This is a genomic window from Mesorhizobium sp. WSM4840, assembly GCF_055811755.1.
Genome location: NZ_JBVVQD010000016.1, coordinates 57,066 through 165,113 on the forward strand (window position 1 = coordinate 57,066; position 108,048 = coordinate 165,113).

The following is a 108,048-nucleotide window of genomic DNA, read 5'->3' on the forward strand; positions in this document are numbered from 1 at the left end:
ACGTCGGACTGGATCTTTACGTAGAGCACCAGGCCGAGGCCGAACATGCCGGAGAAGACGATGCCCATTATCGTGTCCTGCTTGATGCGGCTGTTGTCCTTGAGGAAGCCGGTGGCGAGAGCGCAGACCATCCCGGCGGCGAAGGCGCCGATCGAATAGGGGAATCCGAGGATGTAAGCGATGACCACGCCGGGAAAGACGGCGTGGCTGATGGCGTCGCCCATCAGCGACCAGCCCTTGAGAACGAGGAAGCAGGAGAGCAGCGCAGTCGGCACGGCGACCAGAACCGAAACAATCAGGGCATTGACCATGAAGCCGAACTGAAAGGGGGTAAGCAGCGTATCGAGGATGCTCATAGGCTAGCCTCCAAGCCCCTCGCCGCGCGGCGGCGGGCTGCCAGCATTCCGTGCTTGGGAGCGAAGAAGAAGGCGGCGAGAAAGATCAGCGTCTGCAGGACGACAATGATGCCGCCGGTGGCGCCGTCGAGGAAATAGCTGGCATAGGCGCCGCTGAAACTCGTGGCCGCGCCGATGACAACCGCGATGACGAGCAGGCGCGGAAAGCGGTCCGTCAGAAGATAGGCGGTCGCGCCGGGCGTCACCACCATGCAGATGACGAGGAAGGCGCCGACGGTCTGAAGCGCGGCGACCGTGGAGGCCGATAGCAGCATGAAGAACATGATCTTGAGCGCGCTCGGGTTGAGGCCGATCGAGCGGGCATGGCTCTCGTCGAAGAAGACCACCATCAGATCCTTCCATTTCACCAGCAGGATGGCGAGCGAGACGAAGCCTATGATGGCGAGTTGAAGCGTGTCTTCCGAGGTGATGGCCAGGATGTTGCCGAGCACGATCGTCTGGATATTCACGGAGGTCGGTGACAGCGACACCATGAACAGGCCGAGGCCGAAGAAAGAGGAGAAGATCAGGCCGATGATGGCGTCTTCCTTCAGCTTGGTGCGCTGGTTGAGGAAGAGCATCGCCGCAGCGGCGAGCCCGCCGGAGAAGAAGGCGCCGATCGAGAAGGGAAGGCCCAGCATATAGGCGCCGGCGACGCCTGGCACGATCGAATGCGAGAGCGCGTCGCCGATCAGCGACCAGCCTTTCAGCATCAGATAGCAGGACAGGAAGGCGCAGACACCGCCGACCAAGGCGGACACCCACATGGCATTGAGCATATATTCGTAGCCGAACGGCTCGAGCAGGACACTCATTCGTCCGGTTCCCGCATCTTCTGCTGCATCGCTCCGTTCTCTCCGTAGAAGACCAGCGGTCGCTCGTCGTCGGTGATGACGGCAAGGCGGCGCTTGTCGTCGTCCTCATGCAGTCCGGCGCCGCCGAGCACGAAATGACGCAAGACGCCGCCGAAAGCCTTTTCCAGGTTCGCCTGCGTGAAGGTCTGGCCTGTCGGCCCGTAGGCAAGGACCGTGTTCCGGAGCAGTACGGCACGGTCGCAGAACTCCGGCACGCTACCAAGATTATGCGTCGAGACCAGCATCACCCGGCCTTCGTCCCGGAGCGCGCGCAGCAGTTCGACGATAGCGTCCTCGGTCCTGACGTCTACGCCAGTGAAGGGCTCGTCAAGCAGGATGACGTGCCCGTCCTGCGCCAGCGCCCGAGCTAGAAAGACGCGCTTCTTCTGCCCGCCCGAAAGCTCGCCGATCTGGCGCTTGCGAAAATCGCTCATGCCGACACGTGCAAGCGCGGCGCTAACCGCCTCGCGATCAGCCGCCTTCGGAAGGCGCATCATGCCCATATGGCCGTAGCGACCCATCATGACGACGTCCTCGACCAGTACTGGAAAGTTCCAGTCGACCTCCTCGGCCTGCGGCACATAGGCGACGACGTTCTTCCTCAGTGCGGCCGCGGCCGGCTGTCCGAGAACAAAAATCTCTCCCTTTGCCAGCCGCACGAAGCCCATAATGGCTTTGAACAGCGTCGACTTGCCCGAGCCGTTGACACCGACAAGTGCCGTGATCGTGCCTGTCGGAATTTCAAAGCTTGCATCGCGCAGCGCCGTGTGGCCGTTGCGGTAGGTGACGGTCGCGCCGCGGACGGCGAGGCCGCCTCCCGCATCCTCGAACGCGGGGGCAAAAGGCGGAACGGCTTCGTTCATTGCGACAGCCCTGCGGCGAGGCCTTTCTGAACCGTATCCGAAGTCACACGCAGCAGGTCGATATAGGTTGGCACCGGGCCGTCCGCCTCGCTGAGAGAATCAACGTAGAGCACGCCGCCGTAATGCACCCCCGTCTCGCGCGCGACCTGCCGGGCCGGCTTGTCCGACACGGTGCTTTCGCTGAAGACGGCGACGATCTTGTTTTCCCTGACGGCGTCGATCACCTTGCGAACCTGCTGCGGGGTGCCTTGCTGGTCAGCGTTGATCGGCCACAAATAAAGCTCCTTCAGCTCGAAATCGCGTGCGAGGTAGGAGAAAGCGCCTTCGCTCGATACCAGCCAGCGCCGGTCCTTCGGGATCGAGGCAAGCTTATCGCGGATCGGCGCGACGGCCGCCTCTATCTTTGCCTTGTAGGCTTCTGCATTGGCCTTGTAGGTCTCGGCATGCGCCGGATCGTGCTCGACGAAGGCATCGCGGATGTTGTCGACGTAGATCAGCGCGTTTGTCGGCGACATCCAGGCATGCGGGTTCGGTTTCCCAGTATAGGGTCCCTCGGCGATGCTCATCGGTTGGACGCCCTCGGAGATGATAGCGCCTGGCACGTCGCTGAGATTCTGGAAGAATTTTTCGAACCAGAGTTCGAGGTTGAGCCCGTTCCACAGAATGAGCTGTGCGCCCTGCGCCCGCTGAATGTCGCCCGGCGTCGGCGCGTAATTGTGGATCTCCGCTCCCGGCTTGGTGATCGATTCCACGATTGCTGCGTCGCCCGCCACGTTCTTCGCCATGTCGGCGATAACGGTGAAGGTCGTCACGGCCTTGAACTTTTCCTGCGCTTTCGCTGGGCTTGAAGCAACTGCGGCAGCGAACACTGTAGCCATCAACCCGACGACAACCAATCGCCCGTATCTCTCGATCATCAAAATCTCCTGTCGCGATTTACTCGCATGTCCCGCCGCGCTTGTCGCATATTCTGCAATTGCGACTGATTTGCAAGTAGAAAACGGTTTTGCATCGTGGATTGTACACGGCCGCGCGATGGAGGTCAGCGACAGCGCGGCCCTTGGCGAAGCGGACAACAAGGATTGCGATGCGCAATGTCCGGCATCGATGCGCTGCGGCGCACGTCCGGTTCGACGCCGGGACAAGCAATCAGCTGGCTTTCCCGATGCTTTCGACCAGCCCGGGCAGTTCCGAGAGATCGGCTATCTGGCGGAAGCGAGGCGCGGTGACCGGCGGCTCGACATGTTCCAGCACCCAGGTCAGCTCATGCGGCACGTGGATACCCCAACTGCCGGCCTCGATGGCCGGCACCACGTCCGACTTGAGCGAATTGCCGACCATCATGCTTTTTTCGGCGCCATCACCGTGGCGGCTGAAGATGCTGCTATAAGTAGCGGGGCTCTTGTCGCTGACGATCTCGACGGCATCGAACAGGTCGCCGAGGCCCGATTGCGCCAGCTTGCGTTCCTGATCGAAAAGGTCGCCCTTGGTGATCAGCACCAGGCGATACGCGCCCGCCAGCTTTTCAACGGTTTCGCGCGCATGGGGCAGCGCCTCGATCGGATGGCCAAGCATCTCGCGGCCCGCCGCAAGAATCTCGGCGATGACCGAGGCCGGCGCGCGGCCCTCGGTAATCTCGATCGCCGTTTCGATCATCGATAGGGTAAACCCCTTGATGCCGAAGCCGTAGACGGCGAGGTTGCGCTTCTCCGCCTCCAGCAATCTTGCCGAGATGTGCTCCTCCTCGGCATGATCGGCGAGCAGCGCGGCAAAGCGCTTTTCGGTCATGCGGAAGAACTGCTCGTTCTGCCAGAGCGTGTCGTCGGCATCGAAGCCGATCGTGGTCAATTCATGATTGTTCTGCATTCGATGTCTTCAACCGAGGTCATTGAACTTGCGTCGAACCTAAGCTGCTTGGGGCGGTTTTCAACTGGGCAGGCGAACGCAACCGCGCTCCCCTTCCCTTCCATCGCCGGCCCCGGCTATACTCCCAAATCCGCAACCCAATCTGGTGAATGATGCCGCCTGCAAAAAAGGAAGTCCGTCCGTCGAGCCGCGGAGGACGTATCCGCACGCCTGCCTTCGTGAAAAATCAACGTGGTGTGAAAAACTGGAAGGAAGTCGGCGCCTGGCTGGCGTGGCGCGGCATCGAGGATATCGAATGCATCACACCCGACCAGGCCGGTGTTGCGCGCGGCAAGATGATGCCGTCGAAGAAATTCACCTCCAACACCTCACTGGCGCTGCCTTCGGCGGTGTTCATGACGACGATCTCCGGCGGCTACCCGGAAGACGGCAACGGCTTCCACTATCCGGAGGACGACGGCGACCTCAAGCTGATGCCGGACCTGTCGACGCTGACCGTGGTGCCGTGGGAAGAGGACCCGACGGCGGCGGTCATCTGCGACCTCGTCCACCAGGACGGCCGCTCGGTCGAGTTCACGCCGCGCAACGTGCTGAAGCGTGTGCTTGCCGCTTACGACAAGCGCGGGCTGAAGCCGGTGGTGGCACCCGAGATCGAGTTCTACCTGGTGCGCAAGAATCCCGATCCGGACTACCCGCTGACGCCGCCGGTCGGGCGTTCGGGACGGGCGATCGGCGGTGGCGCCGGCTATTCGATCGCCGGCGTCAACGAGTTCGACGAACTGATCGACGACATCTACCATTTCTCCGAAAGCCAGGGCCTGGAGATCGACACGCTGATCCACGAGGAAGGCGCCGGCCAGCTCGAGATCAATCTGCGCCATGGCGATCCGATCGAACTCGCCGACCAGGTGTTCATGTTCAAGCGCACCATCCGCGAGGCGGCGCTGAAGCATGAGATCTACGCCACCTTCATGGCCAAGCCGATCCAGGGGCAGCCCGGGTCGGCCATGCATATCCACCAGTCGATCATCGACAAGAAGACCGGCAAGAACGTCTTTTCTGCCGAGGACGGCTCGGAAACCGAAGCCTTCTTCCATTTCCTCGGCGGCATGCAGAAACATGTGCCGAACGCGCTGGTAATGTTTGCGCCCTACGTCAATTCCTACCGCCGGCTGACGCAGTCGGCTTCCGCGCCGGTCAACAACAAATGGGGCTACGACAATCGCACCACCGCCTTCCGCGTCCCGCGCTCCGACCCGGCAGCCAGGCGCGTCGAGAACCGCATCCCCTCATCCGACGCCAATCCCTATCTGGCGCTGGCCGCATCGCTCGCCTGCGGGCTGATCGGCATGACCAACAAGATCAAGGCCGAACCGCCGGTTCTCACCACCGCCAACGAGGCAGAGATCGACCTGCCGCGCAGCCTGCTCGAAGCCGTCGACCTGTTCGAAGCCGACGAGGAACTCTGCGCGCTGCTCGGCAAGTCGTTTGCCGCAACCTATGCGGCGATCAAGCGGGCGGAATTCGAGACCTTCATGGAAGTGATCAGCCCGTGGGAGCGGGAGTATCTGTTGTTGAATGTGTAGGAGGGGAGGAGGGGAGGAGGGGAGTAGGGCGAATGGCTGAGAAAACGGGTTCTTACAAGGACTTAATAGTCTGGCAGCAGGCAATGGACCTTGCGGTGGCTGTGTACGGCGCGACGAAATCCTGGCCGAAGGAGGAGCTTTATGGACTGACCAGCCAAGTGCGGCGCGCGGCAAGCTCGGTGCCGGCGAACATAGCGGAAGGCTATGGCAGAGAGGTCAGGGGTTCCTATCAGCAATTCCTCCGTATCGCTCAAGGGTCACTGAAGGAACTGGAAACTCAGCTTCTGATCGCTGAGCGTACCGGCATCACGCCGAATGCCACCGCGGCGCCATTGTTGGCGAGCACCGAAAGTGCAGGAAAGCTTCTTCGACTTCTAATCCGCAAACTTTCAGCCGACTAGCATCTCCCCTCCCCTATTCCCCTATTCCCCTATTCCCTTACTCCCCTACTCCCCTATTCCCCTACTTGAGCATCATGCCCTACCAATCCCCAATCTCCCCCGGCCGCTCCTGGTATGAGGACACGGCCGGGCCGCGGCCCGAATATCCGGCGCTCGACGGCGACCGGACATGCGACGTCGTGATCGTCGGCGGCGGCTTTACCGGCCTGTCGGCGGCGGCACACCTCGCCAAGGCCGGCAGCAATGTCGTGCTGATCGAAGCGCATCGTTTCGGCGACGGCGCATCGGGCCGCAATGGCGGCCAACTCGGCACCGGCCAGCGCGCCTGGGCCGAGGAACTGGAGGCGGAATACGGCTTTTCCCGTGCCAAGGCGCTGTTCGACCTCGCCGAAGAGGCCAAGGCGCATCTCCTCGAGTTCGCCGCCGCCAACAAGATCGAGATCGACTACATGCCCGGCCAGATGTCGGTGGCGCACAAGCAGCGCTATGTCGACGATTACAAGGCACATGCCGAGATCATGGCGAACCGCTTCGGCTACCCGCACATCACCTTCATGGACGCCAAGGAGACGGCGGAGCGGCTGGGCTCGGCGCGCTACTTCGGCGGCACCCGCGACACCGGCACCGGGCACATCCATCCGCTGAAGCTGGTGATCGGCACGGCAAAGGTGGCGGCGCAGTCGGGCGCGCAGCTGTTCGAGCAGACGCCGGCAATCGACATCGCATCGCTTGGCGGCAAGGTCAGAGTTACGACGCCGAAGGGCACGATATCAGCCGAGAAATGTCTGATCGGCGTCAACGCTCATGGCGGCACGCTCGAGCCGATCAGCGCCGCGCACATCATGCCGATCGGCTCCTTCATCGGCGCGACGGTGCCGCTGGGGGCTGACACAAACGTGCTGCCGGGCGGTGAGGCGGTCGATGATTCCCGCTTCGTCGTGCGCTACTTCCGCAAATCGACGGATGGGCGGCTGCTGTTCGGCGGGCGCGAGATCTATGCCGTCAACGATCCGAAAGACATCCATGTCCACATCCGCCGGCAGATCGCCGAGCTTTACCCAGCACTGAAGGACATCGAGATCACCCATGGCTGGGGCGGTTATGTCGGCATCACGATGCCGAGAAAACCCTTCGTGCGCGAGGTGATGCCCAATGTGATCTCGGTCGGCGGCTACTCTGGCCACGGCGTCATGCTGTCGAACTTTTTCGGCAAGCTCTATGCCGAAACCGTTGCCGGCAACCGGGACCGGCTGAGGCTGATCGAGGACCTGAAAATCCCGTCCTTTCCCGGTGGCCGGCGCTTCCGCGCGCCTCTGCTGTTTCTTGCGCTCAACTGGTATGCCTTAAGAGACCGTATCTAACCATAGGTTGCAAAATCCCTTGCAAGTTGCAGAATCTCTCGCAAAGGTGCAGAATCCGCCCGGCAAGGGCGCAGTGATGCCACAATCGCTGGCAAAGGATGCGGGCTCAGGGCAGTTGAATAGGGAGTTTGCGGGCCTGCCCGCGTTGGTTTGGGACCGATGCCGACCAATTGCCGGTTTTCCCTGCATAGGTCGTAAGAACGTCGGCCCGCAAATGGAGGTTGTAAGAGTGAGAGAGCCCTTCAGTTTCGGCGCGCCGGAACGACGGCGCTTTGCGGTGCAGTTTGGCTACGACATGCAGCCCAGGTTCTGGCGGCAAATCCGGTCGAACCTGCATCTGGTTATCGCCGCGTTTGGCACAGCAGCGCTGCTTGGCGTCGCCGCGGTGGCGCTATGGCTGGCATTGCCGGCCACCGAGAGACAAGTGGTTGCGAGTCCCGAGCAGATCGTTTCAAGCATTCCGGTAAAAACATCAAGGATCGTGCCGGCTGCGGCCTCGAAGGTCGCCGCGGTGCAGCAGGGCACGGGCAAGACCGATGCGGTTTCTCCGGCGATGGTTGCAGCGAAGGCCGAGATAGCGGCGCTGGCGCCCAATGATCCTCGCTGGACAGGATCGGGACCGAAGACCACACCCGGCCAGATGGCAGGCCAGGCTGAAAAAACGGCAGACAAACCGTCCGCCGCGTCGGCACTCGCCGATCCGGCAGCGAAAACCAAAGTGGCAGCATTGCTTGCCAAAGTCGCCGCTCCCAACAAGACGGCGACGGACGGTGCGCAAACCGCCGCCATTCCCTCCCCGAAGCCGGAAGAGCCGGCGGCGACACAGAAGGATGCCACCCAGGCCAAAGTCGAGGCCAAGCAGCCGAGCGCGGCAGATACCGGACGCATCCTCAGGGGCGTCACCATGCGCACCGGTCCGAAGAACAGTGCGCCCGCCATCGTCACCATTCCCGCCAAGACCTCGGTTCAGGTGATGGGCTGCAAGAAATGGTGCCAGATCGTCTACAACGGCAAACGCGGCTGGATCTACAAGAGCTTCGTCAAGACCGGCGCCTAATGCATGTCGCGCAAAAGCATGCCCTCGGGCTTGAAGGTGCTGCAGCGGTTTTGCGACAACGACATGCATAAAAACAAGAACCTAAAACGCGTCGCATGAGTCCATTCAAAGGCGACGCGCTTTAGGGGCCGGTCAGCCCATTCTTTGACGTTGCCCACGGCTCATTTGGCTGACGCAATCAGCCGCCGGGTGCGAAGAGCGATCAAGTCAAACTTGAACCCGACAGCGCCGGACGGCTCAGATGCACCGTCCACCGTCGACTTCCAGCGCCACGCCAGTGATGAAAGCCGCCTCGTCCGAAGCCAGCCAGAGCGCCGCGTTGGCTATGTCGAGCGGCGTCGAAAGTCGGCCAAGCGGGATCGACGCACGGAATTTCTCGCGGATTTCGGGTGTGTCGGCGCCCATGAATTTTTCCAGCATGCCGGTCTCGCCGGCGACCGGACACAGGCAGTTGACGCGGATGTTCTTCGGCGCGAGTTCCACCGCCATGGATTTGGTCGCGGTGATCGCCCAGCCCTTCGACGCATTGTACCAGGTGAGGCCAGGCCGCGGCCTGATGCCGGCGGTCGAGGCCGTGGTCAGGATAACGCCGCCGCCTTGCCTATCCATGACCGGCACGACCGCCAGAGCGGCGTGATAGATCGCCTTCATGTTGACGGCCGTGATCAGATCGAAGGTCGTCTCGTCGACCTCGAGCATATCGCCGTTGCGATGGGTGTAGCCGGCATTGTTGACCATGATATCGATGCGGCCGAAGGCACTCTTTGCGGCATCGACCATCTCGTCGAACTCGGAACGCGTCGAGACGTCCGTCTGGGTCCAGATCGCAGCCCGGCCGATTTCGTTGGCGACGCGTTCGGCGCCCCTGGCGTTGAGGTCGGCGACAACGACCTTGGCGCCCTCTTCGGCAAAGCGCTTGGCGATACCCTCGCCGAAACCTGACGCGGCACCGGTGATAATGGCTACTTTGTTTTCCAGGCGCATGGCTTTCTCACTCATGATTGAAGACGATCGCTCGGGCAGCCGCCGGCAATGGCTGCCGAAAGATCAATATACCCTCGATTTCTCCTTTGGCTTTCGCCTCGATCCCGCTCTATGCTGCAACTGCGAAGGCCTCCCGGAACACGTTGCCGACAAGCCGCCGGGTTGCGCCAGTGTCAAGGGCACACCTCAGGACCAATCGGTAAAACCCGATTAGCCTTGGGTGTGACGCCGTGGCACTGGAAAATCTAAATCGATTAGATTATACCGACCGCGTCACAGCGACCGGCGTCAAAGCGGACAGACCATGACCAGCCAGATCATTCCCGTCGACCCTTTCGACTTCATCATTTTCGGCGGCACCGGCGATCTTTCGGAACGCAAGCTTTTGCCGTCGCTGTATCACCGCCAGCGCGGCCATCAGTTTTCCGAACCGACGCGCATCATCGGCACCTCGCGCTCGAAGATGACCGACGAGGAATTCCAGGCGTTCGCCAGGCAAGCGATTTCCGACCATGTGAAGCCGGCCGATATCGACGCCACGGAGTTGAAGACGTTTCTTGGCCGGCTTTCCTATGTCTCGGCCGACGCGACGACCGGCGCGGGCTTCGACAAATTGAAGAAGGCGATCGGCGACAGCGAATGCATCCGCGCCTTCTACCTGGCGGTGGCGCCGGCGCTGTTCGGCGAAATCTCGCACAAGCTGAAAGAGAACGGGCTGATCACGCCGAACTCGCGCATCGTGCTGGAGAAGCCGATCGGGCGCGATCTCGCCTCGGCGCGCGAGCTCAACGATCTGGTCGGCGACGATTTCCATGAAAGCCAGATTTTTCGCATAGATCACTATCTCGGCAAGGAGACGGTGCAGAACCTGATGGCGCTGCGCTTTGCCAATGCGCTCTACGAGCCGCTGTGGAATTCCGCGAATGTCGACCATGTGCAGATCACCGTAGCCGAGACCGTCGGTCTCGAAGACCGCGTCACCTACTACGACAAGGCCGGTGCGCTGCGCGACATGGTGCAGAACCACATGCTGCAGCTTCTCTGCCTCGTCGCGATGGAGGCGCCGTCGTCGATGGACGCCGATGCGGTGCGCGACGAAAAACTAAAGGTGTTGCGCGCGCTGAAACGCATTAACGGCAACGAAGCCCCCAAGCACACAGTACGCGGCCAGTACCGTGCCGGGGCCTCGGCCGGCGGGCCAGTGAAAGGTTATGTCGAGGAGCTCGGCAAGAACAGCAACACTGAGACCTTCGTTGCGCTCAAGGCCGAAATCGGCAACTGGCGCTGGGCGGGCGTGCCGTTCTACCTCAGAACGGGCAAACGGCTGGCGACACGCGTTTCGGAGATCGTCATCGAATTCAAGCCGATCCCGCATTCGATCTTCGGCGACAGCGCCGGGCCGATCTCGGCAAACCAGCTGGTCATCAGGCTGCAGCCCGACGAAGGCGTCAAGCAGTTCATCATGATCAAGGATCCGGGGCCCGGCGGCATGCGGCTGCGCCAGATCCCGCTTGACATGAGCTTCGCGCAATCCTTCGACGGCCGCGCGCCCGACGCCTATGAGCGACTGATCATGGACGTCATCCGTGGCAACCAGACGCTGTTCATGCGCCGCGACGAGGTCGAGGCAGCGTGGAAGTGGATCGACCCGATCCAGGACGCATGGGAAAGCGCCAGGCAAGAGGCGCAGGGCTATACGGCCGGCACATGGGGCCCCTCGGCTTCGATTGCGCTGATCGAACGCGACGGGCGGACATGGCACGAGAGCAATTGAACAGCGCCGCGTATAGCTGGCACGCGTTTGCCGAACGCCAGGACCTGGCGGCAGCACTTGCCGGCCACGTCGCAGGCCGCCTGACCAATGCAATCGCTGAGCGCGGCACGGCATTGCTCGCCGTTTCCGGCGGCACGACGCCGGCGAAATTTTTCGCATCGCTTTCGAATATCCCGATCGTCTGGAACAAGGTCACGGTGACGCTGGTCGACGAGCGTTGCGTGCCGGCCTCCTCTCCGCGCTCCAACGCCGGGCTGGTCGCTGCCAATCTTTTGCAGAACGCGGCCGCAGCCGCACGTTTCGTGCCGCTCTATCAGGAGGCAGCAAGCATCGGCGATACGTTGGAGGCCGACAGCAGGATGTTGCGGTCGCTGCCCTGGCCGCTCGATGTGGTCGTGCTTGGCATGGGAGCCGATGGCCATACCGCATCGTTCTTTCCGGATGCCGACAATCTGGAAAAACTGCTCGACCCGTTCTCGGAAAGGGTTGTGCTCCCGGTTCACGCGGCAAGCGCCGGCGAGCCGCGCCTGACGCTGTCGCTGGCGCGGATCGTCAGGGCCGGCTTCCTCGCACTGCACATCGAAGGTGAAGACAAGCGCAAGGCTTTCGAAAGCGCAATGGCATCGGAAACGGGAAAACCCATTCGTGCCGTGCTCGACGCAGCCGAGAGACCCGTACAGGTTTTCTGGGCACCCTGATTCAACTTGCCGAGGGGTCCCGGCGGATAGCCGGACCGTGTTTGCGGGACCTCGCCTGAAAGGACCGACGCCATGACCGCGAGACGCGACATCGAAGCCATCACCGAGCGCATCCGCCAACGCTCCAGACCGGGGCGCGAGGCATATCTCGGCCGCATCGCCGAGGCCTCGGGCCGCACCGCCAACCGGGCCGTGCTTTCCTGCGGCAACCTCGCCCATGGCTTTGCCGTCTGCAGCCCTTCGGAAAAGCTGGCACTTGGCGGCGACCGGGTGCCGAACCTCGGCATCATCACCTCCTATAACGACATGCTGTCGGCGCATCAGCCTTTCGAGACGTTTCCGGCGCTGATCAAGGACGCGGCGCGCGAGGCCGGCGGCATTGCCCAGGTCGCCGGCGGCGTGCCGGCGATGTGCGACGGCGTCACGCAGGGCCAGCCCGGCATGGAGCTGTCGCTGTTCTCGCGCGACGTGATCGCCATGGCGGCGGCGATCGGCCTGTCGCACAACATGTTCGACGCCGCCGTCTATCTCGGCGTCTGCGACAAGATCGTGCCGGGGCTGGTGATCGCGGCGTTGACCTTCGGCCATCTGCCGGCGGTGTTCATCCCGGCCGGGCCGATGACGACGGGCCTGCCCAATGACGAGAAGGCCAAGGTCCGCCAGCTCTATGCCGAAGGCAAGGCAGGACGGGCCGAGCTGCTCGAGGCCGAGTCCAAATCCTATCACGGACCGGGAACCTGCACCTTCTACGGCACGGCGAACTCCAACCAGATGCTGATGGAGATCATGGGCCTGCACACGCCGGGCGCCTCCTTCGTCAACCCCGGCACGCCGTTGCGCGACGCGCTGACCAGGGAGGCGACGAAGCGGGCGCTTGCGATCACCGCGCTCGGCAACGCCTACACGCCGGCCGGCCGGATGATCGACGAGCGCTCGATCGTCAACGGCATCGTCGGCCTGCACGCCACCGGCGGATCGACCAACCACACCATCCACCTGATCGCCATGGCAGCCGCGGCCGGCATCGCCATTAGCTGGCAGGATATTTCGGATCTTTCGGAAGCCGTGCCGCTGCTGGCGCGGGTCTACCCGAACGGCCTTGCCGACGTGAACCATTTCCACGCAGCCGGGGGGCTCGGCTTCCTGATCCGCGAACTGCTCGACGAGGGAATATTGCACGAGGACGTCCAGACGGTATGGGGCGAAGGGCTGCGGCCTTATGCGGTCGAGGCCAGGCTCGGCGCCGATGGCGGCGTGCTGCGCGAGGCCGCGCCCCGCGAAAGCGGCGACGAGAAGGTGCTGGCGCCGTTCAAGAAGGCGTTCCAGCCGACGGGCGGGCTGAAAATGCTCTCCGGCAATCTCGGCCATGCCGTCATCAAGACATCGGCGGTGAAACCGGAACGGCGCATCATCGAGGCGCCGGCCAAGGTTTTCGACAGCCAGCAAGGGCTCAACGAGGCGTTCAAGGCCGGCACGTTGACCGGCGATTTCATCGCCGTCATTCGTTTCCAGGGGCCGAAAGCCAACGGCATGCCGGAGCTGCACAAGCTGACCACCGTGCTCGGCGTCCTGCAGGATCGCGGCCAGCATGTGGCGCTGGTCACCGACGGGCGCATGTCGGGCGCCAGCGGCAAGGTGCCGGCTGCGATCCATGTGACGCCGGAGGCGGTCGAGGACGGGCCGATCGCCAGGATCCATGAAGGCGACATCATCAGGCTCGACGCCGACGCCGGAACGCTGGAAGTGCTGGTGCCGGCAGGCGATTTCGCGCTGCGGCGAGCGGCGGACAGCGATCTTGTCACCAATGAATTCGGCTTCGGCCGCGAGCTTTTCGCCGGGTTGCGGCAAATGGTCGGCCGTGCCGACCACGGCGCCAGCGCATTCGGAAACAACGCAGCGGAATTTGCGCTGCAGTGAAAAAGGGTGGCTCGTGGTCGCCCTTTTGCCGGCGTCGAACTGCGTCCTTACTGAACCGTCAGCTCGGCTCGCTCGCCGGCTGTGATGGTCACCGTGCTTTCCTTCGAGCTGTTGTCCAACCTCTCCGAGACGACCGCGTAGTCGCCGGCCGGAAGCGCCGCCTGATATTTCTCGTCATAGGCGTAGCCGAGCGATTTGCGGTTGCCGTTGATGTCCTTCTTCGGATCGAAAATCTCGATCTTCGAAGCCCCTGGCGCGGTGATCGCCAGCACGCCGGCATCGATGGCGATCTTCAGATCCTGATGCTCACCCTCCTTGACGCTGAACGGCTGCGCGACGACGGCAAGGTCGACCGTCGCCGTCAGCACATAATCATCGGGGCGGCAGATCGAACTTGCTGTCGGGGCCATAGGCATGAGCCACCTCTTGCCTCGTTCCGTCGATCTTCTTTTTTGCCTTGAACACCTTGAAGCCAATGCCCGAGCCGTCGGCCTTGTCGCCGCCGGCAGTGTAGTAGGCGTTGGCAACGACATGGCCGACGCCGACGATGATATCCTTGTCGACGACCTTGCCGGCAGTGAGCGGGATGGTTTCGGTGACCTCGCCCTGCCCGATCCTGACCGTCACTTTCTGGTCGCCGGCCGGCAACACGACCTTGGTGTCGCCATAATAGGTCGCGGGCGTATCGACGCCCGGATAGGCGATCACGACAGCCGCACCATCGGCCACGTCGGCTCCCTCACTTGGCCGCGGATGAATGATGAGCGTGCCGGCATTCAGCGTAAGGAGGGGTTTGTAGACCTGGCCCGCCTCGACCGTTATCTTCTGTTCGGTCCTGGCCTCGCCATAGCGTGCGACAATTATTGTAGTCGCCCGGCTCCAGATTGCCTTTGTAGGCCCCGTATTCGGTGGTGACGTAGTCGCCGCGCGTGCCGTCGGACTTTGCCTTGTAGATCTCCCAGGAATTGCCGTCTGTGACGGGATCGCCGCCCTCGGCGAACACCACGGCCGGCATGAAGTTGGACTTTTCCGGCTCGGGAGCCGGCTGCGGCGCAGGGGCTGATTCGGGTGCAGGTGCGGCGGCGATGGTTTCGACCAGCGCGTCCCGCAGCGCTTGCTCGTCGGACGCCTGGATGTATCTGCCGCCGGTGTTGTCGGCGAGGCAAGCAACCTGCCTGCCCTCGTCCGCGCTCAGACCGAAGCCGACTACGTCTACGGTGAAGTCGACGCCGGCAGCCTTCAGTTCCTTGGCGAGCGCACACGGATCGCCATTGCAGGTCTCGAGCCCGTCGGTGATCAGGATGACGGTGGCCTTGTCCTCGGTGTATTTCAGCGCCTCGGCCGCTTGGCTTACGGCTGATGTCAGCGGCGTCTTGCCGAGGAATTTCAGGCTGTCGGCGGCAGCGGAAACAGCAGCTGCCGAGCCGGCCTGCGGCGGCACGATGAGCTCGATATCCTCGCAACTGCCCTTCTCGCGATGGCCATAGGCCATGAAGCCGATTTCCCTATCGGCGGGGACCGACTGCAACACCGTTCGCAGCGATTCGCGGGCGATTTCGAGCTTGGGCCTGCCGTCGATCTGCGCCCACATCGAACCGGAAGCATCGAGAATGAGGATGACCTGGTCGGCAGCAAGGCCGAGCGTCGTCATCCACAACAGGAGGATCGCCGCAGCGATGCTCCGTGCAAGTCCCGCCATGAAAATCCCCCCAGTCAGTCTTTGCCAGTCAGGGGGGCGAAGCTATTTGACGCCGCGTCAGGACACAAGCCCGGACGCCGGGCGTGGGAAGGTTGGCCACAACTCTTGAGCCAAACCACTCAGTACGTCGTGCGACGCTCTTCGGAAGGCGGCCGGCCGAACTGCAGCCGATAGCTCTGGGCAAAATAGGAGTGTGAGGTGAAGCCGGTGGCGATCGCCACGTCGAGGATCGGCATGTTGGTCTGGCGCAGCAATTCGCGCGCCCGCTCGAGCCTGAGCCGCATGTAATAGCGGCCGGGCGTCACCGTGAGGTGACGCAGGAACAGCCGCTCGACCTGACGCACCGACAGGCCGGCCGACTTGGCGAGCTGCACCGCCGACAGCGGCTCGTCGAGATGATCGGCCATCAGCTCGACGATGCGGCGCAACTTTTCCGATTTGCCGGTCAGGTCGCGCTCAGGACCGACGCGCTGGCGGTCTCCGGCAGAGCGGATGCGCTCGTGCTGGAACTGGTTGGCGACGCCGTTGGCGAGGCTCGAGCCGAAATCGCCGCGCACGATCTCCAGCATCAGGTCGATCGAGGTGGTGCCGCCGGCGCAGGTGTAGCGCTTGCGGTCGATCTCGAAGACATTGCCGGTGCAGTTGATGTCGGGAAACCGCTCGACGAAGCCGGCGCGGTTTTCCCAGTGGATGGTGCAGCGATAGCCTTCGAGCTGGCCTGCCTCGGCGAGCAGATAGGAGCCGACCGACAGTGCGCCGAGCGCGTTGCCGCGCCGGCCCCAGCTGCGCAGCGCCGCCAGCACCTTGCTCTTGCCGGGAAACTCCGTCGTCAGCCCGACCGAGACGAAAAGGATATCGACCGGCGGCAGATCGGCGACAGCGTAGTCGATCTTGAGCGGCAGGCCGTTGGAGGCCATGACGGCATCGCCGTCGGCCGACACCGTCGTCCAGCCATAGAAGTCGTGGCCGAGCAGCCGGTTCGCCGACCGGAACGTGTCGATTGCGGCGGCCAGCGAGAACATGGAAAACTTGTCGACCAGCAGGAACCCGAACTGCCGGCCGCCTTGAACGGGATCGTTCGTGACCAGCCGCTCTGAGGGAACAGTGAGGTTCGGCAAAGCTGAGGCTTTCCAGGTTCAGAAAGATGGCCGTTTCAATCCGGCCGCGAGATAGGCGGAAGCTAGCGTGTTGGCCATCAGCATGGCAATGGTCATCGGTCCGACGCCGCCAGGCACCGGCGTGATGGCGCCGGCCGTCTTCGCCGCTTCCGCATAGGCGACGTCACCGACGAGGCGGGTCTTGCCTTCGCCCTTTTCGGGCGCCGCGATGCGGTTGATGCCGACGTCGATGACGGTGGCACCTGATTTGACCCAGTCGCCCCTGACCATTTCGGGTCTGCCGACAGCGGCTACGAGAATGTCGGCGGTGCGCGCCAGTGCAGCCAGATCCTTCGTGCGGCTATGCGCGATGGTTACAGTGCAGTTGGCGGCAAGCAGAAGATTGGCCATCGGTTTGCCGACAATGTTGGAGCGGCCGACGACCACCGCATTGAGCCCGGAAAGATCCTTGCCGCGCACACGCTCGATCAGCAGCATCGAGCCGGCCGGCGTACAAGGCACGAACGCCGTCTCCAGTTCGCCGGTGCCGAGCTTGCCGACATTGATGAAGTGGAAGCCGTCGACATCCTTTTGCGGCGCTATTGCCTGGATGACCTTGCCCGCATCGACATGGCCAGGCAGCGGAAGCTGCACCAGGATGCCGTTGATGCCGGGATCGGCGTTGAGCTCGCCGATGATATCAAGCAGTTCCTGTTCGGAGGTCTCGGCCGGCAGCGTGTGCTGGACCGAATGAAAGCCGCATTCCTTGGCGGTGCGGGATTTGGAGGCGACATAAACCTGGCTCGCCGGATCCTCGCCGACGATGACCACGGCAAGACCGGGCTTGTGCGCGCCCTTTTCCATCAGTTCGATCGTCAAGGCCTTGACGCGCCGCACCACGTCTTCGGCGACGCTCTTTCCGTCAATCAACTCGGCCATGAACCACCCTCAACATCGTTCTGCTTCGGGCGGCATTTTCACGAAAACCCGACCGGGCAATCCCGTCAAAGCGCCGTCTTATGCCGCTAACTCGAAACCGATGGCTTTTATTCTATTCGGCGCTCAGAAATAGCGCCGCGATCGGCTTTCGGTGAGTTCGCGAACCGCTTCGCGGAATTCGCGCAGGCTGGCTCGGATTTCCTCGATGGAGGCTTGCTGTTCAGCGGCTTCCGAAGCCTGATTTGCCTTGTCCGACGAGGCTCGAGGATAGACCGGCTGCTGCTGCGGATGAGGTACCTGTCCGGCATGGGGCGGAACGGGCGGCGACGCCTGGTATGCTTTGTCTTCAATGGCTGTCCGGCGCTCTTGTGCCCTGCGGCGCGGCCGCGAATTGGCGGTTTCGCGCAGGCTCGCATAGGCGCCGCGCGTGGCGCCCAGACCGACACCAGAGGCGAGGCCCGCCAGCAGGCCGGCAAGCACCGTCACGGCGCGCGACGGTCCGTTCGGCTCGAGCGGGGCGAAGGCCTTGGAGATCACGTTGATATTGGCGGTGTTGATGTCCCTTCTGCTCGCCGGTTTCCTTGGCGCGCAGAAGATATTGCTCATAGACGGAGCGTTTGGCGGCGGCCTCGCGCTCCAGTTCGCGCAGGGTAACCAGGTCGCTGTTGACGTCGCCGCTGCGGACCTTCAACTGCGCCAGCCGGGAGGCCAGATCCTGTTCGAGCTGCACGGCGCGCCTCAGGTCGACCTGCAGCGACGAGGCGATGCGGCGCAGTTCCCCGGCGATACGCTCGTGTGAGCCGGCAAGCTGGGGATTGAGCGCCTGGAGCTCGGGATGGCGCGGCCCGAACCGGATCGCGGCGCGGTCGGCCCCCCGCTTGAGCGTCGCATATTGCGAGCGCAATTCGCTCATGGTGTTGGAGTTGATCTCCTCCGGCAAGGTGCCGCTCAGAACCGAATTCACGTCGATCGAGCGCGCCGACGCCGCGCGGGCGTTGAGTTCCAGCGTGCGCGCGCGGGCGATGGCGAGCTGCTGGTTGAGCTTGAGCATCTCGTCGTCGCTGATCAGATGGCCTTGTGCGTCGACGAGGTCGTGCGCGGCCCTGAAATCCTCGACCTTGCGCTCGGCCACTTCCACGCCCTTGCGCAGCTCGTCGAGCCTGCCCGTCAGTTCGTTGGTCGCGCGTCCAGCGGTATCGGACTGGATCTGACCGAAGGTCTGGAGGAAAACGTCCGTCATCGTGTTGGCGATGAGCGCCGACTTCTCGCCATTTTGCGTGATGGCGCTGACGGAGATGACGAAGGTATTGCCGCCGCGCTCGACCGAAAGGCTCTCCGCCAGATTGGCGACGGCCAGCGCACGGCGGCGGCCCTCATCGGCACCCGGCCCGTCATTGCGCGACAGGATCGATCGGATGAGCGTCATCACGCCCAGTCCGTCGGAACCTTGCCCGTTGAACTCCGGATCGTTGACCAGATTGAGCTTGTCCACGACCTTGTTGAGAACGGTGCCGGAGGTGAGCACGCGAACCTGGTTTTCGACGATGGCCAGCGTGGCGTCGGACGCAACCACCGATTGGGTAAGATCGCGGTCGGTGAGCTTCAGGTCGCGCGGGTCGACGATCAGCTCTGCAGTGGCTTCGTATGTCTTCGGCGTCGACAACGCGATCGCGACGCCAAGCGTGGCGCCCAGTATCGTCATGGTAACAATCAGCAGCTTTGACCGAGCAACGCCGCTGACCACCTGCATCGGATCGATCAACGGCTTCCATCCGCCGTCGTCCTCACGGGAAGACCGCTGCTCGTCACCGGCGTATCGAGGCTCGAACGCGGCGTATCGGGGATCGAACCCGGCATGTCGGGGATCGGCGTCGAAACGGCGGTCCCCGGAAACATGGGCCGCAACCGGCGCCTCCCGCGGCCTGGCTTCCGCATGGTCCGCGTCAACGGCGTCGTCGATCTCAGGCGGTATCCGGGCGGCCGAAGCGGATGCATGATCGGCTTGAAACTGGCTTGTTTCGCCGTTTGCCGAGAATTCCGGAGGCATCCGGCGTTCCGGGGTCAGCGAGGGCTCCGGGATTGCCGAAAATTCCGGATGCGCTCGCTCCTCGCGGCGTGAGCGCGCGAGACGATGGCGCGTTGCGGCGTCTTCGCGCCATGACGGGTCCGCCCGATCCCCGATCGAAACCAGCGATGGTTCTTCTTCGCCGCGCATCACCTGGCCGAGCGCCAGCAAGGACCGTTCGCGCTTCCAATCTTCACGGTGTTGCCTGTCAACCATTGTCGTGGAGCTTGCCCTTGGCGGCTTGGACGCGCGCGGTCAGCCATTAGTTAATCCACGCTAAACAAGCATAGGAAACAAAAGGTTAATTTCCCTGCCTTGAAGACAAGGTTTCCCTCTTCGGTTGTGTCTTTCTTGAACGCAACGAAAGCACTCAGAACCGCGCATTAACTTTCCAGCCTATGCTGTCTCGACACATGACTCAGGCTAGCAACATCCCGCAAAGGCGGCCCCTCGCCCGGATCGGCGCTTTCGTGGCCAAGCGACGGAGGCTGGTTCGCGACTATTTTTCGGCGATCAGCGGCGCGGCCGGGCGGCTGGTGTTTTCGCTCGCCTATTTCATCGCGCTGGCCAACACGCTGTCCATCGCCGAGTTCGGCATGTTCGCCACCGCGTCGGCGGCCGCTAACTTGGGTTCTTCACGCGGTTTGTTTTGCGCCACTCCTCGTACTCCCCGCGGGCATCGTCATGCAGCGGATAGTAGCGTTGCAACGGCCCGCCCTCCATCAGCTTCACTCGTGAGAACTCCTCCCAATCGTGATGCTTTTGTGATTCTTCGATCACCTTTGCGGCCATTGCGACGGGAAGCACCACCACCCCGTCGTCATCGGCGACGATGATGTCGCCGGGGATCACCGTGACACCGCCGCAGGCAATCGGAACGTTGACGGCATTGGGATAGATGCTGGTCTGCACATGATAATTTGGCGTCCAGCCGCGCAGCCATAGGGGCAGATCGAGCTTTTCAACATTAGGCCGGTCGCGCATGCATCCATCGATGACGATGCCCGCCCCGCCCCTGCCTTTGAAATACGTCGACATCATATCGCCGAAGACGCCCGAGCTCATGTCGCCGCGCGCGTCGACCACGACCACATCGCCCTGCTGGGCGTGGTAGAGCACGTGCCGGTGCAGTTGCGTCTCTGGATCGGCATATTCTCCCTCGGTGAAGAGGTCCGGCCGCTGCGGCATGAACTGCAGCGTCAGCGCCGGCCCGACAATCGACTTCCCGTGGTTCTGCGCCACTGGACCGACCATATGCGGATTGCGGAAGCCCATGTGGCCAAGCGTGCCGGCAACCGTCGCGGCGCCGATCTCCCTTAGCGCGTCGATCAGGTCTTTTGGCGGCCGGGTGATGTCGGGAGCATGTGTCATGGCGGACTCCGGTTGAAAGGCAACTACCAGTTCGTAACAGAACCGTCGCGGCGCTTAAGGTGAGGCGCTTCCCAAAAACGAAAGCTCGCCGCCTGGACCGCCTCCTCGTTGACCTCGACGCCGAGCCCCGGCAGATCGCCGACCGGATAGTCGGTCCCGTCGAGCCGTGGTCGCACGGGGAAGAAGTCGGAATTGTCGAAGCCCAGCTTTGTTTCGGGATCCCTGGTCTCGAGCCACGCGAAGTTGGGTACCGCGGCGGCGAGATGCACGGTCGCGGCCGTGCACACCGGACCAAGGGGATTGTGCGGCATCAGGTCCACATAGTGCGCCTCGCTCCAGCCAGCGACTTTCATCGCCTCGGTAAGCCCGCCGACATTGCAAACATCGAGCCGGTTGAACTGATGAATGCCGCGCTCGATGTAGGGCAGGAACTGCCACTTGCTGGCAAATTCCTCGCCGATGGCAAAGGGGATGTCGGTCATCGTACGCAGGGATTCGTAGGCCTCCGGTGTCTCGTCCCGTATCGGCTCCTCGAGGAAATCAAGCACGCCGCGGCCGAGCTTGTTGCAGAAGCTCGCCGCCTCGGCCACCGACAGCCGATGATGATAGTCGATGCCGAGGACAACGTCGTCGCCCAGCGCTTCGCGCGCCTTGTTTAGCATACTCGCTGTAGCGCCGATCGACTCGCGCGGCTCGAAGATGTCCCTGCTGTTTTGCCCGACGGGGAAGAAGCGGATCGCCTGCCACCCCTGTGCGCGTAGTTCGCGGGCTCGTTCGATGGCAACATCGCCTTCGGCCTCGTCCCCGGTCGAGGCGAAGGTGGGAATGCGGTAGCGCTGCTTGCCGCCTAGCAGCTCGTAGACCGGCACCCCCAGCGCCTTGCCCTTGATGTCGTGAAGGGCGATGTCGATGGCGGAAATCGCCGCCTGCAGAACTCGCCCGCCCTCAAAGTACTGGCTGCGATAAACCTCCTGCCAGATCCGGCCAATCTGCATCGGGTCGCGGCCGATGAGAAACTCGCGATAGTGCTCGACCGCACCGGCCACCGCTTTCTCGCGACCACTCAAGCCGCTCTCGCCCCAGCCGAAGATGCCCTGGTCGGTCTCGACCTTGACGAGCATCTGGTTGCGCGTTCCTACCCACACTGGATAGGGCTTGATCGCGGTGATCTTAAGCTTCTCAGTCATCCGCGCCCACGTTCCAAACGCATCCGCCCTGTCTTAGTTGGCGCCCTGTCTCAGTTGGCCTTGAGGGCCATTTCGGTTTCGCCGTCGAACAGATGCATCCGTTGCTGGTCGAACTCGAGCCAGATCTGTTCATCGGGCGCGACGGCAATGTTCGGCGGCACGCTGACGTTGACGATGGCGCCGGACAGGAACGCCTGCACGAAGGTGACGTCTCCGGTCGGCTCCACCGTGTAGGCCTTGGCCGGAATGGCACCGGGTACCGCGCTCTTGTGCAGCTTGATCGTCGAGTGACGTGCGCCGAGCACGACTTTCCTGGTCGTTGCCCTTGCGACCTTCTGGGCGTTGCGCGGCGAGAGCTCAAAGCTCCAGCCCTCCGCGCCGGTCAACACAGAGTTGCCGTTTGCCGTCGATGCCTGCAGCGGAATAAGGCTCATCGCCGGGCTGCCTATGAAGCTGGCGACGAACATGTTGACGGGATGGGCAAAGACCTGCGCCGGTGAATCATATTGCTGCAGGTAGCCGCCGTTCATCACCGCCATCTTGTCGGCCATGGTCACGGCTTCGAGCTGGTCGTGCGTCACATAGATGATCGTCGCCTTGAGGTCTTGGTGGAAGCGCTTGATCTCCGACCGCATCTGCACGCGCAGTTTGGCATCGAGGTTAGAGAGCGGCTCGTCCATGAGGAACACCGCGGGGTCGCGGACAAGCGCACGGCCCAGGGCCACCCGCTGCTGCTGCCCGCCCGAAAGTTCGCGTGGCTTGCGCTCGAGCAGGTGCGTCATGTCGAGCACTCGCGCCGCTTCCTTGACCTTCTTGTCGATCTCGTCCCTAGGCAGTTTGCGCATCTGCAGCGGGAAGGCCAGGTTCTTGTAAACCGATTTCTGCGGATAGAGCGCGTAGTTCTGGAACACCATTGCGATGTCCCGGTCCTTGGGGTCGAGGTCGTTGACCACCCGGTCGCCGATGACGATGTCGCCCGATGTGATCGAGATCAGCCCCGCGACGAGATTGAGCGTGGTTGTCTTGCCGCAGCCTGAAGGGCCGACGAGCGCAACGAACTCGCCGTCATTGACCGTCAGCGACACGTGGTTGACAGCTTTGAAGCTGCCATAGGACTTGACGAGATCTTTGAGGACCACGTGGGCCATCGGCAACTCCCTAGTGCTTGACCGCGCCTTCTGTAAGGGCGCGTACGAAGTATCGTTGCAGGACGAGGAACAGCACCACGACGGGCACGCTCATCATGAAGCTGGCCGCCATCAGGCCTGGAAAGTCCGTCGTATTTTCCGAGAAGAAGCGCTGGATGCCGACCGGCAGTGTCAACTGGTCGTTCTTGGTGAGGAAGGTGTAGGCGTAGATGTACTCGTTCCACGCGCCGATGAACGAATAGATCGCGGTGGCGATGATCCCCGGCGCCGAGAGCGGCATCACAATCAAGATGAAGGCCTGGAACCGCGTTGCCCCATCGATGCGCGCCGCCTGCTCGAGCTGCACCGGAATGTTGTCGTAAAAGCCCTTGAGCAACCAGATCGCCAGCGGCAGGCCGAAGGTGAGATAGGTGAGGATCAGCGAGCCATGCGTATTCATCAACCCGAGCAGGCGCATCAGGATGAACAGCGGCACGAGAAAGATCACCGCCGGGAACATGTTGCGCAGCAGCACGGCAAAGAACAGGAAGTTCCGGCCGGGGAAACTGAAGCGCGAAAACGCGTAGGCCGCAGGGACGGCGACGATCACCGAGAGGATTGTCGTGACGGTCGACACGAAAAGGCTGTTCCAGAAGAAGCGGAGGAAGTCCTGGCCGACGCTGTTCTGGGGATCGAGCAGTTTCTCGTAGCTGGCGAGGGTAGGTTCGTCCGGCCACCATTGCGGCGGGAATTCCATAGCCGCGAACCCGGATTTGATCGAGGTGATCAGCATCCAGATCATCGGCACCGCGGTGTAAAGCAGCATGAACGCGAGAAAGATGCGCCCGGTCCACCGCCATCCGTCGACGCGCATCCGGCGACGGCTCAGGGCTCGCGGGGCTGTCTCGGCAGTCGTGCTCATGCGCTCCCCTCTTGCCGCTCGTTACCGCTTAGCGCACGGACGTAGAAATAGCCGAGCGTCATCAGGGTGAGGAACAGGAGCACCGAATAGGCAGATGCCACGCCCCAGCGCTGCCGGCCGAAGGCGAGCTCATAAATGTGGGTGATCCAGATATGCGATGCGTTGGACGGCCCGCCGCCGGTCATGATCCAGGGGATGATGAAGGAATTGAAGTTGGCCACGGCGAGCAGCAGGATCGTCACCGTCGAGACGTTGCGCAAGTGCGGAAAGGTGACGTGCCAGAAGCGCTGCCAGGCGCTGGCGCCGTCGACCTGCGCGGCGCGCAGCAACTGCTCGGGCACGGTCTGCAGTCCGGCCATCATCATGATCATGGCAAACGGAAACTCGCGCCAGATATTGACGACGATCAGGGAAGGCAGCACCGTGCTGACGCTGTCGATGAAATTCGGCGGTCGGTCGGCCAATCCGAGGCCGACCAGCACCGCACCGATGATCCCGAAGTCCGAATGATAGATCCACTTCCAGATATAGGAGGCGGCGACCGCGCTGATGACCCAGGGAATGATCAGGATTGCGCGCAGCACACCGCGGCCGACAAACTCGCGGTGGAGCGCCAGTGCGGTGGCAAACCCCAGGACAAAGGCAATCAAAGTGGAGCCCAGCGTCCAGATCAGAGTGTTCCAGGTGACTCTCCAGAACACCTCGCTGGTAAGGATGGTCGCGTAATTGTCGAAGCCGATGAAGGTCTTGTCGCGAAGTTGCAGGCCAGGCGGCGTCTTGAAGAACGACAGCTCGATCGTGTAGTAGATCGGATAGGCGATGACGACGAGCATCACGGCGATCGCAGGGAGCACGTACGCGTAGTCGGCGCGATGCTCCCATATCTCGCGTAACACGCCGGGCCTGCCGGATTGCAATCTTCGGCGAGCCTCGGCCTTGCCGGTCACGATCGTCACTGTGGCGCGCCCTTGTTTCTTCTGAACGAACCGGCTGCACTATCGGTGCAGCCGGTCAGGCCTGGACTAAAGCGCGTCGCGTTTGATCGGCCTCACGCGACGCGCTTTAGGTTGTTATTTTATGCATGTCGTTATCGCAAAACCGCTGCACACCCTCGGGTCAAGGCCCGAGGGCATGCTTTTGCGCGACATGCATCAGAGTCCGCCCATCAGGTCTCTTACCTTCCTGGCCGCGTCGTCCGCTGCCTCGTCGACGGTCATCGCTCCGGTCAGGGCATTCTGCAGCATGTCCGGGACGATGATGTTCATGATCTCGGGAGCCTGCGGCAGTGCTGGGAACGGGATGCCGTATGGCAGCATCGAGGTCGTCACATCGAGGAACTTGATGTTGTCCAGACGTTCCTTCATCCATTTGGTCTTGAAGCCGTTAAGGTTGCCCGGATTCGAGCCGGCGTAGGCCATCTTCAGCGACCATTCAGGGCTCGTCCACATGCAGATGATAGCCTTTGCGGCCGGCTCGTCGACCTTGCCGCCCTCGACATATTCGGGCTTCAGGATGTGAATGTTCGAGCCGCCGAAAACGACCGCGCGCTTGCCGTCGGGGCCAGTGGGAATCAGGCCGTAGCGCATGTTGTCGATGACGGTCTGCGCCTTATCCTTGTCGGCGCCCGTCGCCTTCTTCTGCAGGTCGAGCATGACGTCGTAGTCGGACGGATGCGAGATCATCATGCCGAGCTGGCCGGCGAGGAACAGGGGCTGGTTATCGGCCTGCTGGTTGGTGAGTGCCGAAACCGGAACCGACTTGTCGCGAACATACATGTCGTACGAGGCTTGCAGCGCGGCCTTGCTCTGCGGGCTATCGAGCTTGACCTCCTCATAGGTCGGGTTCGCGGTGGCTTCGTCGAAGACGCCGCCGCCATAGGCCCACAGCTGCGGCATGAAGCGGTACGGCGTATTGCCGGCATTCTTGCGAGCCACGAGGCCGTAACCGGCAATGCCGAGCTTGTCGTGGATCTGCTTGGAATACTTGACGACGTCGTCCCAGGTTGCCGGAGCCTTGTCCGGATCGAGGCCCGCACGCTTGAAGATGTCGGCGTTCCAGATGAACGCCATCGTCTCATTGTTGGTTGGAATGCCGTAGGTCACCCCCTCCCAGGTCACGGCCTTCATGGCGCCGGGCCAGAAGTCCTCGGTGGAATACCCGACATCCTCGGGTTTGAGCGGCTCCAGGTAGCCTTTTGAGGCGAACTCGGTACCACCCAGGATTTGCAGGCGGACCGCCATCGGCGCGGCATTGCCCAGGAGCGCCGTGCGGAATTTGTCAAGAAGGTCGTTATAGGTGAGGGCTTGTTCCTCGAGCTGGATGTTCGGATAGGTCTTGCGGAAGGTCTCGAAGAAATCCTTGTAGTACTGGCGCAAAAGGTCGGGGTCGCCCTCGAACACGCCCTGATACCAGAACGTCAGTCGCCCCTTGTAGTCGAGCGGGGTGACCTTGGCGCAATCGGCCGCCGTGTCAAAATCCTCTGTGCCCGCAATGGAGCGCACATATTCCGGCGACCATTTGCTGAGGTCGACCGGCGCTCCCAGCGCCGATGTGGACATCAGCGATGCCATCAAAGCAGTGGCGACAGTGCCGCGCAGGACCGCACTGCCGAGCGTAATCCTCGTCATAGGTATCCTCCCTGGTTCTCCATGCCGCCCTGCGCCGAGGCAAAGCGGTCTAGCTCGTTCGACCGCGGGACGCCTTTCTGTTCTATGTACCCCTTCGGTCATCTTATACGTTTTCAGATCATGGATTGCCTGTCAACGCGTTGGATCGTACATTGTTTGTGAAAACCGTGTGTGATATCGGGCAGGGTATGTATTTGATTAGGGGAGCCGGTCTTGGCCGAAACAGGTGATTTTAAAGCCAAGCCACCGGTGGAGACTGACCCCATGGGGGCCTCCAGCGAGGGCGCCTCGCTTTATGAACTGATCAGGGAAGACATCATTGAGGGACGGCTCGCCGCCAACGAACGGCTTGTGGTCACCGATCTCGCCCGGCGTCACGGCACCTCGACCAACCCCGTGCGCGAGGCCCTGCAACTCTTGCGCGGGGAGGGTTTTGTCACCTTTCGCCCCAACCGCGGGGCGCGCGTCCGACCCATAGATCAGGATTTTGTCCGGGATATCTATGAAATCGGTGTTTTGATTGAGCCGGCCCTGACGCGATGGTTTGTGAATATGGCGACCGGCGAGGACATCGCAGAACTCGAACGTCTCGAAGGCCTGATTGAAGAGAACAACTTTGCCGACACCTTGAGGCACAGTGAGCTTGATACCGCTTTCCACACCGTGATGTACCAGCGGCACTATAACCGCCATGCCGCCGAACTTTGGTGGAAGCATCGCGAAGTGCTGCGAGCCGTCAGCCGGCGTTTCAATTTCACGCTTGCGCGGCGTGCCGCGATCATTCGCGAGCACCGCGAACTCATCGCGCACGTAAAAGCGGGAGAAGCCGACAAGGCGGCCGAACTCGTTTCCCGCCATGTCGAGGGTTCCGGCCGGCATATTCTCGAACAGATGCGTGCGCGCAACGCCGCTCGGGCCGGATAGGAACGAAGGTCCAGTCTTGAACATCGTTAGCCCTGACGATTTCAGATAAAGGAATTGAGATGAAAATCACGAGCATTCGGCCGTGGCTGATCAAGTCCGATGCTTCCTATTGGGGAGAGTTCCTGTTCGTCGAAGTGACGACCAATGAGGGGGTGAGTGGCTGGGGAGAGATCACCACCACTACAAGGCTCGCCAACCGCGCTCTCTGCACGATCCTGCGGCAGATCGGTGTCGCCGTGACAGGCGAGGATCCAGCGCGTATCGAGCATCTCTGGCACAAGATTTTTCGCAGCTTCACCTACATGGGCAGCCGCGGCGCCGCCGTCGAATGCGTGAGCGCCATCGATATAGCCCTCTGGGATATCCGGGGCAAAGTCCTCGGTAAGCCGATTTACGAGCTGCTGGGCGGACCAGTACGCGATGAAATCGCGCTCTACACCCATCCCAACCAGGCCAAATTCACCAGCAAGGAGGCTGTGGTCCGCGAAATTCTAGACATCGTCGAGTCCGGACACACTGCGCTCAAGTTCGATCCATACCCCCACCAGGGCCGCAGCGCCGATGGCCTGCCCCGCGAACAGCGAGACGGCTACCTCGATGGCAGCATGACCCGCAAGGACGAACGCGAAGCCGCCGAACTCACGGCTCTGATCCGCGAAACGGCGGGGCCTGACGTCGACATTCTCATCGATGCGCCTGGCCGCTTCGACGTTCCCACCGCCATTCGCCTCTGTCGGAGCCTCGAGGAAGCCGGCCAGATCGACTGGTTCGAGGAGCCCTGCCCGCCCGAGAGCCTTAACGCCCTCAAGCAGGTGCGTGAGAAGGTCAGTGCCGCCATCTCGTGGGGCGAGCGCGGCCACACGAAATGGGATTTCGTGCCGGTACTCGAGAACAGGCTCGCTGACTACATCATGCCCGACGTCACCTGGACCGGCGGCATTACCGAACTCAAGAAGATTTCTGCCCTATGCGAAGCCTATTATGTCCCGGTCTCGCCACATGACGCCGCGGGACCGATCAACGTGGTTGCGGGAGCGCAGGTGATGATGACCGTTCCTAATTTCTACAAGCTTGAAACGTCGGAGTGGAACCTGGGCAAATACGATCACCTCATCGACAGACCACTCGACGTCTCGAACGGCAGCCTCAAGCTGACGTCGAGGCATGGCCTCGGTATTGAGATGAACCGCGACTACCTGCAGGCCCACGAGATTGAGCTGGGCTAGCAACGCTCTATGCCGGCCCGGCGTGCGGGCGACAAGCCCCATCCACCAGAACGAGGATAAGTCATGGCAAAGACGGGTGGCGCCGACGAGGCGCTCAATCGGGTGAACGCGAACTCTAAGCCATCCCAGCTTCGCATCACCGACATGCGGGTAGCCGAAATCGTCGGCGCGCCGTTCACCTCAACCCTGCTCAAGATTTACACCAACCAGGGCATCGTCGGGCTTGGCGAGGTGCGCGACGGCGCCAGCGCCACCTACGCGCTGATGCTGAAGAGCCGGCTGCTTGGCGAGAACCCTTGCAACATCGACCGCCTGTTTCGCCGGATCAAACAGTTCGGCGGACACGGCCGGCAAGGCGGCGGCGTCTCGGCGATCGAAATCGCGTTATGGGATCTCGCCGGCAAGGCCTATGGCGTGCCCATCTACCAGATGCTCGGCGGCCGGTTTCGGGAGAAGGTGCGCCTCTATTGCGATACCGACGCTACCGTGCCGAGCGGCACCGAGACCGGCAAGCGCCTCAAGCAGCGCATGGCGCTCGGCTTCACCTTCCTCAAGATGGATCTGGGGCTGATGCAGATCGCCGATGTCCCCGGTGCGGTCGTGTCTCCTGCCGGCTCACTTGAAGGGTACCGGGTCCAGCCCGGCCGCGGCCCGGTCAAGACTCTTGAAGAGCGACGCGCCCGCAACGCCGCCTACGATTTGCATAACGTCCCCCACCCGTTTACCGGCCTCCACTTTTCCGACAAGGGCCTCGACTTGCTTGAGCAGTACATTGCCGAGGTTCGCGAAATTATCGGCATGGACGTTCCGCTCGCCATCGACCACATCGGCCATATCTCGATGCAGAACGGTATTCGCCTCGCCAGGCGGATTGAAAAATACGTGCCAGCCTGGCTCGAGGATGTGATCCCATGGCAGTACACCGAGCAGTACCGACAACTGCAGGACGCCACTACGGTGCCGATCTGCACCGGCGAGGACATCTACCTCAAGGAGGGCTTCGAACCTCTGCTCAAGAGCGGCGGCCTGTCCGTTATCCACCCAGACCTGCTCACCAGCGGGGGCATCCTCGAGACCAAGAAGATCGGCGACATGGCGCAGGACCACGGCGTCGCTATGGCGATCCATATGGCAGAAAGTCCAATCGCCGCAATGGCCGCGGCACATGTCGCGACAGCGACCGAAAACTTCATGGCGCTCGAATACCACTCTGTCGATGTCGACTGGTGGGACGATATCGTCACGGGCGTTCCCAAGCCGCTCGTGAAGGACGGCTTTGTCACTGTTCCGGACAAGCCGGGCCTAGGAATTGACGACGTCGTCGACGAGGTGATCTCGCAGCATCTGCAGCCGGGTGTCACCGGCATCTGGCAGCCCACGGATCACTGGGACAACGAGTATTCCTGGGACCGCACCTGGAGCTGAGGCGAAAGAACCGAACATGAAGATCACCGACCTCCGCTGTGCCGTTATCGGCAAGCATCCCATCGTTCGCGTCGTCACCGATGAGGGCCTCTATGGCCTGGGCGAGGTCGAGTACACCAAGCCCTACCTCAAGCCGTGGGTTCTGCATTTTCGCGAGGCGCTGATCGGCGAGGACCCGACCGACGTCGAGCGGGTGATGCTGAAGATCCGCCAACGCGGCTCTTTCAAGCCCTATGGCGCGGCGGTAAGCGCTATCGAGCATGCGCTGTGGGACATTGCCGGCAAGGCCGCAGGCGTGCCGGCCTACAAACTGCTTGGCGGCAAGGTGCGCGACAAGGTGCGCGTCTACAACGGCTCGATCCGCCAGAAACGCACGGGCGACCGGCCGGAAGATTACGCCGCTGACGTCAAATGGATGATGGAGCAGCCGCAGAACTTCTTCATGATCAAGCAAGGAATCTCGTTCCACTCCAACATGAAGGACACCATCGAGGGCTTCCATTACGGCGTGACGCAGAAGAAGGCCGGCTATCACGGTGCCATGGATCAAGGCGTGATCAGCGAGCGCGGTTTCAATCATATGCTCGACTGCGTGATCGCGATGAAGGAAGTGCTGGGCGACAAGGTCAGCCTGGCGCTCGACTGCGGCCCGGGCTGGATGCTGCCCGATGCGATTAAATTTGCTCGCGCGGTCGAGAAGTACAACTTGATGTGGCTCGAGGACATGCTGACCGGCGACTATGTGCCGTGGGTCAATCCGCAGGCCTATCGGGAGCTGACCACCTCCACCTCGACGCCAATCCATACCGGCGAGCAGATCTACCTGCGCCACAATTTCAAGGAGCTGATCGAAACGCAGGCGGTCCGTATCATCGGTCCGGACCCCGCCGATGTCGGCGGCATCGCCGAGCTGAAATGGGTCGCCGAGCACGCCCATATGCACTCGATCCTGATGGCGCCGCACGGCACCGCGAACGGCCTGCTTGGCCTCGGCGCGTTGATCAATGTCTGCGCCACCTTGCCCGCCAACTATATCGCCTTCGAATATCCGAGCGCCTCCGATCCCTGGTGGGAGGACCTCGTAATCGGCCTGCCGTCGCAGATCGTGACGGACAGCATGGTGGATCTGCTGGAAGCACCGGGGCTGGGCCTCGATATCGACGCCGAAGCAGCCCGAAAGTATCTCAGGCAAGAGGATGCGGGCTTCTTCGACTGAACCATCCTTATTGCCCCACCCTGCACCACGCGGACCGCGTCACGCAAATTGGCATCCAGAATGACCGTTTTGGGCCGGAAGCGGAACGTCCGCTTTCGGGATGATGGGGCTAGAAAGCCGACCTTTCATCCAGGGTAGTGCCGACCGCTTTGCGCCAGAAGCTGGCCTCCGTGATTTCATGTCCAAATATCGCGTTTCAGATCGGATACCTGAGGAACGCCGTTGGCGAGGGTAGCGACGGCATCGACAACGATGGACATAGCGAAGTCGACATCGACACAGGGCGGCTTCGGCCGCCCCTGCCCCACGTTTGATGGCAACGGATGACGTTCAGGGCTCTGTAGCACGGCGGCGACGAGCCCGACACGATGTCGCAGGCGAATCCACGCGACGGGCACCAAGGGCCGTCCCCGACTCTATGTTCCCTTCACGATTCTCGGCTTAATTGGTCGGCGGGATTGAGCCGCACTCTCAAGGGCCAAGGCCAGCCGCTTCTCGTCTTCGATGGCGCGATCGACTGCCTCGATTTCCTCTTGGAGCTCCTTTAGCTTGGCTCCGTAGCTGGAGCCGTCGCTGTCCCCGATCTGAAAGCCGCTTGCCCGCATTGCGTCGCGGGTATGGTGCACGTTACGGACTCCTTCGCGTCGAGTCGCGACCAGGATTTCCCTAAACTCTCCAAGACGTTCAACGTGATTGCGAGTCATTGCGTTCTCCTATTTCGTCGTCATCGGCGCTGACGGCGATTCAGCACGGCTAAAGCTTACGGCGCAGAAGGTTTAAGCGACTCTAAGAGATACGCTCGACAAAGCATGAATGCGGAAGCTCAAATTTGACCGTCTTGCAATAAAGTGGAGCGCGGCAGGAGGAAATTGGCCTGGGACCTGACCGATCACCGACCAGGTGCTAGACTCTTCGGCCAAGCGCGTCTGCTGCTCGGCGCGCTTGCTAGTCCATCCAGCTGCCGATTCTGGATCGCGAGGGTCCGTTTCTGAGCGCACAGCGACGCTGGTCTCGATGTCCGATAAGGGCGCATTGCTGCTCGAGAGCATAGTGGGCCGTAAGCAGTCCGGCAGCTATCAGGAAGCGGCGCAACAAAGCGGCCGTTCTGTTGACGGCCCCTTTGCGGACTCAAAAGCAGGGTTCACAGACGAAGTGAGAACGATAGCGTGGATCCTCTAACAGCGTGCCAAAGCCGAGAAGAAATGCTCCCTGTGCGAGCACAACTGCCACAGCCATGATGCCAACTCCTGAAGCCAGATTGCAAGCCAAGCCGACCGATGAAGAAAAGCGCCAAGGGCGTATCAATGCAACGATTGCGGCTGATGCTAGCAGATAAGCGCTGGAACGCCTAAGACCACGGCATGCATCTCCAGCATAAGGGCGAACGGAGTATCCGCTTTTATCATCGGCTTAATCTCCCCTAAAACCGAAGGTATTCAAGATCGCGACTCCAATGACTGAAGGGTTAGCTTTCCACCATTTATAACCTGCCATTGACGCTGTAGGCGGGATTTAGGCTGCCGCGGATCGGACACCGCCGGCACCGGCGAGTGGTCCAATGATCTTGCTCAACGTCCGCAGCGTCCAGGCCAGCGGCGCCAAAACTATCCTCATCAGAAAAGCCAGGACAAGACAGAGTATAAGGTAGGCCGCAAAGGCGCCGAGCCAGGCCGGGAGACCTGCTTGCTCGGCTATCCAACCGGCCGCGTTTGTCAGAAGGTGAGGTCGCGTGATCGCCACATAAGGAAGTGCGACGACGGCGGCGACACCGGCTGCGGTACCGACGGCGGAAAGCGATTGGAACGCACCTTTGCCAGCAACCCTCAGATTTGCTATCCGCACCGTTCCGCGACTAGCCGCGGCCACCGGTGCCCTCGCAACGCGCAATGCCTTGGCTGCGGCGCCCAAGCCCCCGACGACGATTACCGCATCGAAGGCCGCCCAACCCATCTCGCCCCAGGTCGGAAGCCGCTCGCCGCGGGTGATCACCCCTTCCAGATCGGAAACGCCGCCCAGGACTATGTTCTTCGCACCAAGCAGCGTGCGGGTGAACTGTCTGCGGACTGCTGTTCCGTCAACGATCTCGAACTCCGACAGCATCTCATGCCCGCGATCCTTGAGCTCGTGAATGGCAATAAGCCCATATTGCTCCGGCGAAATCTCGGCGAGGCCGAATCCCACCTGCCGGTCGTCCCACAGGCTCGAGAGGCCCTGACCGACGGTTTCCTGCAACAAGTACTGCGACGATCCATTCTTCACGAAATAAGCAATCACCGGCACGACCGGATGGCCGAGACGGTCGAAAACCTCCACGAAGTCCGCATCCTCGCCATAGACGAGGAACACTCTGGCTGCATCGTCGCCATACTTCGCCGCTGCCTCATGCCAGCCGAGCCCGCCTGCCGCGCAGGCTGCAAGAACCCATGGCCGAGCCTGCTCCACAGCCTTGCTGCTGAGCGGGCAACGGGTGTCGTCCCGGCGAACTTCCTCCGCCAGCGCGGCTCGCATAACCTCATCCTCGAAGTGATGGGGCTCCCGCCATTCCCATCTGAGCGTCAGGACGATCGCCACAACGAGTGGGGCTGCTAGCAGATATCTCATTCTCAAGGGGGCATCCTCCCGCAGTCATGTCATGCCAAGACGTGCCGAAGCTATCAGCCAATCCCGATGAAGCGATCGTTAGTCCTGGGATGTGGTGGAAATTTGCTGGAGGGTGCGCCGACAGCGGACGTTCCGTTTTCCACCAACTTCGCTGGTCATGGTCATTCTATTTTGGTCCGAGATCGGTCCGGCAGCTTCTGGACTCCAGAAATCGATAGCAGACATCCGATCAGTTTGGATTGAAGTCTCCAACTGACCCGTTGAAGACGTTCATCCGCCACCCGGTCAAAAGTCAGGAACGGCTGACGAGCGGTCATTCACCGCGCGGGCAACGGCGCGTTCTGGCTCCGGCGCTTCCATGGGTGTAGGGTTGTGCCCTAACGAGGCGCATATGGCGGTTCCCCCTCTCAATCGGAAGCTGCTGGCGATCTTGGCGGCAGACATGGTCGGCTATTCGAAGGCTATGGAGGCCGACGAGGCTGGCACCATCGCGCGACTCAGAACCATCCGTGCCGAACTGACCGATCCGACCATCGCCCGGCACCATGGCCGGATCGTCAAGCTGATGGGCGACGGCGCGCTCGTCGCCTTCGACAGCGTGGTAGATGCGGTTGCCTGTGCCGCGGAGATTCAAAATGCCGTGGCAGCGCGCAACGCCGGCCTACCGGAGCCTGAGCGCATCGTATTCCGCATCGGGATCAATCTAGGCGATGTGGCGTTGGTGGATGGCGATGTCTATGGTGATGGCGTTAATGTCGCCGCGCGGCTGGAGCAGTTGGCCGAGCCGGGCGTCGTGATGGTGTCGGGTACCGCCTACGATCATCTCCAGGGCAAACTCGACTGGCCGCTCGATTTCGCCGGCGAGCAGCAGGTCAAGAACATCAGCCGCCCAGTGCGGATGTACCGGCTGAGGCTCGATGGCAAGCGGGCGCGCAGGACCTCACGCAAGGCGATGCCGCGCTGGGCCAAGACGGCTGCGGCGGCGATCGTGATGCTGGCTCTGGCGGGTGGTGGGACCTGGTGGTTCTTGCAGCCTGCGCCACTGGGGGCCAAGCCGTCGGTCGCGGTGCTGCCCTTCAATAATTATGGCGGCGACGAGGCCACCGGGCGTTTGGCCGATGGCTTGACTGAGGATATCATCACCGACCTCGCGCGGTTTCCCGAGCTTGAGGTCGTGGCGCGGAATTCGACGGAAGTTTACAAAGGCAAGCCCGTGGATGCCCGCCAGGTCGCAAGTGCGCTCGATGTCGGCTTCATACTGGAAGGCTCTATCCAGCGGCAAAATGGGCGGGTGCGGATCACCGCGCAGTTGATCGATGCAAAAACCGGCAACCATCTTTGGTCGGATCGTTGGGATCGGCCCGCTGAGGACGTATTCGCAGTCCAGACTGAGATTGCAGAGCAAGTCACCAACCGTCTCGGCGGCGGCGTAGGGTTGATTCAGGCGGCCGGGCGGGCTGCAGCCAAACGTAAACGGCCTGAAAACCTGAATGCCTATGATTACTATCTGCTCGGGACCGAGAAGATTGAAAAGCTCACCAAAGCGGATGAGGAGGAGGCCATCACGTTTCTCAACCGCGCCGTCGAGCTGGACCCAGGGCTGGCCCGGGCCTGGGTAGAACTTTACCATGCTCACGTTCTATTGGGTGTGTTTGGTGTCAATCCCGAGAGCAACTTCAAGGCGGCTGCCGATGTAGCCGAACGCGCGGTGCTGCTTGATCCAAATGACGCTGAAGCACACGCGGTGTTTGGTATGAGCCTTGCTGGTAAGGGCGACATCGCCCGCGCCAAGGCTGAGCTGGACACGGCCCTTCGTCTAGCTCCCGGTTCGTCCGAAATCCTGACTTTCTATTCCGGCTACGCAGCACGCTTCGACGAACCCGAACGCGGCGCTCAGATGGTCGATCAAGTAATGCGGCTCGACCCGAACTACCCGATGTGGACGTCCAACTTCTTCTCCTTTGCTTATTTTATGGCCGGCCGGTATGAGGACGCGTTGAAGATGCTGGAACGCATGACGCCTAACAACTACCAAAAATGGAATTGGGTGGTGCGTAGCAGTTCCCTTGCGGCACTGGGTCGAATCGATGAGGCAAATGCTTCGGTTAGGGAAACTCTCAAGCACCACCCGGACTTGACCGTCGAGAGCATCATCAATGAATCCGGCATGAGCACAATGGAGCGCAGTCGGTTCATAGAGACAATGCCGCTAGCCGGCTTCCCGGCGTGCGCCAAGCCCGAGGCGCTGGCGAAACTCGCCAAATCTGTGCGACTGCCGGAATGCGAGGCGGGGAAGGCGAAGCCTCTTGGGCAGCCATAGAACACCCCTGTGCAAAGAAAGGCGAGGGCCGCTGCTCGCCAGCGCGCGAACGGCGCGCGTTGCCAGGAACGACCGCTGTGCATCGAAAGCGACAGTTTACTGGCCAAACTATAAATGGCGGCAAATGGCGCAACCGCGACCACTCGAATCGTTCTAGCAATGTCCGCTTTCAGGAAGTGACAATGCTGACGTCAACGTCCGAGATGCGCAAAGCTGTCATTCGTGGCCGACCGCTTTGATCTGCGGACTTGTCGATTGGTTGCACTGGCGCTTCCGTCGGACGAAGATTGACCGGCGGGATGAGTGGGCGTGGCTGTCTGTTGTCATCCGAGTCCTGCAGGGGGAGCTAACCAGCGGACCGGGCCCACTGGTGTAGCGAAACTACGCACTCGTCTGCATCGAGCTCAGTAGGCGTCGCTCTTCTTCGACAATATAATCGCGGATGACTGGGACATCGTCACGGCGAGTCGAGATCAGTATCTGGAAGACAAAATTTGAACCGTTTAGGAAGCCGAGTTCGGCCGACGCCAGATAGAAATCCCACATACGGCAGAAGCGTTCGCCCATCATGGCGACTGCCTCCTCGCGCCTGGCCTCATAACCGAGACGCCAATTGTGGATCGTCCAGTAATAGTGCAGCCGCAAATTTTCGCAGTCGGCGCACCAGATCCCCGTGCGCTCCAACGAGGCAAACACCTCTGACAAAGCCGGCACATACCCACCTGGAAAGATATACTTGCGGATGAACGGCGCCGTCGTGCCAGGCGGTGACATGCGTCCGATCGCATGAACCAATGCGAAGCCACCCTCCTTCAACAATCTATTAATGATCGTGAAATAGCTGTCGAAATGAACGACGCCCACGTGCTCCATCATTCCGATCGAGACAACACGGTCAAACTGTCCGCTGACCTCGCGATAGTCGACCTCGCGAAAATCGATCTGGTGAGCGACCCCGGCCTCGATCGCTCGAAGCCGAGACGCCGCCAATTGCTCCGTCGAAACGTTGATCGCCGTGACCTTCACGTCGCAATACTTGGCGAGATAGATGGCGAGAGCGCCCCAGCCTGAGCCGATTTCCATCACATGCATGCCCGGCTCTAGCTTGAGCTTCGCGGCAATGTGGCGATGCTTGTCCATCTGCGCTTGCTGCAGACTGTTGTCCGGTGCCGTGTAATAGGCGCACGAATAGGTCATTGTCTCGTCGAGCCATAGCTCATAAAATTTCGTCGGGATGTCGTAGTGATGCTGAACGTTTTTGGCGGCGAGACCGAGTTTGTTGTTCTGCTGGCGCCGGCGCAACGCACGCCAGACTTTCCGCAACGCCTTCTGAACAGGGTGGGCTGCCAACCCAGTGCGGTTGACGGAAAAAAGTGACAAGAGGTCAAATGCATTGCCACCGTTCTCGATCACCAAGCGGCCATCCATGTAGGCTTCGGCCGCCTTCAGTTCCGGATTGAAGAAGATCTCGCGTTCGACCGCTTTGTCGGTTAGGCGGATCGTCACGTCGGGCCCATCCTGTCCACTGCCGAAGGCTTGCCTGAAACCGTCCTCGAATATGACAGTCAGGCGCCCGTTTTTTACAAAACGGGAGAGCAGATTTGGCAGCAGACGCATTGTGGCTCGTTTCTCCTCATTTGCCCGTAAGTATGACTACCCGGTGTCGGTACATCAATACCGACCTGGGGGCGGAGGGGGACCGGACTTCAGAAGTCTCCTCCCAATGCCGAAGTAGCGACTCATCCGGGCAGCCTGCCCGCGATCAGAAATGTCTGCTTCTGGCGCAATAAGATGTCCAGGGTGGTCGCCGGCAGCGTCTGCTATCCGGCAATCGCAAAGATCGCCTCAAGGGCGGACATCGGGCGCAAAGCAGCCATGCCGCCGTCGCGTGTGAGACTCTGCTTCGGGTCACAAGCAGAACAGCAGCCCCCTACGGCTCGTCCCTCTCATCGCGCAAATTAGCCACAACGCGGCGGTTCTGTGACCTGCAGGCGGTGTCGGGGCAGTCGCGGACGAGCCTGTCCTTGCCGTAGCCCTTGGCCCACATGCGGTTGCGGTCTATGCCGCCGGCGGCGAGGTAGTCCATCACCGCATCGGCGCGCTGCTGCGACAGCGCCGTTTCACTTGCGCCGGGATCGTCGGCGAAACCCTGCAGCTTGAGCAGCCAGCGCGGATGCTTTGCTAACCAGGCGATCTGGGTGTCGAGGGTGGCCTTGGCGACAGAATCGAGCGCGGCCGAACCTTGCGTGAAATAGGTGCGGCGGCCGACATTGAGGATAAAATCCTCCTCGCTGCCCGGCTGCACGTTCTGGAAGCCGGCAACCTCGGTGTTGGTGATGTCGGGCGTGGAAGGGGCCAGCGTGTTGCTGGTCGAGCAGGATGCGGCCAGCACCAGCAGGCCGGCGGCGAGCAGCCGGCGCGTGTTTTCAATCATGCGGTTCATGAGGCGCCAATCATTCGACAGTGGTGGAAGCGGGCGCCTGGTCGGCGATATGCGGCAGGACCTGCACCGCGGTGCCGATCGGGCAGCGCTGGTAGAGGTCGATGATGTCTTCCGGGAACATGCGGATGCAGCCGCTGGAAGCGTCGGTGCCGATGCTCCATGGCTCCAGCGTGCCATGCAGGCGGTAGCCGGTGTCGGCGCCGTTGCGGTGCAGATAGAGCGCGCGCGGCCCGAGCGGATTGTTGGACGCGCCGCCTGCGACCATGTGCGGTAGGTCCGGCCTGCGCTTACGCATTTCGGGGGGCGGGACCCATTGCGGCCACAGCGCGCGGCGGTCGATCGTCGCGCGGCCGTACCATTTGAAGCCGTCCTTGCCGACGCCGACGCCGTAGCGGATGGCGGTCTTGTTTTCCATGATGATGTAGAGGAAGTGGTGGCGGGTATCGACCACGACGGTGCCGACCGGCTCGCTGCTGAAATACTTGACGATCTGGCGATGCCATCTCTTGTTGATCTTGGCGAAGTTGGTCTTGCGATAGACAAAATTGTTGTCGCTGGCGGTACCGGCGAAAAAGGATTTTGCCGCCGCGGCTTGAGCAATATTGCTGGTTGCACCCACCGCGACCAGCGCCAGGCCGCCCAGCACGACACCCCTGCGTGATAAAACCATCGGCAATATTCCCCCCCATGCCAAAAGCCTGGCGGACCATAGTTGAGAATTACTTCGCCTCAAAGTGGAAAATGCTGCGTTGCTTCAGTCCGCCGTATCCGGACATTCGGCAATTTGGCGGCCAGTGACCGAATTATGACAATCTTGCCGAGGACGAACGTCTAACCTAAACCCCATCCAGGACCTTAACCAAATTGGCGCGACTGTTTGGGACCGGGCGTAGTTGCGACATTTGCCCTATCCGGACGTGTGAGCAATGCCGTGGGCAAACCGTGATGCATGCTTTTTTTCGTTCGGTTGCTGCGATGATTGTGGTGTCCGGCGTGGCAGGTTGCACCAGCATTTCCTACTACGCACAATCCTTGAAGGGTCACGTGGAGATCATGGCGGCGCGCCAGGATGTCGGAGAGCTGATCGACGATCCGTCGACCCCTGGGACATTGCGCGCTCGAATGGCATCGGCGAGCGCCATCCGACAGTTTGCGATAGATGAACTAGCGCTGCCGGACAACAATAGCTACCGCAGCTATGTTGACGTTGGTCCGGACGCGGTGACATGGGCCATCTTCGCCGCGCCGGAATTCTCGCTGACGCCACGAACATGGTGCTTTCCGGTGTTCGGATGCGTTCCGTACCGAGGATACTTCTCCAAAAGGTCTGCGATTGAAACCGCTGTCGAACTTCAGAGACAGGGCCTGGACGTCTATGTGACGGGCATCACTGCATATTCCACGCTCGGCTGGTCAAGTGACCCGCTGCTAAGCACCATGCTCAGCCAAGATGAAGCGGGTCTTGCAGGGCTAGTTTTCCACGAGCTGGCCCACCAACGCGTCTATGTGAAGGACGATTCCGCATTCAACGAGGCATTCGCTGTCGCCGTCGAAACAACCGGCGTGAGAAAATGGCTGCGCGCGGCTGGTGATACCGGCGAATTGCGCCGTTACAAAGCCGACCGAAAGCGCAGGACCGAATTTCTTGCGCTGGTATCGCACACCCGGGACGAGCTAGCGCACGTCTATGACGACTCCAATACCTCGGACCAAAAGCGGGCCGCAAAGACAGCCGCGATCGAACGGCTGCGGATGCGCTACCGAGAGATGCGCGACAGTCGCTGGCGTGGATACCGGGGATACGATGTCTGGTTCGATGCTCCGATTAACAACGCGAAGCTCGCCGCGACTTCCGTTTACGGTGATCAGGTGACGACGTTTCTCCGCTTGTTCGATTTGTGTTCGGGCGACTATCCAAGGTTCTACGCGTTGGTTCGACGGATCGGCGCGTTAGACAAATCTGACCGCGCCGAAGCGCTCAAGGCGGCAGATTCATGCGATTGAGCCGGTCAAATCCGAAGGCCAGAAGCGGCGCATCGGTCGCTGATGTACTCGGCAGCCGGCGCAGGTGATTGAATTGACCATTTGTCGGCCGATTTCCTAGGTATTTTGACGTCGGCGGGGCCGGAAGCCGCATGTCGGCCTACAGAAGCCAAAAGCGGACTTGCCTGAACTCCCCGCGGGATCCTGGACCACAATGATTGCCGGCGGGCCGTCGCGCCTCAGCGTGCGCCCCTACGAGGCCGAAAACCTCACGCTCACGCCGCGCTGCCGAAAATAAGCCTGCATTAGCTTGCGGCCCGAACGGTTGTTCTGCGCCAGCCTGGTCGGATCGAACACCGCTTGTTCTATCCCCTCTCGCGTCAGCGCTGCTTTGAGCGCCGCGATATGTGCGTCGATGTCGGCATTGTTCGCCTGGAGCGATGCATAGATGCTGTCGGTCGCCTCGGCCACGGTCGGCTCGCTCACGGGGGGTACTCCTTTGGCTATTCGGGCGGCGGCTTAGCACAGATCAGCGGCTTCGCCGATACCGATAAGACGGCTAGATGGGCGGCAACAGTGTTCCTTGGGGTCGGTTGTGAACCATGGGTTCCGCTGAGTCGGAGATCGCAAGCCATGTCGACACGAATGAGTGAGGAGGATTGGACGCACACGTTCGAGTATCCGGGCTTGCCTGCCGCGACGCGGGCGGGGGATGGCTCCGCCCGGGCGTGGCCTGAGGAAATTCACCTCAAATTGCTCTTCGGAAACAGCACGCGATCGGGTTTTGCATTCATTCGCGCCAGCATTTCCTTGATCAAGCGTGTTTTGGTGCGCCCCGCTTCCTTCGGCGGCACGAGGTAACGCACGATGGCCTCGAGCCAGGTGTTTTCACTGACGCGAAAATGAACCACGGGGTGCTCCTTCACTTCGAGTTCGTCCACCGGCGTTTGCGACAGGATGTGCTTATAGACCTTCACCTTCTGGCTCATGATGTCGCCGATCTGCTCGTCAACGACCTCTCTCATGGTTTTCGCTACGAATTCCAGATCGCTTTCGTAAGCGAGCTGGAACTTGATTTCGTTCCAGACATAGGGAAACAGCGGCCAGGAATAGTTGAAGACCGGCGTGTCAAACACGGTGGAGTTCGGAAACTTGATGACGCGTCCGCTCGGATGATCGGTCCAAAGATGTTCGCCGCCGAATTCCCATAACGTCGTATCGAGATAGCTGACATCAATGACATCGCCATGGGCATCGCCGATGCGAATGCGGTCGCCAACGCGATAAGGCGCCCTGGCCAGAATATAAATCCACGCGATGAAACTGGAGATCGGCATTTGCAGCGCAAAGCCGAGAATCAGTGAAATCAGGCCGAGTGAAACAACCGCAGCGTACCAGTTCACAAATAAGACTGAAATGGCCACGAAGACGATGGCGACGACGACGACTAATCGAAAAATACGTTGCAGGTTGAAGCGCGAAACACGACTGGGAATTCGGCCAATGAGAAAGACTTCGATAGCATTCGCAACGGTCAGCATAACGAAAATGAGAAGGCCGCCCCTGACGTAGTTCAGCACGCGAACGCGCAAAGGCGCGTCAAGCCATTCTAAGCGCCAATTGATCAGGACTTGGATGCCAAAAAGCAGCAAGGCAGCGGCAGCGAAACCAACCGTCCACCAGACGTCTTCCTTGCGAAGGCTGAAGCGGAATTTTTCCTCGGGCTTTTTCGCCTCCTGTTCCATAGTTTTTGGATCAGCAGTCTGTTGCGCGGCCCGTTCGAGTCGGGAAAGGTTCTCCTGTTCCTTGGCGCGCGGTTCCATGGGCTCACCTCCCGATGTGGCCATCAACACCCAGCCAGTGCCTTCTCGTTCCTCGACGGCGGCATTCCGGGCAACGATCCAATGTCATTCGCTGACTGCTCCTTGCCGGTCCCCGAAAGCTGGCCTTCATTCCGGCGGCCCCGTCCTTGGTGAAATAGGGCGGCAAGCAGAAAGATGCGACGTCGCCACCATATTCGGCAAATGCCTTTTAGCCCGATCCGAAATTAAGTTGAGAGTTTGGTTCAGCAGCTCCCGATAGCTCACCGGTAGAGATCTCGACTGTTCATCGAGCGGCCGTTGGTTCGAATTCGCTCTTCCGGCGGGATCATGCCGGCGGATAGCCGCCAATCCATTGGATTGCACGGTTGACTCGAGCCCATCACAACGACTGAGCGAACGGCGGCATTCGGGATCGAGCTGAGCGTCGACGAACGGCTGAGATCGGCGCACAACAGCCGTTCCGTGAGTGGAGTGTGTGAGTCGTCTTCGGGTCAGATCGCGTCATGCGACGCCCCAACTAAACATCCGCAAGGGATCGAACCCGGTCGTTTAGAGTGATTGGGTTTTGCCCAAGGACTAACGCAAATTGGCATCCGGAATGACCGTTTCGGGCCAAGCCGGACATCCATTCGGGCGAAGCAAATGACCGCTAAGTGTGTGGGTTCCGGTCATTCTTAAAGTCAAAGCCAAGGCCGGTGTGGGATCAGTTCAGTATTCCGCGGCGGCATCGCGATGGTGCGGACCGCGGGCTGGTGGCGGGCGGGGTCGCCATCAGACCACGAAGCCGCAGGCGGGCGGGGGGGTGCGGGTGTCCATGTTGCGGCCGCGGTTCAGGTGGTCGTCGATCTCGGCGGCCGCGCCGATCATGCGACCGTATAGGAAGACGGTGAAGGCCGCGGTCTCCAGGTCGCGCTCGGTCAGGGTGCCGGACTTGAAGTCCTTCCACAGCAGCGCCAGCAGCAGCGCCGCAATTACCGCGTCAACGTTGACGCAGAAAACGTAAGGCGAGGCCCCCTGATCGTGGAGTGCCTGGACGAGCTCGCGGTAGAAGGCGTGGAAGACGTTGTACTTTCCTTGCCGCGCCATGAATTCCGCGATGAAGCGCTCGCGCGGATCGTGGTTGACGGGCTTGCCTTTGAAGACCGGGTGATGGACGCCGGGGAGCGCGCGGACCTCAGTGCCGAGCTCCTTGGCCTGGGCCTTCTCGCGGCGGTACGTGCGCGCGAACGCCGTCGCCATCGCCTTCAGGTCGAGGCCGTGGGCTGGATCGGAGGGGTCGGTCAGCCCGGCGTCCTTGAATTGCTCGAGCAGGAAGGCCATGCCCTCGAAGCCGTTGCCGCCGTGGCTGTAGCCGGTATGGGTAAGGAAGCCGACCATCGCCTTGTTGATCTGCACGCGCGCGGGCGTCTGTGGCCCGTCCGCCGAGACCGCGCCCTTGGCACCCTGAGCCGAGATCGACCCAGGGCCGTTCGAAATCAGGAGCCCGACGAGCATCTGCAGCGGCAGCGCCTCCTCGGGGGTGGGCTTCTTTCCAGTCATGGCGAGGAAGCAGAGGTCGGCCATGGTCCATTGCCCAAAGCGCTCGTCGCGTGGGATGCCCCATAGCGAGCCCGACCGGTGGTGCTCGCCGGGGATTGTCGTGCCGACCATGACGCCATAGAGCCGCAGGTACCAGGGCAGTGTCTCGGCGGTAAGGCGCGAAATGCGCTTGCGCATCAGCGGCCCCCAGGCGATCGTCGTGGCGATGGCCGCGAGAATTGCGTCCCGCGACAACCGGCCGCCCAGGCCTCCAAGGAACTTCAGGAACGCCGACCTGCCGCCGCGGGCTGCGATCGCCGCGAGCATCGCTTCTGGACGCGGGTCGGCGGCCTCGGCCTCGGTGGCCAGGAACAGCGCCCGGGTGGCATCGTCACAGACAATCCCGGAGGCGTCGAATTCCTCGTCGCGCCCGTCCCTGAGGCCCGAATGGGCGAAGAGCCCGATCAGTGCCCGGGTGCAGCCGAGCGCCCGCTCCACGCGCTTCGGCCCGACGATGGCGGCGGCGGTTGCCATCACCGCATTCGGAGCATTGCCGGCCTCCCGCGCCGCGTCGGCGGCGACGAGGATCGGGTCGCCGACGAGGTTGACCTCGGCTGCGACCGCGACGTCGAGCATCGCCCGGTCGTTCTCGGTGGCGATCTCGTGCACGAGCGGCAGGGCGAAGGTCGCCTCCAGCGGCTCAAGCGCGAGATCGAGCACTGAATGGCCGTGCACGCTCGTCACCTGGGTTTTCGGGTCCATGACCGACGCGCCGGACTTGTCCTTCATGTTCTGCCGCGCGACCACCGCCCCGACCTGGGCGCCGAGCGCGGCGATCTGGCCGGCGTAGGGCTCGGGCGCGGTGACGGCCGGCATGGCGAGTTCGGGCGGCAGCCGCAGGCCCTGGTCGTTGGCGACCCAGGGCTTCAGCGCGAGGTCCCCACGCGGCGCGAAGTCGGGCGCGGCGCCGTTGAGCGCCATCACCGCGGTGAGGGCGGCGGGGATGTCGGCGATGTTGGTGACGACAGCGCCCTTCGCGGACACGACCGGGTTCTCGGGCGTGAAGAGGCCAGGCACGCCGAAGGCCTGCATGAACCAGCGCTCCTTGTCCTCGGCGCTGTCGCCCGAGCCGGCCATAGCGCCGGCATGCCCGACGGCACGGGTCAGCTTCGACTTCCAGCGGCCGACGACGCAGGCGACGACGGGCTTCGTCCAGTCGATACCCTGCTCGTAGTAGCCGCCGGGTTCGGCATAGAGCACCGCCGCCTTGGAACGGTCGTCGTTGCCGAAGGCGTGGGCGAAATCGGGCGCGGCGTAGTGGATGTAGACGTCCTTGCCGGAGGAGACGAGCGTCGTCGTGCCCCAGCCCGCGGTGGCGAGATACTGGGCGATCGTCGTGGTGAAGCCGCCGGAGTTCGAGAAGATCGCGACCGAGCCTTTGAGCAGCGACTCCTCTGGCTTGTCGCCGCCGAGCGCGCCGCCGATGCGCACGCGGTTCCACGAATCGGCGACGCCGAGGCAGTTGCCGCCGATGATGTCGATGCCGTTCGCCTGAGCCATCGCCCGAATCTCGCGGGCGTCGTGCACGGAGATCTTCTCGGTGATGATGACGATCTTGCGCAAGCCCGGGTTCACCCGCACGAGCTCGGCCACGCCGTCGCGCACGCCCGACGGCGGCAGGTAGACGACGCCGGTATCGAAGGCGTGGCCGGCGTCGAGCCCCTCGCGCACGTTGTTGTAGACCGGGATGTCGCCCACGGGCGTCTTCAGCACCTGCCCGCCGCGGCCGGGCGAGGTGCCGAAGACCACGTTGCCGCCGGAGAAGACGTGGCTGGTCGGCGTGACCGTGCGCGACTCGCCGCCGAGGATGTTGAGTACGCAGACCCGGTCGTCGCGGGTCGCGATATCGGCCAGTGACCGGAGGCCGAGGAAATAGGGAAAGCCTTCGATGCCCTTGTGATACATGTCCGTCCTCCCTCAGGCCGCCGCGGCCTTGAGCCCCAGGGTAGCGGCGATCTCGTCGCGGCCGCCGGCGCGCATCCACGTGTCGACGCGCTTGGCGTAGTTCACGACCTCGGAGATCGCGCTGTCGAAGCCGAAGAAGCGGTAGGGCAGGCCGAGCGACTCCAGCGTCTCGGCGAGGTTGCCCATACCGCGCACCAGGTTCGGACCGCCGCGTCCTACGACGACGTAGAGCGGCGTCGGCCCGTGCGCGGCGAAATATTCGCGCAGCGCGTCGCCCATGCCGCGGAAGGTCTCGAGGATGTCGGTGTTGTTCGACTTGCCGCCGATGATGAAGAGCACGTTGGTCTGGGCGAGGAAGTGCCGGTAGCAGATCGAGGCCACCGCCTTCATCTTCTCGTAGGGCGGGTTGCCGCCGAAGTCCGACGAGATGATCGCCGCCTCGCCCAGCACCTCGGTGACGAGGCTGTTGGCGCCGCCGCCGAAGGTCGGGGCAAGGATGGTGCCGCTCTCGTTGATCACGAAGACGTCCGACTGGCCCTGGTGGGTGCGCAGTTGGTTCACCTCCTGCTCGAAGGCAGAGATGTCTGCCGCGAACAGCTGGTCCGGCAGCCCGAGCCGACCTACGCGCGGATCGTCGCGGTCAAAGCCGCACTTGAAGTCGCAGGCCACCGGCGTCAACCGCCCGTCGCGCCCGGGACGCATGCGGATCGGGTTCAACTCCAGCGTCGTCATGCCGTAGTGGTGCATCAGCTCCCAGAGCTTCGGCAGGTGCTGCACCAGCGGCGAGATGATCTCCCGCGGCGCGCCAATGTCCGTCAGCGCGTTCGCCACCACAAAGGCCTTGAGCCCCGTGAGCGCCTCGAAGGGCACAGTGGCGATATCGGATTTATCGAGATCCTCGATTTCCACGCCGCCGCGGTGGGTCAGCGTCATGGTCGGCGCGCGGAAATGCGTGTCGTCGGTGATGGCGAAATAGACCTCGTGCTCGGCGGGAATGCCGGCCTCGAAGGTCACGCCGTTCGCCTTGGCGAAGGCGTTGCCGTGGCGGTGCTCGGCGAAGTAGAGCCGCTCCTTTTCGGCGAGCGCGGTCTTGAGGTCCCGCGCCTTGCCGATTAGTCCCGCCTTGCCCTTCTTGCCGACGCCGCCGCGGAAGACCGGCTTGACGAAGATCAGGCCGTGGCGGGCGATCAGGTCCTGGATCGCGTCTTCGCCAGCGTCGGGCCCGTGCACCTCGGACGCGGGGAAGTCGACGTGGCCGAGCAGCCTCGACCCATAAAGCATGCCGTTGAGTTGCATAGCCGTTCTCCCCAATGACCGAGGCGTGGTTCGGTCGTTTGACCTGATGGGCACTCAATTTACGAATTTGCCGAGGTCGATGGAGCGACCAGGTTAGGCTCAGACGCTCGCGGCAACAAGCGCCCGGCTAGCCTCAGTTCCGTCGTCACCTTGGTCGCCGGCCGGCATCATTGCCGACCGGCCTTCGCCACCCGTCAGGTGGCCCGGCTCTCGGTCGAATGCGGGCTCCACTTGATCAGACGGGCCTCGGCGATGTCGAGGATGCGGTCGATGATCAGCACGAACATCGCGAGGATCATAATGCCGGCGAAGACGCCGACCGCATCGAAGTTGCCTTCCGCCTGGGCAATCAGATAGCCAAGGCCGGCGGAGGCGCCAAGGTATTCGCCGATAATCGCGCCGACTACCGCGAAGCCGACCGAGGTGCGCAGCGACGATAGGATCCAGCTGGCCGCGGCCGGGAAGTAGACGTGGGTCAGCAGGCTTGAGCGCTTGGCGCCGAGGATCCGCGCGTTCGCCAGCACCACCGGGTTGACTTCCCGCACGCCCTGCATGGCGTTGAAGAAGGTGATGAAGAACACCAGCGTCACCGATAGCGCCACCTTCGACCACAGCCCGAGGCCGAGCCAGAGCACAAAGATAGGAGCGAGCACCACGCGGGGGATGGCGTTCAGCGCCTTTATGAACGGGTCGAGGATGCGATAGGCGCCACGGCTAAGCCCTAGCCAAACGCCGGCCGCCACGCCGAGGGCGGTACCAATCACGTATCCGAGCACCGTCTCGGTGAGCGTGATCGATACGTGCCTGTAGAAGCCTGGGTCGATGATCCAGGCCACGATCTGCTTCATGATGTCGAAGGGGGCAGGGAAGAAGAAGACATCGATCACTCCGGCTTCCACGCCGAGCTGCCACCCGCCGACAATGACGACCAGCAGTCCCAGCTGGATCATACGTTCAGTCATGGCGTTCATAGCTTTTCTCCACTTCGCCGCGCAGGGACGACCAGATATTGCGGTAAAGATCCATGAAGCGCGGATCGAGTTTGATTTCCGAGACGTCGCGCGGCCGGGCGAGATCGACGGGGAAGCTGTCGATCACGTGGCTGCAAGGCCCCGCAGCAAGGACGACCACGCGGTCGCCGAGCGCTATGGCTTCCTCGAGATCGTGCGTGATCATCACCACCGCGCGGCGCTCCTCCTGCCAGAGCGCGAGCAGCTCGTTCTGCATCAGGTGGCGGGTGTGGATGTCGAGCGCCGAGAAGGGCTCGTCCATCAGGATCACCTTCGGGCCGGTAATCAGCGCCTGCGCCATCTGAACACGCTTGCGCTGGCCGCCCGAAAGCTGGTGCGGGTAGCGTTGCTCGAAGCCCTTCAAGCCCACCTTGGCGAGCCATTTCATGGACTGTTCGCGCCTTTCGTTCGCGCCTGTTCCCTTGAACATCGGCCCGAGCTCGACATTTTCGAGCGCCGTCTTCCACGGAAGGAGCGCATCCTGCTGGAAAAGGTAGCCGATGTTGTTCTGGACGCCATGCACCGGCGCTCCGTCGATCGAGACAGTCCCGCTCGCCGGCTTCAGAAGTCCGGCGATGGCGTTGAGAATGGTACTCTTGCCGCACCCCGTCGGACCGACGATGGCCAGAAACTCGCCATCCGCAACAGTCAGGTTGACATTCTGGACGGCGATGAAGGTGCCAAAGGACATGGTGACCGACTCGATCGACACCATCGGCCTTGGTTTGTCCGGGCTCATCATCGTTGTTGCCGACTTCACTACGGCCAGTGCCATGACTTCCTCCTTGTCAGTTGGCGACGTTGCGCGGCGCCTTGCCAACGAAGTCGTTCGTGTAGGTCTTGGAAAGGTCGATTTCAGCCGCCGCGACCTTTTCGTTGAAGCTTTTCAGAACCGCGAGTGGGGTTTTGACGTTCTCCTCGCTGATGAGGCCATCCTTCGAGAAGATCGCCTTGGCGTTTTCGACGGCCCTGATGTAGGTCTCGCGGTCGCCGGAGATGAATTCCTTTGGCAGTTTTTCGACGATTTCTTCGGCCGAATGGCTGTCCATCCATTCGAGCGCCTTTACCGTTGCGTTGGTGACCTTCTGGATCGTTTCCGGATTGGCGTCGATGTAGTCCTGGGTGGCGTAGAGAACCGATGTCGGATAGATGCCCCCGTAGATTTCCTTGGCACCTTCGTCGCTACGTGCGTCTATCAGGATCTTGCCCACGCCCTTTGCTTCGATGAAGGTGGCCGCCGGGTCGTAGTTGACGAGCAGGTCGACCTTGCCCTGTTCGAGGGCTGCGACAGCAGCAGAGCCGGAGCCGACGCCGATCAGCGACACGTCGTCGGCCGACAGGCCGTTCCGCTGCAGATAGTAGCGGACAAAGAAGTCGGACGAGGAACCAGGCGATGTGATGCCGACTTTCGCGCCTTTGATCGTTTCCGGCTTAGACGGGTCGAAGGTGCTGTCCTTGCCGCCGGCCAGAACGAGGCCCGAATTGCGGGCGAGCTGGATGAATGCGACGACCGCCTTGTTCTGCGACTGCATCTGGATCGTGTGATCGTAAAAGCCAACGGCGATATCCGTCGAGCCAGCCACGAGCGCCTGAAGGGTCTTCGAGCCGCCCGACGCGAAGTTCTCTACGGTAACCTCCAGACCCTCCTTCTCGTAAAGGCCGAGGCCGGCTGCGACCGGGAAAGGCAGGTTGTTGAGGTTGTAGGAACCGACGCTGATGCGCACGGGTTCCGCCAGGGCGGTGCCTGCAAAGGCGATGGTAGCCGCAAGGGCGAGCATGAGCTTACGCATGATTTTCCTCCAAGTTATGTGGCGCCCTCCCGGCGGCCACGGTCATTATGCCGCGCAGACGAACTGCGTGACAGGTTTTGCGAAAACATGTCCTTCGAATAGGCGGCGGGCGGTGCGCAGGATGCCCGCGACGATCTTGCCGTTCCTGTCCTGAAGCTTGACATCGAGATGGCCGCTCGGATGCTCGATCGACAGGACCACCGGTGGTTTGCGAGTGCCGATCAAGCGGGATGCCACCGTATTTTCGGTGATGCAGGCCGTCGCAATCCCAACAGCACCTGTCGTGGCAAGCGAAGGATGGCACTGGTGCGGCATGAAATAGCGCACACTGATGTCGCCGTCTGCCCTTGGCCGGGAAATCAGCACCGGCTTCGGTGTCACCTGGTTGCTGACATCACCCATACCCATTCGCTCACCGGCGGCGATGCGCAGGCTCTCGAGCCGCTCCAACAGCGCCTTGTTTCCGTTGAGTTCGGCGGCGGTCTCGAATCCGCTGACGCCGAGGGCCTCAGCCTCGAGGAGTATCATTGGCATGGCGCAGTCGATGCAAGTGACGCTGACGCCGTCGATGACCTCGTTCGGCTTGCCTGTGGGAAACAGCTGGCCCGTGCGGGCGCCTGCTGCATCCATGAAGGTAAGCGCAATCGGCGCCGCGCTGCCTGGAACGCCGTCGATCGCCGCGTCGCCGAGATAGGAGACGCTACCGTTGGGCGTCGGGACTTCTGCCTCGATCAGCTTTCCGGTGTTGACGTTGTGAATCCGGACGAGCGTCGTAGGACCCTGCACCGGCACAAGCCCCGCCTCGATGGCGAAGGGACCGACGGCGGCAAGCATGTTGCCGCAGTTGGGGGACGTATCGACGATCTGCTGGTCGACGCGCACCTGTGCGAAAAGATAGTCGACATCCGCGCCCTTGATGCTTGCGGGCCCGACGATGGCCACCTTGCTTGTGACCGGATTGCCGCCGCCAATGCCGTCGATCTGCAGCGGATGCCCTGACCCCATGACCGAGAGCAGGATCTGATCGCGAAGTGCCGGATCGGACGGTAGATCGGAGGCGAGGAAGAAGGGCCCCTTGGACGTGCCGCCGCGCATCAGAGCGCACGGAATGCGGATCAGATCATTCATCATGCGACATCCTCCCTTTCATGCGCTTTGTGGTTCAATCATCTTGTTTGTTACGCGAATCCGATTAATATGAGAAATGCTAAAATCGGAGCTTTTGATGCGTCATGCACATTAACTGTGAAATCCTGGACCTCCGCGCCTTTCTGCTCGTCGTGGAGCTCGCGAGCTTCCACCGGGCAGCGGAGTCGCTCAATCTCTCGCAGCCGGCGCTGAGTCGTCGCATTCAGAAACTCGAAGGCTCCATCGGCGCCCCCCTCTTGGAGCGGACGACGCGCCATGTGGCGCCCACCGCCGTCGGCGGGGAGCTGGTCCCGCTGGTGCGCCGGATGCTGGAGGAGTTTGACGGTTCGCTCTTCGCCTTCCGCGAGCTGGGGGAACGGCGAGGCGGTCTTGTCACCATCGCCTGCTTGCCGACGGCGGCTTATTACTTCCTGCCTTCAGTGATCCGGCAGTTCGATGCGCAGTACCCCAACATCCGCTTCCGGATTCTCGACCTTCCGGCGACCGACGGGCTTCAGGCGGTCGCGCGCGGGGAGGTCGAATTCGGGGTCAACATCATGGGTTCGTCCGATCCCGACCTGACCTTCGAGCGTCTGATCGAGGACCCCTTCGTTCTCGCCGCACGAAAGGAACATCCGCTGGCATCAAGGGATGTCCTGACCTGGCAGGATCTCGTCCCCTACCATCTCATCACCGTCCATCGGTCGAGCGCGAACCGGATCCTCTTGGATGCCGCGCTGACGAAGTCGAACCTCGCGCTGCGCTGGTCCTATGAAGTGACGCATCTCTCGACGTCACTCGGTCTGGTCGAAGCCGGTCTCGGGATATCGGTCCTGCCGCGCATGGCGACCCCGCAGGGCGACCATCCGTTCCTGGTCACAAGGCCCATCCGCGATCCCGAAATCTCGCGCACGATCGGGGTCGTGCGTCGACGCGGGGCATCGCTCTCGCCGCCCGCCGAGAGGTTCATGCGGATGCTGATTGAAACCTGGGGTGAAGCTTCAACGCCTCTAGAGTGATTGGGTTTTGCCCAAGAACTAGTCGAGCCCGATCAGGCGGCGGATGCGGCCGATATCGGTGCCGATGAAGGACTGCATGCCGATGGCCACCTGTTCGCGCGCCATGGCGGCGACGAAGCGGCGGAACTCGTCGTCCGACAGCGCTTCGCCCGTCCAGTGGACGCGGCAGAACTCCTCTGGGCCGTGGAAATGGCCGGCGCCCTCGAGCACGTCGTCGACATAGCGGCCGTAGATCATGCATTCGGAGAATTTGCGCGACGCACCGACGATTTCGACCCAGTTGCGGCCATGGATCTTCTCGATCCGCGCGTACGTCGCCGTCACGGTTTCTTCGTGTTCGGCATGTTCGGCCTCAGACAAGTGTCGCTGCGCCCGATGGCGGTTCGTGGTCCGTCCTGATCTTCCGTCCCAACAGGGGCTTCCCCGCCCCGCGACGAACGTCTATGGGAAGCCATCTTTTTGTTTGAGCATCGGAGTGTCCCAAACCGGTACCCCGCTTTTGGGTTCGATGCTCTGCGGAGGCTCCAATGACGATCAAACTTGTTCTCGCCGGTTGCGGCAATATGGGTTACGCCATGCTCTCGGGCTGGCTGAAATCCGGCAAGCTCCCCCCGGCGGCGGTTTTCGTAGTCGAGCCCAATGCCGATCTGCGCAAGCGCGCCGAAGCGCTGGGCTGCAGTGCTGCGGCGGACGCCGGCGGCATTCCAGCGGATGCCGTTCCGGCCCTCGTCGTCATTGCGGTGAAGCCGCAAGTGATCCGCGACGCGACTGCCGCCTACAAGCGCTTCAACGATGGCCGCACCACCTTCGTCAGCATCGCCGCCGGAACGCCGGTCGCCACTTTCGAGGCCATTCTGGGCGATCGCGCGCCGGTCGTGCGCTGCATGCCCAACACGCCGGCGGCCATCGGCAAGGGCATGATGGTGGTGTTTTCCAACCGGCTGGTCTCCATCGATACGAAGCGTTTCGTTGCCGATCTGCTTTCGGCGAGCGGCGAAGTGACTGATATCGACGAAGAGAGCCTGATGGACGCGGTGACGGCGGTGTCAGGGTCTGGCCCCGCCTATATCTTCCATTTCATCGAAGCGTTGACCGTGGCTGCCGAGAAGGCCGGATTGCCGGCCAAAACCGCCAGGCTGCTGGCCATGCAGACGGTCTATGGCGCCGCCTCGCTCGCCGCCGAAAGCGGCGAAGATCCGGGCGTGCTGCGCCAGCAGGTGACCAGCCCCAACGGCACAACGGCCGCCGCACTTGCCGTGCTGATGGGCGAGGACCGGCTGACCCATCTGCTCACCGAAGCGGTGGAAGCAGCGCGGCTGCGGTCGATCGAGTTGGGGAAGTAGCGGCGGCTTTGCGGATTACGCGAGATCGGTATGCGAAAAGTCGTTACCCTTGTAAAGCAGCGCGGAGCCATGACTTTTTGCACAGGCATAAGAAAGGCAGTCGGCTAAGTTGAGCTGGGCGGGATGCCCGCGCCCCTTTCCGTAGTCTGAAAACGCCTGGATCGCGAGCACGGCATCACCGGCGTCGATCGGCAGGATTTCGATTTCGGCCTCGCGAAGAAACGCGTTTATCGCGTCTCCAGCGACGACCGGCTGGACGGCAAGCATCGTCGAAAGCCGCATCGCCGCCTCAAGCACCACCAGCGCCGAAGTTATCCTTACGGGCGCTGCTTCGATGCGATTGCTCCACTCGCCGGCATCCTCTTCTCCTGAAAGAATCGCGACAACCACGGAGGTGTCGACGAACATCAGGAATGCCCCCACATTTCGTCGATTTCATCCTTCGTCACAGCCCGACCGCCCTGGCCTGCCTTGGCCTTGAAGTCGTTGGCAATGGCAGCGAGGCGCTCCGCCAGGGGAATGCGTCCGCTTTCTCGCTTCAATTCGGATTCAAGCGCTTCGATGACCGCCTCGGTCATAGAAATCTTGCGTTTAGCAGCAAGCTCCCGCGCCAATTCGCGTGCGCGCGGATCCCTGATCTGAAGATTCATACAATCGGCCTCCGCTTTCGTTGTCACTACAATATAGAGAGTTTGTCATGACAATACCAGCGCGCTCGGCCGAAAACGGCCGACAGCTCCCGCTCTCGACGGCGTCAAACCCCGTACAGCATCTCGTCCTGCAGCCGGCGCAAGGCGAACAGCCTGGTGGTCGGGTCGGGTGCGGCATTGTCTGATGTCAGCAGCTCGCCCTTGCTGACCGGTCTCAGCACCTTGCCGCCTTCGAGCAGGCCGACCGGCACGGCGCGGTTGGCGCGGGCCTCTTCGACAGTCATGGTCCAGGAGCGGTAGCAGGTCTCGCCGATGGCATCGAAAATCTCTCCGGCGGCGAGATCGCGCTTGGCCACGGCGCAGACCTCGGCGACCGGCCTCGGCAGCGGCACCATGTCCGGCTTGCCATAGAGCGCGATACGCGCGGCGGTGAGCGGCACTTCCAGCGAGGTCAGATGATATGGCCGGAAGAAGCTGTAATAGGGCCCGTGGCCGATATGCAGGTCGTCCATGCGCTCGATGATGCGCGGATGGGTCGCCTCAACGACGACGAAGACGCCGGGCGCCACGCCCTTGCCGATGGTGTAGTCGACGACGCCCTTCCTCGACAGGATGCCGCCATCGGCGCGCGGGATGAGCACCTTGGCCAAATCATCGCGATTGGCCTTGGGGCCGTGCATGCCGGCGATGTCGGGCACCAGCCCGGTGGCGTTGGCGATGGCGCACATCTCGACCATGGTCTTCGAGCCGTCGACGAACTCGACCAGCATGCGCGGGTTCATGTTGCGGCGCAGCGCTTCCGCGCGATAATCATCGGGAACGGCGTCATAGTTGAGCGGGTTGTTCTTGCCCTTGCCGGCTGAGACGATGGTGTAGCCGAGCGCAGAGGCGAACTCGATCAGCTCCATGCAGCTCGACGGCTCGTCGCCGGCGCCGACCGAGTAGACGACGCCGAGCCGGTCGGCCTGCTGTTTCAGATAGCAGCCGATGGTGACGTCGGCCTCGACATTCATCATCACCAGATGCTTGCCGTGCTCCATCGCCATCAGGTCGAAATCGGCGGCGACGCCGGGCTTGCCGGTGGCGTCGATGACGACGTCGATGAGCGGATTGGTGACCAGCATCTCGTTCGAGGTGATGGCGATTTTTCCGCTCTCGATCGCCTCGCTGACCTTCGACGGCGTATCGGCCTCCCGTGCCATCGCCTCGTCGCCATAGGCGATGCGGACGGCGTCCCGTGCCGTGTGCGGGCGCCGGGTCGAAACGGCGCAAACCGAAATGCCCGGCATAAGCATGCCTTGCGTCACCAGGTCGGTGCCCATCTCGCCGGAGCCAATGACGCCGATGCGCACCGGGCGGCCTTCCGCGGCGCGCTTGGCGAGATCGCGGGCAAGCCCGGTCAGGGCGACATTGGTCATGCGCAAGTCCACTGCTTCTGATTTGGAGGGGGAATAGCAGGGAAAGGTAACCTTTTGCCAACGAAACCGGCCCTCGTCGGCAATTTCTTGTGACTGGCGTTCATATCGCGAGCGGGTAGTGTATCCGCCCCGATGATGTTCAGGGCTGAGGAGACCGTCCCTGTCGGGCGGCGCGCCTCGCGCAGGGTTTTCAGGGGAGGTTGAGATGACGAACGAGTTCACGCCGAAATTCGATCTGGCTGACAAGGTCGTGCTGGTCACTGGCGCCTCGCGCGGCATCGGACGCGCTTGCGCGCTCGCCTGCGCCGGCTCCGGCGCCGACGTGATCGCCGGCGTGCGCAGTGCTGCCGACGGCGCGGATCTCACCGCCGAGATCGAGCGCATGGGCATGCGCGCGCTGGCGGTACAGATGGACCTCACCGATCTGGCGACGGTGCGAAAAGCTGTCGCCGACGCCCACGCCGCCTTCGGCCGCATCGACGTACTCGTCAACAATGTCGGGCTTGGACCTGAAAACCTGGCGGAGAACGTGACTGAAGCGGATTTCGACCTCACCGTGAACGTCAACCTCAAGGGGACGTTCTTCACCACCCAGGAGGTCGGCCGGCTGATGATCGAGCAGAAATCCGGGCGCATCATCAACATCAGTTCGCAGGCCGGCACGGTGGCGCTGAAGGGCGAAGCGATCTACTGCATGACCAAGGCGGCGATAAACCACCTCACCCGCTGCCTCGCGGCCGAATGGGCGCTGCACAAGATCACCGTCAACAGCGTCGCACCGACCTTCATCTGGACCGACGGAACGCGGCCCTCGCTCGCCGATCCGGAGTTTCATAGGCATGTGCTCGGCCACATCCCGCTCGGCCGCATCGGTGATCCGATCGATGTCGCGGGCACCGTGGTGTTCCTGGCCTCGCCGGCAGCGTCGCTGATCACCGGCGCGAACATACTGGTTGATGGCGGCTGGTCGGTGGCGTGAGGGACTCTTTGGCTGGTGCTGCAACACCGCCTCGCGAGTGCTGAGGTTTCGTTGAGCGTTCAAGGTTAGTCCAAGAGGTCTTTTATGAGCGAAAAATCTCAATTGAGCGACAAATTCGACGAGCCGTGGGATGAGCCACTCTTCGTCGCTATCTCGAAAACAGATCCCGCCACCCTAGCTGCTTACGAACGAGCGCTTGCGAGTGTGCCGATAGTTATCGAACACATAGAGAGGAATGCAGACGCCCTGTGTTCTGCGAAGCTTCGGTTTCGCGATCCTGACGAGTCCGAACGTCTTGGCGAGGACAGCTTTCTTTTCCTTTTGCGCGTAACCCGAGACAAGCTTCCTGAGAAAGATCGTGGCTCATACGATCGATACGTCGGGGTTTCAGTTTATGAGCCACTGCCGTCCTGACTCAACGCACGCTTAACGAAGATCTTTTTGGGGCCAACGTCCGCGTTCTATCCAGCGCCAACAGAACTTGTGACGCCGCTGCGCGCGCCTGGTTTGGGTTCAGCGTCGGCGGATAGCGAGGAGCGCAGCTAACAAATCGAGTGAAATTCTTAGTCATTCCTTTATGCATCGCTGCTTGAATAGGCAAATGGGATGGGGTGGCGATACCTTCAGGCGTTTTTTCAGCTGTCCGCGACGAATCAGCGAGAGCGGCAACGTTGCTATTATTTTTGCCCTGTCTTTGCCGATTGTTGTCGGCGGGGCGGGGCTCGGTGTCGAGACTTCCTACTGGTATTACAGCAGCCTGAAGCTACAGGCGGTGGCGGATGCGGCAGCCTATGCTGGCGCTTTGGAAAAAGTTTCGGGATCCGACAAGCCAACGATTGTCTCGGCCGCGACGCTGTCAGCGACCACGAACGGCTGGGGACCATCGACAGGCACAATCGAGGTCTTCACGCCTCCATCGTCCGGACCGAATGTCGCAAAAAAGGCGGTCGAGGTCATCGTCCATCAGACGCTCGATCGATTTTTCACATCGATATTCAGTCAAAGCGCGGTCGGCGCACAGGCAAGGGCCGTGGCTCTTATCACGGACGCGTCAAAAGCCTGCGTTCTGGCGCTCAATCCTTCCGCTTCGAGAGCGGCGCTCTTTTCCGGCAGTTCGAACCTCAAGCTGACCGGCTGCTCCGTCATGTCGGATTCAATCGCCGCGGACGCCCTCAAGCTTCAAGGGTCGGCATATCTGGAGGCCGATTGCCTGATATCGGCAGGCGGTGTTTCATTGAGCAACGTTGTAAAAACCGTTTGCGCGAACCCGCTTACCCAGGCGCTGCCCGCTGCGGATCCTTTTGCCGACTTGCCGGCGCCGCCAGCCACGAATCCCTGTCAAAACGACAATCAGTCGACCTTGGAACCTGGAACATACTGCAAGGGGCTCAGCTTGAGCGGCAGTGTAACGCTCTCGCCTGGGGTATATGTCGTTGAGGGGGGCGATTTCAAAGCAAGCGCGAACGCAAATATTTCCGGCGACGGAGTTATCATCTATCTGGCCGGCAGCTCCGGCGTCAGCATGAACGGCACGGCCACCGTCAAGCTTAGCGCACCGACGTCAGGCACCTATTCGGGTGTGCTGTTTTACGGCGACAGAGCAAACCTGGCGGGATCGAACTCGTTTAATGGCACGGCGGATTCGCTTTTGACCGGTGCTCTGTATTTTCCAACGCAGGAGGTTAAATATCTCGGCAATTTCTCGGGCCAAGGTGGTTGCACACAGGTCGTCGCCAGTACGATAGAGTGGTCCGGCGCTACAAGCATCAAGCAGGATTGCACGAGCCTCGGAATGCGAGAGATTCCGGCCGCGCAATCCGTTCAGCTTGTCGAGTAACCGTCATGGAACGGCGGTCAGGTCGGATTTTCCGGAACGATTCGGGTGTTGCTGCGGTGGAGTTTGCCCTGATTGTGCCGATCCTTTGCCTGGTGGTTTTCGGCATCATTGACGGCTGGTCTTTCGTATCAAGCTCGATGTCGATGCGCGCAAGCGTGAAGACGGCGGCAAATCTTGTGATGGAGGGAGCAACCGACGACGCGGCCACCCAAGCCGTCGCCCTTTCGAGTTGGGAAAACCATCCCGAAGGCGCACAGGTTACACTGGGCCGGAAATACATGTGCGGAAGCACCGTGGTCGATGCATCGAGCCTGTGCAACGGGGGGACGAAAGCTCCCTCGGTTTTCGTGGAAATAAAGGCGACGGCGACCTGGTCCCCGCCCTTTATTTTTGGCGCGTTTTCTCTTTCTCGCGAGATCGGCCATCAAGAGGTGATCCGTGTCCGCTAAACGGATCGCGAGAGCGTTCAGCCGTGATGCATCAGGCGGGACTGGGATGGAATTCGCGCTGATCGCACCTTTTCTGATCATGCTTTTGTTCGGTATCTTCGCATTCGGCTGGGCTCTGAATGCCATGTCCAGCGTTCGCTATACGCTGGAAACGTCCTCACGTGCGCTGCAGTTGAAGAACTCGCTGACCGAGGCCGAAATAGAGGCCATAGCCACAGAAAAATTGCTGGGTTTGGGATTGAAAGATGTCGATGTGACGATAGCAATCGACCCTCCCAGCGGCGGCTTCCGCATGGCGCATCTCACGGCCAGATATGCTTTCGTGATCGAGTTCCCGTACTTCGACCAATATCCGATCAATTATGCGACAACTGTCACAGTTCCGTTGGTTGGATCGTGACAGCGTCCAACAGCGCCTTTACGCAACAGGCGGTGGGGCGCCCGATTGATTAACACCGCCGCAGGGTGGATGGCGGCGATCGGTGGCGTGAGCGAACGGGTCGTCGTCGCTACAAAGACACGTTTCTGGACAGGACAGCCATCACCGCGCTAGGCCGGGACCAGGCTCGTCACGCTTGCGCAGTCATGCCGTCAGAGCGCCGGCAAGCGGCCGGGCATCGCGAAGCGGCAACTTGACAACGGCCCAGTCTTTCAAATTGAGTGAAATCACGATCAACAGAGAGTCGGCACAGGACAGATGGGCGAGACAGATATGGCGTGGAGCGAAAGAAAGACCGGCTACGGCGACGGCCACTATTTCAATCAAATGGGCCTTGCCCTGCTGGTGCTCGTCTTTCTCATCGCCTTGCCGCTCGCTTTCTTTCCCGAAGACATACGGAAGTTTTACCTCAGCGAGGGCGGTCCAATTGAAGTCTTCTCGGCGGCCGTCTACCTGATCGTCGTGGCAACGCTTGTCCGGGAAATGTCCTATCGGGACCTGCTCAAGCGGTGGTATCTCGTTGCCATCCTGATCGCGATGTGCCTGCGCGAACTGGACTTCCATGCGCATTTCACCACCCACAACATCACCAAGACCACCCTCTATATCTCGCCTGACGTTCCGCTGTTGGAAAAGCTAATCGGCGCGACGGTCGTGATTGCCCTCGCCGTTGCCTTCTATTTGCTCCTGAAGAACGGCTTCCGTAGCTTTGTGCACGGGCTTCGCTACGGCGAGGCGACTGCCGTTGCCATTGCCGCCGCTATCGGCTGCGCCGTCCTCTCCAAGGTCATCGACGGCGCGCCATCAAATCTCACATTTCTCGGCATCCACCTCACCCGGATCTATACCTCCACAGTGTTCGAAGAAATTCTCGAACTGGGGATTCCGATCTTTCTAGCCATCGCGGCATTCTCGGCCTTTCCAACGCAGCATGATCTCACAAGAAGGGCCTCGGGACAGGTCACGCCAAGATCCGTCACCTAAACGCCGGATTCAAGACAGACCAGGACTTCTCGAACTTATTGCTCTGGTCCGCTGGCGTGTTGCTTCTACTTGCTTGAGAAGCAGGTGAGGCAAAACATGTGGAATCTGGCGAAAGAGGGCTGGGCGCTGCTTGCGGAGAGCATTGTCGGCTTCATCAATGACAATGCCTTGAGCCACGGGGCAGCGATGGCGTTTTATGCCACGACCTCGCTTGCGCCGATCCTGCTCATCGTTGTCGCCATCGCTGGCATGGCCTTCGGAAACGATGCGGCGCAACTGGCGCTTTCGGCCCAGCTGTCGGGGCTGATGGGTCCGCAGAGCGCCGAGCTTTTGCAAGCGACACTCGAGAACGCGTCACACAAAAAGGCGGGAACTCTTGCCAGCATTTTGGGGCTCGTCACGCTGTTCGTTACCGCATCCGGCGTGTTCGGCGAAATGCAGCTTGCGCTGAACGAAATCTGGAAAGTCAAACCTGGTAAGACATCGATTTCCAGCCTTGTGCGGGCCCGCGCCGCAAGCCTTGGGCTCGTCGCGGCGCTTGGCTTCCTGCTGCTGGTGTCGCTGGTCGCGAGCGCCGCAATTTCGGCGCTTGGCGAAATCATCAACGCATATCTGCCCTTCGGCGCCCTTATCCTGAGTGCAATCAACGAGATCGTCTCGTTTGCCCTGATCGCGCTATTGTTCGCGGCAATCTACAAGGTCCTGCCCGACCGCACGCTGCAATGGCGCGACGTTGGCGTCGGCGCCGTGCTGACGGCGTTTCTCTTCACGGTCGGCAAGTCGCTGATCGGCTGGTATATCGGAGCCAGCGCGACCGCATCGTCATACGGCGCAGCCGGCGCACTGCTCGTCGTGCTGCTGTGGGTTTTTTATTCGTCTGAAATCTTTCTGTTGGGCGCCGAATTTACACGAGCCTACTCGGTTCGACACGGCAGCCGATCCGATCTGGAGGCGACCATCAAAGCAAGTGATCGCGAACAGCAGCTGGCGACTGCGGCCAGGATTGAAAGGTCTGAAAGCGAAGTCGTCGGCTGGATTGTTTTCAGCAGTCTCCTCACCGCGTTTCTAAGCCATTTCTGGCATCGACGCCGGCGCTGAGACGTCCGGCGCGGCGCCCCGGGGCGAGCATGGCCTTGGGAACATCCGGCCGAAGCGACGTGCGAAGTTCCTTCGCCGCAGCCACCAGCCTGGCGCGGTTGCTTCCATATCTCTTGATCAACTGATGGACTTGCGCTGGGGTGATGCCGTTTTGCCGGGCAAAATGCCTTACTACATAATCCTCGCTGCCGGAGATCCGATCCCGGTGGCGGGGATAGAGCTTCGCCGCGTCGGCTGTCATGCTTACTCTCCTTTGGTCACGTTTGCTCACGATGTATAATTGGCCAACGCAAAACGGGCGAATTCGTTGCTGCATGCGACACCAAAGCGCTTTTTCGCCGCAGGCCCGAACACATGGCCAAAGCAACCGGACTGGCGCACGCCTTTGGCTAAGTCCATACGTCCGATTTTTCGAGACTCAGCCCTCTGGCACGCGCATGATATGAGCAGGGAGGAAAAGCCATGCGCGAATTGCCAAAGAGCATTGACGCAGACGTTGTAATCGAAATCAGCAGGTTGCTCGACGACCGTGCGAAGTCGGCACCAGTGCCAGTCCACAAGCTTGCCTCGATGATCTCGAATAGTGTCGAGACCGATCTGCCGACGGCTTCCATCGAAGAGTTGATCGTTGAAATGGCCATGACCCGCCAACTTCCGATGCTGTTCGATCTACCGGGGGCGGATGCAGACAACGTCATATCGATCGCCTTGGCGCGCGCCAGCTGATCCGGCTGAGGGACGTTTCTGCCGAGTGTGATTTCAAAGACGCGGATCGTTCCCATCCTGCTCCAATTCGCCCGCTGGCTCCGGCCGGCGGCCTTTTACTGTGTCGCCAATGATAATCGTCATGGGCAATAATCGTCATGGGCGATCCGCTGTCGGGAACATGTGGTGTCCAGTTGCATTTCCTCTGGACAACAAAGGAGGAATTCATGAACTGGGATCAAATCAAGGGAAAATGGATGCAGTTCAAAGGCAAGGCCAAGGAGCAATGGGGTGACCTTACCGACGATGACCTTGATCGCATCGAGGGCAATCGTGACCAACTCGCAGGCCGCATTCAGGAGCGGTATGGGATCGCCAAGGAAGAGGCAGAGCGCCAGATAGATGATTGGTCCAGAAGCCTCACCTGAGCGTTCAGTATCGAGGCTGCGCCGTCGATCGGCGCCTCGACAGTCCTAAAGCGGGATGCGTTCAAATTGAAACTGGGCATCCCGCTCGATCTATTTGTTTCAGCCGCATTTCTGCGACGTCAAGTGATTCCGCTTGGCTGCAAAATCCTCCAAGCCTGCCGCTCCGAAATGAGCGACGGGCGATGTGTAGGCGACGGTGGCGGGTGATCTGCGCCACCCGCCGCTCCAGGATTTTCGGAACGAGAGCTAGCGCGCCGATTGTCGCTTGGCTTGTGCGGCGACGGCCGTGAGGAAAGCCGTTGCGGCAGTATCACACGCCGCTCGGGACGGGCTATAGGCGAAAAGGATCAGCTCGGCAGCGCGTAGCGTAAGGCCGTGCTTTTTAGCGAAAGCAGCTATTTCGTAAGGCTTGTCGTGGTCTATGGCCAGATCGTAGTCTTCGTTCATTTTGCTTCCTCCCGTTTGCGACGTTCCTCGCCTTGGCCCCTCCTTGGGCGCAACGATTAACTTCCGGGGCATTGAGAGAGTCTACCAATTAGAGATTGCAAAAAGGCCTAGCGGGCCTGATGCGGCCGTGGCGAGGCGGAAGCCCCCATTTTGTCTGCTGCGCATCGAAAAAGATTATATGATTGCGCTGATATCGCAGGTGGTCGACGCAAGCCAATGCCGATCTTTTCAGTCAAGCACACGACCGTCTATCGCTACACGCAACCGGTGACGTTCGGCGAGCATCGGCTGATGTTCAGGCCGCGCGATAGTTTCGATCAGCGACTTCTGGATCACGCCCTGTTCGTGGACCCCGAGCCGAAAGAGGTTCGCTGGATCCATGACGTTTTCGGAAACTGCGTTGCGGTAATCGACTTCAAGGCCTCGGGTGACGAACTGCGTTTCGTGACAGATATTCGGCTCGATCACACGCCGCAGCATGCGCCTGATTTCCGCATCGATGAAGCAGCGCTCAGCTATCCCTTTTCCTATGATCCCGATGAGGCGACCGACCTCACCCAAACCATCGAGCGCCATCATCTCGATGACGGCGACGAGATCGGCAAATGGGCACGACAGTTCGTGAGTGCCAAAGGGCACACCGAGACGGGCAAATTGCTGATGACACTTTGCTACGCCATCCACGAGAGCTTTGTGTATTCCCGTCGAACTGAATCAGGGACGCAGCCGCCTCTCATGACGTTGCACTTGCGTCGAGGCACATGCCGGGATTTTGCGCTGTTCATGATGGAAGCGGTTCGTTCGCTCGGTTTTGCCGCCCGTTTCGTGACCGGCTATGTCTATGTGCCGAACCGCGACAGTGCTTCTGTCCTCGGCGGCGGTTCGACGCATGCCTGGTGCCAGGTCTATTTGCCTGGCGCGGGCTGGGTCGAGTTCGACCCCACCAATGGCATTGTCGGCAACCGGGATCTGATCAGGGTGGCTGTGGCCAGGCATCCTGGGCAAGCCATCCCTCTTTCTGGAAGCTACTCCGGCAGCGCGTCGAGCTTTCTCGGCATGACGGTGGAGGTCAAGGTGGCGATGGAAGCCGGCACCAACAAAAATTAGCATCTTCTGATGTTTTCGGTTCGCGGCAATCCGGAGTTTGCTCGCCGGCGTCGGTCGTGATTTTGCACATCTGGCAATCACGCTGCCGTTACATGCACATTCCGGCGCGATATTGCACCGGCTATCTCGGCGACATCGGGATGGCGCCGATGCCGTATCCCATGGATTTCAACGCATGGTTCCAAGCCTATCTCAGCGGCCATTGGTTCACCTTTGATGCACGGCATAACCAGCCTCGCATAGGCAGAATCTTGATGGCGACGGGATGTGATGCGAATGACGTCGCCATCTCGACGAGCTTCGGTCTTTCCCGGCTCACCCGCTTCGAAGTCATCACGGAAGAAATCCAAGCCGAGCCTGCTGGCAAGCGGTGCTAGAGCTTCGTCGGTCCCTATGGTTCTGCATGCTGCCTCAACGCCAGAAGTGCCTCGTGTTGACAAAGGCGTCGTGCGCTTCCGCGGCGTCCTCAAGAAGCTTGGACTTCTCTTCAGCGTTGAAGAGATCCTTCGCACCAGCCACGTCCGAAAGCTCCAGCGCTGCCAGCATATCGGGGGCGGTGGCGATATCGTTGAGGCTTCCGAGATGATCCTGCAGGTCCTTCAGGGCCTTGATGAACCGTCGATGGCGTTTGGCTTCCGTCTTGTTGTTGTAAAGCGGCTCGAAGAACTCCGCCGCATAGCGCAGTTTCTTTGCGGCGATGCGCACTTTATGACGGCTCTCGTCATCGGCATCGATGAGGTTGTTGCCGTCCTTCGCCACCTTTTTCCGAAATTTATCAAATACCATCGAGGCGAAATCCGTTGACGACTGCACGTGCAACGTTTCGTCCGATTGGGTTCGCCAGCCCTCGATGGAGATCCACTCGGTGGCATCGATCATCAAGGAGCGGGCGCGCGTTGAGGAGAGCGATGCTTCGACCGCCGCATAGGCCTCGTCGCGTGCTTCACGAAGGCAGCTTGAAAGAGCCTCGCTCGAAGCACGGTCGATCATCACGTCGATATTGCGCGCATCGCCAAGTTCCGAGGTAAGCCATTTGAATTCTTCTCGCAGGTGGTCGAAACGGCTGTCATCGAACAAGCACTTGGAGATCGAGAATAGGGAGCGCAACCGTCGCAGCGACACCCGAGCTTGGTGCAGGGCCTCGGCATCGCCGGACCAGCCCAGCGCCGCCTCATTGAGACGAAACTGTCTGAGACAAGCCGCGGCGATGCACGCGAAAGCCGTTGCTGCGCTCATGTCGGACGTGAGCGGGGTCGGAGCCGCTTTCGCAGCACCGGGCGCCGGGCCAAGCAGACGATAGCCCCGTTCCGCTTTGCTCATCACCCCGAGATGCGCCGGCGTGATCAGGTCGACTTTCCGGGCGAGCCCGAACAGCGCTCTCGGTGGGCCCGCCTTCTTTTCCAACTCGATCTCACAGAGCGGCGACTCGCGATCGGCTGCAACGACCTTGCCGATATCCAAAGCGACCTCGACCGTGGCGTCGTCATCAATCACATTCCAGGAATGCCGTTTGACATGAACCTCGAACAAGGGCGCGAGCTTTGAGCCAGCCCCTGCAAGCAGGTCTCGGATCTGCGGATCGTCAAGTATCGGTGCATCGCCGACGACCGGTCGCTCCCATTCCTCGCGTGTGAACGATCCGGCCGCGGCGCCATCGCCGGCTTTGACGGTTTGTATCCGTTCATTTCCCGATTGCCGAATGCGAAGCGACAGGCCGCGCTTGGACAGATCCCATCCGGGGGTGTCGAAATAGATGGATCTCTGCTGAAGAATGGTGGGCGAGGATCCGAACGGATTTTTCTTCAGGAGCGACCCTGCACCCGACCGCGAAAGCTCGAGCTTCAGTTCCGTTTCCTGCATGATGGCCTCGCGCAGGGTCGCTTCACGGTAATCGGAGGGACCCCACCGCATGATGGGTCATAAAACTGTCACAAACAACCGCCCGCCTCGACCAACTGCGGCCGGACCTCAAGCCGGCGAACGACAATGCGCGAGCCGGAACCACACTTCTCAGTCCTCGTTCATCCGATGATGCAGGAGAAGGACACAGAGATGGCTACCAAAGAAAAGAAGGAAAAGAAGGAAAAGAAGGAGGCGAGCCGCGTGGTGCAGGGGCAAGAGCTGGAGGTAGAGCACCTGACTGAAATTACCGACGTCTCGCCGAAACAGGCGCGCGCTTTGTTGCGTAAACATGGTGCCGACTGGACCAAGCTCAAAGACGAAGCCGAAGATTTGAAGGAAGACTGAAACTCTCGGCGCGGCTTCTTCTCTCTGTCTCTCCGCCCCATTGCGGAGCGGCACTGCCCGGCCTGGCTGGTTAACGCCCTTCTGGCGAAGGGCTGCTTTCGCCCGTATGAGACAGCCGGCCAGCCGGAACGCGCCGGCGAGGCTTCCATGTAGCGTGAAGTTTAGTTTCAGCTCATAAAGGCGCTCTGCTAGACTTGGCAGTGGGGAGCCAAAGAAGGAGCGTTGTCGCAATGGATGCAGCCGAATTGCAGGCGATCAGCGATACTCTGATGCGGATCGTGACGCCGGATATGACGCCGAAACAACTGCTGAAGGCGGCAAGGAAAGAGCACCCGCACGCGTCAAAGAAGGACATCGCCCGAGCCGCGTTCTTTTCGATTATCGCCAACGCCGACCAGGACCATGGAAAGGTCAAAAACTTACAGGCATTCGCCATAGCCGAGCGTGTAGACGACGGCCCTTGATCGGGAGCATGGCGCTTGCGTCCAACCAATGCCGATAGCAATCCGCGACCAACAGATTGAGGTTTGCCGCGACATGATCGCCTGGGAAGCGTCACACGATTGGGGCGATGCCGTTCAACTCGCGCGTTTCTCTGTCGATATCATTGAGGAATACAAGAGCCTGATCGCCACGCTGTATGATCTGCTTGGGGTCGAGCGTGAGGCCGGAAAGCCCCATCACAGAAGAAATCCAAGCCGCGCTTGAGAAGGCGCCAGCCCGCCGCACCTCTCGGCATGACGGGCTTCAGCGTGAGGGGTCACGTCAGTCGTAGACCTTCACAATCTTGCGGGTACCTGGATCGACCAGGACGGTTCGGCCTTCAACGACCACGTAGCGGTACTGAACGTCCGGCACCTCGTAAAGCTCGACTGTTTCGGGCAAAGCTGTGCCGATGTTGAGCTCCACGCCGGGAAGGCTGAGTGATGCCACCGGTTTCTTTTTCACGTATTCGCGGATCACAATGTCCTGCTCGGGTTGAATAATGACGTCCTGAGCGGCGGCGGCGCTGACACCAACGAGCAGAAGGATGCCTGCCGCAGCCGATGTAAGTTGCTTTCCCATATTAGCCTCCGAGCAACCTTCAGCTGCGGTGCTTGATTGCTGCCGCCACGGGTTGCTTACTCCCTGAACGGTGCGGAGCAATTCTTGGTTCCATTGATTGGTGGGGTCGGTTTCTTTTGTTGATCGGTATCGGGCTGCCCTGCATCATGGCCGCCGCCTACCACTATGCTTGGGACAAACAAGTTTCGCAAAAAGTGACGGGCAGGCTGCAGAGCGCGAACTGGTGCTGGGGTCAATCCTAAGCGAGATCCTGCTACAATCCCGTATGGCCGCTCGAATAGTGGTTATCCTGGCGCTTCTTGCCGCCTTCGCCTACGGTTTCGCAAAACTCGTGGAACGTTATGGCGACGCTAGCGACAAGCCCTCTCCGTGTGAAAAATGGCCCCACCCTGATTGTCCGGTTCCAAACGCGCCTCCTCAGGAAGAAACTAAGCCGTGAGCGGGCGCGTTCGCGGGCGGCCTCATGCCATGCGCCCGCAGCCGCCCCACCGGTTGCGTCAGGTTAAACGAATGCGGGATTACTAAGCCTCTAATTTCGCTGATCGGGAATGGCAGGATTGAACTTGCGGCCCATCGTCCCGAACGATGTGCGCTACCAGCCTAGTTCCGCCGTGAGAGACCGAGGCGACTGCGCGAACCGTAACGCCACACTGCTGCTACAGGCGTCTAGGGGGCCGCATCGAAATCGATCGCAAATCCCGCGTCGATGGCGCTTCGCGCAATGAGATCGCCAATTTGCCAATCCGTGAGTTCGCAAAGTGGAAACATCTTCCTCACGGCGCTGGTCACTTCGAATATCGAAACGCTCGGCTTGTCGACATTATCGATGAGGTAGCGGACAATCGCTTGCCGAACATCCAATGAATTTGGCTTCTGCATCGGCGCGGACATTTCCGGCCTACGAATGGAGCCGTGGTTCTAGACCGTCGGCTGTTTTGGCGTCGAAGGCGACGGGCACGCCGTGAACCACGCATGCTGCCGCCAGCATCTCCTCCAACTCGTGGTTAGTGGCCTTGCAAGCCGGCATGAGTGTTCGAATGGCGCGGATCGCCTGTGCGATCGAGAGATACCGAGCCTTGCCTCTGGAAAGGACATAGGCCTCCGCCGCCCCTTCAACCGTGACTGTGTGAAAAGTGTTGCTCATCAACAGTTCCTCCCTGCCAACCAATACGACTTTCGTCTAACATGCGGCGGCCTTCAAGCTTATGTCTGATATCGGACAATCAGGCGGAGGCGAAAGCGCGTCGCGTTTGACCGGCCTCATGCGACGCGCTTTAGGTTGTTGTTTTTATGCATGTCGTTATCGCAAAACCGCTGCACACTTTTGCGCGACAAGCATTAGCCGAAGTGACGTTGCTCCTCCTCGCCGTAGGCACCATATGTGAGCTTTATCATTCCGGCACGGTCGACGATTGTGATCTCGCCGCGCCTGGCGTGAACCAGCCCCCGATATTCAAGCATTTGGAGGGCGGTGGTGACCCCGGGGCGCCGAGCGCCGAGCATGGTCGCCAGAAATTCATGCGTCAGGTAGATCTTATTTCCTTCGGTCCGGTCGTGGACCATCAGCAACCAGCGGGCCAGCCGTTCCTCGATTTTGGAATGGCCGTTGACCAGTGCCGTCCGGGAGGACTGGACAAGGAAGGCGTGGGCATAGCGAAGCAGTGACGTGCGAAGGGACTGGCTCTCTGCAATCACAGGACGAAGATTTTCAACCGGCAGGCACCAGCCATTGCCTGCGACTTGGATATAGGTCTCATTGGGAGAGCTGTCTTGGCCGAGAATGACGGCAACGCCTGTCATACCATCATAGCCAACGATCCCGACTTCACTTTGCCGCCCTCCAGTCATGGTGGCGACCACCGAAGCGATACCCGCCTCTGGAAAATACACATGCTCGATTGGCTGATACGGGACCTCCAGTTGGGCTTTGACGTTCAGTTGGACACGATGCATTGACGGCCGTAACAGCGCGAAATCCCCCGGGGAGAGGGCTTTCAATATATGATTGCGAGGAAGGGACTGGGGCACTGCTCTCTCCCGGACGGGCAAGAGCACGTACCCTCTCACTGTCGGCTGCATCCGAAGCACTGGCGGCCGATATCGAAGCATAGGCTTCAAACGCGCGATTGGCAAAACCTTCGCCACCCGGTGGCCGAACTTAAAACAGAGACACGGCCCCGACAGCAGTCGATCCGGCCCCCTTTGGGCATCCCTGCGCGCTCGCTTCTTCAGCGGCAGAAACCTAGCGGACATACTGAGCCGGATTTGTGCCACAACCGGGGCGCGCAACCCTGCGCAGCTGGGCACAGCGCGGCATCGAAGCCCTTCTAGAAAGCCTTGGTAACTGGTGCTGCGAGAGAGGATTGAACTCTGATCGAATTCAATGATTTCAATGACTTATGCACTATTTTGGTAACCGGGGCAAAACCGGTGGCGTTGGCGCGTCGATCTGCTGTTGGGTCAGCGACCGGCGAGGAGAACGGGAAGCGGCAGGATCTTGCTGCCAGGGATGCCGAGGCGGTCGCCGAGATAATCCCAGAAGCTGACACCGAGCTTGTTGCAGGTTTTCATCATGCTGAGCATGGTGTCGCGGGCGGCACGGCCCTGGTCGCTGTGGGTTCCGCCGCTGATCTTGCGCCGGGTCACCACGCTGCGGATATCGTTCTCTGAGCCGTTGGTGTGGAGCGGAATGTCCGGGCGTTGGAGGATCTTCAGGAAGCTTTGGCGGTCGGTCCGGATGCGCGCGAGTAGACGGTCGAGGGTCACGAACCTGGTCTTCATGCCGACGATCCGGTCGAACCGCCGGGCCAGTTCCCTGGCTCTTCGGGGCGTGGGGCTCAGACACCACGCCTTGATGTCGTTGTAGAGCCACCAGATCCGGCTCTGGATCAGGGCCTTGGCGCGGCGCTGCGGTTCGGTGAAGCTATCGAGGGCATGGATCTGCCGCTCCATATGGACCCAGCACCGCGCGTGCTCGCCGATTGCGAACTGGCCCGCCCCATCACTGAGGATGACGGTGCCGTCGAGGGCCTTTGCCTCGGTCAGACCGCCCCACAACGCGCCTTCACTGGCGATGCGGAACGGGTCCAGAGGGCCATCCTTGGGCTCCAGGCCATGGGCGAGTAGATGGGCGTCCCATGACGCCGCGTCCTCGAACCCGGACGGCTCGCGCCCAGCATGCAGAAGATTCGTCGTGATCACCGGCAGCCCGCGCTCCAGCATGTAGGCGCGTGAGGCGGCGTTCAGGACCCACCGGGCCGACCCGCCGTGCAGGAGCTGCAGGAAGTTCAGCCGGCTCTTCGACTTGGTGGTCGTGAACACGGCGAACCGGTCATTGCCGATTTGCGTGCACACGCCATTGACCGCGCCATGGCGGGCCCCGGTGTCGTCGACGCTGACCCAACCGGCCGAAGCGAGCCCGGCCTTCAGAACCTGCTTCGCTTCGGCGACGAAGGCGTCGATCTTGCTGGTCAGGATCCGCACGACCTGACGCTTGGAGATCGACACGCCGAAGTCGCGCAGCAACGCGACGATCCGCCCCACGGTCGATTGACCCTGGTGATAAAGCGACAGCACCAGACGCCGAAGCTCCAAACCGAAGTGCCCGTCGACCCCGTCCGGCAGCGGAGCGACGACGATCCGGCCATCCGGCAAACGCCAGCGGTCCCGATGATAGCGGACCACCCGCACCCCGATCGTCAGATCCTGCACCACGAAGCTTGTCCGCCCCACAAACCGCGAGCCCGGTGGCGGCTCATAACAAAGACGGCGCTCTTCGGTGACGATCGCCCGGCTCGAGCCACGCCGCTTCGGACCCGTTGCCGCAGGTGAGCTCCGCTTGGACGACTGCTCCATCCCGCTCGGCTTCAGCGTCGGGCGCGGCGGTAGACCTTTCAGACGCCGGATCTCATCCTTCAGAGCCGCATTCTCGGCGCGAAGCCCGGCGACCTCCGCCCGCAACTGCAGGATCATGTCGAGCAGGTCCGCAGGGGTCGGCGTTCGAGAATCGGGTGGCTCCGCCATGGCCCGACAGAATCACGCCGCCCGCCAATCACGCAGTTGGACTACGTCGTTGGAGCCTTATAGGCCATAGTCTTGGCGATAATCGGGACGACCACCTAGGACGCAAGAGGCAATTGCCGAACGCCGCCCGATATTCAGTTTTGCGAAGATCCGCCTTATGTGCTCGCGCACGGTGTAGCCGCTGATGCCGAGTTGCCTGGCTATCTCCTTGTCCAACTTGCCGTCCGAGATCAAGAAAGCAATCTGGAGTTCGCGCCGCGTCAAGATCTCAGCTGGCGAACCCGGCAGGCCGCCGGAACCGGCAGGTCCACCGTCCGTATCGTAGATCAGATAGCGCGTCCCGGCACACATCATGTGGCCTACAGGCAGGCGGAAATGTGCATTTGCACTCGAGCCGCCGCGCCCGTCATTGTCCAAATCGCGGATTGCGATCAATGAATGGCCGTTCACAATGAAGCTGGACGTGTCTCTCGCCTCACTAGACTGAGACGAAGGATTTTCGTCAGCGACATCGGCGAGCTTCCGCAAATTCTCGGCACGCATAGACATGGCCGAACGCCTTGGTTGGCAGGAAAATCACTACAACGCACCCCCCGGGTGCCCCAATAATATCATCGCACCGCCGAAACCCCCGGCGCGACCACTATTTAATGCTGCACTGATGCCCTTATCATGAACTATATCACCTCCCGGAATATTAGCACTCCAAAAAGTCAAATCGAGCTCGTCACTTTCCTAGCCCGAAACCGGCAAGGATCGAGCGTAGAAGGTCCGGTGTGATCCTGACGCCACGGTTGAACAATCCGGCGGGAGCAAGCGGCACACCAGGTCGGCAACCCCAGGCCCCTCCCGAATGGGGCCGCGGGCCGGCCGTGTGAACCGCGAGGACGAAGGGCGCGCCGCCCAGCTGGCGATGAATCCAGACAGGCGCGCCGCTATGGCCCGGGCAGGTGTCGACGCTGTAGAAGAGCTGCCGCGTGGTGATCCGGTCGAGGCGCTCGGAATGTTCCCATTGCGTGCCCTCCGGCTTGTCGGCCGGATAGCCGGAAATGTGGAGCAAGCGGGAAGCGCGAAGCCTTTCAATATCCTGGCGGGACGGCGACCACAGCCGGAAGAAGCCGGGCGACGGCGAAAACGGCCGCTCCAACTCGATCAACCCGACATCGTGCAGGGCCGACGGGCGGCGGCGGTAGGGCGGGTTGACGCGCCATTGCTTCGCCCATTGCCAGCCAAAAGGCCGGGCCTCGCGGGACGCGCGGCCGGGCGTGACACGGATGCGCACCGCAAGATTGGGAAGGCCGAGGCGCTGCCGGATGGGACTGGTTATGCAATGTGCCGCGGTGAGCAGACGCGTTGGCGAAATCAGGAAGGCAGTGCAGCCTGTCAGCCTGCCGTCGCCGAAATCACGTTCGATGTGGCAGACGGCGCTGTGCGGGAAGCGGTTTGTATGCGCAACCCTGGCGCGGCCGTCGGTCGGCCCTACCACCGCATAGTCCGCCTCATCGGCCAGACGGTCGAGCGCGAAAGGGAGCTCGCCGAACAGTGTCATTTTTCTGGCCCTGGTTCGACCTCCGGGGGGTCGTTTCCTGAGGGCTTGTCCTTGGCGACCTCGGCCGCGCTGGCCTGGCCTTCATCGGTTGGGTGGGCAGACGCTTCCCAGGCTTCATCGAGGCCGAGCATGTCGCGCAGACGCTCCATCAGCCGAAACGCCTCCTCGCCGCGGCCGCCAAGATAGGCCGTCGCCCGGTGCATGAATTCCTCATCAGAGCGGAACGGTGCCTCTGCCTCGGCCGCCGGTGCCTCAGCGGCGTGCGGTGCCGGCGGGCGGAGGGCCCTGACCTCCTCGAGGACGATTGCGTCGAGATTGGCCCATACGGACCTTGAACGAGATGCGATCTGCCCGTGCATCGGGACCTCCCTTGGTTCAGCGGATCAGGCCGGTTTCATCGAATGTTGTGCTGTTGGGGTCATAGAGCAGCGGCCGCTCCCGGTCCTGCAGCCAGCCCTCATAGTTTCTCGCTCGCCGCGGATGCATGCCCTGGCGGGTCAGGCGGGCGGCTTGGACCAGAACCTGACCCGGCTGCAAGTTGCGGATCGCGGCGTTGACCTTGGGATCGGCGCGGCTCGGCTGCCGGTAATGCTCGATGATCCGCTGCGCGATCGAGCTGTTGGCCTTGGTCATGCCGATGCTCAGCGGGCGGTTTCGGTCGATTCCGGCGCGGGTGATGCGATAGACCTGTGGCCCGGTCGCCAGGAAGGGCCGCAGCAGCGAATCGACGGGGTCACCGCGGCCTACGGCAGCCCGCGCCGCGTCGATGGCAGCCAGCGAGACCGGCCGCGTCCAGCCGCGCCAGCCGGGTAGTTGCCGTCCAGCCGCCCGGGCTGATGTCTGGCGGCGTGCCGGCCGGGCCCGCCGCACCGCTGCCTCGTCGAAAGATGCACCGCCGCTGCAGCCCCCACAGCCGCAGCTGGGGAAATGCCGGCGCCTGACTTCGACGGCGCGGAACGGCTGCCGCTGCCGGCAGCGCGCACAGCCGCAAGGCCTGGGATGACCGACCGCCTGGGTGGCCTCCTCGACCAGCGCATCGAGTTGTTCGTCAAGATAGGACATGCCGGCTCCCTTCCCTGTGCTTCTTCCTATGCTTCTTCGCCTGTTCCGGGCGCGGTCAGCCAAAGCCGGTTTCAGCCCTGGCGCTCGATGCCATCGCCCGTTCGCGCAGCCGCGCCACCGTCCGTTCCCTCTGCTGGACTGTCGGCAGCGGAAACGACGGCCGCGCCGGCTGCGGCGGGCGGATGTCGAGATAGCGGGCGATATTGGCGTCCGGCGACACTTCGAGTTGCAGCCGCGAGGCCGGCGCCGAAAGCAGCGAAACGACGCCCGGACCATGGCCGGCGACGGTGCTGTCGCTGTGGACAATGACCCCCACCGACACATGCCCCTCCAGCCGCGACCGGCCGTAGCGGTTGTCAGCGTCCATGATGCCGACAATGTCGCCGAAACGCAGCGAGCCGAGCCTGTAGCGCCGCACCATGCCCGGATCCGACATCTGGATGTCGTAATCGCCGCGAAGCACATTGTTGCGGCCAAGGCCTGAGCCCATGACACGGGCCGGAATACGGTGCGTCACCTTGACGTGGATGCGGCCGTTGCGCTCAACCGGCCGCCAGCGCGCCAGGAGGCGCGGCGAGCAGTTCCAGATTGCCACGTCGGGATAGTCGGTCAGGCGCAGACCAAGCCCGTAGGCCCAGACTTGGACACGGTCGCCGATCGCCATCTGCCGCATCGCCGGAACAGGAAAATCGATCAGCACCGTGTCGACGCCGCCATGCTTGCCGGTCACCACGCCACGCGCGCCGGCTGCGCGACCGGTAGTGACGATTGCATGATTGCCGACACAGGAATAGCTTTGCAGCGCTTGGTTGGCTGCGTCCGGGCTGCCGCCGGCGGCGCGCGCCTCGTTGCGGATCGACACCGCCGGCTCGACATGGTCTCCGGCGAGGCCAACGCAAGGGTCGCCGACGCGGTGGTTGAGCACGATGCCACCGGTTCCTGGCAGCGAGCGCGGCCTGCCATCATATCCGATGCGCCAGGGTGTTCCCCTCTCGGTCGGTGAGGCGACCTGGCCGGCGACGCTGATCATCACCAGGTCGCGCGCATTGGTGCGCAGGCCGTGCGTTGGATTGAGGCGGGGCGGGCTCACGCTGCGGCCTCCGCTGCCGCCAGCTCATGCCAAAGCGCGCAGGCATTACGCCACGGATCATCACGCGTCTCGTCGTCTTGGCCGGCCGGGTCTTCCAGCGCCCAGTCGGTTTCGGTCCAGCCGTCGGGCAGCGCCAGTATGACCGGCGCCACGATCTGCACGATTGCGGCGCTGCGGCCACTGGCGGCAAGCGGAGCCAGCGCCGGCCAGAATGCCGGGCTGGACCAGCCTGGAAAGGCGCCGGGGTGGTGCTTTGCGGGAAATTCCAGCCTCTCGAGATAGTCGCAGAGCGGCGGCCTGCCACTGCCCGCCGTGCCGGCCATGGTCAGTATGTAGGCGCTGTCCGGTTGCAGGGCTGCCGAGAGCGCAATCACGTCGCGGGCGCACTCATCCAGCGGAGCAGCGGTGCCGAGCTGGTCGCCGAGCCTGGATTCGAGTGCCGCGCAGCAGCCTTCGAAGCGCGGCAACAGCGCCGTTTCCTCGCGTTCGGGCAGCGCGCTTTCATATTGCGCGTCGCCGATCCAATGCACCCGCGACGACAGCCGGCCGTTCTGCCAAGCACGCCGCCATGGTTCGAGCTCCAGCGCCAGCTCATTGAGGCAGGCATCTCTCGTTTCCGGACTGAGCCAAGAGCCGCCCATCTGGTCCGGCCGGTGGCGATAATATTCGTCATTATCGAGCAAGGTGTAGAAGCCGCGCGGCAGCCACACCCGCGCGGACTGGGAAAGCACCACGGTCATCAGCAACCCCATCGGCGACAGCGCCAGCGGCGCGTCGATGACGATGTTCGGCGGCTTGGGCGCGAAGCGCCCGGGAAGAGAAAGATGGTGGTCCATCGCTGACACTCTTCATCCCGGCGAACGGTTCAGGCTGCGATGCGTGAGGCGGTGTTTCGGTTGAGCCCATACGACCAATGCACCCGGTCGCCATCGAGACCCGGGAAACGCCGCCCTTCGCGCGTCAAGCGGTAAGCTGCCAGCCAGGCATCGGCCTGGGAGCCCATCTTCTTGGCGTCGGCATCGAATTCGGCTGGCGTGATCGTCGTGCGGAAATCGTTCTCGGCGATATACTGCAGGACCCGGCGTCCCGCGTCCGCCATCTTGGCGCGCTGCGACATTTCGGCGGCGCCGCCGAGGTGCCGGTTAGCGACGGCCTCGATAACGTCCCATTTGGTATTGGCGTCGAAGGACTTTTTGATGTCTGGCGCGTCGAACAGTTCGAAGATCTGCTGCACATACTGTCCGGTTTCCCGGGTCAGGGCCAAGATGTTGCCGTAGCTCGAGCGGTCGAGATGGTAGCGTAGGTCGGTGCCGACGCGCTGCACCGTGGCTAGCGCGGCGAACGGTCGATCGTTGATCGAGGCCGAGCCGCGAATGACCTGGCCGATGGTCAAGTCCTGGAAATACTGCGACATCGCGTTCATGAAGGCGACCAGCATGAAGTGGAAGCTGCGGTTGACGATGGCTCCTGCCGGCACGGGGGCGCGGCCGTAGTTGAAAACGCGGCGATAAGCGATCAGCCGGTCGCGGCGCTTGTAGCGGATCGGCCGCCACTTCTCGAGGATGTAGAGCCCGCGCGCGCCGGGGCCGCGCTGAATGCGGATCTGGCCGTTCTGGAACAGCCGCCGCAGCACATCAACCACCTGGAACAGCTTCATGCGGTCCATCTGATAGATGTAATAGAGTTCGGCCGACGCCTGCAGCTGCGGCGGGATGATCGATTCGTCGAAGTCGTTGCGCAGCAACGGCATCTGTAGCGAATCGAACGGCTTGATGGGCCCGTCACCGAAACCGACCAGATCGGCGAAGCTGGTAGTCGTGGTGCTCGACGAGCGTGCGAGCAAATCGCCGTAGCGATCCTCGAATTCGCTCTCGAAAGCGGCGCGGTCGGCGGGCGACAATCCGGACAGCTCGTCCCTGAAGAAGCGCTGGAACAGCCGCTGGATGACCTGGTTGGATTCACTAGCCATAATCAGACCTCATCTTGCTCGAATTGGCGGCTCATGCGCTCAGGCTGTTGGGGTTGGCGGTGGTTGGGCGCTTGACGGTGTGGACGAGGCAACTTGGCTGTCGTTGATCGCTTTGAGGACAGCCGGTGCCAGCTCGAAGAAGCGCGCCAGCTCGCCGTCCGTGACGACAGCCGGGAGGCCTGACGGCACAGGATCGACAGCACGCACCTGATCGATGAAATCCTGGCGCCGGACTTCCAGCGGCTTGCGACTGTTGAACTTCACAATGTCTTGCAGAGAGTTGAATTTCGCCAGATTGAGCCATTGCCCCGCACTGGTGCGGCCAACGATGTCACCGCTAGTGTCGACCGCGGCAGCGTAGAGGGCAGTGACATTGTCCTTGTCGCGTAGGCCGAGCGACTGCACGGTCCCGTGCAGCTCGTTGAGGGCATCGCCGATCGCGGTCAGCTTTTTGTCGAGCATATCGGCGCTCGGCTGATTGGCTAGACCGGCCGCCACGGCTTCGACCCCCATGGCCAGCCGGTCGAAGCCCGGCTTTCCCGGCCCGTCGTCATGAAGGCGGTCGATCGCGTCGGCGACCTTGCCGACAGCCGCCTGGTTTCCCATGCTGCCGGTGTCGACCACGTCTGTCAGCCGGTCGATCGATTGCGGCGTTTCGGCTGCCGCCTCGAAGCGTGCCTTTATCCCGGCATGGAATTTGTTGACTGGATCATAAGGGAAAGCGATTTTCGCAGCCATTGTTCTGCTCCTTTCCGACCGGGCTCAGGCCGACCAATAATCGGGACGGTTCTGTCCCATACTCGCCATCGAGCTTGCGATCGGTGATGGCATCTGGACCGGATTCGGCAGGCTGGCACTGGAACCCAGCGAGTTGTGGAGGACTGAGCGGATCATCCAGCGGATTAGTGATCGGTTGTCTTGGAAGCTGAAGACATCCAGATCGCTTTGCGGCGTCAGGGAACGCACGAGGCGCTCGGTCTGGTCTTCCGCCTGGTAGGCGATGCGCAGCTCGCGGACCATGAGCACTTTCAGATCTGCGTGCCAGGCCCCTGGATTCAGGCCGCCAAACGGCCTGAGCAAGTCATGGGCGAGTTCGTGGAGCTTGTCCTTCAGCTTAGGGCTGAAATCGCACGAAAGCACGGGAACTCCCTTGGCCGGGTAGATCAGATTCAGCACCGCGTCGATGGCAAGGCCGACGGCCGTGGCCCGCCTTTCCTGGTCGCCGCGACCGTCCGGATCGGTGCCAACTGCATAGAGATCGATCGCCCTATCCACCAGGAACAGTATGTAGTCCAGCAGGACCTGACACTTGACATTGTCGTCGTCGCAGCCGCAGCCGGCGAAGCAGTCGACCTGCTCTAATAGCACGCCGCGCGCGATAGTCAGGTTCATCAGCCGGACGGCGCCCGTGTCAGGGCCGCCTGCGCCATAGAGGCCGTAGACGATGATCGGCGGTCGCGCGACATAAAGCAGCCGCGAGCTGCCTCGCGAGACGAAGGCATCGACAAACAGCTGCAGGCTCGACACGAACGTCACTAGCGGCGGCGATTCCGGCGACCTCAAGGTGATCGGCAAATGGATCGGAACCTCTGAGCTCTGCCCGAACTGGATCAGGCGCTGGAAGCGGTGAACTAATAATGCGGACGCGGTGGATAGTTCACGCAGCCCTTCGACGCTCGCCCCGGTCGAGAGGTCGACCAAGTCGTCCATCGCCTGCGACAGCGCGCTTTCCTCCAGCAGGGCGCGCAGATCCGCCTGGCCGCCGGCCTCCAACTGCTGCACGAGGTTACGGTAGGATTCGATTCCGCGCGGCCAGTCCTCCTGGCCGAGAGAGGTTTCGACCGAGCCGGTCAAGGTGCGCAGCGCCATGATGACGGCGTTGCGGCGCGCCTGCAGCTCGCCGGCCGCCGAGCGCACGATCGAGGTGCTGCGCGTGATGCCGTTCGAAGCCAAGCCTTCACCGATGGCGACGAGAATGAGGGCAGCCAGGACATCGCAGCTCTGAGCAAAGCGTCGGAACAGGATGGCGCTGCCGTCGGTCAACGTGCCGACATAGCGCGCAAGCCGCGAATATTCGCCGAGCTGACGGCGCGCCGACATGGCACGGTCGTGATTGACCGAATCAAGGGCGAGCCGGGCGGCGGCCAGCCCGTCATTGGCGATCTGCCTGATGGCGCGGCCCCAGCCGATCATCTCGACGCGGATATCCTTCAGTGGCGAAGAGGTCGAAAGCGTCTGCAGGTCGCGCTCGAGGTCGTCCTGCGCCTGCGCCAGCTCGACCGAGGACGGGCCGGTGTTCTGGGCCGCGGGCACATAGTCGGGCACGCTCGAATAGGGCAGGCCGGCGCGCTCGCGACGGTCCCGGTCCGCCTCCTCCGGGTAGAAGTTCAACAGGGCATTGGCGATCTGGTTGGGATCGCGGGGATCGCTCACGCGCAGCGTCTTGCGCAGCAGATTGTCCACAGCGACAGTAGCCGGAGAGCGGAATTTCGAGACCGAGTTGGCGGCGGTTGGGATTGCGTCGACCATGATTCAGTTCCTCATGCAACGAGTGCGGCTGGGGACGGTTGCGCAGTGGGCCGTCGGTTTGCCTGACGCTGGGCCAGGTTTCTAAAGACGAGCGCGGCAATGGCGTCCGGCTCTGCGCCGGCCTCCAGCGCGAAACGGCTGGCCGACACGAGAAAGCGGGGCGGCAGATCGGGCATCCGTCCCGCCGCAATCAGGATTCCGCCTTGGCGGATGCGCGCCTCGTCGGCCCGGCTGAAAGGGATGGCGTCGGCCAGCGCATGCTGGCCCAACCCCCGTCGCGGCTGGTAGGCGATCTCGTCAACCACGGCCGGTATGACGCGCGGCACCGATGCCAGCAGCACCGGCGGCAGCCGGTGGCCTCGGGCCGGATTGTAGAGGCTGCGCCAGACCCGTTCGGCGCGCCTTGCCTCGTCGGAGAAACCCATGCGGCGCAGCATCTGCGTCAGGATGAGGACGCGGATCCAGCCGGTCGGGTGCGCCCCGCCGGGACGATAGGTCAGAGCGCGCGCGCCGGGATGGGCGAGAAACTCCATCATCCCCCAGACCGACGCCGTCCCGCCGAGAAGCAGGGCGGCGAGGTCGGCGAAGATCTCCTTGTGCCAGCGGCGCAGGATGGTCACAACCAGCGGATCGAAGCGCATCGAAGCCAGCCGGTTGGCGACCGCTTGCGCGTTCTCCTGCCAGAGCCCCATATCCGCCTGCAGATTGTGAGCAACTTCATGAAGGAAAACCGACTGCCAGGGATTGTCGCGATCCCACGGCACCCGGATAACCGGGAACGGATTGCTGTCGCCGAGCAGGCGGGCAAGTGCCACGCCGCGGCGCTGCGTGGCTGGAGAATAACCATGTTCCAAATAGGTCAGCGGCTTAAGTAGTGGGCCGCTGAACACGCCAGGCAAGGCCGCGCGGACGACCGCATAGCAATCGAGCGCGATCTCGTCGTGCGCGGCAAGCGCCGGCGCGAATGCCGATCCGCGCTGCGACATGACTTCGAAGAACATGCCGAAAGTCCTGCGCAGCCGGTCGACGCTATGGTCGAGCATAGCCATCTGGGTAAGGGCATGTTGCGCCGTCGCCGGCGGCCAGCCGCGCTCGATCTCGACGATCCGCCTGTTTATGGCGTTGCCGATGGCGGCCAGCCGCTTGTTGGCGGCGTGGAAGTGAGCCCGGGACGGCGCGTAAGGCAGGTCTTCGGGACGAAGGCCGATGCGCCGGGGCGTCAAACGGTTCAGGCGCTGGGCGCGGGCCTTCAGGGCCCGCAGCTTGGTATCCAGGAATCGCCTGGTCGAAGAACCCGTGCGCATCGCCGCGATCCTTCTTCTTGCAACGGCTGTTAGTTGGGCCGGATGGTGATGCTGACCGGACCACGGATCACAATACGTCGTCTGTGCCCTTGGCCATATCCACCTGGACCGCCCGGCCAACCGCCCAAGGCTCGGCCAGCGCCTAAGGCACGCCCGGCAACACGCGCCAGGTTGCGTGCGGGGGCCATGCCGGCGCGAACAGCCGCCGCAGTGCGGCGCACGATCTGGCGCCCTCTCTGTAAGGGCAGAGTGAGTTGCCGGCGAAGGCCATGTCCACGGGCCGCGACACGACGCGCGGTGCGCGCCAGCACCAGCGGCCGGACGGAGGCCGGTGTGCGGCGGGTGACGGCGGTGCGGCGAACGCTGTTGGCTATGCGAGGGAGCGCGCGGATCGCGGTCGGCCCGCCACGGTTCACAAGCTGGGTGGCGGCGCGCCGCACGGTGCGAACCGCCTGAACGCGCGCGGCTGCCGGCATACGCGCGGCTGCCGGGCCAAGCACCCGTCTCGTGGCAAGTCCTGCGACCAGGGGAATGGCGGCGCGGTTGCGGACCGCGAGCTCCGCGAAAGCGTCGAGCGCCTCGTCTTCGGAAGCCTCGTCCGCCATCAACTGGCCAACGACATTGGCGACACCGCCGATAGCGGTGCCGACACCGGGAATGAGACTGGCGACGGGCGCGACTGCGCGTGCGATGCGACCGATGGTGGGAGCGGCACGCCGGACGGTGCGAACGACGCCGCGAATGCCGCGGGCAATGCGGCGGAAGAATTCGTCGCTGTCCTCTGCCGCAAGCGCATAGCTCATGGCCTGGTCCCAAGCGTCGTCGTCAGATTCATCGCCTTCGTCGAAGCTGTCGCCTTCGTCGAACTCGTCGCCAGCATCGAATTCATCGCCGGCGTCCATCTCGTCGAAGCCCGAGGCCTCGAATTCGTCGCCTTCGTCGAACTCGTCGCCTTCGTCGGCGGCTTCGAAGCCATCGCCTTCGTCCATTTCGTCGAATTCGTCATAGCTGTCGGCGGGGCCTTCCGCTTCATCAAAGGCAAGGTCGTCGAACATCGATTCGTCATACCCGTCCATCTCGAGATCTCCTCTTGAGCGATCGGCCCTCAGGGGAAAAAGGACCAAAGCGATAAACGCCAATAAGGATATTCGTCTTCGTGATGATGGCTCACAAGTCGGCAGAAGCAGGTAGCTTAAAGCTGGTCGCCAATCTCAACGACTGTTCAAACAAGAAAACTTCTGATTTATGATATGGATATATTCAGTTTTAATTGATTTGTGCGGATACACTTTAGATTTTCTAACGGACAACTCGTTAACAACGGGGCAATGTAGGGACCGTTTCTGGATTTGTGTATCCCTTGTCCGATCAATCAGCTTTCCAGAAAAGCTGGCTTACAGATAGCAAGTGGCGGAGCCATGTCGGTGCCGATGTAACTTTCTCCCAGCTAATCCAAAGGGAGAGGATTGAACTCTAATTCGTGTCAATGAAATCAATAGCTTGCAATGAACTTTGTAGCATTGTGACAAACATCTAAATGATCTCAATCAGTAAGTCGAAATCGGCCAACATCTGAGGAAACGTGCTCCTGCCTTTGCCTCGGCCCCTTGTTGCGTTAGCATAGGCGCAAATTAGCTATTGCTGACGAATCGGATTTCGCTGAGGGGGGCGAAGGTTCATGGAAATGCAGCAGGTCCGCTATTTTCTGGCCCTGTCCAGCACGTTGAACTTCACCAGGGCGGCGGAAGAGTGCAACGTTACGCAACCGGCATTGACGCGCGCCATCAAGACACTTGAGGACGAGCTGGGTGGAGAGCTCCTTCGGCGCGAGCGCCAGCATTCTCACCTGACCGAACTGGGCCGGCGCATGCTGCCTTTGCTGCAGCAATGTTATGATGCCGCCACGTCCGCCAAATCACTCGCCAAAGCAGTGCAAAGCAGCGACGTGGCACCGCTTAATGTCACCATTTCCAACAGCGTGAACATAGCGCTGCTGGTTTCGCCGTTTACGGAGCTTTTTCGGGCTTATCCCGGTGTGCATCTCAAGATCAGTCGCGGTTCGCCGACCGCTGTCGTCGATGCGCTCAAGAATGGTGACGTCGAGCTGGCGGTGGCCGGCCCGCTGGAGGCGGCTTGGGATCGGCTCGACACTTGGCCGCTCTTCCAGGAGGAGATCGAGCTGGTGGTGAATTCCGATCATCCGCTCGCCCGTCGCAACGAATCCGACGTTGCGCTCGATCAGCTTGCCGGAGAACCGGTGCTCAGCCGGATCGATTGGGAAACAAGCGAGGAGCTGTCGCGTCGCCTCGCTGCCAAAGGGTTCACGGCTCAGGCCGCCCATGAGGTCGAGACTGACCACGACCTACTGGCGCTGCTGGAGGCCAACGCCGGTGTGGGCTTCGTCTCCACGACAGCGCCGCGGTCGTCGAGTGTCCGCAGACTCAAGCTGCGGGATGTCGACATTTCGCGCGTGGTCGCCGTATACGCGGTCGCCGGCCGGCATCGTTCGCCAGTCGCCACGACGCTGCTCAACCTGTTGCGATCGACGGACTGGTCGCCATTTGGCGTTAGCGAGCCCGCCTGAGCGCCATAATCAGGTCGTCGATGTCCATTCGCCGGCGGTAGTCCGGATCGACGAAGCGCTCTGTAATCCGCCCGTCCGTGCCCACGATGAAAGTCGCCGGGATCGGCAGGAACCAGCTGCTGTTGCCCTGATAGCTAGGGAGATCATAACCAACTCCCATCAACCGTTCCATTTCAGCCCCGACCCAGATAGCGAGGTTGAGTGAGAGCGCATAGCCATTGTCCATGTCGGTCAGGAATGGAAACTGGGCACCTACCGTAGCCTTCATCGCCTTCGCAAATTTGCGTCGTTCGGGCATGATCACCGCCACTTGGCCACCCAGTGCGGCAATCTCCTCCTGGACCTCTACGATCCCGATCGCATTCAAGCGGCAATAAGGGCACCAGTGACCCCGCTGGAAGATTATTACTGCCGGCCCCTGCTTCAGTAGGTCCGCCAATCCGATCAGTTTGCCGCTGTCGTCAGGCAGGAGGAAGGCTGGCATGAGATCGCCAGGCGCCGGCGCCATCGCCCCTGCCCCCTGCTCCTGCAGGCGTGACACCAGGCGGTCGACCGCATCGGCAAAATCGCCGTTGAGGCGGCGAACAGCCTTGCGACCACCTCCAGCCGCTCATTCAACGGCGCATCGAGTTCGACGGCAGCCTGCACGGACTGTTCAAGTGTCATTGTCTGGTCGTCGGCGGCCATTTCTGCTCATTCATAGCTTGATGCAGCCTTTCATCGAAACCCATCGGCCACGGCCATGCTTTTCTTGCATGGATTCGATGTCCTGCGTGCATCGAGCACAAGCGAGGTTCATATTCTGTTCGCTGCCTCCGCTCAATTCGTTACATCATGTTCCTGACATCCGAGGCGAAAGTAGGGAAGCCGTAGACCATGTCCGATAGCTGCGATGCCGTGATGCCGTGTTTCATGGCAAGCGCGAAAAGATGGATCAACTCTTCGCCGGCATGGCCCACCATGTGGGCGCCGACGATCCTGTCCGCGGTCTCCTCGACAATGACCTTCGACCACGCGACGGTCTCGGCATAGGTCCTCGCGGATAGCCAGCCCTGCATGTCGTTCACATGGACCCTGACGCCAACGCCTTGCTCTTTCGCTTTGGCCTCGGTCAGCCCGACGCTGGCCAGGGCGGGGACCGTGTAGAGACACGCCGGTATCTGGCTATAGTCCGGCCGGTGTCTCGGCCCATCGACGATGTTTCGGCCGACGATGCCGCCCTCATAGGTCGCTACTGGCGAAAGCTGCGGAGAATTCCACACCGCATCGCCGCAGACGTAGACGTCAGGATTGGAACGCGAGCGCAGATGATCATCGATCTCGATGCGGCCTTCGCGATGCGCGATGACGCCGGCGCCGAGGTCGAGCCCCTCGACGTTGGCGACACGTCCGGCGCAATTCACAACCCTGTCCGCATCCACGGCGCACTCGACGCCATCCGCCACAAAGGTGACGCGCGACCGCCCGTCGACCTTATCGATCCTCTTGACCCAGGCCAGTGTGCGGATACGAATGCCTATGCCTTCGCTCGCGCCACGGATCCGGGCAACCGCATCGGCGTCGAAACCTCCGAGCAGATGCGGCAGTGCTTCGAGGATCGTCACGTCGACGCCGGCGCGCGCATAAACGTGGCCCAGTTCGAAGGCAATGACGCCGCCGCCGACGAACACCACCGCGCGGGGCAGCACCGGGTCGTTCAGGACATCGTCCGAAATGGTCAGGTGCTCGGCGCCTGGAATTGGCAGTGAACGCGGCTTCGAACCGGTTGCGATGACGATGTTCCTGGCTTCAAGCTCGCGACCGGCGACGCTGATGGTATTGCTGCCCATGAACACGGCCTCGCCGACGATGACATCGACGCCGCGCTCGGCCATCAATCCGGACAGGCGGGAGGGAATGTCCCTGATCATATCCTTTTCACGGTCGATCAGGGCTCGCCAGTCGATCCTCGGCGTATCGACCGTGATCCCGTGCCGATCGGCCTGTTCGATCTCATGGAGCGCGTGGGCCGCCGCGACGAGGACCTTCTTCGGCGTGCAGCCACGATTGGGGCAAGTGCCGCCGAGGTCGCGTGCCTCTATCATGGCCACCGACAGGCCGGCGGCGCGCGTAGCCACTGTAACACCCATCCCCGCATTGCCCCCGCCGAGGATCACCACATCATATTTTTCCACCGTCTTGCCCTCCGGGGATTCAATGTAATTTGACTCGGGGTTTGTTGCGGCGCGCCAGGATCCCGGCGATCGTGTCCAGCGCGGTCTTCAAGGTCCCGTGCACAGCCTTGCGATGCAGCTTGTAGAACGAGCGATACATCAGCCGGGCGAGCAGACCTTCAATCCTAAGTCCGCCAATCAGGTTGCCGAACGAGCCGTAGTCGGCAAGCGAAACAAGGGATCCGTAGTCGCGGTAACGGAATGTCGGTGCGGCCCGTCCCTCGAGACGCGCGGCGACCACCTTGACCAGGTGATCAGCCTGTTGATGGGCTGTCTGGGCGCGCGGTGGCAAGGGATTGTCCTCGCCGGGCAAGACACAGCTCGCGCAGTCGCCGATCGCAAACACGTTCTCGTCCCCTCTGGCTTGCAATGTCGCATTCACGAGCAGGCGGTTGATGTGATCAGTCTCGAGGCCATCGAGTTTTTTCAGGAAATCCGGCGCCTTGATGCCGGCGGACCAGACGACGAGTTCGGCCGGCACAAACAGCTTCTCGCCAAGCCTGGCGCCGTCCTCCGTCACTTCGGTGACCTTGGTCCCACACCGTATCTGGACGCCCAAATCGACAAGCAAGCGCGCTGATGCGCGTGCCAGGTGTTCAGGCAAAGCCGGCAAGATGGGCGGCCCCGCCTCGACGATGGTGATGCGGATCAGTCTTTCGAAATCGATGTTGTCGAGGTTGTGCGACGCAATTTCCCGCATCGACTTGTGCAGCTCGGCAGCCAGCTCGACGCCGGTGGCCCCCGCCCCAACGATGACGCAATGGAGCTGGCCTGGCGACAGCTGCTCGTATTGCGCATTGGCGCGCAGGCAGGCGTCTATCATGCGGTTGTTGAACCGGGCGGCCTGATCGGCCGAATCGAGCGCGATTGCGTGGCGGGCCGCCCCTGGCGTGCCGAAATCGTTGCTGACACTACCGACGGCCAGCACCAGCGTGTCGTAGCCCAGCACACGTGGCGGGATGATTTGCCTGCCATCGTCATCGAAGCTTGGCGCGACAAAGACCTGGCGCCTGGCGCGGTCGATGCCGACGACCTCGCCGATTCGGTATCGATAGTGGTGGCGACTGGCGTGGGCGATGTATTCCACCGCATCGTTGGATGCGCTCAGTGCGCCTGAGGCGACCTCGTGCAGAAGCGGCTTCCAGACATGGGTGCGATTGCGGTCGACGAGCGTGACGGAAAGCCGCCGCTTGCCGAACTTGCGGCCGAGGCGGGTCGCCAGTTCCAGTCCACCCGCACCGCCACCAACGATGACCACGCGATGCAGCGAGCTATCCGCATGGGATGGTGTCTCCGGTATCGTGCGGAACAGCGCGGCGTTGTTGGCGAGCACGGCTTCCGGAACCAGTCGTTTTCCCGGCGTGATGATCTGCATTGGTATTCTCCGTCACTTTCCTCGGTGTCGCCGCGCTTGAAAAATCACTCTTGCGATTCGTGGATGACGATGCCTTGCAGCATGTCGACGTCGCATTCCCACGGCCTCTCCGAGAGCACGCGCTCGCCATGGTCGTATCCTGCCTGCCAGCGCGTGCGGATGCCTGCCCGGGTGAAGTCGATGTCCTTGGTGTGATCCTCGCCATCGAGGCGCGGTGAAAGCAGCCGAACCAGGTGCATGACCGAAGGGCAGCCGTAGGACGCGAGTTCCTTGAACATCGGATCCTCGCGCCGCTCCTCGGGGACCAGCTTTCCCATTTCGCGAACGACGTGCCGAAGACGATGCAGTTGCTCCTGCCGGGCCACGTGGCTCCGGCCTCGGCTGGCGTATTGAAGGTCCTTTTGCCGCCCCATCACCTGCCAGATCGATTTCGGCTCGGTGGCGCGGGGCTGCCACATGTTGACGGCAAAGATCAGCGCATCGCGCCGCGGCCGGGCATCGAGCACGACTTCAATGGGGGTGTTGGAATAGATGCCGCCGTCCCAATAGGGCTCGCCGTCGATGCAAACCGCCGGAAACGCCGGGGGCAAGGCGCCCGATGCCATGATGTGCGCCGGCGACAGCGTCATCTCGCGGCTGTCGAAATATTTGAGTTCGCTGTTGTTGACGTTCACCGCGCCGACCGTCAGCCGCGTGTGGCGCCGATTGAGATAATCGAAGTCGATCAGGTTGCTCAGAGTCCTTTTGAGCGGATCGGTGGTGTAGTAGGATGCATTCTCCACACCAACTTCGCGATTCACCCCGAACATGGCGCTTGGGTTCGGTTCGAAGAACCCCGGAATGCCGTGCATCACCGTGCCCATGTTGGCAAAGATGTTGCTTGGAACCATCATCCGGAAAAACTCATCGAACGGGCTGCTTCGGCTGACGCCGTCCCAGAACTCGCGCAGCCTCGGCAGGCGGTCTTGCGGCTCGTTTCCGGCAATCAATGCCGCGTTGATGGCGCCGATCGAGGTGCCGATGACCCAATCCGGTTCAATCCCGCCTTCAACGAGCGCCTGATAGACGCCGGCCTGATAGGCTCCGAGGGCGCCACCGCCCTGGAGGACCAACACGGTCTGGCGCTGGATGGAACCATCGGCCACACGGCCGGCCTCCGGCGCAGGTTCCGACGTCGAAGGATTTTGCGTGATCTTGTTCATTGTCTTTTCGCTCCTCGTTGCCGCATTCAATGGGCGGTCCAGCCGCCTTCGATCGGCATGATCGCACCGGTGATCGAGGCGGCGTCATCCGAAGCCAGGAACACGCAGAGCGCCGCAACCTCGGCCACGGTCACGAACTGCTTGGTCGGCTGGGCCGCCAGAAGCACGTCCTTGATGACCTGCTGCTCGGTGATGCCGCGGGCCTTGGCTGTGTCCGGTATCTGCTTCTCGACCAGCGGGGTGAGGACGTATCCGGGGCAAACCGCATTGACGGTGATGCCCTGCTCGGCGACTTCCAGCGCGACCGTTTTGGTCAAGCCGGCGACCCCATGCTTGGCGGCGACATAGGCGGACTTGAATGGCGAGGCGACAAGGGCGTGAGCGGACGCAACGTTGATGATGCGGCCCCATTTGCGCTCCTTCATCGCCTGCAGGGCGCGCCGGATCGTGTAGAACGACGACATCAGATCGATCGCCACGACCGCCTCCCATTTCTCGATCGGAAAGTCGTCGATCGGCGCGACATGCTGAATGCCGGCATTGTTGACGAGGATGTCGACGGCGCCGAACTCGGCGATTGCCTTGTCCATCATCGCGGTGATCGCCCCGCCCTTGCTCATGTCAGCATTGTCGTAGCGAACGGTGACCCTATGGTCGGCAGCAATCCTGGCGCGTAATTTCTCGATCTCTTTGGCATCGCCGAAACCGTTGAGCACAATATTGCAGCCCTTGGCCGCAAAGGCCTCGGCGATGCCTTGGCCGATGCCGCTCGTCGAGCCTGTGATGAGTGCTGTCTTTCCTCTGAGCATCGTTGTTTCCTTCGGTTGGAGCTGCGACCGGAAGTGCCGGCAAACGGCTGCGAGCAACGGGCTTCCGCGCCCAGTCTTGAGTTCTGGAGCAAGTATGGCGAACCGCTCGAAGCAGCGGAAATGCCGTTGAGATATGGATTCGATAGCCGACGGTCAGATCATCAGCTCGGCGCCGGCCTCGCATGCCCGGGCGGCGGCTCTCTGGCACATGTCCACCCTCAGTTCTTTCTGATCGTCGAGGTCACGGACTGAATGACCTCGGTCGCCATCTTGAACTGCGGCGCGCGGTCGGTAATTCCATGCCGCTTGGCGATCCAGTCGAAATCGCTGTAGGCGGCATAAACTGAACCATCTGCGGCCTGGTAGACCAGCACGCGCACCGGCCAGTCGAGACCGGCTTGCGGATTGGACGTGATGAAGGTCGTGCCGAGCGCCGGATTGCCAAACATCACCAGCCGCGACGGCCTGACATCATTGCCGGCGTTCTGGCCAAGGCTTGCCTGGTCGATGACGCCAAAAAACTTGATGCCCTTCTTGAGGACGTCCTTTTTGATGCGGGCAACTGTCTCCGCGATGGAATAGTCGCTCTTCACCGTGACGACGCCATCCGAAGCGGCAGCCGGGACGACGATCGCCATCAGCATGGCGGCGCATCCAATCAAGGTTTTCAGGTAGGTGGTCATATCAGTCTCCTTTGGTTTTGTGGGTTGCATGGATTTTGGCTATTACATTGATATCCTTATTCATTCCCGCCTTAGATTAGTCGCCTTGCAGTCGACGAATTCCCGATCGTCAGGCGGTCGGCGACTTCAACGACCGCGCGACCGCGATCGCGCCGGCGAGGACTGCGGCGAGCACGGCCACGCATGCGGTCCAGCCGATCCGGTCGTAGATTTGTCCAATGACGAAGCTGCCGGCGAGCCCGCCTGCATAGTAGGAAGCAAGGTAGATGCCGCTTGCGGCGGCGCGGTCGCGCGAGGCGGTCCGGCTGACGTGTCCTGTCGCTATTGCCTGCGCCAGGAAGGTGCCAATGGCGACCAGCGCCATCCCGCCGAGAACAATGGGAAGGCGGCTCGTGAGCAGCAGAAGCAAACCCAGGATCGCCAGCGCAAGCGTCGCATCGATGCCGATCCTTGGGCCGAGGCCGGCAGCGACCCGCCCGGCGAGCGGCGTGGTCAGCATGGAAGGCAGGAAGACGAAATACACCAGTCCCAACGCCATCGGCGACAGCGATAGCGGGGCAGCGACGAGCTGGAAGTTGACATAGGTGAAAGTGCCTATGAAGACGAAGAGGATCAGGAAGCCGATCGCGAAACAGGCGCGCAGCTCGGCGTTCTTCAGCGGGCTCTTCCAGGCCGCGCGGGCAGGCTCGCCTATCGCGTCGGCGCGCATCATTGCGGATGTCTTCTGCAGCGTGAACCAGACAAGTGCCGCGCCAATCAGATTGAGGGCGGCGAACGTCAGGAAATTGGTGGAGATGCCAAACGTATCGGCGACGGCGGCCGACATGAGCCGTCCGAAGAAGTTACTGGCAACATTGCCGGTTACATAGGCCGCAAGCGCACCTGTCGTCTGCCGCGCAGAAAAATGCTCGGCCAGGTAGGCCATCGTCAGCGTGAACGCGGTCGACATGCACAAGCCCTGGACGACACGCAACAGGGCAAAGACGACGATGCTGTCTGTCTGTGACAAAAGCGTAGTCGGTATCGCCAGCACCGCAAGGCTGATCCAGATGCCGTTGCGGCGATCGAGGTTCCTGCCAAAAAGCGCCACCGCAATGCCGGCCACAGCCATGCCGAAAGTGCTGGCATTTACAGCAAAGCCCATCTTGGCGCGGCTGACACCGAACTTTACCACCAGGGAAGGCAGGATTGCCTGGGTGGCGAAGAGATCGACAAGTGTCAGGAAGGCGATCACAGCGATCATGCCGAAGCGCCAGCTGTCCGCGGCAACCATGTGGAGCCGCGTCGAGGAAGTCTGTTCCGTCGTTGTCACCATAACGAGGCTCCTTGGCGACACGTCCCCAGGTGACTGCCTGAGGACGCGCTTTCAGTTGCTGATGCTGGGAAACGGTCACCGCAACGCGTGGCTCACATCGTGTGATCTTCGCGCATTTCCGGCGGCAGGATGTCGGCCGAATAGAGCACCGCCGGGACCTTGCCGTTGTTCTTCCACCAATGAGCGAGCTGGCCGAATTCGACGCTCACGTCGCCAGCCGAATGCTCGATCCCCACCTTGCAGGTGCTGCTATATTCGGTGATCGAACCCTCGACGACGAGGATGTTGGCCGGACGAACGGTGTGCTCATGCCATGGCACGACACCCCCCGGCTGCACGACGAGCTTGCGCAGGCGCAGCATGTTACCTTTCCAGGCCTCGCCCTTCGGGCTCAGATCGATGGCCGAAAGGACATCATCGGTAACGCCAACCGGCTTGCTGGGATGCTCCTGGATGTCAACGGTCGCCGCCTGGCCGGCTGGGCAGTCTCCTGCAAAAGCCGGTGCGACGGAAAACGCTGCGGTTGCGGAAAGAAGGCCGAGCGCTAGCGCCACGTTGAGTGGCGCGCTGAATGCGATTGCTTTGGAAGCCATATCTTGTTTCTCCTTTGTCGGTGCCCAAACGCGGGAGGCGGGGCATGAGGAGGAGAGTGACGAGATCCGCAAAGAAAGAGAAATGCTGCCTGGCTCTCAATTCGATACCTGAAAACTATAGTAATCCACTCGTCCCGACACATAGGAGGCGCGGGAAAAGCATGCCGTGAGAATGGAAACTCTTCGACTATGCTTTAGGCCGCTGTCTTGCGGGGTGCCAAAGGTATCGCACTTTCCGGCCAGCCATGCGCCTTCACGCTGTTTACGAAGGCCAATGCCGCGGGCGAGAACCGACGTCCCGCCACAACGACGAGGGATACCTCCCGCCAGACTTCGGGGTCGATGACGGGCCGGACCTGCAAGCCCGGGATCACCGCGCTGAACTCAGGGATGAAGCAGATTCCGAGCCCTCCGGAAACCAGGTTCTGGATCCAGTCCTCGCGCTCGCTGGCATAGGAGATCCTAAGCTTCACCCCCCGATCGTTGCACAGGCCGGCAAGATGATCGCGATACTCGCAGTTGAGACGCCTGAGATAGTTTTCACCGTCGAGTTCGGAAATGGAAACATTGTCGTTGCGGGCCAATCTATGGCCGTTGGGAAATGCCAGGACGAAGCGCTCGCGATAAAGCGGCGTCACGTGGAAGCGCTCCGGAAAACTGTCGCTCGATGCCATGATGGCGACGTCGATCTCGCCTGATTCGAGCAGTTGGGAAAGCGATGCCGGCACGCCCTCTACCAGTTGGAGCTGGATCCCCCGCTGACGTCTGTTGAAGTCGGCCAGCAGCCCGGTGAACCGGCGCGGGCCGATGGTGCACATGACACCAACCTTGAGGTTCGCATTTTCCAGACAGAGAAACCTTGATGCCTCTTGCCGAACGCCGGTCAGTTCGTCGAGGATCTGCTGGAAACGGGGTCGCAGCAGAGCACCTAGATCCGTGAGATGGGTGAGGTTTCGCTCGCGGCGAAAAAGCAAGCCGCCGACCTCTTCCTCAAGCTGCTGGATGGCGCGCGACAGGGCCGGTTGAGTGACATTGCATTTTTCGCCAGCGCGCGTGAAATTCCGTGTCTCGCAGACAGCAAGAAAATAGCGGATGTGATGAATGTCCATGCCGATTGTCCCCGAACTGCATATGGTTCATATGCTGGCTTCGGAGCCTGCCGCAAAGCGTCCCGTCGTGCCAATGCGCTGCCGCTATAAAGTCGATAACGGCCCGTCATGATGCCTTCTGAGGTCAAGGTGCGGATCGCTTCGCTACGGCTAAAGCGTCGCTCAGGCTGACCTAAAAACAATGATGGCGAGCATTTGCTCGCCATCATGCTCTTATTGCAGCGAAATAGGTCAAGCGGCGATTAGCTGTTGCCGCCAAGCTGATGGACCTTGACGCAAAACTCGGCATACGGCTTGCTCATCGCCGCGTCGTTGCATTCCTTCTTCATCGCGTTCCGCTTGTCCTTCGACATCGCATTCCAGGCTGCTTTGAACTCTCTGTCCGACTTCATCGTCTTCATGCCCGCATCGGCGTAAAACGGCTGCATGTTGGATGGTTCGTCGAGCGCCCCGGCAAACGCGACGCTGCCGAGAATGGAAAGGGCAAGGGCGCTGAGGCAGATAGCTTTGATACTCATGGCATGATCCTTCTCTGAGGTTGGGCGATCGTCCCATCGACGGCCGCGGTAATGATCGACAGCAATCGAAAAACCTGCGGTTCCTGCTTGCCGAGACGAAACATTGCTGCAATCGACCGCCAACCCGCCAATGCCATCTGCGTATGGAGTTTATGCCGCTTCTGCATCCCATGGATGCTTGGCGGCACAACCGCTAATTGACGCCGCCGAACACCAGGATGTTGGCGCAGGATGCGGCATGGGGCTTGCTCATTGCCGGGTCGTTGCAGGCCTTGGTCACGGACCAGGCCCTTCTTGAACCGGCCATCGGTTTCATCGTCTTCACCCCGGCGTCCGTATAGAAGGTGGGCAACGCCGCCGGGTCGCTGAAGGGGTCTGCAGAAACCACCCCGGCAAGAAGACCGATGGCAATCGCCGCCAGCCAGATAGTTCGAATTCTCATGACGCACCCTCTATACGCTGGAAGTTGTTCAAGCCGCCGTCGGGGCGCCGGTGTCAGAGCGGACAAGATCGCGTTGTCTTGCCTGCTTGGACGAACCTTGCCGCGCGGAATTGCAGCCAATGCAATCTGCCTATGGAGTTCATGCTACCTTGGCATTTCGCCCTGAGGGGATGATGCGGCAGTCTCTCCATATGACGCCCTGGCCGGCGTTTTGGGATGGAGACCAAAAAGATGCATGTCCAGACCGGAACTGAAAACAACAACGCCGTCATTGCCGGCGCAACACCTGCGGTGGACGACGGGCAACTCATCGACATTGTCCTGACAAGCGACGCACACGGTGCATTTGTCTGGGGCGTGCTCGACCGCCTGTTGGATGAGCACGGCCTTTGCTTCGGCAACATCACCGCGTCCGGTTTCGGTGCGATGGAGGCGGCGGTTCTGACCTATGGCCTGGCTCTGGGCGATCGGCGTGGCGCACGGACGGCGCTTACCAACTTCTGGCGACGCGTCAGTCACGCATCGATGTTCGCAGCCGATACAGCCAGTCCGCTGAGATCGATTCTGGAACAGTCAATCGACATTGCGGAGATTCGTAAGAATAGCTGCCCGGTGAAACTCAGCATCCTGGCTTCAAATGCCCGCACCGATGCTGTGAAGACCTTCACCAGCGATCAATTGTCGATCGACGCGATCGTGGCGGCGGCCACAATCCCATTCCTCTTCCCGGCCGTGGAGATCGACGGCGACACCTATTGGGGCGACGGCGACCTTTCGGGTTTACCACCGGTCCAGCCGGCTGAAGGCGGTCATCGGCTAATCATCGCCAGCAAGCCCTCCACGTCCATGACGCCGTGCGGGGCTTGTCGCCTCGCCGCCGGTCATGGTGCAATAAAGCCCACACAGATTCACACCATCTTCGACGGTCGGCGCCGGGCTGGCGCAGCGCTATTCTTGAGACCCTGGACCGACTGGGGTGAGTTGACCGACATGCGTGACAGAGGGCGGGAAAGAGCCGATGATTGGCTTCTGGGCGATCACCTCTTTGTGGGCGAACGCTCTGCCGTCGATAACAAAAACCGATACGTCTAGGCGCCTCCCTCCCGCCTAGCCGCGCCTGCTTCGCCCTGTTCACGAATGCAGGCGCCAAGCCCTCCGGTTCCCCGCCGGAGGGCTTTTTTGCTTGAGGCCCCTTCAACATAGTGACCGCGTATCAAATCCATGCCGAGACAGCATTTCAGCTCGGCCGTCTGATCAGGGACACTGCTTGCAGACAGGCCGCAGGGTCAGTCTTTCCCTCGAAACGCAACCAGGAGACACAACTGTGATCAACGCCAAAACCCTCATTGGATCGGCCCTCGCGGCTGCCACTTCGCTGGCCGCCACGGCCGCCCACAGCGGCCCCGCCGCCCAGCCCGACTTCGCCTTCGAGAAGTGCTACGGCGTCGTCAAAGCCGGCCAGAACGACTGCCAAACCGCAACACATTCATGTGCCGGCACCGCGACCGCCGACAACCAGCCGGATTCCTGGCTTTACTTGCCTGCCGGCAGCTGCGCCAAGATCACCGGCGGCAGCGACAAGTCGAAAGCCTGAGCGATCCAGACTTCGAGCCAACCCCTTTGGAATGGAGCAGACCGATGTGCCGTGCGTTTCAACCCCTCGCGATCCCCGCAACCGCAGGTATCGGTCTTCGCTCTCCTCACATCAGCGAGATGCTGACCCGCAGGCCCTCCGCTGGCTGGCTCGAAGTGCATGCCGAGAACTACATGGGAGACGGCGCCGGCGTCGAGGCGCTGGAACGGCTGCGCCAGATCTATCCGCTGTCGGTGCATGGCGTTGGCCTGTCGCTGGGCAGCGCACAGGGATTGGACCGCGATCATCTGGAGCGGCTGCGCAAGGTCTGCGAGCGCTTCCAACCAGATCTCGTCTCGGAGCATCTCGCCTGGAGCGTAGCCGACGGCGCCTATCTCAACGACCTGCTGCCGCTGCGCTACGACGAGGGGGCATTGGCGGTGGTGGCACGCAACGTCGAGACAGTCCAGGACGCGTTAAAGCGACAGGTGCTCATCGAGAACTTATCCGCCTATCTAGCCTTTGCAGATTCCTCGATGAACGAGGCAGAGTTCCTGGCCGAACTGGTGGCGCGGACCGGCTGCGGCCTGCTCCTGGATGTGAATAATGTGCAGGTTTCGGCGCACAACCTGCAATATGATGCAAAAGCCTTCATCGACGCGCTGCCGGCCGATTCCATCGGCGAGATCCACCTTGCCGGCCATGCGACCAATCAGGTCGGAGCCGACACCGTGCTTATCGACGATCATGGCTCACGCGTGCCGCCGGTCGTCTGGACGCTCTACCATCATGCCATAGACCGGCTCGGACCGCGCCCGACGCTTATCGAATGGGATACCGATGTCCCGGTTCTCGATGTGCTGCTGGGCGAAGCCATGTGGGCCGACATGCTCTCCGCTTCGATCATGTTTAACCGCAAGCAGGCCGCGAGACAAACTACTACAGCCAAGCCCCGGCCGATATCCAACCTCCTCCCCTTCGAAAGTGACATGAGGAGCGGCATGCCCGTGCTTGCGGCATTTGCTGCCGCCAAGGCTGGACCGGCCATGCCTGCGGCGATGCCGCCAATAGAGGGGGGATACCATGCTGCCGCTTGAACACCTGCAGACCACCATGGCGCGCTCGGTGCTCACCATGGAGCCAATGGTCACCGCGAAAATGCTAACCGCCGGCAAGGCCGATCCATTGGCCCGCCTGCGTATCTACCAGAACAACACGCGCAGTTCGCTTACCGTAGTGCTGATGGCGGTCTTTCCCGTCACGGTTCGCTTGGTCGACGAGCGCTTCTTTCGTTTCGTGGCGAGCGAGTTCATTCGACGCCATCCGCCGGTGGAGTCTCGGCTGGCGCGCTATGGCGCCGGCTTCCCACGCTTCCTGAAAACCATCGACACGCTTTCCGATATGCCGGTCGTGGCTGAAACGGCGCGGCTCGAATGGGCCATTGCCGAAGCGCTCGACGCGGCTTCGCATCCACCCCGCCCCCTCTCGGAATATGACGGCACCGATCTGGGGCCTTCGCCCGATATCGTGCTGCAGCCATCCCTGCGGCTGATCGTTTCGCACTGGTCGATCCTGTCCGTATGGACGGCCCATCAGCAGGAGACGGCGGTCGACCAGCACAGCGCCTGGGAAAGGCGTCCCGAGCGCGTGGCGTTGTGGCGGGCCGGTGAGAGCGTCCGCCTGGTTCTTCTCGATCGCGCCAATTTCGCGATCCGGCATTCACTGAAGCACGGCCTCGGCCTGGAACATGCAATCGCCCGCGCCGTCGCTCTCGATCCGTCATTCGATCTCGTGTCCGCGCTCGTGCGTCTGTTCGGCGACGGGCTCGTCACAGATGTCCGGATCCCGGCGCATCCCCTTTCAAACTAAATGGAGACAATCATGACTGCGATACCAGAATATTCCTCATCCGCCTCGACCGGTCTCATCGGCTTCTACAGGCGTGTCATCAGGCTGCCCGAACGCATCCCGTTTTCGCTGATCCAACTCGCCTCCCGAATCGCGGTGGCACATGTCTTCTGGCGGTCGGCGCAATCGAAGCTGGCATCATGGCCGGTAACGCTGCAGCTGTTCGCCAACGAATACAATCTGCCGTTCGTTGATCCGTCGATCGCCGCACCGCTGGCGACGACCGCCGAGATCACTGGCTCGGTGCTGCTCTTTCTCGGGCTGTTCTCGCGCCTCGGCGCGCTGATGCTGCTAGGTGTGGTTTCGGTGATCCAGATCTTCGTTTTCCCCGAGAATTGGGCCGAGCATCTGCTGTGGGCATCGTTGCTTCTTCTCGTATTGACACGGGGCGCCGGCGTGGTTTCGGTCGATCGTTTGGCTGATTGGGCTTTTGGACGAAGAGCCTGAAATCGTCGTCGGGCACGAGCACGCGGTCTACGCCTTCCGCGCGCAATGGCAGCTCCCGTCGCTGCAGGCTGGTTCGTCGCAGAACACTTCAGCGATTTCAATGGGATCGGCTGGTGCTGCGAGAGAGGATTGAACTCTCGACCTCTCCCTTACCAAGGGAGTGCTCTACCACTGAGCTACCGCAGCCGCTGATGGCGGGGCTTCTGCCATATCGAACCGGCAAGCGCAAGGCCAAGCGCAAGCCATCTGTGAAAGCCCGCCCCGACGGGTTTTGCCGACATGGCGGCGCCACAATGTTGGCTATCCCTGAACAGCGGGCTGGCGCAGCGGCCGAAAATCGGAATCGGTTTTCGGAAAGCACGATGCGGAGATTCAAAAGTGTTAGAGCGTACTTTGTGCGTCCAAGCGGACGCACGTCGCCCTAATCGTCAGGCGGGACGGAACCATGAACGACAAGACAACTCCACTGGACAAGGGCGGTCCACCTGACAAGGGCGGTTCCTCGAAAAAGGACAGCCCATCGAAAAAGGCCGACCGCAAGAGCCGGCTTGCCGAGCAATTGCGCGCCAATCTGCAGAAGCGCAAGGCGCAGTCGCGCTCGCGGCGCACCGCCGACAAGCGGCCGGACGGGCTCGGCGCCTTAAGGGAAACGCAAAAGGATTGATATCAACAGGCTGGCCAGGGCGCGGGAATCCTGTTTCTTGAACCAAGCCGGCCAATGGTCTAGACCGGCCACAACAGACTCAACCGATTGAAAACCGGCCTTTCGGCCGAGGGGACGCTCTTCCATGGATCGCATCAGAATTGTCGGCGGCAACAAGCTTGCCGGAAGCATTCCGATCTCCGGCGCGAAAAACGCCGCGCTGCCGCTGATGATCGCCTCGCTTTTGACAGACGACACGCTGACCCTGGAAAACGTGCCGCACCTGGCCGACGTCGAGCAGCTGATCCGCATCCTCGGCAACCATGGCGTCGACTATTCGGTCAACGGCCGCCGCGAAAAGCAGCAGGAGGGCTATTCGCGCACCATCACTTTCTCCGCCCGCAACATCGTCGACACCACGGCACCCTACGAGCTGGTGTCGAAGATGCGCGCCTCGTTCTGGGTGATCGGCCCGCTGCTCGCCCGCATGGGCGAGGCCAAGGTTTCGCTGCCCGGCGGCTGCGCCATCGGCACGCGCCCGGTCGACCTTTTCCTGGAAGGCCTTCAGGTGCTGGGCGCCGATATCGACGTCGACACCGGCTATGTCATCGCCAAGACCAGGAACGGCCGTCTTGTCGGCAACCGCTACGTCTTCCCGAAAGTATCGGTCGGCGCCACCCATGTGCTAATGATGGCGGCTTCGCTGGCCAAGGGCGAAACGGTGCTCGAAAACGCCGCCCGCGAGCCCGAGATCGTCAACCTCGCCGAATGCCTCAACGCCATGGGCGCCAGGATTTCCGGCGCCGGCACCGCGACCATCACCATCGACGGCGTCGAAGCGCTGTCGGGCGCGCGCGTCCGGGTGATACCCGACCGCATCGAGACCGGCACCTATGCGATGGCCGTCGCCATGACCGGCGGCGATGTCGTGCTCGAAGGTGCGCGGGCGGACCTGTTGCAGACCGCGCTCGACGTGATTTCCCAGACCGGCGCCGAGATCACGCAGACCAATTCCGGCATCCGTGTCAGGCGCAATGGCGCCGGCATTGCGCCGGTCGACGTGACGACAGCGCCGTTCCCGGCGTTCCCGACCGACCTGCAGGCGCAGTTCATGGGCCTGATGACGATGGCCAACGGCAAGTCGCGCATCACCGAGACGATCTTCGAAAACCGCTTCATGCACGTCCAGGAACTTGCCCGGCTCGGCGCCCACATAACGCTGTCCGGCCAGACGGCGATCGTCGACGGCGTGCCGAAGCTGAAGGGCGCGCCGGTCATGGCGACCGATCTTCGCGCTTCGGTGTCGCTGGTCATCGCCGGCCTGGCGGCCGAGGGCGAGACCACGGTCAACCGGGTCTATCATCTCGACCGCGGTTTTGAGCGGCTGGAAGAAAAGCTGTCCGGCTGCGGCGCGGTGATCGAACGGATTTCGGGTTAGAGGTAGCGGGCCTGAGGTCGGCGCTGCCCCTTGCATGTTCGGCATCTTCTCTCCGTCTGGACCAGAGCTATTGCAGGTGGAAAGCCGAGGCTTTCGCTCTACGATGTACCCCCACCCCTAACCCCTCCCCATAAGGGGGAGGGAGACTTCTCGTTGGCGCTGACCTCGGCAGATTGCCTGCCTTTCGGCGCCAAAGGGGACGTTAAAGGCGCGCGGCAGCGTTCCCTCCCCCTTGTGGGGAGGGCTAGGGTGGGGGTCCATCTTCGTAAGAATCCAAATGCGATTGCCCTGGTCAGAGTCCGTGGCGCAGTTGCACGGATCGCCAAGACCGCCTAACAGAAAACTGATGTAAACCTTCGCAGGTGCGAAATCCGCATGAACCTTCTCAAGCTTGTCGCGCTCGACGATCAGGATCTGAGCATCGTCTCGGCCCATGTCCAGGACGCCGTGCTGAAGGTCGGCGATCTCGAATACATGCCGGCGGTCAAGCGCTTCGTGGTGACGATGAACCGCTTCGTCTGGGAGGCGAAACCGGGCCTGTTCCGCCAGCACAATGAGCGGCGGCAAAGCGTGCTGCATTTCGACCGGGTGCTGGGCGCCAAGACCAGCGGCATTGCCCGCGACACGCCGGATGAGGTGCTGTCGCTGCTGGCGATCAGCTTCCTCGCGCTCGACAAGCCGGCCGGCATTGTCGAGCTGATCTTTTCAGGCGGCGGCGCGATCATGCTCGATGTCGAGTGCATCGAGGCACGGCTGGCTGACATTGGCGGCGCCTGGGAAGCGACGTCACGCCCGTTCCACAGAGCCTGAGCAGCACAAGATGGCCATCACCCTTCGTCTGTCCGATGCCGATTTCGAGCAGCGTTTTGCCGCGTTCCTTTTGACCAAGCGCGAAGTCTCGGCGGACGTCGACGCCGTGGTGCGCGCGATCATCGCGCGGGTGCGCGCCGAGGGCGACGCGGCGCTCATCGAGTATACGCAGAAATTCGAAAAGGCCGATCTGAAAGACCTCGGCATAGCCGTGTCGCAAGACGACATCGCCAAGGCCTACGATGCGGCCGACCCGCAGACGATCGAGGCGCTTAAATTCGCCCGTGATCGGATCCGCTCCCACCACGAGCGGCAGCGGCCAAAGGACGACCGCTATACGGACGCAATCGGCGTCGAGCTCGGCTCGCGCTGGACGGCGATCGAGGCGGTCGGGCTCTATGTGCCGGGCGGCACGGCGAGCTATCCAAGCTCGGTGCTGATGAGCGCCGTACCGGCCAAGGTCGCCGGCGTCGAGCGCATCGTCATGGCGGTGCCGGCGCCCGGCGGCATCATCAATCCGCTGGTGCTGGTGGCGGCGGATCTGACCGGCATATCCGAAATCTACCGTGTCGGCGGCGCGCAGGCGATCGCAGCACTTGCCTATGGCACCGAGACGATAAAGCCGGTCGCCAAGATCGTCGGCCCCGGCAATGCCTATGTTGCCGCGGCCAAGCGCCAGGTGTTCGGCACGGTCGGCATCGACATGATCGCCGGGCCTTCGGAAGTGCTTATCGTTGCCGACGGCAGCAACGATCCGGACTGGATCGCCGCCGACCTGCTTGCCCAGGCCGAGCATGATGTGTCGGCGCAGTCAATCCTGATCACCGACGATCCCGCCTTCGGCGCGGCGGTCGAACAGGCGGTCGAACGCCAGTTGAAAAACCTGTCGCGCGCCGAGACGGCGGCGGCGAGCTGGCGCGATTTCGGCGCCGTCATCCTTGTTCCGCGAATCGAGGCAGCACCGCCGCTGGTCGACCGCATCGCGGCCGAACATGTCGAGCTTGCCATCGACGAGCCAGAAGCCTTCCTGGCGCGGATGCGCAATGCGGGTGCCGTCTTTCTCGGCCGCCACACGCCGGAAGCCATCGGCGACTATGTCGGCGGCTCCAACCATGTGCTGCCGACGGCGCGCTCGGCGCGCTTCTCGTCCGGGCTTTCGGTGCTCGATTTCGTCAAGCGCACCTCAATCCTGAAGCTCGGGCCGGAGCAATTGCGGGCGCTGGCGCCGGCGGCCATCGCGCTGGCCAAGGCGGAAGGCCTCGACGCGCATGGACGCTCCGTCGCCATACGGCTGAATATGTAGACTGACATGGCGGACTACGATCGAACCCGTGCCAGGCTGATCGATGTCGAACTCGACGAATCGATCGGCCGTTCGACGCCCGATGTCGAGCATGAGCGGGCGGTGGCGATCTTCGACCTGATCGAGGAAAACAGCTTCCAGCCGGTCAATGACGACGGCGCCGGACCCTACCGGCTAAATCTGTCGCTGGCCGAATCCCGCCTGGTCTTCGCGGTGACGCGTGAGGACGGCGCTGCCGTGGTCACCCATATCCTGTCGCTGACGCCGCTCAGGCGCATCGTCAAGGACTACTACATGATCTGCGAAAGCTATTACGACGCCATCCGCACCTCGACTCCCAGCCAGATCGAGGCGATCGATATGGGCCGGCGCGGGCTGCACAATGAAGGCTCGCAGACGTTGATGGACCGGCTGGCCGGCAAGATCGACATCGATTTCGATACGGCGCGCCGGCTGTTCACGCTGGTCTGCGTGCTGCACTGGCGAGGCTGAGCTGCCAGCCCCTCTGCCCCGCTCGATCCTGTTTTTCTGCGGCATGAACGCGGTGCGCTCGCCGATGGCCGAACTGCTGGCGCGCCAGGTGCTTCCGGCGACAACTTTCGTGGCGTCGGCCGGGGTGCGCGGCGGCGAACGCGACCCGTTCGTCGACGCCGTGCTGGCCGAGGACCGGCTTTCGCTGGGCGAACGGCACCCAAGGACACTGGACGATCTCGAGGACGACTATTTCGACCTGATCGTCACGCTATCGCCGGAAGCCCATCACACCGCGCTCGAGCTTACCCGCTCGCTTGCCGTCGACGTCGAATATTGGCCGATGCCGGACCCGACAGACGTCGGCGGCACGCGCGAGCAGATCATGGCCGCCTATCGCGAGGTGCGCGAACGGCTGAAGGCGCGGATCGGCCGCCGTTTTGTGGCGCCGGAAGGCAAAAAACCGCGCTGATTAAGCATGTTCACAAGCGCACGATTATCATATAGGTTCCGCGCAAATTCCGGCCGGCGCGCTGGGAATCCCATCCAAGCAAAGGTATCGAATGCCGAAGGAAGAAGTCCTCGAGTTTCCGGGTGTCGTCACGGAATTGTTGCCCAACGCGATGTTCAGGGTGAAGCTCGAAAACGAACACGAAATCATCGCCCACACGGCCGGCCGCATGCGCAAGAACCGCATCCGCGTGCTGACCGGCGACAAGGTCCTGGTCGAGATGACACCTTACGACCTGACCAAGGGCCGCATCACCTACCGTTTCAAGTAAGATCGTCAGAGTTCGGCCGGGATCGCGATGAGCATTTTGCAGAAGCTCGTGCTTGCCTCGGGTTCGCCGCGCCGGATCGAACTGTTGCAGCAGGCCGGCATCGAGCTGGACCGCGTGCTGCCGGCCGGTGTCGACGAGACGCCGCTGCGCGCCGAGCATCCGCGCTCGCTGGCCAAGCGCCTTTCGAAGGAAAAGGCCGAGAAGGCGCTGGCCTCGCTGCAGGCGGAAGACGACTATGTGCCGAGCTTCGTGCTGGCCGCCGACACGGTGGTCGCCGTCGGCCGGCGCGTCCTGCCCAAGGCCGAAACGTTCGACGACGTCGCCAATTGCCTCGGCCTGCTGTCAGGTCGTTCGCACCGGGTCTATTCCGGCATCTGCCTGATCACGCCGGGCGGCAAGCTGCGCCAGCGGCTGGTCGAGACCAGGGTGCGTTTCAAGCGGCTGCCGCGCGCCGAGATCGACGCCTATGTCGCCTCGGGAGAATGGCGCGGCAAGGCCGGCGGCTATGCCGTCCAGGGGCTGGCCGGCGCCTTTGTCGTCAAGCTTGTCGGCTCCTACACCAATGTCGTCGGCCTGCCGCTCTATGAGACAGTGGCGCTGCTGACCGGCGAGGGTTTCAAGGTGCATGCCAAATGGCAGTCAGCTCGGCCATGAGTTCGGGGCGGCCATGAGCTCGGACGACAAGGTCACGCCGCTGCGCCCCAAGCGGCCCTGCCCCGAGTGCGGCAAGCCGTCGGCACGTGAGACCTACCCGTTCTGCTCCGTGCGCTGCAAGGACATCGACCTCAACCGCTGGCTCAAGGGCGCCTATGTCATTCCGGCCCGCGACGACGAGGACGAAACGGACAACGATCCTCCCAAATGAGGCTGTTCAGAGCAGCCTGCGGGCCTCGACCTCGTCCCGTGAATCCGCCCGTCGAGCAACTGCTGGTTTCCCGCTTGAAATCAGCGCTTAAGCGCTGGACAGGCCGGATTCCCGTGCTATAACCCACCCGCTTTCAAGGGGCGCCTGCGGCGCTTTCAAGAAATCCGGCCCGCGTGCCGGAACAGGCCCAGATAGCTCAGTTGGTAGAGCAGCGGACTGAAAATCCGCGTGTCGGTGGTTCGAATCCGCCTCTGGGCACCATCCCCTCTTCTCTCGACGGTCTCTTTCGCCGAAGCTTCAACGCTTCTGTCTCGGCAATCGACTGAAATCCTTACTGATTTCGGCGCGTAAAGCGCAAATGGTCGGGTTTTGTGGAATTTCGGCGCAGTTGGTCCAACGAGGCGGGGGGCTGGTATTTTCGCTGGTATTGGAGATCCTGATGGTATCGATGCAGCCAAATGGAGGTCCCGAAAATGGCCCTTTCCGACGTAAAATGCCGAAATGCCCGACCCGTTTCCAAGCTCGTGAAATTGTCTGACGGTGGCGGGCTCCAGCTTTGGGTGCAGCCTACCGGATCTCGCCTGTGGCGCCTCGCCTATCGTTTTGGCGGCAAGCAGAAGCTTCTTGCGTTGGGCAGCTATCCTCTCATCTCACTCGCTGAGGCACGCGAGGCGCGCGATACCGCCAAACGTCTCCTCCTACGGGGCATCGACCCCGCACAGGAGCGTAAGTCGCAAAAGGCTTCGGCGGAGAACACCTTTCGCTCAATCGCCGAGGACTATGTCGACAAGCTGAAGAAGGAGGGACGTGCCGACCGGACCATCACCAAGGTCAAATGGTTGCTCGACTTTGCGTATCCAACGTTTGGGGACAAAAGCGTTCGGGAGATCGATCCGGCCACAATTCTTGCCGCTCTCCGGAGCGTGGAGGTTCGCGGTCGATACGAGTCGGCCAGGCGACTGCGCTCCACCATCGGCAGTGTGTTTCGATATGCAATCGCAACCGCGCGCGCCGATGTAGATCCGACGATCGCCCTGAGGGGCGCACTCGTCGGTCCGACGGTCACGCCGCGTGCCGCGGTTACCGATCCTAAGGCCTTGGGAGGCTTGCTGAGGGCGATCAATGCATTTGACGGACAGCCTACAACCCGAGCCGCCCTAAGGCTGATGGCCCTGCTGTTTCCCCGCCCCGGCGAGCTGCGCGCGGCTGGATGGGACGAGTTCGATTTCGAAAGGTCGGTGTGGAGCATCCCTGAAGGACGCATGAAGATGCGACGGCCGCACCGTGTACCTCTTTCCAGGCAGGCGGTCAGCGTCCTGACCTCGCTTACAGAAATCTCTGGTGGTGGATCGCTGTTGTTTCCTAGTGTTCGATCGGGTTCGCGTCCGATTTCCGACAACACGCTTAACGCCGCCCTTCGCCGTATGGGCTATGGCAAAGAAGAAGCTACCGCGCACGGTTTTCGAGCAACGGCATCAACTCTGCTAAACGAATGCGGAAATTGGCATCCGGATGCCATAGAGCGGCAACTGGCCCACCTCGAAAACAACGACGTTCGTCGTGCCTACGCCCGGGCTGAGCATTGGGAAGAGCGTGTCAAGATGATGCAGTGGTGGGCAGATTATTTGGATGAACTCGAGAGCAAAAGCGCGCTAGTGATCTCGATCGGGCGACGTGGCAAGCCTGCCGGTCATACGCCATCGCGACCGTCCGCTTTGAACCCACACAGCGACGGCATACCAAACACCGAGATGAATCTCTAACCGGACGACCAAATGGGCGTAGGTCATCCCGCCACCATCGTCGGGCAGAAAAGGACGTCCCAGTAGAACTCCCGCGATCCCCGAGGCGCGCGAGCGATAGTCCCCATCGTCTCACCTACGAACGTATGAGTCTGTCTCGCCTTCGGAGTGATGCGAGTCGACGAGCGCGCTTTCCGCACGCGCTTGGCTGTCCGGCGACGGCATGAACAGCAAGATTAGATGATAGCTGCTCTCGTAATGCGCGACTTTGCCTTCGAAAGCGCCGCGCCGTTCTTCATCGACTAGCCATGAGGCAGCGTCGGGAAAATGCGAGTTCGGATAGCCCAGCGCTTCGATGCGCGCGGCCTCAAAGAACAATGCCTAGCCAGAGCCAAGCCTTCTCAGCGCATTGTTTGCCCGCGCGCAGATGCCAGCAAGTTCGGCTTCAGTCGCGCTTTCGAGATCGGGGCCGGAACTGAGCATCTTGCGGCCCGGCCTGATCATGAATGCGGCTCACCTACGATTGGGTGCCATGACTCGCTATCTATTGCCGTCAACGGTCATCTGCCCGGCAGTTACAGTCTGCCATTTATGCGACTTTTCGAGCACAGACCGGGAACATCTGACCGTTTCCATTCATCGCCCAAGGCCGGTTTAGCGCTGGAAAAGCCAAAGTGCGGGAGTAAGAAATGGCCGCAACGCGGCCGTAGAACGAACCGCTGCGCGGGAGGGCGCCTGCGGTTGAGGTAGAGGACACGAGCCGGTCGTCGCGCTCGCATTGAGCGTCGTTCGGCTGGAGCAGAGCATGACGGGCTTCTTCAACAAGGAGCCTGACCATGCCCTATCCTGTTCTTGATGCACCTATCAGTCCACTTCGTCAGCGTCTGATCGACGACATGAACATGCGGCGTTTCTCACGGGAGACGCAGCGCAACTATCTCCGCGACATCGGCCGCCTGGCGACGTTCCTCGGGCGTTCACCGGACACAGCGACCACCGACGACCTGCGCCGGTTCCAGATCGAGCAGCAGGACGACGGTGTTCCCGTGCCGACGATGAACAGCATCGTGTCGGCGCTGCGCTTCTTCTTCACGCATACGGTCGATCGTCCCGATCTGGCGCGCAAGCTCGTTCGTCTGGCGCACCCGCGCAAGCTGCCGATGGTCCTGAGCCGCGACGAGGTCGCCCGGCTGCTCAACGCCACCACCTGCCTCAAGCACCAGGCCGCGCTGTCGGTCGCTTATGGCGCGGGCCTGCGCGTCGCGGAGGTGTCGACGTTGAAGGTCGCCGACGTCGACAGCGAGCGCATGCTGCTACGTGTCGAGCGCGGCAAGGGCGGGCGATACCGGAACGCCATGCTGTCGCAAGACCTGCTCTTGTTGCTGCGCCAGTGGTGGAAGGTCGGACGCCAGCAGGGGGTGATGCATCGCGAGGGCTGGCTGTTTCCAGGGCAGCATGCGATGAAGCCCATCAGCACCCGCCAGCTCTATCGCGTGGTCGTCGAGGCAGCGCAGGCGGCCGACATCGCCAAGCGGGTCGGGCCGCACACCCTGCGCCACAGCTTCGCCACCCACCTGCTGGAGGACGGCACCGACATCCGGATCATCCAGGTCCTGCTCGGGCACGCCAAGCTAAATAGCACCGCCTTCTACACCAAGGTCGCAACCCGCACGGTGCGAACGGTGACGAGCCCGCTCGACAAGCTCGGCCTGTTCAAGCCGGGAGAGATGATCTCGCCCGACGGCTGAGCCGTGCGCGCCTCTGTCGAGGTCGCCGACGTCTTCCGCACTGCCGGGCCCGCCTACCGGGCCGCCCATGCAGGGCATCTGAGCCTGCAACAACTCAAGGTCATGTCGGCGATCGAGCACTGCCGCACCGCGGCGCTCGGCGGGCATGTCGAAGCCTGCGAGGACTGCGGCCAGTGGCGCATCGCCTACAACTCCTGCCTTATGGGCAGATCCAGTAATGGGGAGCTGGCGGCGACTTGATCGCGCTCTTGTGTCCGCCGCCGCCAACCCGGCTCA

Annotated in this window: 108 protein-coding genes, 2 tRNA genes and 6 pseudogenes (1 of these 116 cut by a window edge); 50 read left to right on the forward strand and 66 right to left on the reverse strand. The window is 61.8% G+C overall.

Annotated elements, in window-relative coordinates; translation table 11 throughout:
- The 5 genes from AC0L3I_RS21290 to AC0L3I_RS21310 all read right to left on the reverse strand — a co-directional run.
- A protein-coding gene (locus AC0L3I_RS21290) for a metal ABC transporter permease (RefSeq protein ID WP_473528119.1) crosses the window boundary here: on the reverse strand, positions 1–356 show its 5' end (the start). 490 nt of this gene lie to the left of the window's left edge; 356 of the gene's 846 nt are visible here — the first part of the coding sequence; its start codon is at positions 354–356; its stop codon lies beyond the left edge, outside the window.
- Entirely contained in the window at positions 353–1,210 is an 858-nt protein-coding gene (gene sitC, locus AC0L3I_RS21295) for an iron/manganese ABC transporter permease subunit SitC (RefSeq protein WP_473528120.1), read from the reverse strand. Before sitC ends, AC0L3I_RS21290 begins: the two co-directional genes overlap by 4 nt.
- On the reverse strand, positions 1,207–2,112 hold the full coding sequence (locus AC0L3I_RS21300; RefSeq protein ID WP_473528121.1) for a manganese/iron ABC transporter ATP-binding protein: 906 nt from the start codon (positions 2,110–2,112) through the stop codon (positions 1,207–1,209). The genes sitC and AC0L3I_RS21300 overlap by 4 nt, the downstream gene beginning before the upstream one ends.
- Entirely contained in the window at positions 2,109–3,029 is a 921-nt protein-coding gene (locus AC0L3I_RS21305) for a metal ABC transporter substrate-binding protein (RefSeq protein ID WP_473528122.1), read from the reverse strand. The genes AC0L3I_RS21300 and AC0L3I_RS21305 overlap by 4 nt, the downstream gene beginning before the upstream one ends.
- A 232-nt stretch (positions 3,030–3,261) precedes the next feature.
- Positions 3,262–3,978, reverse strand: a complete 717-nt coding sequence (locus AC0L3I_RS21310; protein ID WP_473528123.1) for an HAD family hydrolase — start codon at positions 3,976–3,978, stop codon at positions 3,262–3,264.
- A 149-nt stretch (positions 3,979–4,127) separates the two neighbouring features.
- Here AC0L3I_RS21310 and AC0L3I_RS21315 point away from each other — a divergent pair, with 149 nt between their 5' ends.
- The 4 genes from AC0L3I_RS21315 to AC0L3I_RS21330 all read left to right on the forward strand — a co-directional run bounded on the left by AC0L3I_RS21315 (position 4,128) and on the right by AC0L3I_RS21330 (position 8,383).
- A complete protein-coding gene (locus AC0L3I_RS21315; protein WP_165848439.1) occupies positions 4,128–5,564 on the forward strand; it encodes a glutamine synthetase family protein in 1,437 nt (478 codons plus the stop codon).
- A gap of 32 nt (positions 5,565–5,596) precedes the next feature.
- Complete coding sequence (locus AC0L3I_RS21320; protein WP_473528124.1) at positions 5,597–5,965, forward strand: four helix bundle protein; 369 nt, start codon at positions 5,597–5,599, stop codon at positions 5,963–5,965.
- Between the two features lie 74 nt (positions 5,966–6,039).
- Positions 6,040–7,326, forward strand: coding sequence for an NAD(P)/FAD-dependent oxidoreductase (locus AC0L3I_RS21325; RefSeq protein WP_473528125.1), 1,287 nt, complete (start codon positions 6,040–6,042; stop codon positions 7,324–7,326).
- A 229-nt stretch (positions 7,327–7,555) separates the two neighbouring features.
- A complete protein-coding gene (locus AC0L3I_RS21330) occupies positions 7,556–8,383 on the forward strand; it encodes an SH3 domain-containing protein (RefSeq protein WP_473528126.1) in 828 nt (275 codons plus the stop codon).
- A 237-nt stretch (positions 8,384–8,620) separates the two neighbouring features.
- Here AC0L3I_RS21330 and AC0L3I_RS21335 read toward each other — a convergent pair whose 3' ends face one another.
- A complete protein-coding gene (locus AC0L3I_RS21335; RefSeq protein ID WP_473487179.1) occupies positions 8,621–9,367 on the reverse strand; it encodes an SDR family oxidoreductase in 747 nt (248 codons plus the stop codon).
- A 13-nt stretch (positions 9,368–9,380) separates the two neighbouring features.
- Between AC0L3I_RS21335 and AC0L3I_RS21340 the strand changes: the two genes are divergently transcribed.
- From AC0L3I_RS21340 to edd, 4 genes are all read left to right on the forward strand, one after another.
- Complete coding sequence (locus AC0L3I_RS21340) at positions 9,381–9,581, forward strand: hypothetical protein (RefSeq protein ID WP_473528127.1); 201 nt, start codon at positions 9,381–9,383, stop codon at positions 9,579–9,581.
- A 90-nt stretch (positions 9,582–9,671) separates the two neighbouring features.
- Entirely contained in the window at positions 9,672–11,141 is a 1,470-nt protein-coding gene (gene zwf, locus AC0L3I_RS21345) for a glucose-6-phosphate dehydrogenase (RefSeq protein WP_473487180.1), read from the forward strand.
- The gene (gene pgl / locus AC0L3I_RS21350) at positions 11,123–11,839 is read left to right on the forward strand and encodes a 6-phosphogluconolactonase (protein ID WP_473528128.1); all 717 of its coding nucleotides are present in this window, start codon (positions 11,123–11,125) and stop codon (positions 11,837–11,839) included. Before zwf ends, pgl begins: the two co-directional genes overlap by 19 nt.
- A gap of 72 nt (positions 11,840–11,911) precedes the next feature.
- The gene (edd, locus tag AC0L3I_RS21355) at positions 11,912–13,756 is read left to right on the forward strand and encodes a phosphogluconate dehydratase (RefSeq protein WP_473528129.1); all 1,845 of its coding nucleotides are present in this window, start codon (positions 11,912–11,914) and stop codon (positions 13,754–13,756) included.
- 47 nt (positions 13,757–13,803) lie between these two features.
- Here edd and AC0L3I_RS21360 read toward each other — a convergent pair.
- From AC0L3I_RS21360 to AC0L3I_RS21375, 4 genes and pseudogenes are all read right to left on the reverse strand, one after another.
- Positions 13,804–15,455, reverse strand: a pseudogene (locus AC0L3I_RS21360) (vWA domain-containing protein).
- Positions 15,456–15,574: 119 nt separating this feature from the next.
- A complete protein-coding gene (locus AC0L3I_RS21365) occupies positions 15,575–16,573 on the reverse strand; it encodes a GlxA family transcriptional regulator (protein ID WP_473487183.1) in 999 nt (332 codons plus the stop codon).
- 18 nt (positions 16,574–16,591) lie between these two features.
- A complete protein-coding gene (gene folD / locus AC0L3I_RS21370; protein WP_473528130.1) occupies positions 16,592–17,491 on the reverse strand; it encodes a bifunctional methylenetetrahydrofolate dehydrogenase/methenyltetrahydrofolate cyclohydrolase FolD in 900 nt (299 codons plus the stop codon).
- Positions 17,492–17,614: 123 nt separating this feature from the next.
- Positions 17,615–19,772, reverse strand: a pseudogene (locus AC0L3I_RS21375) (GumC family protein).
- A gap of 197 nt (positions 19,773–19,969) precedes the next feature.
- Here AC0L3I_RS21375 and AC0L3I_RS21380 point away from each other — a divergent pair.
- Positions 19,970–20,176 (forward strand): annotated as a pseudogene (locus AC0L3I_RS21380) (lipopolysaccharide biosynthesis protein); the annotation flags it as partial.
- Position 20,177: 1 nt separating this feature from the next.
- On the opposite strand, the gene AC0L3I_RS21385 reads toward AC0L3I_RS21380, so the two are convergent.
- The 6 genes from AC0L3I_RS21385 to AC0L3I_RS21410 all read right to left on the reverse strand — a co-directional run bounded on the left by AC0L3I_RS21385 (position 20,178) and on the right by AC0L3I_RS21410 (position 26,790).
- The gene (locus AC0L3I_RS21385; protein ID WP_473528131.1) at positions 20,178–20,927 is read right to left on the reverse strand and encodes a ribonuclease activity regulator RraA; all 750 of its coding nucleotides are present in this window, start codon (positions 20,925–20,927) and stop codon (positions 20,178–20,180) included.
- A 23-nt stretch (positions 20,928–20,950) separates the two neighbouring features.
- The gene (locus tag AC0L3I_RS21390) at positions 20,951–22,114 is read right to left on the reverse strand and encodes a mandelate racemase/muconate lactonizing enzyme family protein (protein WP_473528132.1); all 1,164 of its coding nucleotides are present in this window, start codon (positions 22,112–22,114) and stop codon (positions 20,951–20,953) included.
- Between the two features lie 50 nt (positions 22,115–22,164).
- Positions 22,165–23,262, reverse strand: a complete 1,098-nt coding sequence (locus tag AC0L3I_RS21395; RefSeq protein ID WP_473528133.1) for an ABC transporter ATP-binding protein — start codon at positions 23,260–23,262, stop codon at positions 22,165–22,167.
- Between the two features lie 10 nt (positions 23,263–23,272).
- Positions 23,273–24,163, reverse strand: coding sequence for a carbohydrate ABC transporter permease (locus tag AC0L3I_RS21400; protein ID WP_473528134.1), 891 nt, complete (start codon positions 24,161–24,163; stop codon positions 23,273–23,275).
- Positions 24,160–25,119, reverse strand: coding sequence for a carbohydrate ABC transporter permease (locus AC0L3I_RS21405; protein ID WP_473528135.1), 960 nt, complete (start codon positions 25,117–25,119; stop codon positions 24,160–24,162). The genes AC0L3I_RS21400 and AC0L3I_RS21405 overlap by 4 nt, the downstream gene beginning before the upstream one ends.
- 195 nt (positions 25,120–25,314) lie before the next feature.
- On the reverse strand, positions 25,315–26,790 hold the full coding sequence (locus AC0L3I_RS21410; protein ID WP_473528136.1) for an ABC transporter substrate-binding protein: 1,476 nt from the start codon (positions 26,788–26,790) through the stop codon (positions 25,315–25,317).
- Between the two features lie 213 nt (positions 26,791–27,003).
- On the opposite strand from AC0L3I_RS21410, the gene AC0L3I_RS21415 reads away from it, so the two are divergent.
- From AC0L3I_RS21415 to AC0L3I_RS21430, 4 genes are all read left to right on the forward strand, one after another.
- On the forward strand, positions 27,004–27,714 hold the full coding sequence (locus AC0L3I_RS21415; RefSeq protein WP_473528137.1) for a GntR family transcriptional regulator: 711 nt from the start codon (positions 27,004–27,006) through the stop codon (positions 27,712–27,714).
- Positions 27,715–27,773: 59 nt separating this feature from the next.
- A complete protein-coding gene (locus tag AC0L3I_RS21420) occupies positions 27,774–28,940 on the forward strand; it encodes a mandelate racemase/muconate lactonizing enzyme family protein (protein WP_473528138.1) in 1,167 nt (388 codons plus the stop codon).
- Positions 28,941–29,003: 63 nt separating this feature from the next.
- The gene (locus AC0L3I_RS21425) at positions 29,004–30,365 is read left to right on the forward strand and encodes a mandelate racemase/muconate lactonizing enzyme family protein (protein ID WP_473528139.1); all 1,362 of its coding nucleotides are present in this window, start codon (positions 29,004–29,006) and stop codon (positions 30,363–30,365) included.
- A gap of 16 nt (positions 30,366–30,381) precedes the next feature.
- Positions 30,382–31,581: a mandelate racemase/muconate lactonizing enzyme family protein gene (locus AC0L3I_RS21430; RefSeq protein ID WP_473528140.1), complete on the forward strand. Its 1,200-nt coding sequence runs from the start codon at positions 30,382–30,384 to the stop codon at positions 31,579–31,581.
- A gap of 416 nt (positions 31,582–31,997) precedes the next feature.
- On the opposite strand, the gene AC0L3I_RS21435 is transcribed toward AC0L3I_RS21430, so the two are convergent.
- Positions 31,998–32,285 (reverse strand): hypothetical protein, encoded by a 288-nt coding sequence (locus AC0L3I_RS21435; RefSeq protein WP_077375425.1) that lies wholly within the window; start codon positions 32,283–32,285, stop codon positions 31,998–32,000.
- Between the two features lie 808 nt (positions 32,286–33,093).
- Complete coding sequence (locus AC0L3I_RS21440; protein WP_473528141.1) at positions 33,094–34,182, reverse strand: hypothetical protein; 1,089 nt, start codon at positions 34,180–34,182, stop codon at positions 33,094–33,096.
- Positions 34,183–34,573: 391 nt separating this feature from the next.
- Between AC0L3I_RS21440 and AC0L3I_RS21445 the strand changes: the two genes are divergently transcribed.
- Complete coding sequence (locus AC0L3I_RS21445) at positions 34,574–36,502, forward strand: adenylate/guanylate cyclase domain-containing protein (RefSeq protein WP_473528142.1); 1,929 nt, start codon at positions 34,574–34,576, stop codon at positions 36,500–36,502.
- 381 nt (positions 36,503–36,883) lie between these two features.
- Here the strand turns inward: AC0L3I_RS21445 and AC0L3I_RS21450 are convergent, their stop codons facing one another.
- The 3 genes from AC0L3I_RS21450 to AC0L3I_RS21460 form a co-directional block, all read right to left on the reverse strand.
- The gene (locus tag AC0L3I_RS21450; RefSeq protein WP_473488589.1) at positions 36,884–38,119 is read right to left on the reverse strand and encodes a class I SAM-dependent methyltransferase; all 1,236 of its coding nucleotides are present in this window, start codon (positions 38,117–38,119) and stop codon (positions 36,884–36,886) included.
- 313 nt (positions 38,120–38,432) lie between these two features.
- Positions 38,433–38,945, reverse strand: coding sequence for an OmpA family protein (locus tag AC0L3I_RS21455; RefSeq protein ID WP_473488588.1), 513 nt, complete (start codon positions 38,943–38,945; stop codon positions 38,433–38,435).
- A gap of 10 nt (positions 38,946–38,955) precedes the next feature.
- Complete coding sequence (locus tag AC0L3I_RS21460) at positions 38,956–39,615, reverse strand: L,D-transpeptidase (RefSeq protein ID WP_473488587.1); 660 nt, start codon at positions 39,613–39,615, stop codon at positions 38,956–38,958.
- 275 nt (positions 39,616–39,890) lie between these two features.
- Between AC0L3I_RS21460 and AC0L3I_RS21465 the strand changes: the two genes are divergently transcribed.
- Entirely contained in the window at positions 39,891–40,949 is a 1,059-nt protein-coding gene (locus AC0L3I_RS21465) for an aminopeptidase (RefSeq protein WP_473528143.1), read from the forward strand.
- A gap of 231 nt (positions 40,950–41,180) precedes the next feature.
- On the opposite strand, the gene AC0L3I_RS21470 is transcribed toward AC0L3I_RS21465, so the two are convergent.
- From AC0L3I_RS21470 to AC0L3I_RS21505, 8 genes are all read right to left on the reverse strand, one after another.
- The gene (locus AC0L3I_RS21470) at positions 41,181–41,414 is read right to left on the reverse strand and encodes a hypothetical protein (protein ID WP_292180813.1); all 234 of its coding nucleotides are present in this window, start codon (positions 41,412–41,414) and stop codon (positions 41,181–41,183) included.
- A 257-nt stretch (positions 41,415–41,671) separates the two neighbouring features.
- Entirely contained in the window at positions 41,672–42,751 is a 1,080-nt protein-coding gene (locus tag AC0L3I_RS21475) for a mechanosensitive ion channel family protein (protein WP_473528144.1), read from the reverse strand.
- Positions 42,752–43,522: 771 nt separating this feature from the next.
- On the reverse strand, positions 43,523–46,234 hold the full coding sequence (locus tag AC0L3I_RS21480) for a CoA-binding protein (protein ID WP_473528145.1): 2,712 nt from the start codon (positions 46,232–46,234) through the stop codon (positions 43,523–43,525).
- A gap of 12 nt (positions 46,235–46,246) precedes the next feature.
- Complete coding sequence (locus AC0L3I_RS21485; RefSeq protein WP_123146651.1) at positions 46,247–47,530, reverse strand: ATP citrate lyase citrate-binding domain-containing protein; 1,284 nt, start codon at positions 47,528–47,530, stop codon at positions 46,247–46,249.
- A 194-nt stretch (positions 47,531–47,724) separates the two neighbouring features.
- On the reverse strand, positions 47,725–48,501 hold the full coding sequence (locus AC0L3I_RS21490; protein WP_095491414.1) for an ABC transporter permease: 777 nt from the start codon (positions 48,499–48,501) through the stop codon (positions 47,725–47,727).
- Positions 48,485–49,315 (reverse strand): ABC transporter ATP-binding protein, encoded by an 831-nt coding sequence (locus AC0L3I_RS21495; protein WP_473528146.1) that lies wholly within the window; start codon positions 49,313–49,315, stop codon positions 48,485–48,487. The genes AC0L3I_RS21490 and AC0L3I_RS21495 overlap by 17 nt, the downstream gene beginning before the upstream one ends.
- Positions 49,316–49,328: 13 nt before the next feature.
- The gene (locus AC0L3I_RS21500; RefSeq protein WP_473528147.1) at positions 49,329–50,330 is read right to left on the reverse strand and encodes an ABC transporter substrate-binding protein; all 1,002 of its coding nucleotides are present in this window, start codon (positions 50,328–50,330) and stop codon (positions 49,329–49,331) included.
- A 45-nt stretch (positions 50,331–50,375) separates the two neighbouring features.
- On the reverse strand, positions 50,376–51,458 hold the full coding sequence (locus tag AC0L3I_RS21505; RefSeq protein ID WP_473528192.1) for a 4-oxalomesaconate tautomerase: 1,083 nt from the start codon (positions 51,456–51,458) through the stop codon (positions 50,376–50,378).
- Between the two features lie 104 nt (positions 51,459–51,562).
- On the opposite strand from AC0L3I_RS21505, the gene AC0L3I_RS21510 reads away from it, so the two are divergent.
- Positions 51,563–52,477: a LysR family transcriptional regulator gene (locus AC0L3I_RS21510; protein WP_473528148.1), complete on the forward strand. Its 915-nt coding sequence runs from the start codon at positions 51,563–51,565 to the stop codon at positions 52,475–52,477.
- A gap of 18 nt (positions 52,478–52,495) precedes the next feature.
- Here AC0L3I_RS21510 and AC0L3I_RS21515 read toward each other — a convergent pair.
- Positions 52,496–52,804, reverse strand: a pseudogene (locus tag AC0L3I_RS21515) (DUF6492 family protein); the annotation flags it as partial.
- Between the two features lie 200 nt (positions 52,805–53,004).
- Here AC0L3I_RS21515 and proC point away from each other — a divergent pair.
- Positions 53,005–53,820 (forward strand): pyrroline-5-carboxylate reductase, encoded by an 816-nt coding sequence (gene proC, locus AC0L3I_RS21520; RefSeq protein ID WP_473528149.1) that lies wholly within the window; start codon positions 53,005–53,007, stop codon positions 53,818–53,820.
- Between the two features lie 15 nt (positions 53,821–53,835).
- Here the strand turns inward: proC and AC0L3I_RS21525 are convergent, their stop codons facing one another.
- The 3 genes from AC0L3I_RS21525 to AC0L3I_RS21535 all read right to left on the reverse strand — a co-directional run bounded on the left by AC0L3I_RS21525 (position 53,836) and on the right by AC0L3I_RS21535 (position 55,888).
- A complete protein-coding gene (locus tag AC0L3I_RS21525) occupies positions 53,836–54,228 on the reverse strand; it encodes a type II toxin-antitoxin system VapC family toxin (protein ID WP_473528150.1) in 393 nt (130 codons plus the stop codon).
- Positions 54,228–54,470 carry a type II toxin-antitoxin system VapB family antitoxin gene (locus AC0L3I_RS21530; RefSeq protein WP_023677427.1) on the reverse strand — a complete coding sequence of 81 codons (243 nt, stop codon included), beginning with the start codon at positions 54,468–54,470 and terminating at the stop codon, positions 54,228–54,230. The genes AC0L3I_RS21525 and AC0L3I_RS21530 overlap by 1 nt, the downstream gene beginning before the upstream one ends.
- 104 nt (positions 54,471–54,574) lie before the next feature.
- Positions 54,575–55,888 carry an NAD(P)H-dependent oxidoreductase gene (locus AC0L3I_RS21535; protein ID WP_473528151.1) on the reverse strand — a complete coding sequence of 438 codons (1,314 nt, stop codon included), beginning with the start codon at positions 55,886–55,888 and terminating at the stop codon, positions 54,575–54,577.
- Positions 55,889–56,093: 205 nt separating this feature from the next.
- Between AC0L3I_RS21535 and AC0L3I_RS21540 the strand changes: the two genes are divergently transcribed.
- The 7 genes from AC0L3I_RS21540 to AC0L3I_RS21570 all read left to right on the forward strand — a co-directional run bounded on the left by AC0L3I_RS21540 (position 56,094) and on the right by AC0L3I_RS21570 (position 61,674).
- Positions 56,094–56,867, forward strand: a complete 774-nt coding sequence (locus tag AC0L3I_RS21540; RefSeq protein ID WP_473528152.1) for an SDR family NAD(P)-dependent oxidoreductase — start codon at positions 56,094–56,096, stop codon at positions 56,865–56,867.
- Positions 56,868–56,951: 84 nt separating this feature from the next.
- Complete coding sequence (locus AC0L3I_RS21545; protein ID WP_473528153.1) at positions 56,952–57,281, forward strand: hypothetical protein; 330 nt, start codon at positions 56,952–56,954, stop codon at positions 57,279–57,281.
- A 175-nt stretch (positions 57,282–57,456) separates the two neighbouring features.
- A complete protein-coding gene (locus AC0L3I_RS21550; RefSeq protein ID WP_473488579.1) occupies positions 57,457–58,704 on the forward strand; it encodes a pilus assembly protein TadG-related protein in 1,248 nt (415 codons plus the stop codon).
- A gap of 5 nt (positions 58,705–58,709) precedes the next feature.
- Entirely contained in the window at positions 58,710–59,153 is a 444-nt protein-coding gene (locus tag AC0L3I_RS21555) for a TadE/TadG family type IV pilus assembly protein (RefSeq protein ID WP_123146642.1), read from the forward strand.
- A gap of 46 nt (positions 59,154–59,199) precedes the next feature.
- Positions 59,200–59,553, forward strand: coding sequence for a TadE/TadG family type IV pilus assembly protein (locus AC0L3I_RS21560; RefSeq protein ID WP_123146641.1), 354 nt, complete (start codon positions 59,200–59,202; stop codon positions 59,551–59,553).
- 366 nt (positions 59,554–59,919) lie between these two features.
- The gene (locus AC0L3I_RS21565) at positions 59,920–60,576 is read left to right on the forward strand and encodes a hypothetical protein (protein WP_473528154.1); all 657 of its coding nucleotides are present in this window, start codon (positions 59,920–59,922) and stop codon (positions 60,574–60,576) included.
- A gap of 96 nt (positions 60,577–60,672) precedes the next feature.
- Positions 60,673–61,674 carry a YihY/virulence factor BrkB family protein gene (locus tag AC0L3I_RS21570; RefSeq protein ID WP_123147415.1) on the forward strand — a complete coding sequence of 334 codons (1,002 nt, stop codon included), beginning with the start codon at positions 60,673–60,675 and terminating at the stop codon, positions 61,672–61,674.
- Here AC0L3I_RS21570 and AC0L3I_RS21575 read toward each other — a convergent pair.
- Entirely contained in the window at positions 61,631–61,915 is a 285-nt protein-coding gene (locus AC0L3I_RS21575; protein WP_123146639.1) for a DUF3606 domain-containing protein, read from the reverse strand. The two genes, AC0L3I_RS21570 and AC0L3I_RS21575, sit on opposite strands and share 44 nt — an antisense overlap.
- A 221-nt stretch (positions 61,916–62,136) precedes the next feature.
- Between AC0L3I_RS21575 and AC0L3I_RS21580 the strand changes: the two genes are divergently transcribed.
- Positions 62,137–62,400 (forward strand): hypothetical protein, encoded by a 264-nt coding sequence (locus AC0L3I_RS21580; protein ID WP_029348484.1) that lies wholly within the window; start codon positions 62,137–62,139, stop codon positions 62,398–62,400.
- A 206-nt stretch (positions 62,401–62,606) separates the two neighbouring features.
- Positions 62,607–62,807: a CsbD family protein gene (locus tag AC0L3I_RS21585; RefSeq protein ID WP_095483513.1), complete on the forward strand. Its 201-nt coding sequence runs from the start codon at positions 62,607–62,609 to the stop codon at positions 62,805–62,807.
- A gap of 246 nt (positions 62,808–63,053) precedes the next feature.
- Here the strand turns inward: AC0L3I_RS21585 and AC0L3I_RS21590 are convergent, their stop codons facing one another.
- On the reverse strand, positions 63,054–63,254 hold the full coding sequence (locus tag AC0L3I_RS21590) for a hypothetical protein (protein ID WP_123147414.1): 201 nt from the start codon (positions 63,252–63,254) through the stop codon (positions 63,054–63,056).
- A gap of 216 nt (positions 63,255–63,470) precedes the next feature.
- Between AC0L3I_RS21590 and AC0L3I_RS21595 the strand changes: the two genes are divergently transcribed.
- Positions 63,471–64,361 carry a transglutaminase family protein gene (locus AC0L3I_RS21595; protein ID WP_473488578.1) on the forward strand — a complete coding sequence of 297 codons (891 nt, stop codon included), beginning with the start codon at positions 63,471–63,473 and terminating at the stop codon, positions 64,359–64,361.
- Positions 64,362–64,404: 43 nt separating this feature from the next.
- Positions 64,405–64,738, forward strand: a pseudogene (locus tag AC0L3I_RS21600) (transglutaminase-like domain-containing protein); the annotation flags it as partial.
- Between the two features lie 34 nt (positions 64,739–64,772).
- On the opposite strand, the gene AC0L3I_RS21605 reads toward AC0L3I_RS21600, so the two are convergent.
- Entirely contained in the window at positions 64,773–66,272 is a 1,500-nt protein-coding gene (locus AC0L3I_RS21605) for a CYTH and CHAD domain-containing protein (RefSeq protein WP_473528155.1), read from the reverse strand.
- 75 nt (positions 66,273–66,347) lie between these two features.
- Here AC0L3I_RS21605 and AC0L3I_RS21610 point away from each other — a divergent pair, with 75 nt between their 5' ends.
- The 3 genes from AC0L3I_RS21610 to AC0L3I_RS21620 all read left to right on the forward strand — a co-directional run bounded on the left by AC0L3I_RS21610 (position 66,348) and on the right by AC0L3I_RS21620 (position 67,316).
- Positions 66,348–66,608 carry a hypothetical protein gene (locus AC0L3I_RS21610; RefSeq protein WP_244603017.1) on the forward strand — a complete coding sequence of 87 codons (261 nt, stop codon included), beginning with the start codon at positions 66,348–66,350 and terminating at the stop codon, positions 66,606–66,608.
- Positions 66,609–66,838: 230 nt separating this feature from the next.
- Entirely contained in the window at positions 66,839–67,072 is a 234-nt protein-coding gene (locus AC0L3I_RS21615; RefSeq protein WP_473528156.1) for a hypothetical protein, read from the forward strand.
- A 73-nt stretch (positions 67,073–67,145) separates the two neighbouring features.
- Complete coding sequence (locus AC0L3I_RS21620; RefSeq protein ID WP_473528157.1) at positions 67,146–67,316, forward strand: hypothetical protein; 171 nt, start codon at positions 67,146–67,148, stop codon at positions 67,314–67,316.
- Between the two features lie 57 nt (positions 67,317–67,373).
- Here the strand turns inward: AC0L3I_RS21620 and AC0L3I_RS21625 are convergent, their stop codons facing one another.
- The 16 genes from AC0L3I_RS21625 to AC0L3I_RS21700 form a co-directional block, all read right to left on the reverse strand.
- The gene (locus AC0L3I_RS21625; RefSeq protein WP_473488573.1) at positions 67,374–67,673 is read right to left on the reverse strand and encodes a DUF1236 domain-containing protein; all 300 of its coding nucleotides are present in this window, start codon (positions 67,671–67,673) and stop codon (positions 67,374–67,376) included.
- Positions 67,674–68,339: 666 nt separating this feature from the next.
- Positions 68,340–68,564, reverse strand: a complete 225-nt coding sequence (locus AC0L3I_RS21630; protein ID WP_473488572.1) for a hypothetical protein — start codon at positions 68,562–68,564, stop codon at positions 68,340–68,342.
- A 7-nt stretch (positions 68,565–68,571) separates the two neighbouring features.
- Entirely contained in the window at positions 68,572–68,817 is a 246-nt protein-coding gene (locus AC0L3I_RS21635) for a hypothetical protein (RefSeq protein WP_352952673.1), read from the reverse strand.
- Positions 68,818–69,011: 194 nt separating this feature from the next.
- Complete coding sequence (locus AC0L3I_RS21640; RefSeq protein WP_473528158.1) at positions 69,012–69,701, reverse strand: Crp/Fnr family transcriptional regulator; 690 nt, start codon at positions 69,699–69,701, stop codon at positions 69,012–69,014.
- Positions 69,702–70,133: 432 nt separating this feature from the next.
- Positions 70,134–71,645, reverse strand: coding sequence for an IS66 family transposase (locus tag AC0L3I_RS21645; RefSeq protein ID WP_473528159.1), 1,512 nt, complete (start codon positions 71,643–71,645; stop codon positions 70,134–70,136).
- 108 nt (positions 71,646–71,753) lie between these two features.
- A complete protein-coding gene (locus AC0L3I_RS21650; RefSeq protein WP_473528160.1) occupies positions 71,754–72,239 on the reverse strand; it encodes a response regulator transcription factor in 486 nt (161 codons plus the stop codon).
- Positions 72,240–72,423: 184 nt separating this feature from the next.
- Positions 72,424–73,245 carry a trypsin-like serine peptidase gene (locus tag AC0L3I_RS21655; RefSeq protein ID WP_473528161.1) on the reverse strand — a complete coding sequence of 274 codons (822 nt, stop codon included), beginning with the start codon at positions 73,243–73,245 and terminating at the stop codon, positions 72,424–72,426.
- Positions 73,242–73,604: a hypothetical protein gene (locus AC0L3I_RS21660; RefSeq protein WP_473528162.1), complete on the reverse strand. Its 363-nt coding sequence runs from the start codon at positions 73,602–73,604 to the stop codon at positions 73,242–73,244. The genes AC0L3I_RS21655 and AC0L3I_RS21660 overlap by 4 nt, the downstream gene beginning before the upstream one ends.
- A gap of 16 nt (positions 73,605–73,620) precedes the next feature.
- Positions 73,621–74,307 (reverse strand): hypothetical protein, encoded by a 687-nt coding sequence (locus AC0L3I_RS21665; RefSeq protein WP_473528163.1) that lies wholly within the window; start codon positions 74,305–74,307, stop codon positions 73,621–73,623.
- Positions 74,308–74,362: 55 nt separating this feature from the next.
- Complete coding sequence (locus AC0L3I_RS21670) at positions 74,363–75,397, reverse strand: DUF4438 domain-containing protein (RefSeq protein WP_473528164.1); 1,035 nt, start codon at positions 75,395–75,397, stop codon at positions 74,363–74,365.
- Entirely contained in the window at positions 75,394–76,233 is an 840-nt protein-coding gene (locus AC0L3I_RS21675) for a hypothetical protein (RefSeq protein ID WP_473528165.1), read from the reverse strand. Before AC0L3I_RS21675 ends, AC0L3I_RS21670 begins: the two co-directional genes overlap by 4 nt.
- Before the next feature lie 29 nt (positions 76,234–76,262).
- Positions 76,263–77,366, reverse strand: a complete 1,104-nt coding sequence (locus tag AC0L3I_RS21680) for a hypothetical protein (RefSeq protein ID WP_473528166.1) — start codon at positions 77,364–77,366, stop codon at positions 76,263–76,265.
- Between the two features lie 39 nt (positions 77,367–77,405).
- Positions 77,406–78,104 (reverse strand): hypothetical protein, encoded by a 699-nt coding sequence (locus AC0L3I_RS21685; RefSeq protein WP_473528167.1) that lies wholly within the window; start codon positions 78,102–78,104, stop codon positions 77,406–77,408.
- 24 nt (positions 78,105–78,128) lie between these two features.
- Complete coding sequence (locus AC0L3I_RS21690; RefSeq protein ID WP_473528168.1) at positions 78,129–79,895, reverse strand: hypothetical protein; 1,767 nt, start codon at positions 79,893–79,895, stop codon at positions 78,129–78,131.
- A gap of 11 nt (positions 79,896–79,906) precedes the next feature.
- Positions 79,907–81,199: a hypothetical protein gene (locus AC0L3I_RS21695; RefSeq protein ID WP_473528169.1), complete on the reverse strand. Its 1,293-nt coding sequence runs from the start codon at positions 81,197–81,199 to the stop codon at positions 79,907–79,909.
- A gap of 29 nt (positions 81,200–81,228) precedes the next feature.
- A complete protein-coding gene (locus AC0L3I_RS21700; protein WP_473488559.1) occupies positions 81,229–82,275 on the reverse strand; it encodes a hypothetical protein in 1,047 nt (348 codons plus the stop codon).
- 602 nt (positions 82,276–82,877) lie between these two features.
- On the opposite strand from AC0L3I_RS21700, the gene AC0L3I_RS21705 reads away from it, so the two are divergent.
- Complete coding sequence (locus AC0L3I_RS21705) at positions 82,878–83,783, forward strand: LysR family transcriptional regulator (protein WP_473528170.1); 906 nt, start codon at positions 82,878–82,880, stop codon at positions 83,781–83,783.
- Here the strand turns inward: AC0L3I_RS21705 and AC0L3I_RS21710 are convergent.
- The 12 genes from AC0L3I_RS21710 to AC0L3I_RS21765 all read right to left on the reverse strand — a co-directional run bounded on the left by AC0L3I_RS21710 (position 83,767) and on the right by AC0L3I_RS21765 (position 94,042).
- Positions 83,767–84,267, reverse strand: a complete 501-nt coding sequence (locus tag AC0L3I_RS21710; RefSeq protein WP_473528171.1) for a peroxiredoxin-like family protein — start codon at positions 84,265–84,267, stop codon at positions 83,767–83,769. The two genes, AC0L3I_RS21705 and AC0L3I_RS21710, sit on opposite strands and share 17 nt — an antisense overlap.
- Positions 84,228–84,470 (reverse strand): hypothetical protein, encoded by a 243-nt coding sequence (locus AC0L3I_RS21715; protein WP_473528172.1) that lies wholly within the window; start codon positions 84,468–84,470, stop codon positions 84,228–84,230. The genes AC0L3I_RS21710 and AC0L3I_RS21715 overlap by 40 nt, the downstream gene beginning before the upstream one ends.
- 140 nt (positions 84,471–84,610) lie before the next feature.
- Positions 84,611–85,957 carry a dihydrolipoyl dehydrogenase family protein gene (locus AC0L3I_RS21720; RefSeq protein WP_473528173.1) on the reverse strand — a complete coding sequence of 449 codons (1,347 nt, stop codon included), beginning with the start codon at positions 85,955–85,957 and terminating at the stop codon, positions 84,611–84,613.
- Positions 85,958–85,976: 19 nt separating this feature from the next.
- On the reverse strand, positions 85,977–87,371 hold the full coding sequence (locus AC0L3I_RS21725) for an NAD(P)/FAD-dependent oxidoreductase (RefSeq protein WP_473528174.1): 1,395 nt from the start codon (positions 87,369–87,371) through the stop codon (positions 85,977–85,979).
- A gap of 44 nt (positions 87,372–87,415) precedes the next feature.
- Complete coding sequence (locus AC0L3I_RS21730) at positions 87,416–88,573, reverse strand: patatin-like phospholipase family protein (RefSeq protein WP_473528175.1); 1,158 nt, start codon at positions 88,571–88,573, stop codon at positions 87,416–87,418.
- Between the two features lie 26 nt (positions 88,574–88,599).
- The gene (locus AC0L3I_RS21735; RefSeq protein ID WP_128169136.1) at positions 88,600–89,382 is read right to left on the reverse strand and encodes a 3-hydroxybutyrate dehydrogenase; all 783 of its coding nucleotides are present in this window, start codon (positions 89,380–89,382) and stop codon (positions 88,600–88,602) included.
- Positions 89,383–89,600: 218 nt separating this feature from the next.
- On the reverse strand, positions 89,601–90,065 hold the full coding sequence (locus AC0L3I_RS21740) for a DUF302 domain-containing protein (protein WP_123146630.1): 465 nt from the start codon (positions 90,063–90,065) through the stop codon (positions 89,601–89,603).
- Positions 90,066–90,174: 109 nt separating this feature from the next.
- Positions 90,175–91,380: an MFS transporter gene (locus AC0L3I_RS21745; protein ID WP_473528176.1), complete on the reverse strand. Its 1,206-nt coding sequence runs from the start codon at positions 91,378–91,380 to the stop codon at positions 90,175–90,177.
- Positions 91,381–91,472: 92 nt separating this feature from the next.
- Positions 91,473–91,973, reverse strand: a complete 501-nt coding sequence (locus AC0L3I_RS21750; RefSeq protein WP_128169139.1) for a cupin domain-containing protein — start codon at positions 91,971–91,973, stop codon at positions 91,473–91,475.
- A 194-nt stretch (positions 91,974–92,167) separates the two neighbouring features.
- On the reverse strand, positions 92,168–93,082 hold the full coding sequence (locus AC0L3I_RS21755; protein ID WP_473528177.1) for a LysR family transcriptional regulator: 915 nt from the start codon (positions 93,080–93,082) through the stop codon (positions 92,168–92,170).
- 242 nt (positions 93,083–93,324) lie between these two features.
- Positions 93,325–93,600 (reverse strand): hypothetical protein, encoded by a 276-nt coding sequence (locus AC0L3I_RS21760; RefSeq protein WP_473528178.1) that lies wholly within the window; start codon positions 93,598–93,600, stop codon positions 93,325–93,327.
- Between the two features lie 193 nt (positions 93,601–93,793).
- The gene (locus AC0L3I_RS21765) at positions 93,794–94,042 is read right to left on the reverse strand and encodes a hypothetical protein (protein ID WP_473528179.1); all 249 of its coding nucleotides are present in this window, start codon (positions 94,040–94,042) and stop codon (positions 93,794–93,796) included.
- A gap of 216 nt (positions 94,043–94,258) precedes the next feature.
- Here AC0L3I_RS21765 and AC0L3I_RS21770 point away from each other — a divergent pair, with 216 nt between their 5' ends.
- The 5 genes from AC0L3I_RS21770 to AC0L3I_RS21790 all read left to right on the forward strand — a co-directional run bounded on the left by AC0L3I_RS21770 (position 94,259) and on the right by AC0L3I_RS21790 (position 97,970).
- A complete protein-coding gene (locus AC0L3I_RS21770) occupies positions 94,259–95,134 on the forward strand; it encodes a patatin-like phospholipase family protein (RefSeq protein WP_473528180.1) in 876 nt (291 codons plus the stop codon).
- A gap of 232 nt (positions 95,135–95,366) precedes the next feature.
- Complete coding sequence (locus AC0L3I_RS21775) at positions 95,367–95,636, forward strand: BufA1 family periplasmic bufferin-type metallophore (RefSeq protein ID WP_473528181.1); 270 nt, start codon at positions 95,367–95,369, stop codon at positions 95,634–95,636.
- A gap of 44 nt (positions 95,637–95,680) precedes the next feature.
- Positions 95,681–96,712, forward strand: a complete 1,032-nt coding sequence (bufB, locus tag AC0L3I_RS21780) for an MNIO family bufferin maturase (protein ID WP_473528182.1) — start codon at positions 95,681–95,683, stop codon at positions 96,710–96,712.
- The gene (locus AC0L3I_RS21785) at positions 96,699–97,484 is read left to right on the forward strand and encodes an HvfC/BufC family peptide modification chaperone (protein WP_473528183.1); all 786 of its coding nucleotides are present in this window, start codon (positions 96,699–96,701) and stop codon (positions 97,482–97,484) included. Before bufB ends, AC0L3I_RS21785 begins: the two co-directional genes overlap by 14 nt.
- A 12-nt stretch (positions 97,485–97,496) precedes the next feature.
- Positions 97,497–97,970: a DoxX family protein gene (locus AC0L3I_RS21790; RefSeq protein ID WP_473528184.1), complete on the forward strand. Its 474-nt coding sequence runs from the start codon at positions 97,497–97,499 to the stop codon at positions 97,968–97,970.
- A gap of 111 nt (positions 97,971–98,081) precedes the next feature.
- Here AC0L3I_RS21790 and AC0L3I_RS21795 read toward each other — a convergent pair.
- A tRNA-Thr gene (locus AC0L3I_RS21795) sits at positions 98,082–98,156 on the reverse strand.
- Positions 98,157–98,415: 259 nt separating this feature from the next.
- Here AC0L3I_RS21795 and AC0L3I_RS21800 point away from each other — a divergent pair.
- The 11 genes from AC0L3I_RS21800 to AC0L3I_RS21850 all read left to right on the forward strand — a co-directional run bounded on the left by AC0L3I_RS21800 (position 98,416) and on the right by AC0L3I_RS21850 (position 106,045).
- On the forward strand, positions 98,416–98,634 hold the full coding sequence (locus AC0L3I_RS21800) for a hypothetical protein (protein WP_473528185.1): 219 nt from the start codon (positions 98,416–98,418) through the stop codon (positions 98,632–98,634).
- 124 nt (positions 98,635–98,758) lie between these two features.
- A complete protein-coding gene (gene murA, locus AC0L3I_RS21805; protein ID WP_123146622.1) occupies positions 98,759–100,051 on the forward strand; it encodes a UDP-N-acetylglucosamine 1-carboxyvinyltransferase in 1,293 nt (430 codons plus the stop codon).
- A gap of 375 nt (positions 100,052–100,426) precedes the next feature.
- Positions 100,427–100,861 (forward strand): DUF2948 family protein, encoded by a 435-nt coding sequence (locus AC0L3I_RS21810; RefSeq protein ID WP_473528186.1) that lies wholly within the window; start codon positions 100,427–100,429, stop codon positions 100,859–100,861.
- Between the two features lie 10 nt (positions 100,862–100,871).
- Positions 100,872–102,164 carry a histidinol dehydrogenase gene (gene hisD / locus AC0L3I_RS21815; protein WP_123146620.1) on the forward strand — a complete coding sequence of 431 codons (1,293 nt, stop codon included), beginning with the start codon at positions 100,872–100,874 and terminating at the stop codon, positions 102,162–102,164.
- A gap of 6 nt (positions 102,165–102,170) precedes the next feature.
- On the forward strand, positions 102,171–102,656 hold the full coding sequence (locus tag AC0L3I_RS21820; RefSeq protein ID WP_473528187.1) for a UPF0262 family protein: 486 nt from the start codon (positions 102,171–102,173) through the stop codon (positions 102,654–102,656).
- 43 nt (positions 102,657–102,699) lie between these two features.
- On the forward strand, positions 102,700–103,107 hold the full coding sequence (locus AC0L3I_RS21825; protein ID WP_123146618.1) for an arsenate-mycothiol transferase ArsC: 408 nt from the start codon (positions 102,700–102,702) through the stop codon (positions 103,105–103,107).
- A gap of 91 nt (positions 103,108–103,198) precedes the next feature.
- On the forward strand, positions 103,199–103,417 hold the full coding sequence (infA, locus tag AC0L3I_RS21830; RefSeq protein ID WP_006200926.1) for a translation initiation factor IF-1: 219 nt from the start codon (positions 103,199–103,201) through the stop codon (positions 103,415–103,417).
- Positions 103,418–103,444: 27 nt separating this feature from the next.
- Positions 103,445–104,071 (forward strand): Maf-like protein, encoded by a 627-nt coding sequence (locus AC0L3I_RS21835; RefSeq protein ID WP_473528188.1) that lies wholly within the window; start codon positions 103,445–103,447, stop codon positions 104,069–104,071.
- 13 nt (positions 104,072–104,084) lie between these two features.
- Positions 104,085–104,282 carry a DNA gyrase inhibitor YacG gene (gene yacG / locus AC0L3I_RS21840; protein WP_095491465.1) on the forward strand — a complete coding sequence of 66 codons (198 nt, stop codon included), beginning with the start codon at positions 104,085–104,087 and terminating at the stop codon, positions 104,280–104,282.
- 185 nt (positions 104,283–104,467) lie between these two features.
- Positions 104,468–104,543: transfer RNA gene (locus AC0L3I_RS21845), tRNA-Phe, on the forward strand.
- 212 nt (positions 104,544–104,755) lie between these two features.
- Complete coding sequence (locus AC0L3I_RS21850; protein WP_473528189.1) at positions 104,756–106,045, forward strand: tyrosine-type recombinase/integrase; 1,290 nt, start codon at positions 104,756–104,758, stop codon at positions 106,043–106,045.
- Positions 106,046–106,068: 23 nt separating this feature from the next.
- Here AC0L3I_RS21850 and AC0L3I_RS21855 read toward each other — a convergent pair whose 3' ends face one another.
- A complete protein-coding gene (locus tag AC0L3I_RS21855; RefSeq protein WP_473454491.1) occupies positions 106,069–106,224 on the reverse strand; it encodes a non-canonical purine NTP pyrophosphatase in 156 nt (51 codons plus the stop codon).
- A gap of 636 nt (positions 106,225–106,860) precedes the next feature.
- On the opposite strand from AC0L3I_RS21855, the gene AC0L3I_RS21860 reads away from it, so the two are divergent.
- Both AC0L3I_RS21860 and AC0L3I_RS21865 read left to right on the forward strand, forming a co-directional pair.
- Positions 106,861–107,772 (forward strand): tyrosine-type recombinase/integrase, encoded by a 912-nt coding sequence (locus tag AC0L3I_RS21860; RefSeq protein WP_473528190.1) that lies wholly within the window; start codon positions 106,861–106,863, stop codon positions 107,770–107,772.
- A gap of 3 nt (positions 107,773–107,775) precedes the next feature.
- Positions 107,776–107,970: pseudogene (locus tag AC0L3I_RS21865) on the forward strand (transposase zinc-binding domain-containing protein); the annotation flags it as partial.
- Between the last annotated feature and the right edge of the window lie 78 nt (positions 107,971–108,048).

Coding starts and splice junctions, on each gene's coding strand:
- sitC (WP_473528120.1), bottom strand. CDS start 1,210: ATGAGTGTCCTGCTCGAGCCGTTCGGCTACGAATATATGCTCAATGCC.
- AC0L3I_RS21300 (WP_473528121.1), bottom strand. CDS start 2,112: ATGAACGAAGCCGTTCCGCCTTTTGCCCCCGCGTTCGAGGATGCGGGA.
- AC0L3I_RS21305 (WP_473528122.1), bottom strand. CDS start 3,029: ATGATCGAGAGATACGGGCGATTGGTTGTCGTCGGGTTGATGGCTACA.
- AC0L3I_RS21310 (WP_473528123.1), bottom strand. CDS start 3,978: ATGCAGAACAATCATGAATTGACCACGATCGGCTTCGATGCCGACGAC.
- AC0L3I_RS21315 (WP_165848439.1), top strand. CDS start 4,128: ATGATGCCGCCTGCAAAAAAGGAAGTCCGTCCGTCGAGCCGCGGAGGA.
- AC0L3I_RS21320 (WP_473528124.1), top strand. CDS start 5,597: ATGGCTGAGAAAACGGGTTCTTACAAGGACTTAATAGTCTGGCAGCAG.
- AC0L3I_RS21325 (WP_473528125.1), top strand. CDS start 6,040: ATGCCCTACCAATCCCCAATCTCCCCCGGCCGCTCCTGGTATGAGGAC.
- AC0L3I_RS21335 (WP_473487179.1), bottom strand. CDS start 9,367: ATGCGCCTGGAAAACAAAGTAGCCATTATCACCGGTGCCGCGTCAGGT.
- AC0L3I_RS21340 (WP_473528127.1), top strand. CDS start 9,381: ATGATTGAAGACGATCGCTCGGGCAGCCGCCGGCAATGGCTGCCGAAA.
- zwf (WP_473487180.1), top strand. CDS start 9,672: ATGACCAGCCAGATCATTCCCGTCGACCCTTTCGACTTCATCATTTTC.
- pgl (WP_473528128.1), top strand. CDS start 11,123: ATGGCACGAGAGCAATTGAACAGCGCCGCGTATAGCTGGCACGCGTTT.
- edd (WP_473528129.1), top strand. CDS start 11,912: ATGACCGCGAGACGCGACATCGAAGCCATCACCGAGCGCATCCGCCAA.
- folD (WP_473528130.1), bottom strand. CDS start 17,491: ATGGCCGAGTTGATTGACGGAAAGAGCGTCGCCGAAGACGTGGTGCGG.
- AC0L3I_RS21385 (WP_473528131.1), bottom strand. CDS start 20,927: ATGACACATGCTCCCGACATCACCCGGCCGCCAAAAGACCTGATCGAC.
- AC0L3I_RS21390 (WP_473528132.1), bottom strand. CDS start 22,114: ATGACTGAGAAGCTTAAGATCACCGCGATCAAGCCCTATCCAGTGTGG.
- AC0L3I_RS21395 (WP_473528133.1), bottom strand. CDS start 23,262: ATGGCCCACGTGGTCCTCAAAGATCTCGTCAAGTCCTATGGCAGCTTC.
- AC0L3I_RS21400 (WP_473528134.1), bottom strand. CDS start 24,163: ATGAGCACGACTGCCGAGACAGCCCCGCGAGCCCTGAGCCGTCGCCGG.
- AC0L3I_RS21410 (WP_473528136.1), bottom strand. CDS start 26,790: ATGACGAGGATTACGCTCGGCAGTGCGGTCCTGCGCGGCACTGTCGCC.
- AC0L3I_RS21420 (WP_473528138.1), top strand. CDS start 27,774: ATGAAAATCACGAGCATTCGGCCGTGGCTGATCAAGTCCGATGCTTCC.
- AC0L3I_RS21425 (WP_473528139.1), top strand. CDS start 29,004: ATGGCAAAGACGGGTGGCGCCGACGAGGCGCTCAATCGGGTGAACGCG.
- AC0L3I_RS21430 (WP_473528140.1), top strand. CDS start 30,382: ATGAAGATCACCGACCTCCGCTGTGCCGTTATCGGCAAGCATCCCATC.
- AC0L3I_RS21435 (WP_077375425.1), bottom strand. CDS start 32,285: ATGACTCGCAATCACGTTGAACGTCTTGGAGAGTTTAGGGAAATCCTG.
- AC0L3I_RS21440 (WP_473528141.1), bottom strand. CDS start 34,182: ATGAGATATCTGCTAGCAGCCCCACTCGTTGTGGCGATCGTCCTGACG.
- AC0L3I_RS21445 (WP_473528142.1), top strand. CDS start 34,574: ATGGCGGTTCCCCCTCTCAATCGGAAGCTGCTGGCGATCTTGGCGGCA.
- AC0L3I_RS21450 (WP_473488589.1), bottom strand. CDS start 38,119: ATGCGTCTGCTGCCAAATCTGCTCTCCCGTTTTGTAAAAAACGGGCGC.
- AC0L3I_RS21455 (WP_473488588.1), bottom strand. CDS start 38,945: ATGAACCGCATGATTGAAAACACGCGCCGGCTGCTCGCCGCCGGCCTG.
- AC0L3I_RS21460 (WP_473488587.1), bottom strand. CDS start 39,615: ATGGTTTTATCACGCAGGGGTGTCGTGCTGGGCGGCCTGGCGCTGGTC.
- AC0L3I_RS21465 (WP_473528143.1), top strand. CDS start 39,891: ATGCATGCTTTTTTTCGTTCGGTTGCTGCGATGATTGTGGTGTCCGGC.
- AC0L3I_RS21475 (WP_473528144.1), bottom strand. CDS start 42,751: ATGGAACCGCGCGCCAAGGAACAGGAGAACCTTTCCCGACTCGAACGG.
- AC0L3I_RS21480 (WP_473528145.1), bottom strand. CDS start 46,234: ATGTATCACAAGGGCATCGAAGGCTTTCCCTATTTCCTCGGCCTCCGG.
- AC0L3I_RS21485 (WP_123146651.1), bottom strand. CDS start 47,530: ATGCAACTCAACGGCATGCTTTATGGGTCGAGGCTGCTCGGCCACGTC.
- AC0L3I_RS21490 (WP_095491414.1), bottom strand. CDS start 48,501: ATGAACGCCATGACTGAACGTATGATCCAGCTGGGACTGCTGGTCGTC.
- AC0L3I_RS21495 (WP_473528146.1), bottom strand. CDS start 49,315: ATGGCACTGGCCGTAGTGAAGTCGGCAACAACGATGATGAGCCCGGAC.
- AC0L3I_RS21500 (WP_473528147.1), bottom strand. CDS start 50,330: ATGCGTAAGCTCATGCTCGCCCTTGCGGCTACCATCGCCTTTGCAGGC.
- AC0L3I_RS21505 (WP_473528192.1), bottom strand. CDS start 51,458: ATGAATGATCTGATCCGCATTCCGTGCGCTCTGATGCGCGGCGGCACG.
- AC0L3I_RS21510 (WP_473528148.1), top strand. CDS start 51,563: ATGCACATTAACTGTGAAATCCTGGACCTCCGCGCCTTTCTGCTCGTC.
- proC (WP_473528149.1), top strand. CDS start 53,005: ATGACGATCAAACTTGTTCTCGCCGGTTGCGGCAATATGGGTTACGCC.
- AC0L3I_RS21525 (WP_473528150.1), bottom strand. CDS start 54,228: ATGTTCGTCGACACCTCCGTGGTTGTCGCGATTCTTTCAGGAGAAGAG.
- AC0L3I_RS21530 (WP_023677427.1), bottom strand. CDS start 54,470: ATGAATCTTCAGATCAGGGATCCGCGCGCACGCGAATTGGCGCGGGAG.
- AC0L3I_RS21535 (WP_473528151.1), bottom strand. CDS start 55,888: ATGACCAATGTCGCCCTGACCGGGCTTGCCCGCGATCTCGCCAAGCGC.
- AC0L3I_RS21540 (WP_473528152.1), top strand. CDS start 56,094: ATGACGAACGAGTTCACGCCGAAATTCGATCTGGCTGACAAGGTCGTG.
- AC0L3I_RS21545 (WP_473528153.1), top strand. CDS start 56,952: ATGAGCGAAAAATCTCAATTGAGCGACAAATTCGACGAGCCGTGGGAT.
- AC0L3I_RS21555 (WP_123146642.1), top strand. CDS start 58,710: ATGGAACGGCGGTCAGGTCGGATTTTCCGGAACGATTCGGGTGTTGCT.
- AC0L3I_RS21560 (WP_123146641.1), top strand. CDS start 59,200: ATGGAATTCGCGCTGATCGCACCTTTTCTGATCATGCTTTTGTTCGGT.
- AC0L3I_RS21565 (WP_473528154.1), top strand. CDS start 59,920: ATGGGCCTTGCCCTGCTGGTGCTCGTCTTTCTCATCGCCTTGCCGCTC.
- AC0L3I_RS21570 (WP_123147415.1), top strand. CDS start 60,673: ATGTGGAATCTGGCGAAAGAGGGCTGGGCGCTGCTTGCGGAGAGCATT.
- AC0L3I_RS21575 (WP_123146639.1), bottom strand. CDS start 61,915: ATGACAGCCGACGCGGCGAAGCTCTATCCCCGCCACCGGGATCGGATC.
- AC0L3I_RS21580 (WP_029348484.1), top strand. CDS start 62,137: ATGCGCGAATTGCCAAAGAGCATTGACGCAGACGTTGTAATCGAAATC.
- AC0L3I_RS21585 (WP_095483513.1), top strand. CDS start 62,607: ATGAACTGGGATCAAATCAAGGGAAAATGGATGCAGTTCAAAGGCAAG.
- AC0L3I_RS21590 (WP_123147414.1), bottom strand. CDS start 63,254: ATGAACGAAGACTACGATCTGGCCATAGACCACGACAAGCCTTACGAA.
- AC0L3I_RS21595 (WP_473488578.1), top strand. CDS start 63,471: ATGCCGATCTTTTCAGTCAAGCACACGACCGTCTATCGCTACACGCAA.
- AC0L3I_RS21605 (WP_473528155.1), bottom strand. CDS start 66,272: ATGCGGTGGGGTCCCTCCGATTACCGTGAAGCGACCCTGCGCGAGGCC.
- AC0L3I_RS21610 (WP_244603017.1), top strand. CDS start 66,348: ATGCGCGAGCCGGAACCACACTTCTCAGTCCTCGTTCATCCGATGATG.
- AC0L3I_RS21615 (WP_473528156.1), top strand. CDS start 66,839: ATGGATGCAGCCGAATTGCAGGCGATCAGCGATACTCTGATGCGGATC.
- AC0L3I_RS21620 (WP_473528157.1), top strand. CDS start 67,146: ATGATCGCCTGGGAAGCGTCACACGATTGGGGCGATGCCGTTCAACTC.
- AC0L3I_RS21625 (WP_473488573.1), bottom strand. CDS start 67,673: ATGGGAAAGCAACTTACATCGGCTGCGGCAGGCATCCTTCTGCTCGTT.
- AC0L3I_RS21630 (WP_473488572.1), bottom strand. CDS start 68,564: ATGTCCGCGCCGATGCAGAAGCCAAATTCATTGGATGTTCGGCAAGCG.
- AC0L3I_RS21635 (WP_352952673.1), bottom strand. CDS start 68,817: ATGAGCAACACTTTTCACACAGTCACGGTTGAAGGGGCGGCGGAGGCC.
- AC0L3I_RS21645 (WP_473528159.1), bottom strand. CDS start 71,645: ATGATCCTGCAGTTGCGGGCGGAGGTCGCCGGGCTTCGCGCCGAGAAT.
- AC0L3I_RS21650 (WP_473528160.1), bottom strand. CDS start 72,239: ATGCGTGCCGAGAATTTGCGGAAGCTCGCCGATGTCGCTGACGAAAAT.
- AC0L3I_RS21655 (WP_473528161.1), bottom strand. CDS start 73,245: ATGACACTGTTCGGCGAGCTCCCTTTCGCGCTCGACCGTCTGGCCGAT.
- AC0L3I_RS21660 (WP_473528162.1), bottom strand. CDS start 73,604: ATGCACGGGCAGATCGCATCTCGTTCAAGGTCCGTATGGGCCAATCTC.
- AC0L3I_RS21665 (WP_473528163.1), bottom strand. CDS start 74,307: ATGTCCTATCTTGACGAACAACTCGATGCGCTGGTCGAGGAGGCCACC.
- AC0L3I_RS21675 (WP_473528165.1), bottom strand. CDS start 76,233: ATGGACCACCATCTTTCTCTTCCCGGGCGCTTCGCGCCCAAGCCGCCG.
- AC0L3I_RS21680 (WP_473528166.1), bottom strand. CDS start 77,366: ATGGCTAGTGAATCCAACCAGGTCATCCAGCGGCTGTTCCAGCGCTTC.
- AC0L3I_RS21685 (WP_473528167.1), bottom strand. CDS start 78,104: ATGGCTGCGAAAATCGCTTTCCCTTATGATCCAGTCAACAAATTCCAT.
- AC0L3I_RS21690 (WP_473528168.1), bottom strand. CDS start 79,895: ATGGTCGACGCAATCCCAACCGCCGCCAACTCGGTCTCGAAATTCCGC.
- AC0L3I_RS21695 (WP_473528169.1), bottom strand. CDS start 81,199: ATGCGCACGGGTTCTTCGACCAGGCGATTCCTGGATACCAAGCTGCGG.
- AC0L3I_RS21700 (WP_473488559.1), bottom strand. CDS start 82,275: ATGGACGGGTATGACGAATCGATGTTCGACGACCTTGCCTTTGATGAA.
- AC0L3I_RS21705 (WP_473528170.1), top strand. CDS start 82,878: ATGGAAATGCAGCAGGTCCGCTATTTTCTGGCCCTGTCCAGCACGTTG.
- AC0L3I_RS21710 (WP_473528171.1), bottom strand. CDS start 84,267: ATGCCAGCCTTCCTCCTGCCTGACGACAGCGGCAAACTGATCGGATTG.
- AC0L3I_RS21715 (WP_473528172.1), bottom strand. CDS start 84,470: ATGGCCGCCGACGACCAGACAATGACACTTGAACAGTCCGTGCAGGCT.
- AC0L3I_RS21725 (WP_473528174.1), bottom strand. CDS start 87,371: ATGCAGATCATCACGCCGGGAAAACGACTGGTTCCGGAAGCCGTGCTC.
- AC0L3I_RS21730 (WP_473528175.1), bottom strand. CDS start 88,573: ATGAACAAGATCACGCAAAATCCTTCGACGTCGGAACCTGCGCCGGAG.
- AC0L3I_RS21735 (WP_128169136.1), bottom strand. CDS start 89,382: ATGCTCAGAGGAAAGACAGCACTCATCACAGGCTCGACGAGCGGCATC.
- AC0L3I_RS21740 (WP_123146630.1), bottom strand. CDS start 90,065: ATGACCACCTACCTGAAAACCTTGATTGGATGCGCCGCCATGCTGATG.
- AC0L3I_RS21745 (WP_473528176.1), bottom strand. CDS start 91,380: ATGGTGACAACGACGGAACAGACTTCCTCGACGCGGCTCCACATGGTT.
- AC0L3I_RS21750 (WP_128169139.1), bottom strand. CDS start 91,973: ATGGCTTCCAAAGCAATCGCATTCAGCGCGCCACTCAACGTGGCGCTA.
- AC0L3I_RS21755 (WP_473528177.1), bottom strand. CDS start 93,082: ATGGACATTCATCACATCCGCTATTTTCTTGCTGTCTGCGAGACACGG.
- AC0L3I_RS21760 (WP_473528178.1), bottom strand. CDS start 93,600: ATGAGTATCAAAGCTATCTGCCTCAGCGCCCTTGCCCTTTCCATTCTC.
- AC0L3I_RS21765 (WP_473528179.1), bottom strand. CDS start 94,042: ATGAGAATTCGAACTATCTGGCTGGCGGCGATTGCCATCGGTCTTCTT.
- AC0L3I_RS21770 (WP_473528180.1), top strand. CDS start 94,259: ATGGAGACCAAAAAGATGCATGTCCAGACCGGAACTGAAAACAACAAC.
- bufB (WP_473528182.1), top strand. CDS start 95,681: ATGTGCCGTGCGTTTCAACCCCTCGCGATCCCCGCAACCGCAGGTATC.
- AC0L3I_RS21785 (WP_473528183.1), top strand. CDS start 96,699: ATGCTGCCGCTTGAACACCTGCAGACCACCATGGCGCGCTCGGTGCTC.
- AC0L3I_RS21790 (WP_473528184.1), top strand. CDS start 97,497: ATGACTGCGATACCAGAATATTCCTCATCCGCCTCGACCGGTCTCATC.
- AC0L3I_RS21800 (WP_473528185.1), top strand. CDS start 98,416: ATGAACGACAAGACAACTCCACTGGACAAGGGCGGTCCACCTGACAAG.
- murA (WP_123146622.1), top strand. CDS start 98,759: ATGGATCGCATCAGAATTGTCGGCGGCAACAAGCTTGCCGGAAGCATT.
- AC0L3I_RS21810 (WP_473528186.1), top strand. CDS start 100,427: ATGAACCTTCTCAAGCTTGTCGCGCTCGACGATCAGGATCTGAGCATC.
- hisD (WP_123146620.1), top strand. CDS start 100,872: ATGGCCATCACCCTTCGTCTGTCCGATGCCGATTTCGAGCAGCGTTTT.
- AC0L3I_RS21820 (WP_473528187.1), top strand. CDS start 102,171: ATGGCGGACTACGATCGAACCCGTGCCAGGCTGATCGATGTCGAACTC.
- AC0L3I_RS21825 (WP_123146618.1), top strand. CDS start 102,700: ATGAACGCGGTGCGCTCGCCGATGGCCGAACTGCTGGCGCGCCAGGTG.
- infA (WP_006200926.1), top strand. CDS start 103,199: ATGCCGAAGGAAGAAGTCCTCGAGTTTCCGGGTGTCGTCACGGAATTG.
- AC0L3I_RS21835 (WP_473528188.1), top strand. CDS start 103,445: ATGAGCATTTTGCAGAAGCTCGTGCTTGCCTCGGGTTCGCCGCGCCGG.
- yacG (WP_095491465.1), top strand. CDS start 104,085: ATGAGCTCGGACGACAAGGTCACGCCGCTGCGCCCCAAGCGGCCCTGC.
- AC0L3I_RS21850 (WP_473528189.1), top strand. CDS start 104,756: ATGGCCCTTTCCGACGTAAAATGCCGAAATGCCCGACCCGTTTCCAAG.
- AC0L3I_RS21860 (WP_473528190.1), top strand. CDS start 106,861: ATGCCCTATCCTGTTCTTGATGCACCTATCAGTCCACTTCGTCAGCGT.